The following is a 115,343-nucleotide window of genomic DNA, read 5'->3' on the forward strand; positions in this document are numbered from 1 at the left end:
TGATCCGCGGCTACAGCCCGTACGACAATGTCCATGCCCAGGCCTATCCGCCCTTGTTCATCTCGGGCGGGCTCAACGACCCGCGCGTGACCTATTGGGAGCCGGCCAAATGGGCCGCCAAGCTGCGCGCCACCAAGACTGACGACAACCTGCTGCTGCTCAAGACCAACATGGGCGCGGGCCACGGCGGCAAGTCGGGTCGGTTCGAGAGCCTGCGCGAGGCCGCCGAGGAACATGCCTTCGTGCTGTGGCAGCTGGGGGTCGAGTCATGAGGCGTGACCGGCATCTCGCCGCGTGACGATCGAGGCGATCGTCGAGCAATATGGGCTGGCGGCGGTGTTCGCCGGCGCCGCGCTGGAGGGCGAGGCCGCGGTGATCGCGGGCGGGCTGCTGGCGCATCAGGACATGTTCCCGCTCGCCGGCGCGATGGCGGCCGCGGCGGCGGGCTCGTTCACCGCCGACCAGGCCTATTTCTACGCCGGCCGGCGCTTCCGCGACCATCGCTGGGTCGCCGCCGCGCGCGAGCGCCCCGCTTTCGCCAAGGCGATGGCGGCGCTGGAGCGCCACCCGATCGGCTTCATCTTCGTCTTTCGCTTCCTCTACGGGCTGCGCACGATCAGCCCGATCGCGATCGGCACCGCCGGGATCCGCCCGCGGCTGTACGCCGCGGTCAACGCGGTGTCGGCGATCCTCTGGGCGATCACCTTCACCACGATCGGCTATGCCTTCGGCGACACGTTCGAGGCGGCGGTCGGGCGCCTGCGGCACGACTCGCGTCTGTGGTGGCTGGCGGGCAGCGTGGTCGCCGCGGGCTTCGCGTTCGCGCTGATCTACCGCATCAGGAGTCGCCGGACATGACGCCGTTCCGCCGTGAGGTCACCGCCCAGCCCGAGGACATCGACGAGCTCGGCCACGTCAACAATGCGGTGTGGGTGCGCTGGATCCAGGACCTGGCGGTGGCGCATTGGGCTGCGGTGGCGCCGCCGGACCAGCAGGCGGCGCACGTGTGGGTCGTGACCCGCCACGAGATCGACTATCGCGGCAACGTCGTCGCGGGCGAGACGGTGACGGGCGAGACCTGGGTGCCCGGCGCCCCGCGCGGGGCGCGCTTCGACCGCCACTTCCGCTTCCTCGGCAGCGACGGCCGCGTCCGCGTCGAGGGGGTGACGACCTGGGCGCTGCTCGACCGCGCGACCGGGCGGCTGCTCCGCATCCGGCCCGAGATCGCCGCGCCGTTCGTGGGCTGACGGCCAAATCCTCTCCCGCAAGGGGAGGTGGCAGGCCGCAGGCCTGACGGAGGGGTGTCGCGAGACGTAGTCGTCGCTGGTCTCATTACCCGCGACACCCCTCCGTCGCGCTGCGCGCGCCACCCCTTTTTGCAGGGGAGGATCTTCTCTTCCGCTAAACTCAAATTAACGCCGCAGCGTCATACCCCTGAACAACGGATTCGCCGGGAACAGGGGGGCTGGTCGGGCGGTGCTGGTGACGATCAAGACGAGCGCGGCGCGGCCCGGGATGTACGTCCACGCGGTCGAGGGCGGCTGGATGGCGAGTCCGTTCTGGCGCAAGCACCTCGTGCTCGCCAGCGCGCGTGACGTCGCCAAGCTGGTCGAGGCCGGCATCGGCGAGATCGTGATCGACACCGACAAAGGCGTCGGCCCGCTCGCGCCCGCGTCGGCGCCGCTCTCCGTCGCGGCAGCGGTCGAGACTGCCGCCCCAGCGGTGACGGTGACGTCGACCGCGCCGCCACCCCGCACGCGCCGCCGTGCCGCCAGCGAACTCGACCGCGCCCGCGCGGTGGTGGAGCAGTCGCGCGCGGCGATGCTGCGCATGTTCGCCGACGCGCGCATGGGTCACGCGATCGACCATCGCGCGCTCGCCCCCTTGGTCGACTCGATCACCGAGTCGGTCGCGCGTGACCAGCGCGCGCTGCTCACCGTCACGCGGCTGCGCAGCAAGGACGAATATACCTGGCTCCACTCGGTCGCGGTCGGCGCGCTGCTGATCGGCTTCGCGCGCCACCTCGGCCTGCCTGAGGAGGAGGCGAGCGACCTCGGACTCGCCGGGCTGCTCCACGACATCGGCAAGATGGCGGTGCCGAGCGCGGTATTGGAGAAGACCGGCAGCCTCGATCCCGCCGAGCTGGCGGTGGTGCGGCACCATCCCGAGAAGGGCCACGCGCTGCTGCTCGGCGGCGACGTGCCCGACGTGGTGCGCGACGTCTGCCTGCATCACCACGAGCGGGTCGACGGGCGCGGCTATCCCTTCGGCCTCATGGGCGAGCGGCTCAGCCTCGCGGCGCGGATGAGCGCGGTGTGCGACGTGTACGACGCGGTCACCTCGCAGCGCCCGTACAAGCGCCCCTGGGCGCCGGGCGATGCGCTGGCACGGATGCAGTCGTGGCACGGCCATTTCGACCCGGAGCTGCTCGCCGCGTTCATCGATCATATCGGCATCCACCCGCCGGGCGCGCTGGTGCGGCTGCGCTCGAACCGGCTCGCGTTGGTGCTGGGCACCGGAGTCGACGACCCGACCGCGCCGCCGGTGCGCGCCTTCTTCGACATCCCGACCCAGGCGCGGCTGCCGCTGACCGACGTCGCGACCGACGCGGCGGGCGACCCGATCCTGGGCAGCGAGCGCGGCGCCTATTGGTTCGGCATGTCGTGGGATCGGATGCGCACCGCGGTGCTCACCGCCAACAGCAACGACGCGTCGCCGTCCGCGCGCGCGGTCGGGGCCTGAGGCGATGGCCACCCGCCCCCATCCCACCCCGGCGCCCACGCCCGCACCGCTGCGCCGCATGCTCGACTGGCTCTCGCCCGCGCGCCGGGCGCAGCGCATCGACGAGCGGCTCGCCGCTCGGCGCCGGCTGTTCGACTCGATCGGCGAGCTGCTGTTCGCCAGCCGGCTCGCGCCCTCGCCGCGCAACTACGGGTTGGTTCATTCCTATCTGTCGGGCGAGGACGTCGCCACCAGCGTCGCGGTGGCCGAGGCGCTGCGCGCCACGGGAACGCTGAGCGAGGCCGCGGCGGCTCGGATCGCCGACGGGCAGGAGACGACCGAACTCGGCCCCGACACGCTCGCGCGGATCGCGGAGACGCTGGAGGCGCGCATCGGCGAGTGCCTCGGCGCCGCCGGCCAGTCGCGCCGCACCGCCGAGCAGTTCGGCAGCGCGATCGAGGGCGAGGCGGCGCGGCTGGCCGAGGATCCGGCGGCCACGATCGCGCGCATCGCCGCGCTGACCCGCGACGCCGTCACCGCGACGCGGCTGGCCGAGGCACAGCTCGAGCGCACGCGGCGCGAGGCCGACTCGCTGCGCCGCGACCTTCGCCAGGCGCGCCGAGCCGCCGAGCGCGACCATCTCACCGGCCTGCCCAACCGCCGCGCGCTGGAGGCGGCGCTGCGCGCGCTCGACGCCGGCGACACGCCGGCGACGGTGGCGCTGTGCGACATCGACGACTTCAAGCAGGTCAACGACCGCTTCGGCCATGCCGCGGGCGATCGCGTGCTGCGCTTCGTCGCCGGCTTCCTCGAACGCGAGCTGGGCGGTGACGTGCTGGTGGCGCGCCACGGCGGCGAGGAGTTCGCCTGCCTGTTCCGCCGCGCCGACGCGCGCGCCGCGATGGCGCGACTCGACGCCGCACGCGAGCGGCTGTCGGCGCGCTCGCTGGTCAACCAGGAGACCGGGCTGGCGTTCGACCGGGTCACCTTCTCGGCGGGCGTGGCGCCGCTGGGCGAGGACGGGGGCGCCGCCGCGCTGGCGGAGGCCGATCTCGCGCTGTACGCAGCGAAGCACGCGGGAAAGAACCGCGTTTGCGCAGGCTAGGCGGCGAGGTTCGATGGGCGAGCGGTTCTCGCTCGTTCACGAGCAGATCGTCGTGGAGTGCTCTCATGCCGGCCTTGCGCCGGGCGCGATGAGAGCGTCAGAACACGCTCTTCATCTTTCGTCATCCGGGGCGTGACCTGGGGTTCTTTGCCCCGCGCGCCGAGAGCGTTGTGGTCGCGGAGCCATGGATTCCGGCGCGAGGCCCCGCACGAGAGGACCAGTCGATGCCATCCCGATCTAGGATGCGCCGCCCCCCGCTTCCCTCGACTCTCCCGTCATCCCTGGTTCTCATACGCCAGCTGGAGCACGCCCCAGTGCGCGCCGTCGACGCTGATCGAGGCGATCACCTGCTTGAGCAGCACCACCCCGCCGCCGGCGAGCGGCCGGCGATAGGCCTTGAGGCAGAAAGGCTGGGTGATCTTCACCTGCACGGCGGTGTCGGGGAAATGAAAGAACACTCCCGCGCGCGAATATTCGCTGTTCCACTTGCGATCGCCGGGGCGCTGCGGCAGCGAGCGCTCGGGCATCGCCACCGCGCCGAAGCAATTGCGATCGGTGAAGCTCATCCCGAAGAAGCCCGGCAGCGCGCGCGCTGATTCCTGATGCGGCCGCGCCAACGCGGTGATCAGCGCCATCGCCGGATGCGTGAACAGCGCCGGGTCGGTATCGGCCACCGGTTCGTAGCGCTCGCTCAGGATCGCCTCGCGGCTGATCTCGCCCGTGCTGGCAGCGCGCGCGAGCCCCGCCGAGACCTGGCGCGCCGCTTCCAGCGCGAAGCGGATATAGGGTCGGTCGGGCATGTCGGCGTCGCTCTCGGCGAGCCGCTGGAGCAGGTCGTTGGTGTCGTCGCTCACGCTCGTCACCCGGTCGGAGAGGCGGTGCAGCCCCTGCGCATTGTCCGATGAGGTGCGCGCCAGCTCGCCGAGTCCTTCCTCGACCTCGCCGACCGCGTCGACCATCGAGCCGATCCGGTCGGCGACGCCCTCGCTCGAGCGGGTCAGCCCGTCCATCAGCCCGCGCAGCCGCGCCACCAGCGCCTCGATGTCGCGGGTGCCGCGATGCGCCGAGCGCGCGGTGGCGACGCCCGCGTCGACCTTTCCCAGCATCGCGTCGGCCTGGGTGGTCAGCGTGTCGATCGAGCCGGTGATCCGCGCCGTCGCCAGCGCGGTCTCGGAGGCGAGCTTCTTGACCTCGCCCGCCACCACCGCGAAGCCGCGCCCCGCCTCGCCCGCGCGTGCCGCCTCGATCGTGGCGTTGAGCGCGAGCAGGTTGGTCTGCTTGGCGATCGCGTCGATCGTCGCGGTGACGCGCGCGACCTCCTCGAGCGCGGCGGTGAAGCCGCCGATGCTCTCGTGGATGCGGCTGACCTGGGTGATCAGCTCGACCACGTCGCTGGTCGCCGCCTCGACCTGGACGTGCGAGTCGGCCAGGACAGAGTGCGCGCCCGCGGTATGCTCGCGCGCGCTGCGCGCCGCGGCGGCGACCTCGTCGACGTCGTCGGCCAGTCGGCCGGTCTGTCGTCCGATCTGCTCGATCGTGCTCGCCTGGGCGGTGACCCGGGTGGAGAGCTCCGCGATATCGGCCTGCAGGTCGAGCGTGCGCAGCCCCAGCTCGCCCGATCGACGGGCCGCCTCAGCAATCGTCTGATCCAGCGTCAACGCGATAGTCCTCCCACCCTCGTCGCTGGCTAACAGCTTGGAGTTAACGGGTTTCTACCAAAGTCCTCCGGTCGGCGCCGCAGCCGCGCTTGACCGGACCGCCCCCCTCCGCTGCACTGGCCGGCGATGACCCAAGATCTGATCCGCCAGCTCGACCTCCGACCCCATCCGGAAGGCGGCCATTATCGCGAGACGCTGCGACTGCCGCCCGGCCCCGACGGGCGTTCGCGCATTACCGCGATCCTGTTCCTGCTCGGCGAGGGGGAGCGGTCGCGCTGGCACCGCGTCGACGCCGCCGAACTGTGGCTGTGGCACGCCGGCGCGGCGCTCACGCTGACGATCGCGGACGAGCCGCCGCTGCGGCTCGGCGCCGACGTCGCCGCGGGCGAGCGGCCGCAGGCACTGGTGCCCGCCGGGGCGTGGCAGGCCGCGTCGGCGGCGCAGGGCTGGGCGCTGGTGAGCTGCGTGGTCGCGCCCGGCTTCGACTTCGCGGGCTTCGAGCTCGCCCCGCCGGACTGGCAGCCGCGCGGCTGAGCTGCGGTCAGCCGGCCAGACGAACCGGGATCCGACGCGGCGCGCGACCGTGGGTCTCGATCAGCGACACGTCCGCGCCGTCGAACGCCGCCGCGGTGAGCCGACCGCTCAGATAGCTGCCGCTGTCCAGACACAACCGACCTGGGCCGGCGTACGCCTCTTCCTTGGGCGTGTGGCCGTGCACCACCAGCCATGGATCGTCGCGCTCGGCCTGGAGAAACTCGCTGCGGATCCACAGCAGGTCGCGCTTGTCCTGCTGCTCCAGCGCTACCCCCGGGCGGATGCCGGCGTGGACGAACAATAGCCGGCCCCGCACCACCGAGAGCTCGCATCGCTCGAGAAAGGCGCGGTGCGATGGTGGTACCGCGGCGCGAAAGGCGTCACGCCGCGCTGCCCAGGCCGTGCGCGATTCCTCCTTGGGCGGTTCGACGCCATAGGAGCGAAGCGTGGTATCGCCGCCGTGCTTGGCCCAGCCCAGCCCGCTGATCCGTCCGTCGAGGTAGTCGAGCATCGCGTCCTCGTGGTTGCCCAGTAGGAAGCGGCTCTCGAACGCCGGGTCGTCGGCGAAGGCGATGAGTTGGTCGATCACCTCGCGCGAGCGCGGACCGCGGTCGATGTAGTCGCCGAGGAAGACGATCAACGTGCGTCCCGTCGGTGCACGCGCGACACGATCGGCGCGGACCTGATCGAGCAGGCGCGCGAGCAGATCGGCGCGGCCATGGATGTCACCCACGGCATAGGTCAAGCGATCGGTAAGCGGCGGCATTGGTCCTCCTGGTCGGTTAGGCCGCCGCGGGAACCGCCGCCGCTGTCGCGCCGCTGCGCGGACGCCGCGTCTTGGGCGCGTCGCGCAGGATGAACATCGATGACAGCATCACCAGCGCGATCGGATTGAGCGGGGTCAACAGCGTGCCCTCGAACGAGTACCACAGGATCAGGATGATGGCGAACTGCCGGCTGGGTGTCCGATCGAACATGGAGAAAAGGAGAAAGACGTAGAGCAGCAGCCCTTGGATCAGGCCATATTCCACCACGGCCTTGACGATCGGCCACCAGAAGGTATTCCCGCCGCGCTCGATCTGCCCGGGACCCACGCCGGAATACACCGCGGAGGGATCGAGCAGCGCACGTCGCACGCGATCCAGCGGTTCGATGAAGCGCGAACTGCCGCTACTGCCCTGCTTGTCGAACTCGCCCATGCGGTTCGCCACCATGTCGAACCACTGCAGTTGCAGCGCCACGAACAGCGCGATGAAGGCAGTCGCCAGCACGGTGACGAAGGTGCGGATGTTCATGCGCGTGAACACGATCGGCAGCGCCACCAGCAGAAGCGCCAGCCCGGTGCCGGCGAAGGTCGCGAACAGGGTCGCGCCGAAGAAAACGACGCGCAACATTCGATGAAGGAAGAGCAGCTCGATAATCAGCGCAAGTGAGATGAACTGCGAGATGAATGACACCTCGAGAAAGGTAATTCCCGAGGGTTTCATGTACTTCATGCCGAACTGCAGCGGCTGGATATAGAGAAACTCAGGAACCAGATAGGCGCTGGGCACCAGCTTGTCGAGGTTGGGCCAATATTGCCAGCCAATGCTAAACTGGATTGCGTGCTGTATCCACACGATCACCGCGAACACCAGCATGAGGTTGCTGAATAGCGTGAGGCACTTTTTATGAGTTTCCGGTGTCGTGTCGAACGCGACCAAAAAAGGCAGGTAGAGTAGAAAGTACAGTCCGATGCTGCTGAGCGAGAATGCTGAGGTGAACAGCACGGTGCTGAGCGCAGAGGTGATCACCACCGCGAGATACAGCATCGTGCGCTCCGGCCGGAACACCGGACGGGCGAACAGCACCCCGACCGTCAGCGCGATCAGAGCGATAGGAAAGATCACCGGGATGATCGCGCCGGACGGACCGATGCCGATCTTCTGCAGCACGGTGATGCCGATCAGCATCGCGGTGAAGACGCCGACGATCACTTTCTGCTGAACGGCATCCTGCTCGCGCGTTTCCGGCTCTGTCGGAGCGCTGCTGACCGGCGCGCCACCGCCCCCGGCGCCGCTGCGCCGCACGCGCCGCCGTACCGGCGCGTCGCCGCCCTTGATCGGCATGCCGAACTGATCGAGCGCCGGAGGCGCGCGGCGGCCGTCGTCGGATCCCTCACTCACCGCCACCACTCTCCCTCACCGGCTAAGTTCATCGATACACGGAAGCCTTGAACCGTGTCCATCGGCGCCCTGCGGCGCCGACTGTCCCGTCACGGCTCAGCGGCGGTGCATCCGCTCGACCGCGCTCGCCGCGGTGCGCTCGGCGAGCCGCGCGCGATAGCCGGCGCGATAGTCGGGCGCTGCGGCGAGGTCGGCGGGCAGGGTCAGCGGCGCGAAGCTGGTGCTCGGCGCCACCGTCGTGCCGCGCGCACCCGCGTCCTGCACCAACATCGTCAGCTCGTTGAGGTGCATCAGGAAGTCCGGCCCCATCAGCTGCGGCCGGCCCTCCGCCAGCGCCTTGCCCATCTCGGCGATACCGAGGATCTTGTCCTGCGCGTACACCTCGCGGCGCCGCAGCCAGCTGACCAGCCGGTGCTTGGGCGAGCGGCCGACACCGCGCTCGGCCTCGACCGCGTGCGACTTCCAGCGCCGCACCAGCGCCAGGCGACGACCCTTGATGCCGAAGCGGCGACCGATCGCTGGCTGGCTGCGCGCGCTATACGCCTTGCGTGCGCTGAGGCTGACGCGCGAGAAGCGCTCGAGGAAGACCGGCGACTGGTCGTGGAAGACGTTGTCGACGCTGATCTCACCCGCCTCGCCGATGACTCGCATCTGATGGTCGCGCGGCGCCACCCAGCTGCACGTCACGCGCGCGGCGACGCCGTTGTCGAAGCTGAGGCACGCCACCGACAGGTCGGGCGTGGTGGCCGGGTGGAGCGGCTCGGGCGTGTTCTTGTCGGGAACGAGGCAGGTCGAGAAAGCGGTCACCGCGCGCACCGGGCCGAACAGCGCGCACAGCCAGGCGAGGTGATAGCCGATATGCTCGACGGTGCAGCCCTCCTGCAGCTCCTCGGCATAGGGGAAGGGCGCGCCGGTCGGGCTCGTCACCGTGTCGAGCCGCATCAGGTGTGCGGGATTGTCGTCGAGCTCGGCATAGACCAGCACGGGGCGGCCGATCGCGCCGTCGGCGATCGCCTTCCACAAGGTCATCACCGCGTCCGAGTAGAGGTTGCACGGCGCCGCGGCGAGCACACGGCCCTCGGCCTCGGCCAGCTCGAACAGGGCGCGGGTGCGCGCCGGCTCGGTGGTGATCGGCTTCTCGGTATAGACGTGCTTGCCCGCCTCGAGCGCGCGGCGGGTCACCTCCTCGTGCGAGGCGATGCTGGTGAGATTGATCACGACCTCCACCCGCGGGTCGGCCAGCAGCGCGTCGAACGAGGGGTAGAGCGGGAAGCCGTAGTGATCGTGCACCACCTGCGCGCGCGCGGCGTCGCGGTCGTAGACGCCGCAGATCTCGATCTCGGGATAGGCCCAGCGCGTGCGCATGTAGATGTCGAACACATAGCCGCAGCCGACGAACGCGATCTTCATGCTCTGTCCCCCTGAGAATGGTCGCCGATCGACGCGGCGAGCGCGCGGACGCGCTCGGGCTGGCGCGAGCCGATCAGCGTGGTGGTGACCAGCGGCGAGGCGTGCGCGCGCCGCACCGCCGCCGCGGCGTCGACGCCGGGCTGGAAGCGCAGCACCTCGCGCGCGATCACCGGGATGCCGCGCGCGCGGATCGCCGCACCGCGCGCGTCCTCGGCGATCGCCGCGATGACGTCCCACGGCAGTTCGAGCACCTCGGTCACCTCGCTCGCCAGCGCGGCGTCGAGCCCGGCGAGGTCGTCGCAGGCGATGCCGACCAGCCGCGCGCGCCCCGATCTCTTGGCCTCGGCGAGCGCACCCACCGCCTCGCCGCGCGCGATCGTCGCGGCGTCGGGGCTGTGGAGCAGGAAAGCATCGACGTGATCGCTGCGCAGCCGGCGCAGCGAGCCGTCGAGCTCGCGCAGCAGCCCGGCCTGGCTCCAGTCGGTGCGCATCGCGCCGGCGCGCTGCGCGGTCACCGCCGCGCCCATCTGGCGCCGCGCCAGCACCGCGCGCAGCAGCGGCTTGAGCGGGCGCATCAGCCGCATCTTGGCGGAGAAGGCGTTGCCCGCCTTGGTGACGACCTGGGCGCGGTGGCGCTGGCCGCGCAGCGCGCGCCCGATCGCGCGCTCGCTGTCGCCCTGGCCGTAGATGTTGGCGGTGTCGAGCAAGCTCACGCCGAGATCGAGCGCGAGCTGGATCAGCGCGACGCTGTCGCCGAGCGTGCTGGGATTGTTGAACGACCCCATCTTGGCGCAGCCGAGGCCGAGCGGCGGGAACGCGGGCGCGGTCATCGGCGGGTCTCCAGGTGGGTAACACACGATCCTCCCCCGGAGGGGGAGGGGGACCAGCCGCAGGCTGGTGGAGGGGTATCGCGGGAGGCGATGGCGTGCGCGCTCGCCGGCCGGGTCACCGCTCCATCAGCGCTCCGCGCTGCCACCTCCCCTTGCAGGGGAGAATGAGTAGCGCGCCTCACCGCCACAGATGCCCCCCGCAGTCGCGGATATAGCGTCGCGCCGCCTTGCCGATCGGCGCGCGCGCGGGGCGGTCGCGGCGGCGCAGCCACGTCACGAACTGGCGCATCGCGCGCACCACGTCCATCTCGCCGCGCGCGAAGGCATAGGCGTAGGGCGGGAAGGCGATCAGGTTCACCCACACGTACGGCGAGGGCATGCGCAGGTAGCTGATGATGAACTTGTTGGTCAGCCGATCCGACTGCACCAGCCGCTTGGGCTTGCGCCCGGCGGGATGCTCCAGCTCCTCGCACACGATGTCGGGCTGGTAGCGGATCGTCCAGCCGCGATCGATGATGCGGTAGGAGAGCTCGATCTCCTCCAGCCCGTAGAAGAAATCGGGCAGGAAGCCGCCGGTCTCCGCGATCGTCGCGGCGCGGAACGCCACGCAGCCGCCGACGAAGCGGAAGGTGTCGAACGGCTGGGTCAGGTCGATCGACTTGTCGGTGTGCGGGATCAGGTCGGGGCGGGGGCGGGTCTCGCCGCGGACGTGCTTGCGGATCGTCACCGCGCCGAGCCGCGGCGTCGCGTCGAACAAGGCGCCGAACCGATCGAGGAAGTCGGGCGTCTCGACGAACACGTCGTCGTCGAGCAGCACCACCACCTCGCCGCGCGCCCGCTCGAACGCGAGGTTGCGCGCGACCACGCCCTTGTTGACGCCGTCCCACAGGTGGACCGCGTGCGCGAACGGGGCGAGCTGCGCGGTGCGGTCGATCCGCTCGACGTTGTTGTCGATCACGATCAGCTCGTAATCGGCGCGCCCGGCGAGATGCCGGGCGAGCCGCTCGATCACCTCGGCGAGGATCGGCTCGCGCGCGTAGGTGAGGATCGCGATCGAGTAGCGGATGTCGGTCATGCGGTGGTCTCTCGCGCGTGGCGCGCCTCGGCGGCGCGCAGCAGCAGCAGGTTGATCGCCTGGGTCACGGCGAAGGCGATCGCCATGCCGGCGACGCCGTGGCGCCCGCCGAACCACACGCCCAGGATGGTCAGCGCCGCGGTGACGCAGCGGATCGCCAGCATCGTCCGGCCGGCGCGACGCACGATCAGCAGCGTCTCGGACGGCAGGTTGAGCCCGAACAGGAAGAAGCCGAGCGCGAGCAGCCGCACGTTGGCGGCCGAGCCGTCATATTGCCCGTGGAACACCAGAGCGACGAGCCGCGCGGCGAACACCGCGACCAGCGCCAGATACAGGCCGGTCGCGACCGCGATGGTGAGCCGCGAGCGCCGCACCACGCGCGCCAGTCCGGGCAGTCCCTCGGCGGCGAAGGCGCGCGCCGCGCGCGGCTTGTCGATCGAATCGATCGCCGAGACGATGCTCATCGCCGGGTTGGTCAGCGTCCGCGCCGCGGTGAACAAGGCAGCGGCGACGGGGCCGACCAGCACACCGATCACCACCACGATCGAGGCGGTGCTGTAGACCGAATAGGGTAGGTTGGTCGCGGCGAGCCAGCTCGACTCGGCGCGGTGGCGGCGCACCAAGGCGCGCACCCCGGCACGGTCGGCGCGCGCGGGCGCGAGCCCCGGCAGCGCCAGCGCGAGCGCGGCGAGGCTGGCGAGCACCCAGGCGAGGGCGCCGCCGGGCGCGCCCAGGCCGAGCCGGCCCGCCAGCAGCGCGGCGAGCGCGAGCACGAGGAAATAGGCGGTCGCGCACAGCGCCACCATGTCGGCGCGGTCGATCTTGTAGAGCCAGCGCCGCGCGAACTCCCACGCCAGCATCGCGGGCGAGATCAACGCGGTGAGCAGCAGCGGCTCGACCGCCCAGCCGCACTCGGGCCAGCGCCGCGCCGCCAGCGCGACCGCGCCGCCGACCAGCGCGGTCGCCGCCGAGAGCGCCAGCGCGAGCACGAGCGCGATCCACCACCAGTCGCTGTTCTCGGCGTGCGCGGCGAGCGGGTCGTGGTCGGCGCGATGGTCGGTGGTGAAGGGCAACACCGCGGCCGAGCGGTGGAAACCGGCGATGACGTAGTGAAGCCCGATCATCATGCCGACCGCGCCGAACTCGCTCACCGCCAGCGCGCGGCCGAGCAGGGCGAAGGCGATGATGTTGCCGAGCCCCGACGTGCCCTGGTCGACCAGCGCGTACAGCCGCGGCGCCGCGGCGGCCCCGACGCGCCGCTCGAGCGGCGCGGCCAGCGTGCGCATCGCGCGTTCGAGGCGTTGCGCCGGGATGGTCGGTCCTCCTCGTCGGGGCGGTGGTGATGGGGAAGGGGGGGGGGAGGATGCTCGCGCGCGCGGCACGCATCCTTCGTCATCCTGAGCTCGTCTCAGGGTCCACCGTTCCGCACACTCAGAGGCCGCGGTGCCTGCGGCACGGTGGATCCCGAAACGAGTTCGGGATGACGGCTGACGGCGCCGGCTCACGCCGACGCGGCCCGCCGTCAGTTGCTGACGTAATATTCCTTCATGTCCGTGTAGTAGTAAGACGCGTCGCCGTAGCCCGACTGCGCCTGGGTCTTCAGGTTGACCATCGTCATCGCCACACCCGCGACCGAGCCGCCGACCGTCTCGATCTGGTGGAGCGCGGCGCGAACCGCCTTCACCGGCGTACGGCGCCAGTGCGTCAGCAGCGCGAGCGAGTCGAGCTGCGGGATCATCGTGCGCGTGTCCACCACCGCGAGCACGGGCGCGGTGTCGATCAGGATCACCTCGAACTCGCGCCGCAGCGTCGCGATCATGTCCTTGAACGCCTCGGTCTCGAAGATGCGCTGGCTCTTCTCGGCGCCCGGCGTGATCGGCAGGATCACCGCGCCGGTCTGGTCGGTGATCATCACGTCGCGCAGCGTCGCCTCGCCGTTGAGCGCGTTGGTCCAGCCGATCGCGGCGTCGGGGCACATCGCCTGGGTCACCGAGCGGCGCCGCAGGTCGGCGTCGATGATCGCCACCTTGGTCGAGGCCATCGCCAGCACGCGCGCCATCGAAGTGGTGGTGGTCGTCTTGCCCTCGCGCGGCAGCGCGGAGGTGACGCCGATCACGCGCCCGCCCTCGGTCGGCGCCTCGCGCGCGTCGAAGATCAGCGTCGTCGCCAGGCTGCGGAACGCCTCGGCGTAGGACGACATCGGGTGCAGGATCACCGCCTCGGCCGGGTCCTTGGTGCGCGGCTTGTCGATCGCCGACGTCAGCGTCGGAATCGAGTTGAGGAAGTCGACGCCGAGCAGGCGCTGGATGTCGTCGATCGTGTTGATCGTCTGCGACCAGCGCTCGCGCAGATAGGCCAGCGCCAGCGCCAGCGCGGTGCCGAGCGCGAAGCCGACGAGCAGGTTGATCAGCAAGCGCGGCGACGAGGGCTTGAGCGGCGGCACCGCCTCGACGACGATCTGCGCGTCCGGCTGGACGATCGCGAGGTTGGTGGTCTGCTGACCCACGGTGGCGAGGAGGTTGGAGTAGAGCTGGCGCGCGGCATCCGCCTGGCGCTGCAGCTCGGCCAATTCGACGCCGGCGCGGACGTTCGACGCGAGCCGGCCCTGGGTCTGCGCGAGGCTGGACTCGATCGAGGCCGCGCGCGCGCGCGCTGCATCGGACTCGGCGCGGACACTGCGCGACACGCTCGACATCTCACGCTCGACCGACTTGTCGAGCTCGGCGACGCGCTGACGGGCGTCGATCACCTGCGGGTTGCGATCGCCGTAGCGCGCGCTCAACCCGGCCAGGTCGCGCGCCGCCTCGGCGCGCTGCTGGCGCAGGCTCGACAGCGCGCTGGTATCCACACCGCCCGAGATCACGGTGCTGCCGCTGGCCTGGCCGCGGACCGCGGCCTGAGCCGCCTCGCCGCGCGCACCGGCGAGCGAGTTGTTCATGTCGGTAAGCGCGTCGCCCTGCCCGCTCGACGTCGGGTCGACGACGATGTTGTTGCGCAGGCGATAGGCCGCGACCGCGGCGTCGGCCTGGCGCGCTCGCTGGCCGAGCAGCTCGAGCTGCTTGTTGAGGTCGGTCTTGCCGCCGTCCTCGGTGCCCGCTTTCTGCTGCGCCTGCACCGCGAGATAGGCGCGCGAGAAAGCGTTCGCGATGCGCGCCGCGTCGAGCGGGTTCGCATCGGTGTAGCTGACGGTGAACAACGGAGTCTGACCCACGCGCGCGGCGGCGACGTTGGCGAGCAGCGCCGAGGCGAGCGCGTCAATCGACTGGCCGCTCGGGTCCATCGACTTGGCGACCTCGCGGAGGCGCGCGTTGTTGAGCACCGCCTTGTCGCGCAGCACCTGCTTGGCTACCGGCAGCGAGCTGACGATCTGGAGCTGTGCGCTGATCGCCGCATCACGCTCCTGGTCGGTCAGTGAGCGCTGCGCCTGAGCACCAGCATCGCGCGCCAGCGTCGCGGCCGGCGCATATTGCAGCTGCGTCGTGGCAGTGTACTTGGGCGACATCAGCTTGGTGCCGACATAGGCCAAGACCAGCATGGCGGCCACGATCGCGACGCTGAGCGGCAGATGCCGCTTCAAGCGCGAGAACAGCCCGGCGAGATCCTGCGGTCCAGGGTCTCGGATTGTCTCCTGATTCATAAACTACCTGCGCTGGCTGGGATCGATGATGGCATCGCCCTGGGTCAAATTCTGAATTTCAAGCTGGTGAGCGCGCGGAATTCGTTGATCCCCGGTCCGCGCTGCGCTCCCGAGCTCTGACGCGAGCTGTAATTGGCATCGAGGCTCAACACCCAACGGCGATTGAGCGTATAATCGAAGCCGCCGACCGCGATGACGCCGGTGTCCTTGCGGTCGATATTCTTGAAGTTGCCGGTGAAATAATCCAGCCCGACATAGGGGACGAGATTGCGAAGCAGCTCGTGATTGACCCGCACGCCCGTCCGGCTCGCGATATAGCCCGGCGATCCGCGGATCGCGGCTTCCTCTGGCTGACGTGAGGCGACGGCCGAGATGGTCGTGAGCGGCGAGAGGTAATAATCGGCGCGCAGATCGATAGCGATGCCGCCGATCGGCACGAACACCGGACTGGCGTAGGTACGACGAAAATAGCCGACGCCACCGGCGACGCGCAACAGCTCGCTGACGTCCGCGATCGCACCCGCACCACCGCGCCACTCGCTGCTGGTGCGATCGTCGAGCGGGTTCGTAGTGACGTAATCGGTGCGCCGGTAGGTGCCCTGCGCGAAGATCGAATTGTCCGGACTAAGCTGGTACTCGGCGCGCACGGTGCCGCGGTAGACGTCGCGGTCGCGGAACGAGAGGTCGAGCCGCGTTCCCGTGGTACTTACCGTGTCATTGTAACGGAAGCTGTTGAAGTCACCGCTGAAAGTCCAGCGAAGACGATTGGTGACGACCGCCGCGCGTAGCATGCCACGCGCCTGATCGACCGCGACGGAGCCCGCCCCGTTGACCGGGAAGTTCGCTTCCTGCTGGCTCTCATAAGTGCGACGATACGAGGCAGCGCCGCTGACCTGGCTGTCGCCGTAGACGTCGAGCCGCCCGCTCAACTCGGCGAGGAAACCGTCCTCGTCGCGCGGCGAGGTCCAGCGGTAGCGCACGCCCGTGTAGTTCACCACGCCGCGCAACTCATGCCGGCCCCAGTCGCTGCGGAGCGTCAACTGCGGCGTCACCACCGCAAACGTGTCCGAGCGCGGGTTCGCCGACGCGCCGACCACGTTGGTGGTGAGCCCGATGCCCGCGCTCACGTCGGGGTAGAGTCGGAAGCTGCCGAGCGGCAGGCCGACCGGCGCGAGCTCGGGCTTCTGACGCTCGAGCACACCCTGGTTGCGCCCGGTCTGCGTCGTCAGCGGGATCTCGGAGTCGAGCAGCTGGCCGAACACCTGCGCGTCGGCAGCACCCGGCCAAGCCGCACCCGCCGCGAGCAGCGCGCTGACCAGCGGTGCGTTCGCCGCCGCGGATCGACGCGCGCGCGAGAGAGCGCCGCGCATCAGAAGTAGCGCTCGCCGACTCTGATCGTGTCACCCGGCTGGATCAGCAGGTCGTTGGTCACTTTGACGCGATATTCCTGCGGATCGCCCTCACGCTTGACGAACACCTCGCCCTTCTTGGCGCGATAGGTGAAGCCGCCGGCGCGCGCGACCGCGGACAGGACGGTCATGCCTTGCGCATATTCATACTGGCCCGGCGTGTTGACCTCGCCCAGGATATAGAACGGGCGATAATTGACGATCGTCACCGCCACGCTCGGATTCTGCACGAAGCCGTCGGCCAGCCGCGCGCGGATGTCCTCGGAGACCTGGTTGACCGAGCGGCCCTTCGCCATCACGCGGCCGATCAGCGGCAGCGTCACGCTGCCATCGGGCCCGACCAGCTGCTCGCCGGTGAGCTCCTGCTCACCGTAGACCGCGATCTGCACCTTGTCGCCCGGCCCGAGCAGATAGGCGGGCACACTCGTCGCCGCTGTGGGCGCGGGCGCGTTCTGCGCCCCCGCTATGCCCGCGTTGGCAAGCAGGATCAGACCCCAACAGGCTGTGATACGCACCGACACTGCTCCCCGGTTAACGGCGTGGATACCTACCAGTGATGATCGCGCGCCGTCAACATGGTGCGGCGCAGCATGATGTCCTGTTCTGATATGGTAAGTACTGGTTTTTCCGTTGCATCGGGTGTCGTCTCGCCACACTCTAAGCGCTCAGGGGCCAGTGTACGCGGGCGTTAGTCGGGGCGACTTCCAATAGATACGTCAATCGTTCTCGCGATGGTGGCGGCCGCTATGTTGTTGGCATGCGCGGTCCATCCGCTGCTGACCTATCCGCTCAGCCTGCGCCTCTTCGTGCGCGCGCGCCCGGCGGTGCCGGCTGCGGCACTCCGTTCGCCGCCGCCGTCGCTCGCGATCTGCATGAGCGCCTATAACGAGCAGGACGTCATCGCCGCCAAGGTGGAGCGGTTGCTCGAGGTCGCCGCGGCCTACGGCCCGGCGACGATCCACGTCTACGCCGACTCACCCCAGGACGGCACGGTCGCGATCCTCGAGCGCTACGCCGATCGGATCGATCTGGTGGTGGGCGCCGAGCGCGCCGGCAAAACCTTCGGGATGAACCTGCTCGTGGCGCGCAGCCGCAGCGACTATATCCTGTTCACCGACGCCAACGTCGAGAGTCAGGTCGACGTCGCGACGCGGCTGGCGCGGTGGCTCGCCGATCCCAGCGTCGGCTGCGCTACGGCGCGGCTTGTCTACTCCAATTCGGACGAGACCGCGACCGCCGCCCTCGGCTCGGGCTATTGGCAGCGCGAGGAGCAGATCAAGCGCATCGAGAGCGATCGCATGGGGCTGATCGGCTGCGACGGCGCCATGTTCATGATGCGGCGCGCGCTGCATCGCGCGCCGCCGCCGCACCTGATCGACGACCTGTTCCTCAGCCTCACCATCCTGATCGCGGGCAAGCGCATCGTCAGCGCCGACGACGTCGAGGTGTATGAGCGCAGCGCCACCGGCGCCAACGAGGAGAAGCGGCGCAAGCAGCGGATCGCGTGCCAGGCGCTCAACGTGCACCGCGCGATGTGGCCGCAGCTGCGCCGCATGCGTTTCCTGCCGCTCTACGCTTATGTGTCGCACCGTCCGATGAAGTGGCTGATGCCCTTCTTCGTCGCGGGCGCGACGCTGTGCGCCGCGCTCGGCTTCGCGCTGGCCGCGGGCTGGGCGGTCACGGGCGCGCTGGCGCTGCTCGGCGCGCTGCTGCTCGTGATCGGCGAGAAGACCCAGGCCAAGCCGCTGTCGCTCGCCTCCTCGGCGGTGCTGAGCCTCTACGGCGTCGGCGTCGGCGTGATCGAGTCGGTGTTCATGGGCAAGACCTACACGGTGTGGGACCCGGCTTTGTCGGTGCGGCTCGACCCGCAGCCGAGCGCGACCGACGCGGTGTCACGATGATCGACACGGGAGACAGAATGGATCGGCCGACCCTGCACGAGGCGGCGCCGCCCGCGGCGCCGGCGCGCGTGTTGCCCGCCGAGCTCGCCATCGTGGTGCCGGTGTACAATGAGTCGCGCAACGTGCCGCTGCTGGTCGCCGCGCTCGACGCCGCGCTGACGGGCGTCCGCTGGGAGGTCGTCTTCGTCGACGACAACTCGCCCGACCGCACCGCCGATCAGGCGCGCGACCTCGCGCTGGCCGATCCGCGCGTGCGGGTGGTGCAGCGTTTCGGCCGGCGGGGCCTGTCGACCGCCTGCATCGAGGGCATCCTCGCCACCGCGGCGCCCTATGTCGCGGTGATGGACGGCGATATGCAGCACGACGAGCGCGTGCTCACCGACATGTTCCGCCGCATCACGCGGGGCGACGTGGACGTCGTGGTCGGCAGCCGCTACGTCGCCGGAGGCGGGGTGGGTGAGTGGGATCGTCGCCGCGCCGCGATGAGCCGCTTCGCCACGCGGCTCGCCGGGCGGCTGACGCGCGCGCCGATCACCGATCCGATGAGCGGCTTCTTCATGCTGCGCCGCGACGCCTTCATGGCGGCGCTGCCCAATCTATCTACCGTGGGCTTCAAGATCCTGCTCGACATCGCCGCCTCGACTCCAGAGCCGCTGCGCGTCGCCGAGGTGCCCTATACTTTCCGCACCCGCCAGCACGGCGAGAGCAAGCTCGACAGCCTGGTGCTGTGGGAATATCTCCAGCTTCTGCTCGACAAGATGTTCGGGCGCTACGTGCCGGTGCGCTTCATCAGCTTCGCGATGGTCGGCGGCTCGGGCGTGTTCGTCCACTTCCTGGTGCTGACGATCGTGCTGGAGTCGCTGCTCACGTTCGGCGACGGCGCGGCGCATCAGGGGCGCTCGTTCGCGATCGCGCAGGGCGCCGCCACGCTCGTCGCAACCACCAGCAACTTCCTGCTCAACAACCTGCTGACCTATCGCGACCAGCGGCTCACCGGGCGACGGCTGTGGTGGGGCTGGCTCAGCTTCAACCTGGTGTGTGGCATCGGCTTCCTCGCCAATGTCGGGATCGCGCACTATCTGTATCAGCGACAGAATTACCTGATCGTGTCGGCGCTCGCCGGGATCGCGGTGACCACGGTGTGGAACTACGCGATGTCGTCGATCTTCACCTGGCGCAAACGCGGCTGAACACGCCGCGCTCGCGCGGGGGAGAGGGGACGGGATGGAGCGGAGCGACACCGCGCGGCGCTGGCCGGGCTCGGGGCTCGAGTCGCGGATCGGGCTCGCCGCGCTGACCGCGGCGGTGCTGGTGGCGGCGATGGTTCGGCTCGCCTTCTCCGATTACTCTCTGTGGTTCGACGAGCTCGCCTCGGTGTTCTTCGCGTCGCAGCCGACCGAGCGGCTGTGGAGCGCGTGGATGCTGCGCGAGACCAACCCGCCGCTGTTCTACACGCTGCTGCGCTGGTGGATCGAGGGCACCGAGCTGAGCGACGCCGGGCTGCGCGTGCCCGGTATCGCCGCCAGCCTCGCCGCGATCGGGGTGATCTATGCCGCGGTGGCACGCGCTTACGGACGTCGCGCCGCGGTCGCGGCGGCGCTGCTGCTCGCGCTGTCGCCGCAGCAGCTGTACTTCTCGCACCAGGTCCGCGCCTATATCTTCCTGTATCTCGCGGTGGCGGTGTCCTTCGCCGGGCTGGTCCAGATCGTTCTGGCGACCACGGCGCGCGCGCGCGCGATCGGCTGGGTGCTCTACGTGATGGGCGCGGTCGCGGGCATCTATCTGCACACCACCGGCCTGATCTGGCCCGCCACCGCGACGCTGGCGCTGATGCTGGTCGACGCGCGCTTCCGACCCTTCCGCGGCGGGCTGTGGATCGCGCTCGCGGTCGCCGGCGGTATGATCGTGCTGGGCTCGTCCTGGTGGCTGTACATCACCTTCCGCCAGCTCGCCCAGCCCAACGGCAATCTCGGCTGGATGCAGGGTCTGGGGCTGACCAAGAGCGCGCTCGTCTACGTCGCCACGCTGTTGCAGTCGCGCCAGATCAGCGCGCTCCAGCTGCCTGCGCCACTGCTGGTGGCGGGGTTTGCCGCGCTGGGGGCGTGGCGCGGGCGCGGCGAGGCGGTGACGCGGCTGACGCTCGCCTGCCTCGCGACCGGCACCGCGCTGTTCCTCGTGCTCAACCTCAAGCAGCCGATCTTCCTCGACCGCACCATCCTGTGGCTGTCACTGTTCCCGCTGGTGCTCGCGGCGCGCGGCGTCGGCACGCTGCGCGGGCGCGGCTATGCCGCCGCACTGGTCGCGCTCGCGCTGGCGCTGGGGGTGAGCGTCGCGCTCACGCGGCCGCATCTGCCCAAGGAGGACTGGCGCGCGGTGGTGACCCGCGTCGCCGCCGACCCCGGCGCCGCGCTGCTGGTCGACGGCGAGGCGATGGGGGTGGCGACGCAGATGGCGTGCCGCGTCCAGCTGCACCGTCCGGCCTGTCCCTTCGCGGTGGTGCCGCTCGTCGCGCCGGGGCCGCAGCTCGACAGCTGGGGGCGCGGCCTCGCCGCGCGTGCGCCGGCGCGTGGGGGGCGGCTGGCGTTGCCGGCGGACGCGCGCGCCTATGTGCTGCGCCGCCCCTTCCATGACGCGCTCGTCGACGTGCAGCGCACTGGGCTGCTGCGCGGTGCCGACGCGACTCCGCCCGAGGCGCCGGTGGTCGTCGGACCGTACCCGCCCGCGCTGCTCGTGGCGGTAGCGGGGCGCACCCGAGTGAGCGATGGCACGATACGAGTGCCATAGCTGGCCTAGCAACTGTCCCACCGAGAGACCGGGTGGCGGGCACGCAGCGAGGGCGGCCGTGGACGGCGCACTCGGAAAATCCACGCGTTGGCCCGCAGCAGCCATGCGACATGCCGCGAGCGCGGTGCTTGCTTCGCCTCGGGGTGCTGCTTAATGCCGCGTCGGTCGCATCTGCGCTCAGCGCAAGTAGCGCTTTCCCAACCACCTTCGGCTCCGCGGCGGCATCTGTGAACATCCTGATCGTGAACGCGCTCTACCCGCCCCACCGGATCGGTGGCGCCGAGAAGTCGGTATCCCTGCTGGCCGAGGGACTCGCGCGCGCGGGCGATCGAGTCACCGTGGCGACGCTCGACGATATCGCGGCGCCGACCACCGAGCGCCTGACCACGGGCGCGGAGATCCACCGCTTCCCGCTCGACAACATCTATTGGCCTTATGGCAAGGTGGTTATCGACCGTTCGGCGATCGCGGGCTTCCGCTGGCACCTGCGCAACAGCTGGAACCGGCGCGCGGCGCGGCGCGTGGGCGCGCTGATGGACCAGGTGCGGCCCGACGTGATCCACTGCAACGTGCTCACCGGATTCAGCAACGCGGTCTGGTCCGAAGCGTCGCGGCGGGGGATCCCTATCGTGCAGACGCTTCGCGACTATGCCGTGGTGTGCGTGCGCACCTCGCTGTTTCAGCACGACCGGACGTGCACGAAGCGTTGCGCCGAGTGCCGGCTGCTGACTTTCCCCAGCAAAAAGGCGTCGCGCCAGGTCACCCAGCTCGTATCGATCAGCCATTTCGTCGACGCCAAGCACCGCGAGTTCGGTTTCTTCGAGGGCGTGCCGGGGCGCCGTATCTTCAACATCATCCCCGATCCGCAGCGCGACGACGCGCCACCGCGCGAGGGACCGCTGACCTTCGGCTATATCGGCCGGGTCGAATCGGGCAAAGGCATCGAGGTGGTGCTCGACGCCTGCTCCCGCCTCGAGCGCGCGGACTGGCGCCTGCGCGTTGCCGGCGTGGGGCTGCCGAGCTATGTCGAGGAGCTGCAACGGCGTTATCCCGACCCCCGGATCGAGTGGCTCGGCTTCGCCGACTCGGCCGCCTTCTACGAGTCGATCGATGTCGCGCTGATCTCCTCGATCTGGCCGGAGCCGCTGACGCGCACGCTGATCGAGGCGACCAAGTACGGTCGCAACGTGATCGCGGCGGACTCGGGCGGCATCCCCGAGATCGCCGACCTGCCGCGGCGCTCGGCGGTCTACCCCGCCTATGACAGCGCGGCGCTCGCCGCGGCGATGACGACCGCGATCGACGAGCGCGACGATTGGCGTCAGGGCGGGGTCGGGCGCCCCGATCTGCTCGCGTCCTTCTCGGAGGAAGCCGTCGTCGCGGCCTATCGCGACGTCTTCACGGACGCGATCGCGGCCAAGGCCGCCGCGTGAGCGCGCCGCATGTTGCAGTGCGACAAGGTCGCTTGTACGCCCACCCGCGCCGCTGGCGGACTGCCATGCGGCGCGACGGTGCACCAGGAGGTTGCCGGCAGTGAAGCTCAAGCGCGCACTACGGGCGGCCTTTCCCCGCGGCTACCGCTGGCTCGGTCGGCTCAAGCGCCTGTTCGACGTCGCCGGGCCACGCGAGGAGCGCCGTCGGCTCGCCGCCGCGATCGCGGCGACCGATGCGTTCCCCGCGGTAGGTGAGCGACGAGCCCATGGTCTGGCCACGCCGCTGGTGGTGTCACTGACCTCCTATCCCAAGCGCTACGCCACTTTGGCGCGGACGCTGCGCAGCCTGCTGGACCAGAGCGTCCGCCCCGACCGCCTCGTGCTGTGGCTGACCGCGACCGACCGAGGCGCGCTACCCGCCGACGTGCTCGCGCTGGTCGAACACGGGCTGGAGATCCGGGAATGCGCGGACCTGCGATCGGCCAAGAAGCTGCTGCCCGCGCTCGCCGCCTTCCCCGACGCGACGATCGTGACCACGGACGACGATGTCTATTATGAGCCGCGCTGGCTCGAGCGGCTGGTCGATGCCGCCGGCGCTCATCCCGGTGCGGTGATCGGCTATCGCGGCCACGTCGCCCATTTCGACTCCGCCGGGCAGCCCGCTGCCTATGAGGACTGGACGTTCGATACCGACGCCACGGCGGACGTCGGCCCTGGCCGTCTGCTGTTCCTGACAGGCGTGTCGGGTATCCTCTACCCACCGGGGGCGCTGCACGAGGACGTGCTCGACGCCGAATCGTACCTGGCGCTCTGTCCGCGCGCGGACGACATCTGGTTCTTCGCCATGGCGGTACGTAACGGTACGCCGCGGCGGCGGGTGCCGCATCGCATGCCCGTGGTGGAATGGCCGGCGTCGCAGGAGAGCGCGCTCAACAGCTACAATTTCCATGAGTCTGGCAACGACGCGCAATTCGCGGCGCTGCTGGAGCAGATGCCCGAGCTGCGCTCGCTGCTCCGCGCCTAACGAGGGCGCGGGGGGTCGCGCTATGGTGCAGTGCACCAAAAAATGCTACCCGCTTTGGCGAAAAGGAATGCTATGGGGCCGTCCGCGCTCGCCGTCGCGGGGTCGCGCTGCGATCGATATTGTCTCTGGGATGGGCCTGAGCGGTGGAACTTAAAGCCAAGACGATGAAGGCGGTGAAGTGGAACTTCGTGTCCACCGCTATCGGCGCCTTCGTGGGGCTGCTGCAGCTGTGGCTGCTGGCACGGATACTGCCTCCGCACGAATATGGCGTCATCAGCCTTGCCCTGATGATCATCACGTTCTTCAACATCTTTATCGACTTCGGCATCTCGAATTCGATCATCCGTCACGGCCACATCACCGAGCTCGAGCTCTCCTCGCTCTACACCATCAACATCGGCCTGGGCCTCGTCACGTTCGTCGTGGCCTTCGTCAGCAGCCCGCTGCTGAGCCACTTCTTCAAATCGCCCGAGCTGACCACGCAGCTGCAAATCATGTCGCTGGTGTTCCTGTTCGTACCGTTCGGGCAGCAGCAGCGCGCGATTCTGTCGCGTGAGCTGCGCTTCGATTTCGTTGCGATCGTTTCGATCATCACACTGCTGACCAACTGCGTGCTGGTGATCGCGCTGGCGGTGATCTTCAAGAAGGCGTGGGTGGCTTCGGTCGCCTTCTTCGTCAGCACGACGCTGGGCTGCGTGATCTTCTTCGCGCACAGCCTGCGCGAGCGCCGCCCGTCGTTCACCTTCTCCTGGCCGGCGGCGCGGCCACATATCCGCTACTCGGTCCAGCTGGTGCTCGATTCGTTGATCAACGTGGTCAGCGTGAACACCTACCCCGCGCTGATGGCGCGAATGGTCAGCCTCACCGCCATCGGCGGCTACAACATCTCCTACGGCATCAGCATCAACCTGATCGAGCGGCTCAAGCCGGTCCTCGTGCAGGCGCTGTTCCCGGCATTCGCCAAGATCCAAGACGACGAGACGAAATTGACGCGCAATTTCCTGCTGGTGACCAGCTATGGCATGCTCGTGAACCTGCCGCTGCTCGCCGGCATGTTTGTCTGCAGCAGCCTAGTGGTGCAGGTGTTCTTCAAGCCGGAATGGCAATTCATCGCGGTGCTGGTGAAAATCCTGTGCCTGGTCGGCATGGTGCGCAGCATCGATCCTCCGGTCATCTCGCTGCTGCTGGTCAAAGCGAAGATGCACCTCAACGTGCGCATGGGCGTGGCTAAGCTGCTGATCGGCATCGTGCTGGCGATCGTGCTCGGGCAACGCTACGGCATCGTCGGCATCGCCAGCAGCTTCCTCATCGTGCAACTGCTCAACACCATCGCTTCCTATTTCTTCCTGGTGCGCGCGTGTGTCGTCGGCGTGGGCCGGCAGTACCTCATCAACGTACTGATCCCTTTCGCGCAAACGCTGCCGATCTTCATCGGGGCAGGCGCGGTCGTGGTGATGGCACCGACGCCATGGCCCGCCGTCAACCTGGCGCTGTCGGTCGTCGTCGGGGCGCTGGGCTATGCCCTGGGGCTGTGGTTCTCTCCCTTCGCGCTGGTGCGTGGTTTCGTGCTGCTCGCCGCCAACGGACTCAGCGCGAAGCTCGGCGGCCATGCGAGCCGGGCGATGCGCGCGTCGTGAGCGCTTCGCCAATCTTCCTGTCGGTCGTCGTGCCTTGCTACAACGTCGGGCCGGCGATCGACGAGTTGCTCGCGAGCGTCACCGCGCAGATGGGTGATTCCGATGAGTTGGTGTTGATCGACGACGGGTCGGTCGACGACACCGCGGCACGGATCCGCGCCTTCGTCGCGCGCAGTCCGCGCGGCACGCAGATCGTGTTACAGCAGACCCCCAATGCGGGGGCGGCGCGGGCACGCGCGCTCGGGCTCAGCCTGGCGCGTGGCGACTTCGTTTTCTTCTGTGACAGCGACGACCTGATGGACGCTGGCTTCGTCGCGACGTTGCGCCGCGAGCACGCGCGACACCCGGCGATGGACCTGCTGTTCTTCTCGTCCGACATGGTGACCGAGCGCGACGGCCGGCTCGTCCCGGTCGCGCCCAAGGTCGCCTACGCGCAAGCCCGGACGTACGCGGACGGTGGGGAGCTGCTCGCCCATCATCTGCGTCAGCGCATGTATACCGCGGCGGTATGGACCTATGTCGCGCGCCGCGACCTGCTCGGGCGCAGCGGTGCCGCGTTCACCGAGCGCGGCGCGCACGAGGACCATCTGTTCACGCTCAAGGTGATCCTGTCGGCGCGGCAGATCGTCGCGGTGCCCGATCTGCTCTACCGCCAGCGCGTCCGCGACGGATCGCTGACCAACTCGCGCAAGTCGGCGGGCTATGTCGTCGACCGGATCACCGCCGCGGATGAGGCAATGGCAGTGTTGCGCGACCGTCCCGCGACGCTGCGGCGGCTGTACGACGACTGGTCCTTCTACTCGGTCATGTGGATGCTGTGGGAAAATCGCGACCTGATCGGCGCGGTGGCGCGCATGCGCGAGGGACGCGCCTATCTCGCCGCGCGACCGCTTCGCCTGCTCGGTTTTGCCGCGCGCGCCGCGCGCCGCGGGCTGCGCCGCGGCGGTGCGCCGCTCAGGTGAACAGCGCCAGCGGCGCGCGCCCGTTACTCGACCACGTCGCCCAGTTCGGCACGACATAGGGCATGTCGGCGTCGCTGACGCCATGCCAGCGCAGGATCGCGCCGATATATTCCTCCTGCGACGTGGTCGGTAGGAATCGCCCCTCCCAGCTGATGTCGTCGCTGCCGCCCAGGGTCGGGTCGGGATAGCGGCCGAACACGCCGCGCTGCGCCACGCCGCCGCCGATCACCAGGTGATTGCTGCCCCAGGCGTGATCGCAGCCGAGCTGCGCGTTGCCTTTGAAGGTGCGACCGAAGTCGCTCATGGTGAAGGCGGTCACCTGGTCCTGCAGCGCGAGGCCCTGCATCGCGTTGTAGAAAGCGTAGAGCGCGAGTGCGAGATCCTTGAGCAGACCGGCGTGGCGGCCGCTGCCAGTGTCCCCCGCGGCGACCTGGTTGTCATGCGTGTCATAGCCGCCCTGCGAGACGAAGAAGGTCTGCCGCGCGTGTCCCAGCGTCCCGCGGCCCTCGATCATGCGCGCGACGCGCTTGAGCTGGTTGGCGATGTCGGTCGTGAGCGCGGCCCCGGTGTCGGGGTCGACGAAATAGCCGTCGACGCTGCTCGTCTGCCCCAGCAGCGAGGCAGTCGCCCCCATCATCGCGTAGCCGTCCGAATAGGTGGCGCCGGTCGACTCGCTCAGCGTGCCCAGACCGCTGCCGTCGGCGAAGCTCGCCACCGCGGTGTCGATGCTGCTCTGACCCGAGGTGAGCCGGGTCAGCGCGCCCGTGGCCGGCACCACCAGCGGACGCGAGGTCTGGCCGATCAGCGCGATATTGTTGCCCGCGAACGACATCAGCGGCGGCACCGCGCCGGCGGCGAGGCGGTCGTTGAGCCGTCCCATGAACCCGTCGAGGCTGGTGCCCTGCGGGCGCAGGCATTGCCAATGCTCTTGCTCGTCGGCGTGGCTCATCAGATTGGTCGGGCGCAGGTCCGGGCGTGCGGTATAGGTCGCCTTGTCGAGCGGTGCCGCGAGTGTGCCGGTGTTGAGCACCAGCGACATCGCGCCGCGATCCCATAGCTCGCTCAGCCGCGCCATCGACTTGTGCAGACCGTACGGCACGCCCGACAGCGGCGCGATCGCGCCGGGAGCCAGGGCAACCGTGCCACGCGACTGGAGATAGGCGCCGTAAGTCGCCGGATCGGTGGGGACAACCATGTTCCAGCCGTCGTTGCCGCCGAACAGGAACACGCCGACCATCGCGCGATAGCCGCCCGTGGTGGCACCGAACGCGGCGCCGCGGCCGAATATGCCGAGCGTGGCGGCGGCGCTGGTGCTGACCGCGAGACGATGGAAGTGGCGACGCGACATCAACATCTATCAGGTCCTTAGCGGTCGACGAGGAAGTTGGGGCTAGACGCGGCGATGTAGAGCGCAGCCTGCGCCCGCTTGTGCGCCTGCACGGCCGCGTCGTTGTTGCGGATCGACAGCAGCGCGCTGCGCAGCGCGGAGAGCTGCGCCGCCGTGGCGGAATTGTCGAGCAACAGCAGGTTGGTCACGGATACCAGTCGGTCGACATCGGTGGCGATCTGATCCCACCCCGACCAGCGCGGCTGCGTGCCGGTAAAGTTCGGCAGGCCCATGTCCCAGCTATATTCCTGCCGATTGGCGTCACCGCGCATCGTCCAGTTGAAGACGAGATTGTGCACTTCGGTGACGTTGCCCGCGGACAGCAGCTTGGACGCCGGGCTCACCAGCCCGCGCGTGCGCGCCAGCGGATAGTCCGGCGGGTAGAAATTGAACACCGATGGCGCGCTGAACACGGGCTGACCAAGGTACGTGTCCTTCAGCACGAAAGCGATGCCGTCGGTCGAGAGGCCGATCGCGCGGGCCAATGAGGTCATGACCATGATCGGGTCCTTGACCTTGCCCGCGTCTCCGCGCGGCTCATCGCCGCGGGCCTCGGGATCGAGCAGGATGGCGCGTACCACCGCCTTCAGGTCGCCGCGCACGCCGCTGCCGTTGTTCTCGAACACACCGGCGACGCGACCGACGTACCCGCGCGACGGATTCGCGGTCACCAGGTTCTGGATCAGCAGTTTGGCGATGCGTGGCGGGGTCGAGGGATGGTTGAAGGCAGCAGCGACGACCGCGCGCACGCTGTCCGCCGGGCTCGCTCCGGCCGGCACGCTCGTGCCGAAGAAGGACTTGGCGTCGCCGTCATATTTGTTTGCCGCGGCGGGCACCATCGGCAGCGAGTAATCCGAGCCGGTCCAATCGGTGCGTCCGCCGCTGCGCGCGTAGGTCCATCCGGTCAACGCGCGCGCGACGCCGCGCACGTCGTCGGGGCTGTAGTTCGGCACGGTGTGTCCGACGGAGTCGGTCACCGGCGTGCCGTCACGCGCGAGTTGCACCGGACCCATGCTGAACAGCTGCAGAAATTCTCGCGCGTAATTCTCCGACGGCGCGGCGCGAGCGCTGTCGGCCATGGAGAGGTAGCGACCCATATAGCCGTGGAGCGTCACACCCTGGAGCAGCTCGCCGTAATTGCCGAAGGCATTGTCCAGCAGCATCTGCTGGAACGAGGCCAGCCCCGCGGTCGCGTCGCCCTGATTCGATACGACCAGGATTTGCGACAGGGCGAAGGCGACGCGCTGGCGCAACTGATCGGGCGCCATCGTGGCGTCGGCGTAGAACCGCGCCGCGACGCGGGCGCGATTGAAGTGGGTGAGGATGCATTTCGGCACGCCGGGGTTGACGGAACAATAATTGACCGGCACCCACTCGATGAGATCCTTGTAGGTGCTGCCCCGGAGGGTGAACTGCTCGTCGACCCAGCCGGGCACACCCAGTTCGCTGATCCGCGCGACCACCTGCGGATTGGGACCGAACGTGGCCTGACGTGCGAGCCGGACCACGTCGGGTGGCACCGCCGCCGCGCCGCTCGCGCTCAGCACCGGCTGGCGGAATGCGGTGAGGCCGCTGCTCCATGCCAGGTTGGTACCATCGGCGGTGAAGAGCGCGAGGAAGCGCCAGAAAGCGTTCGCTATCGTGTCGGCGAGGTCGCTCGCCAGCCCCGTGAGATAGGCGAAGCCGCCGGCCGGCTGCGATGCCGCCGGCGTCGGCGTGGGCGCGGGCGTCGTATCGGGCGCCGCAGTAGCCGCCGGTGTCGGCGTGACGATGACGATCTCGCCGCTGGACGCCGGCGTCGGCGTGGGTGACGGCGCGGGAGTAAACGTCGGAGTGGTGGCGGGCGTCGGCGCCGGCTGCGCCACGGTCGGGGTCGGGGTCGGGGTCGGACGCGGCGTCGCGGTCGGCGAGGGCGTTGGTGCGATGATGGGAGAGGCGGTCGGCGCCGGAGTGGGCGTGACGATCACGATCTCTCCGCCGCCACTGGCGGTCGGCGTCGGCGTCGACGCATCAGTCGGGCTCGAGGCGGGTGGCACGGCCGGGGTCGGCGTCGGGCTCGCGGGCACGACGACGACCGGCGCCGGGGTCGTCGCGGTCGCGCTGCCGCCGCCGCCGCCGCCGCAGCTGGCCAGCGCCACGCAGGCACAGGCCGTCAGCAAAGATGTCCGTCGTCGTGCGCTCGCCACGCCTGCCCCGCCAAATTCGATGATCAGGATGTCGCGCGTTTGCCGCGCCGACAGATCAGTAAGCGGACGCGCTAAAGACGAGGTTAATAGGAAGGCGGTTCGATCTCCGCTTTTGCTCTACTGCCCAGGAAAGGTTGGTCGACCTGACAGCTTCACCGCGGCCGAATCATCGCGAAGGTGCGTTAATCATTTCGTGATATCTGCGCCGGTCCAGACGCTCGATTCGGTCGGTCGGCTATCGGGTAGCTGCCGCGCCGACGATCCTGGCCGGATTGCCCGCCACGGTGGCGCCGGCTGGGACGTCCGCGAAGACCACCGCGCCCGCGCCAACCCGCGCCGCGGCGCCGATCGTGATCGCGCCGAAGACGATCGCACCGGGATAAAGCGTCGCACCGTCGCCGATCACGGGATAGTCGTCGCGGTGCGATCGACCGGCCGTGACCGACTGGTAGATCGTCACCCCGGTGCCGACGCGGACGCCCTGCCCGATCACCACGGCGACGGGATGGGGCAGGTAGAGGCCGGGACCGATCAGGCTCTCGAGATGCAGGTGACAGCCGCTGCGTCGCGTGTTCCACGCCCAGATCAGCGCACCAAGCTTGTCGAGCGGCGTGCCGACGAAGGCCAGCGCGACGCGATGGAGGAAGATCGTCGCGAAGCCCGGATGAAAGATAAAGGCCGGCAGCGTGCCGAGCAGCCGGCTGCGCCCGGTGTTGGCGCGGAGATCGGCGCGCACCACGTCGCGGAATCGCACCGGCCGTGCCCCGCTCGCGTCCGCGCCGGCCGCGATCAGCCGGTGATCGCCAGCGCGATCGGCTGGCCGAGCGGGTAGCGCGCCACCAGCGGTGCCTGGCCGATCGCGAGGTCGCCGCCGGCGTCAGCCGTGTCACCGCACATCATGCGCACGCCGCTGGGCCGACCCGCGAAGCGGACCCCGCTGCTCGGATTCATGCTGTTGGTCCACACTACCGCGAGCTGGCGGTCGGGCATGAGCGCGCGGAGCACGAAGACGTCGGGTCTCGGTTGCTTCAGCTCGACCGCGCGCGCCGCGGTGACGATCGCGCGCGCCTCCTTAATGAAACAGGCCGCCGGCTTGGGTTGATCGTCATAGCCGAAAATGCCGAAATTCTGCTCCATGTCCTTAGGGTCCTGGCCCTCGTCCTTGAGCTCATAGGCCCAGGATGCGCGCAGCCACGGCAGCGTTGACGATTGCAGGATATAGTGCGCGAAATTGTAGGCCTGGCGCTGTCGACTGACGCCGCACTTGCCGTCAACGGTGGGCCAGCCGAACTCAGTGACGTAGATCGGCGTGTCGCGGCCGCCGCGCTGCTGTCGCAGCAGCGTCTGCAGCCGCTGAAGCCGGGTCAGCATCTCGTTGGCAGTGCGGTTGTTGACGCCCTGGCAATGATTGTAGGTGTGGACCGAGATGCCATCGGCGCCGTCGAGCGCGCCATAGCGCACAATCGCCTGCGTCCATTTCCAATCGGGGTCGTCGCCGGCCGAGCCGACGACGATGGGTGCGTTCGGGTTGGCGCGTTTGGTCGCCTGTACCGCAACCTTGGCGACCCGGGCATAATGGACCGCGGCGCGCGCGTCGGACGGATCGCCCTCACCGTTTAGCCGCGCCGGCGGTTTGTCCTGGCCGACGCGCAGGTTCCACTCGTTCCACACCTCGTAGATCGTGCCGTACGGTTTGGTCATGCGCACCAGAGCCTCGGCATAATCGGCGAACTGCTTGAGCTGCGCGTCATCCAGCGGCATGCCGCTCGGCGAGAGCGGGAAGGGTGGGCCGGCGAAGCCGAACAGCGGCCGTGCTCCGGCGACCGGCAGAAAGTCGACGATCCGACGCGGATTTTTGATCACCGGCGGGCCGTCCGGCGGGAAGCTGAACTGCGCCCAGATGATGCCGTCGCGATAGGAGTTGGCGCCGATCGAGCGAAGCTGTGTGGCGGCGCGCGGACCGTTGGTATAGCCCAGCAATCGACCCATGCCGAAATGGGTCTGTGCGCCGAAGATCGGCGGCGTGTAGCGACCCGGAGGCGGCGCCGCCGCGAACGTGACTTGCGTCGTCGTCGGCACCTGCGACCATAAGGCGGCGGCGGCCAAGGCAGTCGCTGCGATCGTGCCGGCGGCCACGAACGGCCATTTCTTCAGGCTCATCGCCTGTCTCCCCATAAGCTGCCCGGCGCCGCTAGAACGAGGCAGCGGCGCCGGCGATCCATGAGTACGATCACGTCCGTCGCGCCGCCCCCACGCAGGCCGTCGCGAGCGTCGCGGCGGAGCGCTCCCACGAGAAATGCGCCAGGCGCGCGCGACCGCGCGCCAGTCTTTCGGCGCGCCACGCGCCATCCTGATCGTCGAGCGCGCGGTGCATCCGCGCGGCGAGCGCAGACGCATCGTGCGGGTCGAAAAAGTCGGCGGCGTCGCCGCATACCTCGCGCACCGGCGCGATCGCACTGGCCAGCACCGGACAATCGTTGCCGAACGCCTCCAGCGGCGGGATGCCGAATCCTTCGTACAGGCTCGGGAACACGAGAGCGCGCGCGCGTCGCATCAGCGCGGTGACCTCGCCGTCGGAGAGCCGACCGGCAAGGATCACTTGCTCTGGCGCATGGGGTATCTCCGCCGCGAACACGCCGCCGTCGATCTGGCCGACGATGACCAACCGGGACGCGGCGGGCTGATGGCGCATCGCCTCGATCGCGAGGCGCAGGTTCTTGTTCCGGGTCAGGCTGCCGATGGTCAGGAAGAAGGGCTGGTCCTCAGCCAGACCCAGCTTGGCGAACACCCCCTCGTCCGGCGCGGCGTCCAGATGTTCGGCGGAGTTCGGGGCGACGACGATCTCGTCCGCGGGCACGCTTAGCCAATGCGCCAGCTCGCCGCGCGAGAAGTCGGACACGGTCGCGATCGTGGCGCGGCGCGCCAGCAGACGATCGACCACACGGTGCAGCAGCACGTAGCTGCGCGAATAATTCTCGGGGAAGCGATAGATGGCGGCGTCGTGGATGACCGCCACCTGGCGGTGCTGGAACACCGGCCCGCTCGCCGCCAGGCTCAGCGCGACGCCGCCGCGCGCGACCTTGGCGAAGTCGACCTGCTCCCAGGCGTGGCCGCGCAGCCGGCCGTGGTGCGCCTGCGCGATCGCGCGCAGCGGCAGCGGCGGGGCGCCGGGCGGCAGCACGAGCTGACACTCGACCTCGAGCGCACCGCGCGCCGCCAGCGCGTCGAGCGCGAGCACGATCTGCGTCGCGTAACGCTGCACACCGGTCATCGGCTGCTGCCGAAACCGACCGTTGATGAACAGCCGCAGGCGGCGCCGATCCGAACCAACCATCGCGCGCCGGCTCAGCGGAACGTGCCCGCCGCCGTGCCGCGCGCCGCCAGCGCGGCGGCGACGAAGCGGGCGAAGGAGTCGAGGAAGCGCTCACGGCTGAACGACAGCGCGTGGGTGCGGATCGCGGCCTGGTCGAAGCCCGCCTCGTCGCGCTCGAACGTCTCAATCGCGGCGACCAGGCTGTCGACGCTCTGCTCGGCGAAATGCAGGCCGGACAGGCCGGGCACCACCGTCTCGGTCGCGCCGCCCGAGGCATAAGCGATCACCGGCCGGCCCGAGGCCATCGCCTCCACCGGGGCGATGCCGAAATCCTCCTCGCCGGGCATCAGAAAGGCGCGCGCGCGCGCGTAATAGCGCTTGAGCTCGGCGAAGGAGCATTGCCCGACGAACTCGATCGTCGGCCCGGCGAGCTTGCGCAGCGCCGCGGTCTCGGGGCCCTTGCCGGTGATCACCAGCCGCCGGCCGAGCCGATTGCACGCCGCGATGGCGAGGTCGACGCGCTTGTACGAGACGTGGCGGCCGGTGATCAGGTAGTAATCGTCGATCTCGGGCGAGGTGGCGAAATCGTCGACCTCGACGGGCGGGTAGATCACCTCGGCGGGGCGGCGATAGTAACGCGCGATGCGGCTGGCGACGTAGCGCGAGTTGGCAACGAAGCGATCCACGCGCAACGCGCTGCCGACGTCCCACAGCCGCAAGCGCGGCACCGTGATCGACAGCACCAGCCGCTTCAGCGCCGACGCGTCGCGGCGGTAATGATGGTATTGGTCCCACAGGTAGCGCATCGGCGAATGGCAGTAGCAGACGTGCACCGCGTTCAACGGCGGCATGATCCCCTTGGCCGGGCCGGACTCGCTCGAGATGATCAGGTCATAGCCGTCGAGGTCGAGATTCTCGAGCGCCATCGGCGCGACCGGCAGCAGCGAGCGGTGGAAGCGTGCGGCGCCGGGGATCTTCTGCAGGAAGCTGGTGCGCAGCCGGTCGTCGGGCACGATCGTACGCGAATAATCGGGATCGGCGACCAAGGTGTGGACGACCGCCTGCGGGAAGATGCGCAGCATCGTCTTGACGACATTCTCGCCGCCGCCCGGGCCGACCAGCCAGTAATGGACGATCGCGACGCGCAGCCCGGCGAACTGCGCGCGCCACTCCGCCTCGTCGCGCAGCGGCGTGGTGACAGCGCCGGCTTCGCCCGCGGCGATCGGCACCGTGCCCACGTGCGCCTGTAGCGGGGGCGCCGCGGTGATCTCGCGCTCGATCGTCATCACGCTCCCATCCTGCTGTGGCCTCATGCGAAATTTCCGTCGCGCCGTGCTATCGCAGGTGCCGCCGCATTTTGCACGATCAAAGCCGGACCCCGACGAGTCGCTCGTAGATCGCCAGGGTCCGCTCGGCGACCACGTCGGGGTCATACTCGTGGCGGTCGACTAGCCAGCGCGCGCGCACCTTCTCGCGGAGCGACCGGTCCTCGCGCACGCGCGCGATGGCGGCCAGCAGCGTCGCCGGCGCGTCCGGATCAAACACCAGTCCGCGCTCGCCGTGCGCGACCATCTCCGGTAAACCGCCGCGCGCGGCGACGATCGGGATCACGCCGTGGATCCCTGATTCGAAGGCGACGCGACCCGACGGCTCGTCCCACAGCGACGAAACAACGAGCGTGTCGATCGTGGCGTAGAAATCGTCGGGCGCCTGCACGCCGAGGAAGTCGACGGGGAGGCTGTCGGCCAACTCCCTCAATTTGTTCACGTAGTCTGGCTGGCCATCGCCGCCGACGCGAAGCCGCCAGCTCTCCGCCGGCAGCGTGCGGAGCATCAACAGCAGCTGCTCCAATCCCTTCTCGGGAGAGATCCGACCGAAGAAGCCGATCGTGAGCCGGCCGGGTGCGAGCAGGTCGGGCCGTGGCGCCACGGCGCGTGCGGGCCGATAGGCTCCGGTGAGAATCGTCGTCGGCACGTCGGGCGGGAATACCGTGTTGGCGTCGTAGATCGAGCGTATCTTCTCGGACACGTAGATGACGTGCCTTACCAGCGGCGTGCGCCGACGCGCGGGTGCGAGCGCCAGCATGCGGCAGCTGCCGCACACGCCCGAGCAGTTGACGCCGCTCTTCCTGTGCCCTGAATTGAGACACATCAGATAATAGTCGCTGACGCGGTGGACCACCGGCACGCCGCATGCTGCCGCGACGCGCCAGATCGTCGTACCGATTCCCGCCATCACATGCGTGTTGATGACGTCCGGCCGAAAATCGCGGAGCACCGCGCGATAGTGCGCCGCCATGCGGTCGCCAAGCCGGTCGATCGCGTGCCATGCTAGGCGCGTGGGCGCGGGATGGTCGCCACGAAGGTAAAGGTTCCGGAGCGGCAATCGAAACTCGCGAATGCCAGTGGGGGCGTGGATGCCGCGGTGCGCGTAATCGTCGACGTTGAGCACCGCCACGGTGTGGCCGCGCGCCTGTAATCCCTGCGCCAGCTGCGCGACCGACACCTGTGCGCCGCCGTGCACGGCGGCCGGAAAGTAGTTCCTCGAGACCAGCAAGATACGAATGGCGTTCCTCCGGCGCCGCCGCGGTGCCGCGCGGTCGGTCTCCTGACAGCGGACAGCGTGCGACCTCTACGCGCGGCGGGTCACGATCGGCCACTCTGGTGACCCATCACGGGAAAGCTGTCAAATATGAGCAAGTTGACATTGCGTTACCGCCGTCGAGCACCTACCACGCCACGGTGGGAATTGAACGCCCGATGAACGAAACGGTCAGCTTGGCGCCGCCTGTGGCGACTGGGCGGCGCGCGCATCGGCATCGCTCCTCCGCCGCGGCATCGTCGTTCCGCGGTTGGTCGGTGGGCGTGGCGAGCGGCGAGCGCGTCCGCCGAGTCGTGACATGGGTCACGATCGTGCTGATCTTTCGGCAGACCTTCGCGGCGCCGATCCGCGCCTTCGCGCCCTTCCTGTGGTATGTGCCCGACGTGTTGATGGCCGGCGCGTTGTTGGCGATCGCTGCCACGGGGATGCGCGACAAGATCGTGTCGGTGCTCGTCTCCGTCGCAGCGCTGTCGGTGCTGGTAGTCTATTCGTTGCTCAGCAACAGCGGATTCGCAGTCGCGCTCGCGGTACGCGGGCTGGGTTATATCCTGCTCGCCTTCTTCGCCGGCTTGGGCGTGCGCCGCGGGGACAAGCTCTTGCCGGTAGCGCTGGTGGCGGCAGCCGCGATCAGCATCGCGGGCGTGTACTACGACGCCCTGTTCACCGTGCCCTGGGCGGGGATGACGTTCGAGGGGTTCGGTGGCAGCGCCGACGCGGCGCGGCAATGGTCCGCCGACGGTGGCCGTCGCTTGTCCGGCCTCGGCATCGCCTCGACCGACACCTCGGTGATCATCGCGGCCGGGACGCTCGTCTTCCTGGGGCTCACTCAGAATCGCCTGCGCCCGGCGAGTGCGCTGTTCTGCGTCGCAGCGGTGCACGCGCTGCTGCTGACGACGCAGAAGGCGACCGCCGGTTGGCTGATCATCACCGTGCTGACCGCCTATGTCGCGCCGCTGGTGGGGTTTCGCCGCGCTGGCTTTCACGCCTCGGCGCTGCTGCGGCCGCTCGGGGCGCTCGGCCTGGCCGCGAGCATGCTGGTGCCGCCGATCTTCGCTGGCGTCGACTTCAGCGCCGCGCTGCGGGTGAACGCGGCGACGCTGGATCAGCGCATGGTCGAGGTGTGGCCGCGCGTGCTGCCGCATCTGTTCGACGTGCCGCAGATGCTGCTCGGGTTCGGGCTCGGCGGCATCGGCGCGACAGGGGCGCGACCTGACCTGGCGATGATCGATAACATGTTCCTCTATGTCGCGCTGACGCTCGGCCTTCCCGCAACGCTGGCGCTGTTCGCGATCGCCGCGCGCGCGTTGCTGGCGACGCCGTTGCGCGACGGCGTGGATTTCTCCGCGCTGGCGCTGGTCACCCTGCTAGCGCTCAACGGGATCACCGCCAATATCGTGGTCGCCGGCGCGGTCGGCAGCGTCTTCCTCGGCTATGCGGTCGGATGCCTGCTACGACCGCTGCGACGCAGCCGCTCGCGGCGCCACGTCGGTCAGGTCAGTGCCGCGGCGCCCGTCGTGGTGACAGGTTAAGCGGTGGCGAGCATCGCGTCCCGCGCGTTGGCGCGCGCCGCGCCGTCGCGGCGCCTCCCGCGTCGCCCCACGGTGACGATCTGCGGCGTGGCGGGCTACAATCGCGGCGACGACGCGATCGCGCTCGCGCTCGTGGAGGGACTGCGCGCGCGGCTGCCGCACATGCACGCGCGCGTGGCGATGATCGCGCTGGGTTCGATCGCCGCGACCGACGACCTCAGCCCCTTTCTGGCAGCGCGGCGACGGCCCGCGGGGCTGCTCGCGCTCGCCTATGCGATCGCGCGCGCCGACCTGGTCATCATCGGCGGCGGCTCGATCATTCAGGACAAGTTCGGCGGCGGCCGCGTCAAGGGGATCATCGGCTATGCCTGGCTGGTGGCGCGACTGGCGGCGCTGTTCGGCCGCCCGCTGATCACCGCGCCGATCGGGATCGACGCGATCACGACCGAGCGCGCGCATCAGTCGGCCGCTGAGCTGCTCGCGTCCGCGCGCGCCATCTTCGTGCGCGACGCGCGCTCGATGGCAAACTGCCACGCGCTCGTCGCCGATACCACCGCGCCGCAGCCACAGATGGCGTGCGACCCCGCCTTCGCGCTCGCCGGCGCGTCGCCGCGTGCGGGCGGGCCGATGATCCTCTCGCCCGCCTTCGAGGATGAATATGACGAGCTGGTGATCGACATCTTCGCGCGCGTCGCCGCGGAGGCGGTCGAGCGGCTGGATCGCGAGGTGGTGGTCGTGTCGATGGACAGTCGCGACGACGCGCGCGTGGCGCGGATCGTCGCTGCCGTGCCCGCGGCGGCGCGCGCGCGCGTGAGCGCCGCCTACCCGCCGACGCTCGACGTCGCGCTGGATGTGCTGCGCGGCGGCTCGGCGCTGATCGCGATGCGGCTGCACGCGATGATCCTTTCCTACGGCACCGCGCCGATCGCGTGTCTCAGCCGCACCACCAAGACCGACGCCTTCATGGAGGACTATCGCGTTCCCGGCACGGGCATCGGCGACGACACGCCCGCGGCGGTCGCCTCGCTGCTGGTCGAGGCAGTGGCGAGTTGGTCGCAACGCGACGAGCAGGCGGCGATCCTGGCGACGCGACGCGCGACGCTGAACCGCTTCTTCGACACGGCCGTGGCGCTGTTGCACCCGCAGCGCGCGAGCCAGACCGCGTGAGCGGACGGTCCGGCGCGGCGATCGTTACCGCCGCAACGGTGATCGGCAGCGGGCTCAACTTCGTGGCCACATTGCTGTGGACTCGGCTGCTCGATCCGAGTGCGTTCGGCCGCTATGCGCTGGTCTCCGCTGCGGCGGTGCTGCTCAACGCCATGCTGTTCGAGTGGCTGCGGCTGGTCAGCGCGCGGACGCTGTATGATCCTACGCGGCCGAGCGCGGTCCACCCGGCGCGCGCCGACGCGCTCACCGCGCTCTACGCCGCAGTCGCGTTGCTGTTCGTCACCGCGGTGACGATCCTGTGGCTGCTGGGCATCGGCTTCGCCGGCGTGGCGGCGCGCTGGTGGCCGGTTTTGGCGGCTTTCACTTTGACGGAAATGGCGCTCGCCTTCCTTCAGACGGTCTATCGGCTGCGGCAGCGCGCCTGGCCTTACTTCTGGAACGCCACCGTGCGCTCGGTCGCGGCGATTCTGCTCGGGCTGGTGCTGGTGCGTCACGCGGGGCTGGGAGCGCTTGGGACGCTGCTCGGCATCGTGATCGCGCAGGGCGCGGTGGCGCTGACCAGCGTGCTGTTCGATCCGCTGTGGCGCGCGGCGCGGCCATGGCACGCGTCTCGCGCGCAGCTCGCCGCCGCGGTCCAGCTCGGCTATCCGCTGATCGCCAGCTGCGCGCTGACCTACGCGGCGGGTTTCGCCGACCGTTTCCTCGTCGGCGCGACGCTTGGGCCGCACGCCGTGGGGCTCTATGCCGCGCCCGTCGATCTGCTCCAGAAGACGTTGGTGTTCATGATGATGACCATCAACCTCACGGGCTATCCGGCGTTGGTGCGTGCCTATGAGGATCGCGGCCCCGATGCCGCCTGCGCCACGCTCGAGAACAACCTGCAACTTCAGGTGGGTCTCGGCTTGCCGGCGGCGGTCGGGCTGATGGTGCTGGCGCCCGGGATCGTCCATCTGCTGCTCGGCCCGGCTTTCCGCGCGGAGGGAGCACGGCTGCTGCCGATCGTCGGGGCGGCCGCGCTGCTGCGGTGTCTCGTCACCTTCCATCTGATGATGGCGTTCCAGGTCACTCGCCGGATGGGCTGGATGGTCGTCCCGCCGCTGACGACGCTGGCCGTCGTCATCCCCGCCGGGCTGATCGGCATCCGCCTCGTCGGCCTGCCCGGCATGGCGCTCGCCGCCCTGATCGCGCAGCTGCTCTGCTACACGATGAGCGCGTTCCTGGCCAAGCGCGTGCTGCCGCTGCGGCTGATGACGCCCGACATCGCCCGGATCGCGGCGGCGGCAGCGGGCATGGGACTCGTGCTCGTGCCGTTTCGCTCGGTGACCGATCCGTTCGCGACCGCGGCGCTGATCGTTCTAGGGGGCGCGATCTATGCCGCGTTGCTGCTCGCGCTGCGCGTGCCCGCGGCGACGCGGCTCGCCGCGGCCGTGACTCGACGCGCGCGCCGACGCCCCGCCTGAGCGCGCGAGCTCACCGCCCGTCGAGCAGTTCACGCGATAGCCGCACGTGCGCGCGAACATAAGCTTCGGAGCTCAGTCCCTCGTCGCTCATCTGCGCCTGCGCGCGCGCCGCCATCGCCGCTGCCGCGATCGGATCGGCGGCAAGCGCGGCGATCGCCGCGGCGAGGGCGTGTGGGTCGTGCTCGGGGACGTAACGCACCGCTTCGGGTGGAAAATAGGCCTCGAGCCCGCCCACCGCGGTCGCGATCGTCGGCACGCCGAACAGCGCCGCTTCCTGCAGCGCGGTGGAGCCCGAGACGTGGAGGTTGTGCTGCAGCGGCACCACGACGAGATCGGCCTGCCGATAGAGAGCGAAGAGTTCCTCCGAGCTGGTCACGCCAGCGACAGTGACGTGCTCGAGTCCGCGCGCCAGTTCGGGATCCGCCTTGGTCGAAACGATGCGGAGCTGCCACTCGGGATGCTCGCGGACCGCCTCCACCAGGCTGCGCCAGTCACGATGCGTATCGTTGCCAACGCTGATGATCCGGTACGGGCCACCGGGTGCGCGCGGTGGGCGCGGCGGCTCGCGATGGTCGGCGCGGATGCCGAAGCGCACCAACTCGCAGCGCTGGTCGGGGAACAGCCGGCGCGCGGCGGCGAGGTTCAGCGGCGAGTGGAAGGTCAGCACGTCGGCCTGACGGATCAGCCGCCGCCAGAGCCAGCGATGCAGCGGGTTGAGCCGCGGCCAGCGATCGATCAACCAGACCGCCTGGGCGAGCAGCCGGGGTCGTGCCGTGCGATCCCGTCGCCGCTGCGCGAGCAGGGCGCAGACGCCGAGAAACTGTGATTCGGTGTGAGTCCACACCACGTCCGCGGCCATGATGCTGTCGCGGTTGCGCCAGGCGTTGACGATGTCGAAGCCGAGCGGCGCACCGAGTCCCATGCGCACGAGTTTGCCGAACCTGCCCTCGTGCTCGACCGCGGGCGCGATCAGCGTGACGCCCATCCGCTCGGCTCGAGCATACCCGTATGGATCGGGTTCGTTGAGCCCGACCAGCCGGCCGGCGGCGAAGAGCTGCGCCCAGCGGCGCGGGTGCTGCGCCACGGCGAGATGGACATAGACCTTCATCGTCGCGCCGGCCCCCTAGCCGCGATCCGGGAGATGGCCGGCACGTGCACCGCGCGCTCCGACAAGGCAACGGCGCCGCCCGGTAGGACGACGCCGCGCGACGTTTGGCAGCATTGCCGTCAGTAGGAACCGCGCTGGAACAGCACGCTCGGCACCGTGTAGGCCATGATCTTGACGTTCATCGCGCACGAGCGCGCGCGGCTGTACGTCACGTCATAGGCGACGCGGCGGCGATAGGACACGTCGTTGCGCCCGCCGACCTGCCACAGCCCGGTGATGCCCGGACGCACCGCGCAATAATGCTCGAAATAGCGACCGTAGCGCGCGATCTCGCCAACCACGATCGGGCGCGGGCCGACGAGGCTCATCTCGCCGCGCACGACGTTGATCAGCTGGGGCAGCTCGTCGAGGCTGGTCTTGCGCAGGAACTTGCCGATGCCGATCACGCGCGGGTCGTCGCGCAGCTTGTGGTCGCGCTCCCACTCCTCGCGCGCCTCGGCGCTGGTCTCGAGCAGGTGGCGCAGGCGCGCGTCGGCGTCGACCACCATCGAGCGGAACTTGAGGCACGGGAAGGCACGCCCGCCGCGACCGATGCGCTGGTGTGCGAAGATGATCGGGCCGGGGTCCAGGATGTAGATCACCGCCGCGATGATCAGCATCAGCGGCGCCAGGATAAGGAGCGCGATCAGCGCGATCGTCACGTCGAGCGCGCGGCTGGCCATGTCGTCGATGCGACGCATGGAAAACCCGTCCTCGCGGAGATCCACGTCGGCGCTGGGCACCGACGCGGTGATGGTCGCTTCATGCACGAAGTTCGCTCCCTCGACGATACGCTGCAACGCAACATTAGGTTATTTGGGCGTTAATGTAACCCCGAAGGTGCAGCGGTTCGTCTCGAATACGGGATCGATCGTCGCAGCTTGTACCGATGCGGTACGGTCAAGCCTCAGCAATCAGTAGTAAAAGCCTACTGATCCTGCGGTTTTTTCCAATGAGGCGATCGCGGGTGGCGATATGATCCGCCGCCGCGTGGCGCCGGCGCGACTCGGCGGACGACGTCGTCCAGAGCGGCGCAGAGGGAGTAATCCTGCTGCGCTGCGGCGGATCAGAAGAGCGCGACGGCGACCCGCGCGATCAGCGCCCACAGCAGCGCCGAGCTGCCGACGATCACCCCCAGCCGGACCGCGCCGGGCAGCTTCTGTACCTCGGGCTCGGCGAAAGGCGCCTCCAGCGGCGCCGAGGAGGTGAGCTGGATCACGGTGTCGGTGCGGAACGCGCTTGCCACCACCGAGCGGCTGACCGGCTCGGCGAACTCGCAGCCGTAGCCACCCGGCACCTGGCGCACCACCCGCGCCGTCGCGCGTCCGTGCCCGGCGAGCCCGATCGTCACCGTGCTGCCGATCGCGAGCCGCGAGTCGGTGGTGACGCTGAAGCCCGTCTCCGACAGATCGGCGACATAGACGTCGTGCGCGCCGCGATCGCCGCGCAGCGTCGATGGCTGGTTGATCGGCTGGCGCTCGGCACCGCGGCGATCGTCATTGTCCTCGTTCACCATCACCGCGTGAAGCAGCATCGTCGCACCCTTTCGATCAGCTGTGCGAGGAGTAGCGGTGACGCGCCTACTATCGAGTTAACCGACGCCGACGGATCAGGGCGGAAGAGACGGATTCAGCGGCTTTTTCGTCGATCGTGGTAAACAACGCCTTAGCTATCGTCTGTGCTCAGCGCAGCGTCGTGGCATGAGCCATGCCCGCCATCCCGGCATGCGGGTCGGCACCCGCCGCGGCGGCGGGGCGATCGGGGACCGGCACCGCGTGCGGTTTGGCGAGCCAGGCGAAGGGCGTCACCTGGCGCAGCTGCTTGCCGTTGCCCAAGTCGCCTCCGTGGCAGTTGAGCAGCTTGTCCAGACAATTCTCGGTCCACTGGCGCAGCGTCGCGTCGTCCCAGGCGCCGAACCAGTCGGCGTGGAAGGTGGTGCCGGGCACGCGCATCGTGCCGTTGGCGCCGGGCATCTCGTCGGAGGAGAGATGCCAGGTCGGTCGCGCGCCGTCCCACGTACCGCTGCGATCGAGCGTGGCGTCGACGGTGTACCACGAACCCATGGTGAAGGTGGGGATCACCACCGGGTGGGTGAACGGGCAATGCTCCTTGCCCCCGGTCCACTGCGGATAAGCGACATGCTCGCGGTGATCGGGGCTGTCGAGCCGCTTGCCGTCCCAGCAGCTCGGCGCATTGATGATCGCGCCCAGCTGCGCGCCGGGCGGGCACACCTTCGCCACCTCGACCAGGGTCTCGTAATGGCCCTCGGTCGCGCCCGGACCCTGGCAGTTGAAGTAATGCGAACCGGTCGCCGGCGCATCGGGGTGGACCATGTCGAAGCCGAAGACGAAGCGCAGCCCGCGCGGCAGCGCGACGCAGGCGGCGCGGACACGGTTGCACTCCGGATCGGTGTTGGGCCGGCGCTTGTAGTAGATCGAGACATAGTCGGGCCGGATCACCTGACCGCGGCCGTTGAGCATCGCCGGCATCCAATAGGCCGAGCGGTTGAGCCGGTTCATGCAGGTACTGTCGCCGCTGCGGCGCAGGCTGGCGTAGGTCGAATTCGCGTCCGCGGCGGTGTTGCCGAAGAACTGGTGCAGGTGCGACTGGCCCGGCTTGCCGGGGTAGAGGATCGGATCGTCGAAGCGCAGCTGCCCCGCCATGCACAGGAAGCGGAAGGCCCCGACCACGTCGGGGGCGGCGCTCTGCGGGATCGCGCCGGGCGGGCCGCTCTCGTGCGAGACCATGATGCCGCTGGCGGCGTCGAAGTTGCTCGGCACCGCGGGTTCCTCGCCCTCGGGACCGCCCGCGGCCTCGCGCGGCTGGGCGAGATCACCGGTGCCGCCCATCTTGCCTTTCGCGTGCTGAGTCGTCGGCGCCGCCAAGCGATCGGCGTGCGCCGCGCCGGCCAGCGCCAGCGCGAGCAGCAGCGCGCCGATCCAGCCCCGATTCCCGCTCGCCCGCACCCGCATCACGCCTCCGTCGCTCGGGTCGCGCTATACATCAGGCCAGCGCGCGGCGCACGCGAAAGGGGCCGGTCGCTCGCGCGGCCGGCCCCTCGACTGTCCCGATCGGGAAGCGCGCGATCAGGCGACCGCGGCGCCGCCGGTGACGCTCTTGCGACGGCGCACCGCGGCGCCGACCATCGCGAAGCCGCCGATCATCATCATCCAGGTCGCCGGCTCGGGCACCGCGCTGCTGACGGTGACCGCACTCAGCTTGAAGCCGTCGACCTTGGTGCCGTCGACGTTCGTCGCGGCGACCAGCCACAGGTTCGACGCGGTGCCGTCGACGCTGCGCGTCAGCGTGCCGCTGCCGCCCGCGAGCACCTGCTGATTATTGAGAACGCTGGTGAGCGCGCTGGTCGACTTGCCGTCGAGACCAAGGTCCTGGTTCCACGCGGTGGCAGTGTTGCCCCAGCGGACGCTCGCGTCTGAGCCGGTGGTGTAGCCGTTCACGCTGAAGGACGTGGTCTTGATCTTCGACAGATCGACCGCGGTGCTGAACTGGAACAGGATGAAGTCCTGTCCATCCTGCGTGTCGACGGTGTGCGTGCCGTTCGTGCCGTTCTCATTGTCGTTGGTCACGCCCAACCCGTAGGTGTACGACCCGAGGTAAGCATTGGTGATCTTGCCGTTGATCGCCGACCATGCGGTCGCACGGACGTTGATTTTCTGGCCATCGAGGTCGAAGTTGTAGGTGCGCGCGTTGGTGGCACCGTTGTCCGCGCTGTTGGTCTTCGACGTGAGATCCAGCACGAAGTCCGTCGCGCTCGCCGGTGCCGCCGCGGTCGCCAGCGCGAGCCCGGCCACCGCTGCCATCATCTTCAACTTGGTCATGATTTCGTCCCCCCAGAAACTCTGTTCGTCGCGTGATTGCCGTGCGGCGGGGGGAGCTTCAAGGAGCGACCGTTACGCCCCTGTCCCGGTTTCGGACCCGTGCGACACTCGGCGTGCCGGCCTCGTTCGTCGGCCGCGCGGCCTTTACCCGGCAGCCTCGGGCCCTTCGCTCGTCATCCCCGCGCCTACACCGGTCAGCCCCGTGTCCTTCCGCCGTCATCCCTGCGGAGACAGGGATCCAGACGCGTGGACCTGCCGACGGAGGTGCGACGTCAGCGGGTCTGGATCCCCGCCTGCGCGGGCATGACAAGGGGGCGGGGCTGACGGGAGGGGCGGGATGACGAAGGATCGCGGCCCGTCGGAGGCGACTCGCCACGTCGGAGGCGACCCGCCAAGTCGAAGGCGACTCGGCCACGACGCCGAGCCTTGGCGACGACGAAGGCGAGGCCCTCACGGCCCTCACCCGATCAACCCGCCTCGCTTACTTCCGCTCCCTCACTTCGGCAGCGCCACGACGTGCGGGTTGCTGGTCCAGGCGAAGGCGTCGAACATCTTCATCTGACGGCCGTTGCCCAGGTCGCCGCCGCTGCAGTTGAGCAGCTTGTTGATGCAATTATCCATCCACATCTTCATCACCTCGTCGTCCCACGCGCCGAACCAGTCGGCGTGGAAGGTCGAGCCCGGGCGCATCGTCGCCATGCCCGGCATCTCGTCCGAGGCGAGGTGCCAGCCGCTGGTGCCGCCGTCCCACGTGCCGCTCCGGTTGAGGTCCGAGTCGACCGTGTACCAGGCGCCCATGGTGAAGGTGGGGATCACGTACGGGTGGTCGGCCGGGCACTTCTCATAACCCCAATCGCCGTAGCTGGTGTAGGCGACGTGCGAGCGATGGTCGGCGCTGTCGAGGTTCTTGCCGTCCCAGCAATTGGGCGCGTTGATCACCGCGCCGATCTGGTTGCCGACGCCGCAATGCTTTCCCGCCTCGATCAGGTCGGCGTAATGGCCGGGCTCGGCGGTCGGGCCCTGGCAGTTGTAATAGCCCGCGCCGGTCGGCGGCGTGCCGTTGATCATGTCGTAGCCGAAGACGAAGCGCAGCCCGCGCGGCAGGTCGACGCAGGCCTTGCCCATGCGCTGGCACTCGGGATCGCTGGCGGGGCGGCGCTTGTAGTAGATCGAGACGTAATCGGGCCGCACCACGCCGTTCTTGCCGTTGAGCATCGCCGGCATCCAATAGGCCGAGCGGTTGAGCGCGTTGGTGCAGGTGCTGTCGCCGCTGGTGCGCAGGCTGCGATAGGTCGAATTGGCGTCCGCCAGCGAGTTGCCGAAGAACTGGTGGAGGTGTGACCGGCCGGGCTGGCCCGGGAACACGATCGGGTCGTCCTTGGCCTCGTGGCTGGGCGTGCAGATGAAGCGGAAGGCGCCGACCACGTCGGGCGCGCCGCTCGACGGCACCGCGCCCGTGCCCCACGCGGCGACGAGCTGCTGGCCGACGTCGAAGTTGCTCGGAATCGAATCATAGTCACCCGCCACCGGCAGGCTGCCCGGCGCCACCACCACGCCGCTGCTGGCGGGCGTCGGGGTCGGCGTGGGCGCGGGCGTCACGGTCGGGGCGGTCGGCGCGCTCGCCACCGGCGTGGTCCCCGCGGTCGCGCCACCGCCGCCGCCGCCGCCGCAGCCGGCGAGCGCCAGCGCGAGCATCAGGGGCATGATGCGAGCGGCGCGCTGCCGCATGGTCGCAGGGGCGCGCATCAGCGCAGGGTGCGCGCACGCGCCCAGCAGCGTCATCATCCGAGTTACTCCCAGTCGCCGCGGGCGAACTCGAGCCCGGCAGCCGTTCAGGCCACGCTAGGGTCGCTGGGTTAAATCGACGTAGGGAAGCGTGCTTAAGCGACGTTAGGGATTGGTTCTGCGAGGCTTTCCGCCGCCTCGTCGCGGTCCGGCGCGGCCGCCGCGCGCTTCCGCCGCGGTGCCCAATAGCCCATCTCCGCGGCGATGCCCGCGATCAGCCCGACCGCGATCGCGTACATGTACTGGGTGACGTACAGCACGAAGATCCACTCGTAGAGCGAGTGCAGGCTCACCATCATCAGCGCCACCGCGAGACCCAGCAGCACGTCGCCGCGCGGGTCGCGGCGGTAGCGCCAGGCGCAGCGCAGCGCCACGATCACCGGCCACACGAGCATCAGCACGAAGGCGATCATGCCGACGTAGCCGGTCTCGGCCGCGGACAGCAGATAGGCGTTGTGGACGTGCGCGCTGCGACTGCCGAACACCGCGGCGACGCCGGCGCGATCGGAATAGCCCTGGGTGTTGGCGACGATGACGTAATGGTTGCCGCCGACGCCGAGCGGATGGTCGTGGACGATCGCCTTGGCGGCGCGCTCGAACGCGGCGCGCTCGTCGTAGTCGCCGGTGTCGGAGGGCTTGCTGAAGCGGGCGCCCAAGGTGGCATAGGCGACCGGCGCGGCGACGACGAGCGACAGCACGCCCGCCAGCGCCACCGTGGTCTTGCGCCCGCTCGGCTGGCGCATCATCGACAGCAGCAGCGTCAGCACCACGCCGACCGCGGAGAAGGCGATCGTCGCACGCGAGGCAGTCAGCACCACCGCGGTGAGTCCCGCTACCGGCCCGAGCCACAGCCAGCGCGACTTCTTGGTCGCCAGCAGCATCGCCAGCGACGGGAAGATCACGAAGTGGGTCAGCATGCCCAGCAGGTTCTGGTGCCCCAGCGTGCCCGCCGCCTGGATCGCGCCCTGCGCGTGCGCCTTGAGCGACATCACCGCCTGGAAGCAGATGCCGATGATCAGCCCCAGGATGAGCCCGCGTACCGCCTTCGGGTCGCGGCACGTCATCGCCACCGCGGTGAGCACCAGCACCATGCGTGCCAGCTGCCACACGTAGAAGAAGGTCGACATCGGCACGTCGTTCTGCAGCAGGCTCAGCATCACCAGCACGGTGTAGGCGATCAGCGGCCAGCGCAGGTGGACCTGGCGGAACTTGCGCGGTGTCGAGAAGATCAGCGCGATCGCCAGCGCGTCGATCAGCGTGACCTCGGCGCCCTTCACGAAACCCGGCCAATAGGCCCAGGAGATCGGCGCTATGAGCAGGTGCCAGGTGCTGGTGACGAACGGCAGCGCGCCGAACACCATCATCACGCGCGGCAGATGGCGGCGGTTGGTGCGCAGCCAGCCGATCAGCACCGGCAGCATGCCCAGTACGGCGAGGAGCGCGATCCACTTCATGCGAACACCGCCACCAGCGCCGCCGCGCCGCCGATCCCCACCACCGCGATCACGATCGACTCGCGCAGGCCGAAGCTGCGCCGCGCCGCCGCGCGCTTGAACGCGCGCGCCGCGCCCGCGCCTTCACGCAGCAGCGGCAGGCGGTCGAAGAAGCGCAGCGCGGCGATGTCGGTGCGCGACGGGCGCTGCTCGGCCAGGACCGGCTCGGCGAACGCCGTTCGCACTTCGGGACGCGCGCGGCGGTACCACACATAGGCGCCGTCGATCGGGGGATGGTCGTCGAGCGTCAGCAGGTGGCGCAGATAGGCGGCGAGCGGCGCGACCGTGTCGGCGCTGAACGCCATGCAGTGCGCGCCGATGATGTCGCTCGCGGGCAGGTCGTCGGGCGTCGCGGCGTAATAGCCGCCGTAGAGGATCTGCCAGCCCGGCGGCACGCTCACGTCGCGCGCGGCCGGGGTGAAATCGGCGTCGTCCTCCAGGATCAGCACGCTCTCGCCCGCCGCGGCGGCCTCCTCGAGGATGGCCAGATGGCTGTGGTACACGCCGCGCGCACCGCGCGAGGTGAAGCTGCCCGCGTCGTCGAAGCGGCACGCGTCGAAGAACGCCACCTTCGGGTCGTGCTCGGCGCCGAGCCGGCGCAGCTCGCCCAGCATCTGCGCGCGCCGGTCGGTGCGGTGCGCGAGGTTGATGATGCGGACTCGGTCGATATGGTCGAACAGCATAGAGATCAGCCTATCGGGCGGCGAAGCGGGAGACGAGCGGGGCGACCGCGGTGGCGATGTCGAACTCGCGCTCGACCTTGGCGCGGCCGGCGGCGGCGAGCCGGTCGCCCAGCGCGGCATCGTCGCGCAGCCGCGCGATCTGGCGGCGCAGGTCGTCCCAGTCGCCGGGACGGAAGAGCAGGCCCTCGGCGCCGTCCTCGATCAGCTCGGGCACGCCCGCGACCCGGCTGCCGATCACCGGCAGGCCGAGCGCCATCGCCTCCATCAGCACGATCGGCAGGCCTTCCATGAAGCTCGGCAGCACCAGCATGTCGTGGCGCGCGATCTCGGCCAGCGTCGCGGCCTCGTCGAGCCGGCCCGCGAAACGGACGCGCGCGCCGAGCCCGAGCCGCGCCACCGCGGCGTCGATCTCGCCGCGCAGCGGGCCGTCGCCCACGAGGGTGAGCTCGACGTCGAGCGGCGCGATCGCCTCGAGCAGCCCGAGATGCCCCTTCTCCGCGGACAGCCGCGCCACGCACACCAGCCGGCGCCGTGCGCCCTCCGTGCGTGCGACGGGGGCGGCGAGCGTGGGGGCGGCGAGGTCGAGCCCGCAGCGCACCACGGCGAACTTGTGCCAGTGCGCCGGCGCGGTGACGCGCATCGCCTGCGCGCGGCCGAACCAGGAGACACAGGCGACGAACTCGGCCTGCTCCAGCTTGGCGCCGAGCGTCAGCCCGGCGGGATAGTCGGTCTCGGAGATACCGTGCAGCGTCAGGCTCCACGGCAGGCCCGCGAGGCGCGCCGCCATCATGCCGACGGTCGCGCCCGCGTTGGCGAAATGGTTGTGGACGTGGCTGACCCGGTCCTCGCCGAACATCCGCGCCAGCACCACCGCCTCGGCGAAGTGGAACAAGGCCCAGAGCGCGGCGCGCAGCCCCGGCGCGCGGTGGCGCAAGGCGAGCCGCAGCAGCGCGAGATAAGCACCGGGACGGCGCGCCAGCGCGCCCAGATGCGCGCCGAGCAGCGCGCCGGCGCCGAGCGGCAGCACGAAGCGGGTCGTCTCCGCCGAGGCGCGGTCCTCGGGCGCGACCAGCTCGGCCGCGGCGGGGCGGCGAATGCTGTAGGTGCGCAGGTGGACGCCGTGGCGGCGCAGGCTCTCCACCTCGCGGCGGATGAAGGTGTGCGACGAGGCCGGATATTGGCTCACCACATAGGCGATGCGGGAGGTGCGCTGGTCGGTCATTTGTAGGTGATCGCCGATCCGGCGGCGCGGCGACGGCGCGCGTAGCGCAGCATGCCCTGCAGCTCGGGGAACTTCGCCAGCATCGTGTAGAAGGCGTTGGGCCAGGCCATCGCGCCGTGATGGTCGCGCCGCGCCACGCGCGCCACCTGGAGCGCGAGCAGCAGCACCGGCAGGAGCAGCAGCGCCGGGTGGACCAGCAGCGCCAGCACGGTGCCCGCGAGCGGCAGCGCGCCCGCCCACAGCAGCGCGCGGCGGCGCTCGGCGCGGTAGAGCGGGTGCGGCAGCGCGCGGGTCGCCTCGCCGGCCTGGGCATAGCCGAATCCGCCGCGCACCGCGCGCCACCACCATTGGCCGAAGCGCAGCATCGCGGCGTCGTGCAGCGTCATCGCCGCGTCGATCCGCCACACCCGCCAGCCGGCGGCGCGCAGCCGCGCGCACAGCTCGGGCTCCTCGCCCGCGGTGAGATCGTCGCGGAAGCCGCCCGCGGCGCGGACGACCTCGGCGCGCATCAGCGAGTCGCCGCCGCACGCCCCGGCCTCGCCGATCGGCGTGTCCCACTCCAGGTCGCACAATCGGTTGTAGACCGAGGCCTCGGGGTGGCGCTCGCGCCGCCGCCCGCACACCACCGCGACATCGGGGTGAGCGGCGAGGAAGCGAGTCGCGACGGCGAGCCAGTCCGGCGTCAGCTCGCAGTCGCCGTCGATGAACTGGACGAGCTCGCAGTCGGCGGGCAGCGCGGCGAAGCCGGCGTTGCGCGCGCGCGCCGCGGTGAAGGGCAGCGCCATGTCGAGGTCGACCACCTGCGCCCCGAGCTCGCGCGCGCGCGCCGGGCTGCCGTCGGTCGAGGCCGAGTCGACATAGACCACCGCCGCGGCGCCGCTGCCCGCCAGCGAGCGCAGGCAGCGCACCAGCCGCTCACCCTCGTTGCGGCCGATCGCGACGATGCCGACGCGCGGCGGGGGAGAAAAAGGCGCGCTCACTTCCACGGCAGCAGACTCGTCACGTCGCCGGTCAGCCCGACGCCGTACAGCGCCTCGCGGAAGAGCACGGCCAGACCCAGCATGACCAGCGTCATAGCAAGGTCCTGCCGCGCGAACGACAGCCCCTCGCGGCGCTGCGCGACCCAGAGCGGCACGTAGCGGACCAGCTCGGCGCTGGCGATCACCAGCACCGCGCCGCTGATGCCGTAGAAATTGACCGCCAGCGGCAGACCGACCAACAGCCAGGCGAACTTGCCGATATTGGCGCTGGCGCCATAGACCGGTTTGCCGATGCCGAGCAGCACCGACTCGTTGATCGTCGACAGGATCGCGAACCACACCCCGAACGACAGCGCGGGCAGCATCTGCGCCGCGCCCTGGTAGCGCTGGTCGTAGAGCAGGGCGGTGAGCAGGTCCGACACGGCGATGAACCCCGCCACCGCCGCGGCCGCGCCGAGCAGCAGCAGCGGGCGGTGCCGCGCCAGGCGCGCGCGCAGCTCGGCGGTGGTGTCGAACGAGGCCGCCACCATCGGGAACACGATCATGTTGCCGAAGCGAGCGACCAGCAGGTTGAGGATGTCGGCGAGCGAGCGCGCGATGCCATAGGTCCCCAGCACCGCCAGCGACACGGCGCGCGCCATGTACAGCCGGTCGAAATTCATCGCCAGGAAGTAGACGATCGACGACAGCGCCACCCAGCGGCCGAACGACAGGATCTCGCGCATGGCGCCGCGGTCGATCAGGAAGCGGTGGCGCATGCCCGGGATCAGCAGGTAGCTCGCCACCATCACCGCCGCGCTGGAGGTGATGCCGCCGAACACCAGCGCCCAGATCGTCGGCGTCGCCAGCGCGAACAGGATGTGCGCCACGGTCGAGATCGCGGTGTAGCCGACCTCGAACGCGGTCAGCGCGGCGAGCCGCAGGTGCTTCTGCGCGATGAAGCGCCCGGTCGATTCGAACCCGGCGAAGACGAAGAACAGCGACGCCACCGCGAAGATGCCGGCGAGCTCGGGCTTGCGGTAGAACCACGCCACCGGCCAGGCCAGCGCGGCGCAGACCATGCCCAGCGCTAGGCCGCGGACCAGCTGGAGCGTCCATGCGGTGTCGTAGAAGTCGGGCTGCTCGGCGCGCGGGTTGCTGATGATGTTCTGGCCGATGCCGATATCGGACGCCAGCTCGATGCCGGTGCGCACCGTATTGACGATGATCATGATGCCGAACAGCTCGGGCGCGAGCAGCCGCGCGAGCACGACGTTGTTGACGAGCCGCAGTGCTTGCACCACGCCATAGCCGGCGGTGGACCAGCCCAGCCGTGTCAGGATCGATCGGGAAAGCAACTTCATGCGCGGGCGGACGATCCCAGGAAGGTACCGGCCGGCACGGTCGAATCGACGCGGGCCGGGGCGGCTGCTCGGTCTCTAGCAGCCGAAGCCTTAAAATCGAGGCACACGATCATTGACGCGTTTTTCACGGGCGTTTGAGGAAAAGTGATGCGGATCCTGTTCGCCCTGCCGGGCTTCCACCGTTTCGAGCGCGGCGCCGAGGTGGCGCTGCTGTCGCTCGCGACCGAGCTGGCGCGCGGCGGCGACGCGGTGACGGTGATCGGCGCGGGCGAGGCGCGCGAGGGCACGCCCTATCGCTTCCGTCACGCCGGTGCGCTGCGGCGCGAGCGGCTCGAGCGGATGCCGCGGGTCCCCGCGCTGCGCAGCGAGACCGGCTGGGAGGAGGCGAGCTTCGTCCCCGGCCTGCTGCGCGCCTACCGTCCGCGCGACCATGACGTGACGGTGACCTGCTCCTTCCCCTTCACCAACTGGGTGCTGCGCCGCCCGGTGCTGTTCGGCCGCCGCCCGCCGCACGTCTTCGTCACGCAGAACGGCGACTGGCCGGCCTTCTCGAACGACGCCGAATATCGCACCTTCGGCTGCGACGGGCTGGTCTGCACCAACCCCGACTATCTCGAGCGCAACCAGGAGAAGTGGCGCTGCGCGCTGATCCCCAACGGGATGGACGCGGAGCGCTTCACACCGGGCTCGCCCGAGCGCGCGCGCTTCGGCCTGCCCGCGCGCGGCACGGTGGTGCTGATGGTGAGCGCGCTGATCCCGACCAAGCGAGTCGCCGACGGCGTGCGCGCGGTGGCGCAACTGCCCGACGCGCACCTGGTGGTGGCGGGCGACGGGCCCGAGCGCGAGGCGGTCGACCGGCTCGCCGCCGAGCTGCTGCCGGGGCGCTTCAAGCGGCTGACCGTCGGGGCGGCGGAGATGCCGCTGCTGTACCGCTCGGCCGACGTGTTCCTCCACCTCTCGCGCGAGGAATCGTTCGGCAACGTCTATATCGAGGCGCTGGCGTGCGGCGCGCCGGTCGTGGCGCATGACTCGCCGCGGCTGCGCTGGATCGTCGGCGACGACGCGGTGCTGCTCGACACCGGCGACCCGGCGGCGGTGGCGGCGGCGCTGGCGCACGCGATCGCGGCGCGCTCCGAGCTGGCCCCGCGCGGCCGCGTCCGCGCGCTGCGCTATGCCTGGCCGCGCGTGGCGGCGCAGTACCGCACCTTCCTGGGCGAGGTGATCGCGGCGGCGAAGTAGGGGGAGGCCGTTCGCCCAGGTATACGACGGCGACTCGATCCTCCCCTGCAAGGGGAGGTGGCACGACGAAGGCGTGACGGAGGGGTGGTCCGGCCGGCGAGGGGAGCGACACTCACCAGCGTCGACACTCCTACATCAGTGCTTCGCGCTGCCAGCTCTCCTTCCCGGGGAGGATCGTTGTAGCCGCTCCCCGACTACCCCTCGGCCCCTTCCAGCCGGTAGTCGCGCAGCCGCTCGCGCAGCAGCTTCTTGTCGATCTTGCCCGTGGCGCCGAGCGGGATCGCCTCCACCACCAGCACGTCATCGGGCATCCACCAGCGCGCGATCTTGCCGTCGAGGAAGGCGAGCAGCTCCTCCTTGGCGCAGGTCGCGCCCGGCGCGGGCTGGACCAGCAGCAGCGGTCGCTCGCCCCAGACCGGGTGCGCCACGCCGATCACCGCCGCGATCGCCACCGACGGGTGCGCCGCCGCGAGATTCTCGATCTCGATCGAGCTGATCCACTCGCCGCCCGACTTGACGATGTCCTTGGCGCGGTCGGTGATGCGCATATAGCCCGCCTGGTCGATCACCGCGACGTCGCCGGTGTCGAACCATCCCTCGCCGTCGACCGCCTCCTCCGCCTCGCCGTAATAAGCGCGCGCGATCGTCGGTCCGCGGATCAGCAGCCGCCCCGCGGTGGCGCCGTCGTGCGGCAGCACCGCGCCGGCGTCGTCGACCAGCCGCAGCTCGAGCCCGCACACCGGGCGCCCCTGCATCGCCTTGCGCCGCACCTGCTCGTCATAGGGCTGCGCCAGCACGTCCGCGGTGGGGGAGGAGAGCGTCGCCAGCGGCGAGGTCTCGGTCATGCCCCAGCCCTGCACCACCTCGACGCCGTAATCGTCCTGAAAGGCGCGGATCAGTGCCTCGGGCGGGGCGGCGCCGCCGATGATCACGCGCTCCAGCGAGGTGAAGCCGCGCCCGGTGCCGCGCAGGTGCTGGAGCAGCCCCTGCCACACCGTCGGCACCGCGGCGGAGAAGGTGACCTGCTCCTGCTCGATCAACTCGTAGAGCGAGGCGCCGTCCATCCGCTGCCCCGGCAAAACCAGCTTGGCGCCGACCGCGGGGGCCGAATAGACCACGCCCCAGCTGTTGGCATGGTACATCGGCACCACCAGCAGCAGCGTGTCGCGCGCGGAGAGCCCCATCGCGTCGTGCTGGAGCGCCATCATCGTGTGCAGCCAGTTGGAGCGGTGCGAGTAGAGCACGCCCTTGGGCAGGCCGGTGGTGCCCGAGGTGTAGCACAGCCCGCAGGCGGCGCGCTCGTCGAACCCGCCCCAGGGGTGATCGGCCGGCTGCGCGGCGACCAGCTCGTCGAAGGCGAGCGCGCCGGGCTCGGGCAGTGCGTCCGCGCCGCACAGATAAACGATCCGCTCGAGCGAAGGCACCTCGCGCAGCAGCCGCTGCGCCAGCGCGGCGCACTCGGGATCGGCGAAGAGCAGCCGGTCGCCGGCATGATCGGCGATGTAGCGGATCTGCTCGGGGAACAGCCGCGGGTTGAGCGTGTGGAGCACTGCGCCCATGTTGGTGGCGCCGTACCAGGCGGCGAGGTGGCGGAAGCCGTTCCACCCCAGCGTGGCGACCCGATCGCCGGGCGCGATGCCGAGCGAGGCGAGCGCGGCCGACACGTGCTTGGCGGTGCGGTGCAGACCGGCGTAGTCGGTGCGGCTGACCGCGCCGGCGGCGTCGCGCGAGACGATCTCGCGGCGCGGGTGCCATGTCGCCGCATGGTCGAGGAAGCGGTCGACCGTCAGCGGCATGTCCTGCATCAGCCCGAGCGGCGGCATCGTCTCTCCCACCCGCGCGCCGCGTGGATCGCGGACGCGTCGGACGGCGATCATGGCTCAGCCGCGCGCCTCTGTCGCGTGTCGATTGATGTCGGTCAGGATCGGGGCGGCCGCGTCGCGCTGGCGCTGTCGAACCCCGCCGCCTGCGGCTCGGCCAGCTCGGCCTCGCCCGCCATGGCGTGCGAGTCGTCGTGGTCGCGCAGCGTGTCGAGGTGCATCAGGCGGCGCACCAGCGGGCTCACCAGCAGCACCAGGAGCGCGATGCCCATCGCCCACCAGCCGATCGTCTCGTACACGCCCAGCGTGCCGTCGCGCGTCATCGTGCCGCCCTCGCCGCCGCCGGTCGCCTCGCCGATCTTGCCCGCGACGAAATTGCCCACCGCGGTCATGTAGAACCATGCGCCCATGATCAGGCTGGCGAGGTGGCGCGGCGCCAGCCGGTTCATCGCCGACAGGCCGACCGGCGACAGGCACAATTCGCCCGAGGTCTGGAAGAAATAGATCATGAAGACGAGGTACACCGGGGTCAGCGCCGCGCCGTACAGCCGCGCGCCCCAGACGAAGAGCAGGAAGCTCAGCGCCACCTGCACCAGCGCCAGCCCGAACTTGGCCGGCGCCGAGGGCTCCCAGCCGCGCCGCCCGAGGAACACCCACAGCGCGGCGAAGACCGGGCCGAGCAGCACGATGTAGATCGGGTTCACCGACTGGAACAGCGAGGCGGGCACGCCGCCGCGGTCGACGAAGCGGTCGGTGTACAGGTTGAGGCTGCCGCCGGCCTGCTCGTACAGACCCCAGAACAAGGGGTTGAGCGCGATCAGGAAGAGCACCGCGAACATGCGGTCGCGCGCGTGCGGCTCCAGCTTGAACGAGGCGAACAGCACGTAGCCGAGCAGCGCGATCCCCGAGACCATCAGCAGCGTCTGGATCACGTCCTGGTACTGGATCAGCAGCCAGATCACCCCCACCGCGGCGACGCCGATCGCGTAGAGCGTCCACTCGAGCGACCGGGCGAGCGCGCGCGGCGCCTCGCCGCGCCCCTGCAGCAGCGGCTTGCCCAGCACGAACACCAGCAGCCCCAGCAGCATGCCGACACCCGCCGCGCCGAAGCCGTACGACCAGCCGTAGGTCTCGCCGAGCCAGCCGGCGAGGATCGTACCGAGCGCGGCGCCGGTGTTGATGCCGATGTAGAAGATCGTATACGCGCCGTCGCGCCGGATGTCGGTGAGCGGGTAGAGCTGGCCCACGATCACCGAGATATTGGCCTTGAGGAAGCCCGAGCCGACGATGATGAAGCCGAGCGCGAGCCAGAAGACGTTGATCGCCGCGGAGGCCTGGCCGCCGTCGCCCTCCACCGCCATCAGCAGGTGGCCCAGCGTGAGCAGCACCGCGCCATAGACCACCGCGCGGCGCTGGCCGAGGTAACGGTCCGCCAGATAGCCGCCGAGCACGGGCGTGATGTACACCAGCGAGGTATAGGCGCCGTAGATCAGATTGGCCTTGCCGTCGTCGAACAGCCAGTGCTTGGTCAGGTAGAAGATCAGCAGCGCGCGCATGCCGTAATAGGAGAAGCGCTCCCACATCTCGGCGAAGAACAGGACGTAGAGGCCTTTGGGGTGGCCGGCGAACTCGTCCCCGGGCTTCACCGCGGCGGCGATCCCGCCGCCCAGCAATAGTGCGAGAAAACCGAGCGCGATCGTGGGGATAATGGGCAAGGGAGAGCGGCTCCGGTGAGGGGCGGGGCGCGCGTGCCAGCGGCGCCGATTGGTTGCGCGCGAGACTAGCGTCTCGTGCGCCGCTGTAAATATCCCCCGGGCGCGCTATCTGTCCCGGCGATGTTCAACGACCTCTCCTCGCCGCTCGCGCTGCTCGCCACGCGCCGCTCGGGCAAGCCGCGCGACCTGGTCGCGCCCGGGCCGACGCGCGACCAGCTCGTCGGCATGATCCAGCTCGCCGGGCGCACGCCCGATCACGGCAAGCTGGCGCCGTGGCGCTTCGTGATCGTCCCCGACGAGCGCCGCGACGCCTTGGCCGCGCGGCTGGTGGAGGCCTATCGCGCCGAGCGTCCGGCGGCGGCGCGGCTCGAACTCGAGGCGATGGACCAGTTCGCGCGCCAGGCGCCCGCGCTGGTGGTGGCGCTCTCCTCGCCCCGGCTGGAGAGCCACATCCCTCTGTGGGAGCAGGAGCTGTCGGCGGGCGCGGCGTGCATGAACCTGCTCCACGCCGCGCACGCGCACGGCTTCGCGGCGGGCTGGCTGACCGGCTGGCCGGCCTTCTCCGACGCGGTGCGCGACCTGTTCGGCGCCGCGCCCGAGCGGATCGCCGGCTTCATGTTCATCGGCACGCCCGGCCGCGCGCTGGAGGAACGCCCGCGCCCCGATCCCGCCGCGCTGTGGAGCGAGTGGGCGGGGTAGGGCGGAAGCGTCCGGGCGAGCCGTGTGCCCGCGCCACGTTCGATGCCGGAGCCGCGGGCTGCGCCGTCTCGCGAATCCGGCATCGGGAAGGGCGCGCGGTCGCATCATTCCCCACTTCCGCCCGCGGCGGCTGCGCCGGGCGCTGCCGTGAGGACTCGTCCGGTTACGTGATGCGGCGCCATCGCCGTTCTTATTGCCCGTTCAGTACCGCGGCGTGATGATCCCGGCGAGCGCCGCGGCGGGGCTGCTTCGGCGCAGTTGATCGGCGTTCACGCTCGATGAGATGAGTTCGACCGAAGCAGCAGTTAAGTACAAGTTAACGCCGCCCCGTCGTACGCGTCGGTTAAGAACTTGAAACCCTTTGGTTTAACCGATCTGAATGGAATTCCGGAGTAAGACGATTTTAGTCGGAAGGCGCGCGACTTCTCGCATCGTCGCAGTGGCTCCGTCCAACGTCTATCTCTTCGGGGGTTTCATGAAGAAGCTTTGGATCGTGGGCGCGGCCGTGGTCGCCGCGTCGAGTGCTTATGCGGCGACGAACACTGCCAACGTCGCTCAGGCTGCCACCAGCTTGGTCGCGGTGATCGCTGCGCCGGCCACCCCGGCGGCCAAGCCTGCCGCGACGGTGAAGCTTGCCGCCGACGGACTGCCCGTCGACGCGATCCGAAAGACCGGGCCTTTCGGCGTCGTCCAGCAGCCGTCCTACGCCAGCAACTTCAAGACAGAGGACTTGCTGGTGCCGTCCTGGGGAACGGGCGCGATCCCGCAGTCGGGCGCACCGGACGTGGTCGGCGCCTTCCGCTTCATCTGCATGCCCGGTCAGGTGCTGAAGGACGACCCGATCGTCTTCCCCGGTCAGCCTGGCAAGTCGCACGCGCACCAGTTCTTTGGTAACACTGGCGCTAACGCTTATTCCGATTACGGGAAGCTGCGCTTTAGCGGCGACAGCACGTGCAACAATAAATTGAACCGCTCGGCCTATTGGGTTCCAGCGATGCTCAACGGCAAGGGCAAGGTTGTCCGGCCAGACTATGTCTCAATTTACTACAAGCGCATCCCTGAAAGCAGCCCGGCCTGCCAGATCGAGGGAAAGGCGTGTGTCGACATGCCGCGAGGTCTGCGCTTCGTGTTCGGTTACAACATGGGAACTGGCAAGAGCGAGAATAACTTCTACTTTAACTGCGATGGCCCGACTGCGACACCTGGCCATTATCCGGATCTTGTCACCGCGGCGAAGTTCTGCCCGGTGGGCAACCGCATCGGTGCGGTGATCCAAGCGCCGAGCTGCTGGAACGGACGTCAACTCAACTCGGGTGACCATCGCAGCCACATGGCTTTCCCGAGCTATGGCTGGGATGGTATCCTCAAGTGCCCGGCGACTCATCCGTATATCGTGCCGACTTTCACGCTCGGCGCGTGGTACACGGTGGACGAGGATCTCGACACCTCGGGTGAGTGGAGCGAGGGCAAGAGCACGTGGACGCTCGCCTCCGACTCGATGCCCGGCATGGCAACGCAGCGCCCCGGCACCACCTTCCACGCCGACTGGATTGGCGCTTGGGACGACAAGGTGCTCGCCATGTGGACCGCGAACTGCATCAACAAGCTGCTTAACTGCTCGGGCGGCGACCTCGGCAACGGCCTTCAGCTGAAGATGCGCGACGACTTCACCTGGAACGCCACGCCGCGACTCGTAGACATGCCCAAGTAAGCGAACTCCAGCCGGCGCGGGAACTCACGCCCGCGCCGCCGACGACCACCGCGCCAGGTCTGGCTCGTAGAAGCTGGCGCGGCGCGGTGTCGTGTTAGATCTGCGCATGCTGGCGCAAGGCTGGCATGTCGCGGGCTGGCGCCGATCGATTTCGGGCTTTCGAGACGATCTTACGCCGACACCGCCAGTAGCCGAACTACTATAGCACGAGAAAACCAAGCGCGCGGCGCGCCGTCGCGGTGGCGGGCCATGTCCCCGTGCCGCGGAAAGATCGACTAGCCGAGCCGCCAGCGCTCGAGCTGAGCGACGACGTCGGCCTTCACCTGTTCGACGGTGAGATCGGTGAGGTCGCGCGCACGCGTGCCCACGCTGCTCTGCGCGGCGAGGTACCAGGCCACGCTGCGGCGCGCCTCCGACGCCTCCAGCGCGGTGTAGGCGGCGAGCGGCCGTGACCGGGGCGTAAGGCGATAACTGAAGGCGCGCTGGCTATCGGCGCCGACCGACAAGGCGATCGCGTCCTCGGTCAGCACGAGCTCGCTATCGGTCCAGCCTTCCTCCCGCAGCGCCTCGTACACCGATCGGAGCGCGGGTTCGCCGGTGTCGCGCAGCTGTCGCAGGATGTCGTCGCGGCGGGCCGGCACCAGCAGTCGCCTGAGCCGCTCGCCGACCGCCGGCGCCGCGTCGGAGAGCGTGATGCCGGCGAGATCGGCGTTGGTCTGCCGGATCAGCCCGATCGCCAGCATCAGCATGATGAGGCAGAACGGCAGCGCCGCGAGCAGCGTCGCCGCCTGGAGCGCGCCGAGGCCGCCGGCGAGCAGCAGAAGCGCCGCGGTCACTGTCTCCTGCGTGGTCGCGCAGTCCTATCTTGGTTCGAGGTGGCCTCCAGTATGATCGGGCAGCCTGACAAGATTAGATTCAAGGCCCTCACACGCAACTACCCGTAGCCATATGCGCTCGCGGCCAACCGCGGGTGATGTGAAGGTCCGAGCGGGAGCACGGCGCCTTCAGCGAAGTCGTCAGTTGCGAAATGGCCCCCCCCCCGACGCCGCTGTGACCACGCCCCGCTGCCCGGAGGGAGCCGTAAGTATTCGCGTTTTCCTAAAAGTTCCGCGTGATCGCGGTCTCTCGGTGTAATTCGAGGCCAAGACGTCCCTCACGGTGACATTTTGATGCTGGAGGGGCTGCGCGCGGCGACAGAACATAGGCTTTGAGTCGAAGTCGCTCGTCTCGGAGTTGTCGACATTAGGCCCAGCCCTCTAGCGAACGCAGCCTCGGGCTCTACGATGCAGGAGTGGCATACGAAGGCATCAGTCACGAGCTCCTCCGTAAGTCGCGCTTCTAGGCTGCGGACACGGTTGCAATTGCCGCACGTGAAGTTTTGCAGTCTTCCGCAAAGCCGCCGCCACCTAACTCCAGATCGTACAGTTGTTACATCGCTGATGTCTGCGTCGACTATCCACCTCTATAAGTTCGTTATGCGCGTCCTACAGAGCACGCCACTTCATTTTAACCCTGCGTCTGCCTTCGACTTCGTTGAGCGTAGAGGCGTCTGGTTGGAGTTCGGGCCTCGAAAGAAGAGCGGCGGCGATGAACCGTCCTCTCTCGTACCCCGCCGTGCTCGACGCTTTGAAGCGCTCGTGCCTGCCTCACATCCAGGTCGTAGCGCCGCTTGGCGGCATCGTAGACGCGATACGCTTCGACGCTGAGGACGTCCTTGGCGCCGAGCGACACCTTCAGCTCGCGTTGGCCCGGCTTGGCCAGAAAGGGGCGGAGTGTCTCTGGGTAGACGCGACGAAAAATGAGGCGGCCAGTCGCCTCCTTGCGGACCCAGTCGCGAAGCTTTGCCATGTCCGATTTTGCCCCGGTGTTTGTACCAGGTTCGTCGAGCGGAATGGCGGATTTCTGGGCTTTCCTAGGCATTGCAGGCCGTTAGGAAGGGTATGGTGCCCAAGGGCGGGATCGAACCACCGACACTACGATTTTCAGTCGTATGCTCTACCAACTGAGCTACTTGGGCGCACCGCTCGCTGAGCGGTGAGGCGCGGTCCCTAGGCGGTGTCGCGCGGCTTGTCCAGCCCCTCCTGCATCTCGTCGTCGATCGCGGGCCCGGGCAGGCGGTAGCCCTCGCCGAGCCAGCGCAGCAGGTCGCGGTCCTTGCAGCCGCGGCCGCAGAAGGGGGCGTGGTCGGGGTGCGCCGGGGCGGCGCAGATCGGGCAAAGCTGGGTCATCACTCGAATATAAGCAGTCGTCCAGTGCGGCGCAGCAGCGCGTCCTGCCAGTCGGGGCTGGCCAGCACGCGTGCGCGCACCGGCTCGGGCAGGCGATGGCGCGGCGAGGCGCTCGGCGGCTCACGCTCGATCCGGCGCAGCGCGGCGCGCGCCTCCGCGCCGACGGGATCCTCGCGCAGCCGCTCGGGCAGCGAGGCGCGCGGTCGCGGGCGTACCACCTGGAGAAAGCCGAAGCCGTTGACCGCGGTACGCTCGAACGGCGGCGGCAGCGCGGCATCGAGCGCGGCGGCGACCGCCTGGCGCGCCGCCTTGCCGGTGACGCTGGGAAAGTCGATCCCGATCGAGCCGCCGATGCCGTGGCGCCGGATCGCGTGGGCCACCGCGGTGGCGGCGCGCAGCGCGAGCGAGTCGGGCGCGTCGTCGCCGTCGACGTCGAACAGCGTCATCGCCGGGGTCGGCGACATCCGCAGCGCGCCGCCGGCGAAGGCGATCTCACCGGTGCGCGCCTCTTCCAGCACCTCTGACCAGCCCGCCGCCTCGAGCACGTCGGCCTCGTGCGCGCGCGGCTCGATGACCGGAAGGCCGGTCGCGGCGATCCGGTCGCGCAGGCTCGCGCCCGCGACTGGCGCGGCGTCGGTGACGCGACCGCGCGCGCGCTTGGCGCGGCCGGGCTCGGGAATCGCCTCGCGCGTCACTTCCACCGTCAGCCGCGCGCCGAGCGTCACGCCCGGCGGCGCGCGGTCGAGCAGCAGCTCGCGCCCGTCCTCCAGCACGGCGACTCGGCGCTCGCGCAGCCGCGCCGGCGCGACGGTGCCGACGCGCAGGCCGTCGGGCAGCTCGATCCGCGCGGCGAGGATCCGCTCGCCCTCGACCAGCGCGGCGCGCGCCTCGCCGATCCCCTCCTCGTACAGCCACTCAGCCAAGCAGGACGCCCGCGGTGGCGAGCAGCGCGCGCGTCTCGAACAGCGGCAGGCCGACCACCCCCGAGTGGCTGCCGGCGAGGAAGCGCACGAACGCCTCGGCGCGGCCCTGGATGGCGTAGCCGCCCGCCTTGCCGAGCCCCTCGCCACACGCGACATAGGCGTCGATCTCCGCCTCGCTCAGCGGCTTGAACGCGACCACCGTGTCTGCCAGCCGGGTGCGCCCGCGGCCGTCGGGCGCGATCACGCACACCGCCGAGAGCGCGTGGTGGCGCCGCCCGGCGAGCAGCCGCAGCAAGGTGCGCTGCACCTCCGGGTCGGTGGCGGGGGGCAGGATGCGGCGGCCGAGCGCGATCGTGGTGTCGCCGGCGAGCACGGCCTCGCCCGCCTCGCGCGTCACCGCGCGCGCTTTCTCCTCGGCGAGGCGCAGCGCATAGGCGCGCGGCAGCTCGCGCGGGCGCGGCGTCTCGTCGATGTCGGGCGACTCGGTCCGCGCGGGGGAGACGCCGAGCCGCGCGAGCAGGTCGCGGCGGCGCGGCGAGGAGGAGGCGAGCACCAGCGGCGCGGCGCCGTCGTGCGGCGTCACGCTCTCACCGTCAGCGTCATGGGAGAGCTCGTCCGGCGCGCGGCTCAGGACGGGCCGGGGCCGCCGCGGCCGGGCATGAAGCGATAGGTGATGCGACCCTTGGTGAGGTCGTACGGGGTCAGCTCGACCAGCACCTCGTCGCCGACGAGCACGCGGATGCGGTTCTTGCGCATCTTGCCCGCGGTGTGGCCGAGGATCTCATGGTCGTTCTCGAGCCGGACGCGGAACATCGCGTTGGGCAGCAGCTCCACTACCTGCCCGCGCATCTCGAGGAGTTCTTCTTTCGCCAAACGGTGTCTCTTTCGCGCTGAGTGCGCGCGCCCTTAGCCGAGACGGCGGAGAAAGGAAAGGCGAGCGCGTGGATCGCGCGGCGACCCGTGAGGCGCGGCGCGCCCCGTATATGGACAGTGCGGGGCGGTTCGGCAAGGCGGCCCGCGCGGCCGTCTATAGTGGAGCATGCGGGCTACCACTTTCGCGCTGCGCTACGAGGATCTGCTGGCGGCGACGCGCGCAGGCGCCGCGCGGCGCGGCTGGTGCCGCCGTCTCGCCCTGGTCACGCTTCCCTGGTCAGGGCTCGCGGTGGCGCTCGGCACCGGCGATCTCGGCGAGGGTGAGCGAGTCACGACACAGGTCGCGCTGGTGCTCGCCGCGCTGGGCTGGAGCGCGGCGATGCTGCTGGTGGCGCCGCTGGCGGCACGCCGGCGGCTGGTGCGACGTGTCCGGCGCCGCTTCGCCTGCCAGCCCCCGACCGCGCTGCTCACCACGCTGGCTTGGCGCGAGAGCGGGCTGGTGCTGGCCTCGCCGCGCGGCACGCTGCGGCTCGGCTGGGACGAGGTGGCGGCGGTGGAGCAGGGCACGCTGCTGCTGTTCCGCCGGCGCGATCGCGGGGTGCCGCCGTTCGTGCCGCTCGCGCTGCTGACGCCGGCGCAGCGCGCCGAGCTGCTCGCGCTGGGGGAGGCCGCGCGGCGGTGAGGTCAGGCGGGCGGCGGCGCGTCGGAGAGCAGCCAGGCCTCTGCCTCGCCCGACGTGGCGAAGAAGGCCGCACCGCGGATCTCGGCGGCGCGGCGGATCTGGCGCCGCGCGAGTGAAAGGCCGACCACGAAGGCGAGGCGCCGCGACGCGGTGGCGGGATCACCGACCACGCGCTGGAAGGCGTCGACGCTGTCCTGCGCCTGGATGTCGATCGCGCGCATGTCGACCAGCGTGACGTGCTGGTTGGGCGCGCAGCGCAGCTCACGCTGTGCCGCCGCCAACCCTCGCGCGAACGCGGCGATGTCGGGCGCGGTGAAGAAGCCGGCGATGGTGATGCGAACGAGGTCGCGGGCGGGATCGATCGCGAAGGAGTAAGCGGGCGGCATGCCGAGCCGCTAGCACGCGCCGCCCGGCTTTATGGCGCTAAGTGACTGATCGACATCTGTTCAGCCGCGCCGGCCGGATGGCCTCACAGCAGCGAGCCCTGGCCGCCGCGATCCTCGCGCACGGCCTGGCGGAAGGCGGCGTTGGGGTCGACGTGCGGCAGGTCGGGGCGCTTGCCCGCCATCAGTTCGGCGAGCGTCAGGATCTGCAACCGCGCGTAGCTGCGCCCCGTCGCGCTGCTGGCGAAGCGCCCCACCGCGGCGGCCTCGCGGATCATCGGCTCGGTCGGGGCGGCGCGGGTGACGAACACGCCCGCGATCGCGCGATCGCGCACCATCGCCGCGTGAAGCTCGCGCACCATCGCCACGCCCACCTGCTCGCCGCTCTTCACCGATACCAACGCGCGCTCGACCGTGCGCCCGTCGGGGCGGCAGTAGAGCAGCCCGTCGACCCCGCCGTCCGCGCCCTTGCGTCGCCCGCCGTGCGGCATCGCGCCGATCAGGAAGACGACCCACCACTGGAACTGATAGCGGTCGCGTCGCGCCAGGTCCTCGGCCGAGGCGAGGTCGCGTGGCGTGCCTTCGACGGTGAAGCGCGCGTCGGGGAAGGCGGCGTGCAGGCGCTTCTCGATCAGCGCGATGGCGAGATGGGTCACGTCGATCCCGGTCCAGCGCCGCGCCAGCTTCTGCGCGGCATGCACCGCGGTGCCGCAGCCGCAGAACGGGTCGAGCACGAGGTCGCCGGGCCGCGACGAGGCGGCGATGATCCGCTCCAGCAGCGCGACCGGCTTCTGCGTCGGATACCCCAGCTTCTCGACCGAGAAGGACTTGATGTTGGGCGAGTAGAGCGCGGGATCGTCCCATACGTCGTCGATCGGCTTGCCGAGCGGGTTGGCGCCCCCGCCGCGGCGCTCGTAGCCGGCGGCGTGCGCGACATATTGCTTGTTGAAGGTCCAGTCGGCGGCGGGGTCCCGGACGTAATAGAAGATCGTGTCGTGGTTGCGCACCCAGTTGGCGGTGCGGGTCTTGAAGCCGCTCACCCAGCCCGAGCGCCACACGATCTCGCGACGGAAGGCGCGCGGGGCGAACACGCCGTCGAGCAGCAGCTTGAGGTAATGGCCAGCGGTCGGGTCGCAGTGGAGATAGAGGCTGCCGCTGGGCTTGAGCACGCGGCGCAGCTCGATCAGCCGGATCGTCATCATCGCGAGATAGGCGAGCATGTCGTTCTCGCCGAGGAAGCGGCGGAGCGAGTCGAGCAGCTGGAACGCGTCCGCATGGCCGCTGCGCGCGACCTGGTCGAAGGCGTCGGCGGCGGCGTCGTTCCAGTGCCAGCTGTCGTGGAAGGCCTCGACCTGCGCCGCGGTGCCCGCGCCGTCGGGCGCGCGGAAGAGGATGTTGTAGCTGGCGTTCGAGTTGAACGGCGGGTCGAGGTAGATCAGGTCGACGCTGGCGTCCGCGATCTCACGCCGCAGGACGTCGAGATTGTCGCCATAGTAGAGGTGGTTCGTCGGCCGGTTCGTACCCATGCGCGCGAGAGCAGCGTGGTTGGTACGAGGGCGTCACGGGTTGGTTCGTCCGGAACGGAGGTGAGTCGGGCCGGGCGAGAGGGGCAGGGTCCGATGTGGACTAATCTGGGTTGATCGAGAGGAGAATCCTTCCCTGCAAGGGGAGGTGGCGCGCGCAGCGCGACGGAGGGTGTCGCCGGCGGTGAGTCTCGCCCGCCTCACCTTCGGTGACACCCCTCCGTCAGCCCTGCGGGCTGCCACCTCCCCTTGCAGGAAAGGATCTGACGTCAGCCGCCACCCCCCGCCAGCGCGGCGAGCAGCAGCAGCGCGACGATGTTGGTGATCTTGATCATCGGGTTCACCGCCGGGCCGGCGGTGTCCTTGTAGGGGTCGCCGACGGTGTCGCCGGTCACCGCGGCCTTGTGCGCCTCCGAGCCCTTGCCGCCGTGATTGCCGTCCTCGATGAACTTTTTGGCATTGTCCCAGGCGCCGCCGCCCGAGGTCATCGACAGGGCCACGAACAGCCCCGAGACGATCACGCCGAGCAGCATCGCGCCCAGCGCGGCGAATCCGCTCGCCTGCCCGTCGACCGCGGTGACGATGAAGTAGAGCGCGATCGGCGACAGCACCGGCAGCAGCGACGGCACGATCATCTCGCGGATCGCGGCGCGGGTGACGAGGTCGACGGTGCGGCCGTAGTTCGGCCGGCTGGTCCCCTGCATGATGCCGGGATTGTCGCGGAATTGCTGGCGCACCTCCTCGACCACCGCGCCCGCCGCGCGCCCCACCGCGGTCATGCCGAAGGCGCCGAACAGATAGGGCAGCAGCGCGCCGAGCAGCAGCCCGACGATCACGTACGGGTTGCTGAGCGAGAAGTTGACCGACAGGTCGGGGAAATAGGTCTGCAGGTCGGTGGTGTACGCGCCGAACAGCACCAGCGCGGCGAGCCCCGCCGAGCCGATCGCATAGCCCTTGGTCACCGCCTTGGTGGTGTTGCCGACCGCGTCGAGCGCGTCGGTGCGCTCGCGCACCTCGTCCTCCAGCCCCGCCATCTCGGCGATGCCGCCGGCATTGTCGGTCACCGGGCCGTAGGCGTCGAGCGCGACCACCATGCCCGCCTGCGCCAGCATCGCGGTCGCGGCGAAGGCGATGCCGATGATGCCGGCGAGCTTATAAGCGGCGACCACCGCGACCACGATCACGAGCGTCGGCAGCGCGGTCGCCTCGAGGCTGATGGCGAGCCCCTGGATCACGTTGGTGCCGTGGCCGGTCTCGCTCGCCTTGGCGATCGACTTGACCGGGCGGTAGTTGGTGCCGGTGTAATATTCGGTGATCCACACGATCAGCCCGGTCACCGCCAGCCCGATCAGCATCGAGAAGAACAGGTCGTAGCCGGTGAAGGCGCTCGCCGCCGGCACGCCCGCCACGCCGCTCGCCGCCTGCGAGGTCGCGCCCGCGTCGGGCACCGCGCCGCTGCCGGCGTCGAGGAAGCCCGCCCCGCCGATCACGCGGTGCAGGTCGCCGAGCGTCCACTGCGTCACCGCCCAGATCGCCGGGATCGACAGCAAGGCCGAGGTCCAGAAGCCCTTGTACAGCGCGCCCATGATCGAGCCGCCGCCGAGCCGCACCATGTACGTCCCGATGATCGAGGTGATGATGCACACGCCGCCGACCGCGAGCGGCAGGCTCATCAGCCGCATCAGCTCGGCCGCGTCGGCCTGGATCAGCAGCGCGATCGACACCATGGTGACGCCGAGCGTGACGACATAGGTCTCGAACAGGTCGGCCGCCATGCCGGCGCAGTCGCCCACGTTGTCGCCGACATTGTCCGCGATCACCGCGGGGTTGCGCGGATCGTCCTCGGGGATGCCGGCCTCGACCTTGCCGACCAGGTCGGCGCCGACGTCGGCCGCCTTGGTGAAGATGCCGCCGCCCAGCCGCGCGAAGATCGAGATCAGCGAGGCGCCGAACGCCAGCGCGGTGAGCGCCTCGACGATCGCGCGGTCGTTGGGCAACAGCCCCGCCGGCCCGGTGAGATACCAGAAGAACAGGGCGATGGAGAGCAACCCCAGCCCGGCGACGAGCATCCCCGTCACCGCGCCCGAGCGGAACGCCATCGTCAGCCCGCGCTGGAGCGTCGAGCGCGCCGCCTCGGCGGTGCGGACGTTGGCGCGGACCGAGATCGTCATGCCGACGAAGCCGGCGACCCCCGAGAGCAGCGCACCGATGACGAAGCCGATCGTGGAGAGCAGCCCGAGCGTGACCGCGAGCACGATCGCGACGATCGCGCCGACCACGGCGATGGTGGTGTACTGGCGCCCGAGATAGGCCTTGGCCCCCTCCTGGATCGCGCTGGCGATATCCTGCATCCGCTCATTGCCCGGCGACGCGGCGAGCACCTGGCGGCTGGTGACGAAGCCATAGAGTACGGCGATGACGCCGCAGACGATGGCAAGGTAGACGATCGTCATGCCTCACATCCCTCCTGTTGCGCGCCCGGTCTGTCGCCGGGAGGTGTCGCGCGGGAGGCGGAGGCTAACATGCGGGAACGTCAGCGCAACCCGTGCTCATACCCGAGCCGGCGAGGGGTCGGCAGCGGCTCGCCGGCGCGGGTCAGCCGCAGCCCGGCGCCAGGCTCGAACCGCCCGACGCGGGTCGCCGGCACGGGCGCGACGAAGCCCGGCGCGGCGGCGAACAGCAGCTCGTAATCGTCGCCAGCGGTCGCGGCGGCGAGCGCGTCGGTGACCCCCGCCGCTAGCGGCACGTCGACGAGCTCGACCGTCACCGCGACGCCGCTCGCCAACGCCATCCGCGCGGCGTCGATCAGCAGCCCGTCGGAGACGTCCATCATCGCGGTGACCAGCGGCGCCAGCGCACGTCCCTCCGCCAGCCGCGGCACTGGGCGGCGGTAGCGCGCCCGCAGCGCCGCGTCGCCTCGGCCAGCGCGCGCGATCGCCAATCCCGCGCCGGCGTCGCCGATCGTGCCGGTGACCCAGAGCGTGTCGCCCGCGCGCGCGCCGCCGCGCGCCGGGGCGGCGGCGTCGCGCCCGATCGCGGTGAGCGTCAGCACGCGCGGCGCCCCCGTGGGCAGCGTCACGGTGTCGCCGCCGAGCAGCGCCCCGCCGAGGTCGCGCAGCGCGGCGTCGAGCCCGTCGAGGAACGCGGCGTCCCAGTCGGCGTCGCGCAGCGGGTAGTTGAGCAGCACGCCCTCGACCAGCGCGCCCTTGGCGGCAAGGTCGGAGTAATTGGTCGCGAGCAGCTTCCACGCCACGTCGGCGGCGGGGTCGTCGGGGAGGAAGTGGACACCCTCGACCAACGTGTCGGTGGTGAGCGTGTAGCCGCCCAGCGTCGCGGTATCGTCGGTGAGCCCATGCGCGCCGGGGTGGAGCGGCAGCCGGCGCAGGCGCGCGAGGAGATCGGCCTCGGTCATGCGCGCGGCATAGCCGGGGTGCGGCGGGTTGTCGTGCGTGGCGAACCGCTCGTTAACGCCCGTGCCCCTATGTCGATCGCTCGATAGGAGCTGACGATGTCGGGCGTACCGGCCGAACATGATGACCTGCGCCGGCGGATGGCGCGTTTCCTCCCGCTGATGGACTCGACCGGCCATGCCAGCGGGGTGCTGCTGCGCGAGCGGCTCGAGTTCTCGCGCATCTTCCAGACGCACAGCCAGGAGGAGCAGCGCGCCGTCGCCGCGCGTGCCGCCGCCGAGCCGGGCTTCGCGCCCACCGCGGCGGCCTATCGCAACCAGCTCGACGGGCTGCGCGCGGACTATAGCGCGCATATCGCGCGCTGGCCGCCCGCCGCGATCAGCGACGACGCCGCGGGCTATCGCGCCGCGGTGGTGACCTTGCAGCGTCGCTTCCACGACCTGCTCGCCTGGGAGGAGCGCCACCTGCTGTGACCCGCGCGCGGTCCCGCTATGATAGAGGTGGGAGGTGCGGGGTGACGATGCGGCGGGCGGAACTGGAGGCGGCGGAGCGGCGCGCGCTCGATCTGCTCGCGGCGATCGAGGCGCGCGGGCTGATCGCGCCCGGGCGCAGCGAGCGCGACATCTACGCGCTGGCCGAGCGCGTCTTCGGCGTCGAGAAACACTGGCACAAGCGGATCGTGCGCGCCGGCGCCAACACGCTGGCGATCGCGGCGGACAATCCGCCGGTGCGCGACATCGCTGCCGACGACATCGTCTTCCTCGACCTCGGCCCGGTGTTCGGCACCTGGGAGGCCGATGTCGGCGCGAGCTATGCCTTGGGGGACGACCCGGTGAAGCACGCCCTGTGCCGCGACCTCGAGGCGCAGTTCGCCGCGGTCTGCGCGCGTTTCCGGGACGAGCCCGACATCACCGGCGCTTCGCTCTACGCCTTCGCGTGCGAGTCGGCCGCGGAGGCGGGGTGGCGCTTCGGCGGGCGGATCGCGGGGCATATCGTCGCGGAATTCCCGCACGCGCGGCTGCCCGGCGCCAAGCAGATCCACCAGATCAGCGCGGAGAACCCGACGCGGCTGCGCGACCCCGACGCTCATGGCGAGGAGCGCCACTGGATCTGCGAGATCCATCTGGTCGAGCCCGAGGGACGTTTCGCCGGATTCTACGAGCGGCTGATCCCGCTGGGGTGAGCGGCTGGGAGGGGCGAGACCTCTCAGCCTCTAGGCCGTCATCCCGGACTCGGTCCGGGATCCACCGGGCCGCACACCCAGCGGTAGCGGCACATGCGGTACCGTGGATCCTGAAACGAGTTCAGGACGACGGTAGTTCGTAGGGGGAGGGTAGAGCGCACCGCGCGGCCCGGCCCATCACGCCTCGCGCGGCGTACCCCGTCCTGGCGCTCCCGTTTCAGCGCCTCACCGACGAGTGGCAGTGCCTTTCGCCTGCCCCATCCGTCATCCCGGGGCTCGACCCGGGATCCATGGTGCCGCGAGAGCCGAGGCTGTCGCTCGCGGAGGGATGGATCACGGCTGAGGGCCGGGATGACGATGGAGGTTGAGGCGACGCAACCGCCCCCCGCCGCTCATTCCTCGCGCTTTGCCCCGTCGAGCACCGCCTCCTGCCGCGCGCGCTCCTGCCGCTCGGCCTGCTTCTCCGCCTTGGTGCGGCCGTAGGCGGTGCGGTTCGCCACGGCCTGTGCCGCCTCTTCCGCCCGCCGCTTGGCCTTGCGCGCGCGATTCAGCGAGACCAGCTCGCCCATCTCAGCCGCGTACGTCCTTGGCGATATTGTCGAGCAGTCCGTTGACGAACCCCGCCTCGCGCTTCTGGTAGAAGGCATGCGCGACGTCGACATAGGAGCTGATCGCCGCGCCCACCGGCACGTCCTCGCGCGCGAGCAGCTCGTAGCAGCCGGCGCGCAGGATCGCCTTCATCGGCTTGTCGAGCCGCTCCAGCGTCCAGCCGGTGCTGAGCTTCGCCTCGATCAGCCGGTCGATCTCGCCCTGGCGCGCGTTCGTGCCGGTGACGAGATCGTCGAAGAAGTCGACGTCGGCCTCGGCATATTGCGCCTCCTCGATCTCGGCGCCGAGTCGGTGGTGGTGGAACTCGTGGAGCAGGGCGGGCAAGGCGGTGCCCTCCATCTCATGCTGGTACAAAGCCTGGACGGCGGCGAGGCGGGCGGCGGCGCGGGCCTTGGTGCGGGCAGCGGTGCGGGACATAAGCGGCGCCCTGTACGCCGGTGCGCGCGCCGCGTCACCCCTCGCGCGCCGTTGATCTCGATCAGCCTGTTCGCGCGCTGATCTGGCGCAACGTCCTCGGCCCCCCGTCGTTCGTGCAGCATCCCTTCGCACATCGTCAGAGGAGCATCACCATGGGCCTGTTCACCAAGGACATCGAGACGCTGCACGACCTGTTCCTGCACACGCTGCAGGACATCTATTACGCCGAGAACCAGATCACCAAGGCGCTGCCCAAGATGATCGAGAAGGCGACCGCGCCCGAGCTCAAACAGGGCTTCGAGACCCACCTGCGCGAGACCGAGGGCCAGATCGCGCGGCTCGAGCAGGCGTTCGACGCGCTGGGCGAGAAGGCCAAGGCGGTCACCTGCCCCGCGATCGACGGCATCATCAAGGAGGCCAACGAGGTCGCCGGCGACATCGCCGACAAGTCGGTGCTCGACGCCGCGCTGATCGCCTCGGCGCAGGCGGTCGAACATTATGAGATCACGCGCTACGGCACGCTGATCGCCTGGGCCAAGCAGATGGGCCACGACCAGGTCGTCACCTTGCTCCAGGCGACGCTCGACGAGGAGAAGTCGACCGACGAGAAGCTGACCACGCTGGCCGAGAGCAAGGCCAACGCCAAGGCGGACCTCGCGACGGCGTGAGGTGAGCGGGCCGCGCGGCGATAGGGCGGCCCGTTCGACCTGATGTGGTAGGGCGCCCGGTCGGAGAGCGGCCGGGCGCCCTTCCTTCTTGTTCCCCGGCGCAAGCCGGGGCCCAGGTGGGGGGACGTTGCTGAGGCAGGTAACAGGAGTCACGGTCACGTCTCCGCTTGAATCGACGCTGGCATGTGACAACGGCCGCGCGTCGTCACGACGGCCTTCCCCACTGGGCCCCAGCCTCCGCCGGGGCGCAAGCGGTGGGTGTCGGGTGCGATAGCGCACGCCGCGGTATCCGCGACGCCAACCCCTTCTTCCCGCCCCCGCCGCCCGCTAGGGCAGGCGGCGTGACCCCGACGCTGCCGATCCACACTGTCCTCCCGGAACTGCTCGCCGCGCTGCGCGACGGCGGCGCCGCGGTGCTGGTCGCGCCGCCGGGGGCGGGCAAGACCACCGCGGTCGCCCCCGCGCTGCTCGCCGAGCAATGGTGCGACGGCGAGATCATCGTCACCTCGCCGCGCCGCCTCGCCGCGCGCGCCGCGGCCGAGCGGATGGCGCAGCTCGCCGGCGAGCCGGTCGGCCAGACCTTCGGCTATGCCACGCGGCTCGACACCAAGCGCTCCGCCGCGACGCGAGTCACCGTCGTCACCGAGGGTATCCTCACCGCGCGGCTCCAGAGCGACCCCGAGCTGACCGGCGTCGCCGCGCTCCTCTTCGACGAGGTGCACGAGCGCAGCCTCGACGGCGACTTCGGGCTCGCGCTCGCGCTCGACGCGCGCGCCGCGCTGCGCCCCGACCTGCGCGTCGTCGCGATGTCGGCGACGCTCGACGGCGTGCGCTTCGCGACCTTGCTCGACGGCGCGCCGGTGGTGGAGAGCGAGGGGCGCAGCTACCCGCTCGAGCTGCGCCACCTCGGTCGCGCCGCGGAGGCGCGGATCGAGGACTCGATGGCGGCCGCGATCCGCCAGGCGCTGCGCGACGAGGCGGGCGGGGTGCTCGCCTTCCTCCCCGGCGTCGCCGAGATCGAGCGCACCGCCGAGCGAGTCGGCGACGTGCCCGGGGTGCGGCTCCACCGCCTGCACGGCAGCCTCGACCCCGCCGCGCAGCGCGCCGCGATCCGCGCCGAGCCCGACGGCGCGCGCAAGCTGGTGCTCGCAACCAGCATCGCCGAGACCAGCCTAACGCTCGACGGCATCCGCGTGGTGGTCGACAGCGGACTGGCGCGGCGCCCGCGCTACGACCGCGCCGCGGGGATGACGCGGCTGGTCACCGAGCGCGCCAGCCAGGCCGCGGCGACGCAGCGCGCGGGCCGCGCCGCGCGCCAGGGACCGGGGGTCGCCTATCGTCTGTGGGCGGCGGCGGCGACCGCGGGCATGCCGCGCTTCGACCCGCCCGAGATCATCGAGGCGGACCTGTCGGCGCTGGTGCTCGCCTGTGCGTTATGGGGGGTGAGTGACCCGCGCGACCTGCGCTGGCTCGACGCGCCGCCGGAGGCCGCGGTGGCGGAGGCGCGCGCGCGGCTCGCGGCGCTGGGGGCGCTCGACGCCGACGCGCGCCCGACCGCGCACGGCCGCGCGATCGCGGCGCTGCCGATGCCGCCGCGGCTCGCGCACATGCTGCTCGCCGCGGCCGACCCGCGCCGCGCCGCCGAGGTGGCGGTGCTGCTCCAGGAGCGCGGGCTCGGCGGCGCGGACGCCGACCTCGAGCTGCGCTGGCGGCGCTGGCGCGGCGACCGTTCGCCCAAGGCGGAGAGCGCACGCGGGCTGGCGAGGCGCTGGGCCGGGCTGGTGAAGCGCGGGCAGCGCGAGGGCGCGCCCGACTCGATCGGCGCCTGTGTCGCGCTCGGCTTCCCCGATCGCGTGGCGCGGCGGCGCGACGCGAGCGGCGAGCGCTGGGCCTCGGTCGGTGGGCGCGGCTTCAAGCTGGACCCGACGTCGCCGCTCGCCTCCGCCGAGTGGCTCGCGGTGGCGGAGACGCAGGGGATGGCGGCGGGGGCGCGCATCCTCGCCGCCGCGCCGATCGCGGCGGAGGAGGTGGAGGCGCTGTTCGCCGACCGGATCGAGGCGCGCCGCACCGCCGACTTCGATCCCGCCACCGGCGCGGTGCAGCCGCTGCGCGAGCGCCGGCTCGGCGCGATCCGGCTGTCGAGCGGGCCGGACAGCACGGCCGACCCCGCGGCGATCGCGGCGGCGCTGGTGGAGGGCGTGCGCGCGCACGGCCTCACGCCGCTGCCCTGGTCGCGCGCGGCCGAGGCGCTGCGCACGCGCGCGGCCTATGCCGGCGTGCCGCTCGATGACGCCACGCTGCTCGAGCGGCTCGACGACTGGCTGCCCGCGCTGGTCGAGGGCAAGCGCCGGCTCGACGCGATCGCGCCGGGCGCGCTGGTGGAGGCGCTGCGCGGGCTGCTCGGCTGGGACTCGCTGCGCGCGATCGATCGCGTCGCGCCGGCGGATTTCACCAGCCCGGCGGGGTCGACCCACGCGATCGACTATGGCGCCGAGGCGGGGCCGACGGTGGAGTTGCGCGTCCAGGCGCTGTTCGGTCTCGACCAGCATCCGGTGGTAGGGACCGAGCGCGTGCCACTGGTGCTGTCGCTGACCTCGCCGGCGGGCCGGCCGATCCAGACGACGCGGGACCTGCCCGGCTTCTGGCGCGGCAGCTGGCACGCGGTGGCCAAGGAGATGCGCGGCCGCTACCCGCGCCACCCCTGGCCCGACGATCCGGCCAACGCGGCGGCGACGCTGCGCACCAAGAACGCCGACGCGCGACGCGGGTGAGGCGGCCGACTCGCTCTTCGCGTCATCGGCACAGTCCAGTCAAAGCTTTGGCGTCTCGCTGTGAACATTCACATCAGCGCGGTCGGCGGTGCTGAACACGATCACAGGCGAGCAACAATGCTGCCATGTTAGCGCTCACGCCTAAACCGGTTACATTCTCGCCTTGATCTCCCCGGTTGTTACTTCCATAGGCCCAAAAATCATAAGAATAGCCGTGGTCAAGCGGCAGTGTTTCACGGGAGAGGAACGGGTCATGCGAACATCGATCAAGCTTTGCCTGCTGCTGGGCAGCATCCTGAGCGGCGCGCCCGTGCTGGCGCAGACCGGCTCGGCACCCGAGAACCCGGCGACGGTGCCGCAGGAGCAGACGCCCCCCGCCGCCGCGGTCGGCCAGGATGCCCCGGTCGGCCAGGGCGGCGCGGCGGTCGCGCCCGACGCCGCTGCCGCGGGCGACGAGATCGTCGTCACCGGCATCCGCGCCAGCCTCAGCTCCTCGGCGCAGACGAAGCGCGACGCCAACCAGATCGTCGACTCGATCAGCGCGGTCGACGTCGGCAAATTCCCCGATGCCAACATCGCGGAGTCGCTCCAGCGCATCACCGGCGTGGCGATCGACCGCTCGGGCGGCGAGGGCCAGTTCATCACCGTCCGCGGTCTCGGGCCCGAGTTCAACACCGTCCTCGTCAACGGCCGCGTCATGGCGACCGACAACGCCGGGCGCGAGTTCTCGTTCGACGTGCTCTCCTCGAACATGATCCAGCGCACCGACGTGTTCAAATCGCCCGTACCCGAGCTGCAGGAAGGCGGCATCGGCGCGACGGTCAACATCGTCACCGCGCGTCCGCTGGAAGGCCGCAGCGGCTTCCGCGCCGCGGCGCAGATCGGCGGCATCTACGATCGCTCGCGCGAGCGGATCACCCCCGATCTCGCCGCCACGGTCTCCTACGCCAACCCGGACAAGACCTTCGGCGTGCTGCTCGCGGGCTCCTACACCAAGCGTAAGAGCCAGACCGATCAGATCGCGATCGACGGCTGGATCAACGGCCGCCCCGATATCGTCCAGACGATCGGCGGGGTGCCGACGCTGATCACCGGGTCTGACCCGCGCTATCCCGTCACGGGCAACGCCAACCTGCCGCAGAGCGTCTACTACCAGCGCGCGCAGGAAGAGCGCGAGCGGATCAACGTGTCGGGCGCGGTGCAGTTCAGGCCGGCGGACAATCTCGAGATCACCGTCGACGGCATCTACTCGCGCTTCAACATCTCGGGCGTGACTCGCCGGCTCGATAACTTCATGGCCGCGCCTTATTACCAGCCGACCTTCGACGACACCAACACCGCCACCGGCCTGACCATGCTGGGACGCGACTTCATCGCCGCCAACCCGCAGTTCCTGGCGGCGAATCCGACGCTGACCAACAACGGCGTCAACGCCAAGGTCGACCACGTCTACAACACGACCAACCGCAAGTCGGACAGTTATCAGATCGGCGGCAACGTCAAGTGGAACCCCACAGAGAACGTCGAGCTGCGCTTCGATGCCTCGACCACCGGCGCCAACCGCAACTCGCCCAATGCCTATCTCGTCTACGGCGCGCTGCTACCCTACAGCTATCAGTTCTCGCTCGATGGTGGGAAGGGGATCCCGTCGATCTCCTACGACAACAACATCATCAACAACCCCGACCTGATGCGGCTGCATTACATGGGGATCGACGCCAACCGCTCGCGCGACCGCGGCTCGGAATATCACTTCGACACCAAATGGACCGTCGACGGCTCGATCCTGCGCAACGTGACGCTCGGCGGGTCGTACACCGAGCGGCGCAAGATCAATCGCCAGTTCAACAACAGCGACTCCAACTGCACCTATTGCGGCTATCAGGTGCCGATCGCCTCGGGCCTGCTCCAGCCCTATGAGTGGGGCGACCTGCTCGGCGGCGGGCAGAACATCCCGCCCTCGCTGTTCCAGGTCGATCCGCAGGCCTTCCTCGCCTATCTCAACGATCCCGCCACGCTCAACATCCCCTCGAACGGGCGCACGCCCGAGCAGCAGGCGGCCTATGCGGCGCAGGTGCAGGCGCTGGAAGGCGGGCCGTTCGGCGTGCGCGAGCAGCTGCGCGGCACCGTCAACGTGCAGGAGCGGCTGACCGCTGGCTATATCAGCATGCAGTTCGGCAACGATCGCTGGACCGGCAACGCCGGCGTGCGCGTGATCCGCACCCAGGTGCTCTCCTCGGGCTTCGACACGCCGGTCACCGGGATCGCCAACACGCCCGGCGACGACACGCTGCAATATACCTATGGGCCCGCCACCGCGATCGCGGTGCGCAGCAGCTACGTCAACGCGCTTCCCTCGGCCAACGTGAAGTACAACCTGACCGAGAAGCTGATCGCGCGCGCCGCCTTCTCGCAGACGATCACGCGACCGACGTTGACCGACCTGGGCGTCAACAACGACTACGGCGGGCGCATCGCGGTGCCGCTGTCGTCGGGCGGCAACCCCAATCTGCTGCCGTTCCGCTCGACCAACTACGACCTGTCGCTCGAATGGTATCTCTCGCGCGTCAGCTACATCAGCGTGGGCGGCTTCTATAAGGACCTGTCCGACTTCCTTGAGCTGCAGACGCTGCCGGTCGAGCGCTTCGGCCGGGTCTATCAGGACACGCGCACGCGCAACGGGCAGAGCGGCACGATCAAGGGCATCGAGGTCGGCGGGCAATATTCGTTCGACGCGCTGGGCGGGTTCGTCGGCGGCTTCGGCCTTACCGGCAACTACACCTATGTCGCCAGCAGCGCCGAGCGCGACCAGGTGCTGGCGGACTTCCAGTGCGGCTACAACGGCCTGTCGCCGCACTCGGCGAACGGCAGCGTGTTCTACGAGAAATACGGCATCTCGGCGCGCGTGTCGTACAACTGGCGCTCGGACTATCTGCGCAACTGCCGAGACAGCCAGTCGCGGCCGCGCAACCGCTCCTCCTACGGCCAGCTCGACTTCAACGTGTCCTACGACCTCACGCCCAATTTCCAGCTCTACGTGCAGGGCGTGAACGTGACCAACGAGTTCATCGACGAATGGTCGGCGATCAAGGAGCGCTACCTGCTCCAGCAGGAGACCGGCGCACGCTACAACGTCGGCCTGCGCGTCAAGCTGTGAGGGGGTGAGGGCGCGTTGCGCTGAGGCGACGCGCGCTCAGGGATCGCGGTCGGCGCACGCTTCACCTGCCGTCATCCCGGACCAAGTCCGGGATGACGGAAGGGGTCCGCAGACGGATCATGCGACGCGGGCGGAGGGGTGACGCCAGGAAGTCGATGCGCCACCCCCTCCCGCGCGCGCCGCGGAGGTGCTAGCGGCGCGCGCATGACTCGCCGCCCCTCCCTCGTCGCGCTGCTGCTCGGCGTCGCCGCCGCCTGCGGCTTCGCCCCGCTCGAGCTGTGGTGGCTCGCGCTCGCCGCTTTCGCGGGCTGGCTGGCGCTGGTCCATGCCGCGCCGACGCTGCGCCAGGCGCTGTGGCGCGGCTATGCCTTCGGGGTCGGGCATTTCACGATCAACGACAACTGGTTCCAGCACGCCTTCACGTTTCAGGACAAGATGCCGCACGCGCTCGGCTATCTCGCCCCGTTCGCGCTCGCTCTGTACCTGGCGGTGTTCCCCGCCGCCGCGGCGGGGCTGGCGTGGCGCATGCGGCGCGGCGGCGCACCCGATCTCGGCTGGGTGCTGCTGGCGGGTGCGTGCTGGATCGTCACCGAGTGGGTGCGCTCCTGGCTCTTCACCGGCTATGCGTGGGACCCGCTCGCGGTGATATGGGTGCCGGTCCAGCCGGTGGCGTGGCTGGCGAGCCTCGTCGGCACCTACGCGCTGTCCGGCCTCACCGTGGCGCTCGCGGGCCTGTTGCTGCTGGTGCCGCGCCGCGCGTTGCCGCTGGGCGGCGTGGTGCTCGCCGCCGCGGCGCTGCTCGGCGCGCAGGCGCTGAGTTATCGCGGTCCGCCTCCCGCCGCCGCACCCGACGCCCCGCGCGTGATCGTGGTGCAGCCCAACGTGCCGCAGGATCAGCGCGGCGAGAGCGATCAGGCGATGATGCTGGCGCGGCTCACCCGCCTCTCCGGCCGGCCCGGCGCGGCGCCGCGGCTGGTGCTGTGGCCCGAGGGCGTGATCCGCGACTTCATCGAGGACGATTACCCGCTCTGGGTCTATGGCGACACCAGCCCCTGGGTCACCCGCGCGCGTATGACCGCGGTGCTCGGCCCGCGCGACATGCTGATGACGGGCGGCACCGCGCTCCAATTCGACTCGCGCGGCGAGGTCACCGGCGCGACCAACTCGGTGTTCGTGCTCGACCCGGCGCGGCGCATCCGCGCACGCTACGACAAGGCGCATCTGGTGCCCTACGGCGAGTATCTGCCGATGCCCTGGCTGCTCAAGCCGCTCGGTCTGGCGCGGCTGGTGCCCGGCGACCTCGATTTCGCGCCCGGCCCCGGGCCACGCACGCTGGCGGTGCCCGGCTTCGGCGCGATCGGGGTGCAGCTCTGCTACGAGATCATCTTCTCGGGCGAGGTGGTCGACCGCGCGCACCGGCCGCGGCTGCTCTTCAACCCCTCCAACGACGCCTGGTTCGGCGCCTGGGGGCCGCCGCAGCACCTCGCCCAGGCGCGGCTGCGCGCGATCGAGGAGGGGCTGCCGGTGGTGCGCGCCACGCCGAACGGCATCTCGGCGGTGATCGCTGCCGACGGCACGCTGCTTGGCACCGTCGCGCACCATGCCGGCGGGGCGGTCGACGTGGCGCTGCCACCCGCGCGCCCGGCTACCGTGTTTGCGCGGCTGGGCAATGCGGCGGCACTGCTGGTCGGGCTCGCGCTGGTGGCGGGCGCGGTTGCGTTGCGCGCGCGCCGGCGGTAAGCATATAAAGCTATCTTTATATCGTTATCTGCCGGAGCCTCCATGCGTCAGTCGTTCATCTTCACGTCGGAGTCGGTGTCGGAAGGGCACCCCGACAAGGTCGCGGACCAGATCTCGGACGCGATCGTCGACCTCTTCCTCGCCAAAGACCCCGAGGCGCGCGTCGCGTGCGAGACGATGACCACCACCAACAAGGTGGTGCTCGCGGGCGAGATCCGCGGGCGCGGCATCTACGAGAACGATCAATGGGCGCCGGGCGTGCTCGACGAGATCGAGGCTGCGGTCCGCGCCACGGTGAAGCGGATCGGCTATGAGCAGTCGGGCTTCCACTGGCAGACGTTCGACTTCTCGAACAACCTGCACGGCCAGTCGGCGCATATCGCGATGGGCGTCGACGAGAGCGGCAACAAGGACGAGGGCGCGGGCGACCAGGGCATCATGTTCGGCTACGCCACCGACGAGACCCCCGGCTTGATGCCCGCCACGCTCTATTACAGCCACAAGATCCTCGAGAAGATGGCGGCGGACCGCCACGCCGGCATCGCGCCCTTCCTCGAGCCCGACGCCAAGAGCCAGGTGACGCTGCAATATGAGAACGGCGTGCCGGTGCGCGCCACGGCGCTGGTGGTGTCGACCCAGCATTCGGCCGATCTGTCGAACGAGGCGGGCCAGGCGCGCCTGCGCGACTACGTCAAGGGCGTATTCGCCGAGGTGCTGCCCGAGGGTTGGCTGCCCGAGGAGAAGGCGATCTACGTCAATCCGACGGGTCTGTTCGAGATCGGCGGTCCGGACGGTGACGCCGGGCTGACCGGGCGCAAGATCATCGTCGATACCTATGGCGGCGCGGCGCCGCACGGCGGCGGCGCGTTCAGCGGCAAGGACCCCACCAAGGTCGACCGCTCGGCCGCCTATGTCGCGCGCTATCTCGCCAAGAACGTGGTCGCGGCCGGACTGGCCAAGCGCTGCACGATCCAGCTGAGCTACGCCATCGGCGTGGCCGAGCCGCTCAGCGTCTACGTCGACCTGCACGGCACCGGCAACGTCGAGGAGAGCAAGCTCGAGGCGGCGTTGCCCAAGCTGGTGCGGCTGACCCCCAAGGGTATCCGCGAGCACCTCAAGCTCAACGCGCCGATCTACAGCAAGACCGCGGCCTACGGCCACTTCGGCCGCGATCCCGAGGGCGACCTGTTCACCTGGGAGAAGACCGACCTGGTCGAGCAGCTCAAGCAGGCGGTGGCCTGAGGAGAGGGCGCCATCCTTCCTTCAGGGAGGGGGATGGCGCACGCGGCAGGCGATGTTTTCATCCTCCCCTGCGAGGGGAGGTGGCACGCCGCAGGCCTGACGGAGGGGTGACGCGGCTGGCGAGGAGCGGTGGACTCACCAGCGGCGACACCCCTCCGTCGCGCTGTGCGCGCCACCCCCTCCTTACAGGGGAGGATCAAAAGCGACCCGGATTCTTAGTCTTAGTCGCTGCTGCCCCCTCAGATATCCTGCACCAGCCGCCCGTACAGCTCGGGCCGGCGGTCGCGGAAGAAGCCGAAGGCGGCGCGGTGGCGGCGCACGCGGTCGAGGTCGAGCGTCGCGGTGATCACGCCCTCCTCCTCGCGGTCGAGCTCGGCCAGGATGTCGCCGCGCTCGTCGGTGATGAAGCTGGTGCCATAGAAGGTCTGGCCGTGTTCGACGCCGACGCGGTTGGCCGCGATCACCGGCACCACGTTCGACACCGCATGCCCCACCATCGCGCGCCGCCACAGCCGCGCGGTGTCGAGCGAGGTGTCGTGCGGCTCGCTGCCGATCGCGGTCGGGTAGAAGAGCAGCTCCGCGCCCATCAGCATCATCGCGCGCGCGGTCTCCGGATACCATTGGTCCCAGCAGACGCCAACGCCCAGCCGGGTGCGATGCCCCGCGCTGACCGGCCCGTCCCACACCTTGAATCCGGTGTTGCCGGGGCGAAAGTAGAATTTCTCCTCGTAGCCGGGGCCGTCGGGGATGTGGCTCTTGCGATAGACGCCCTGGATCTCGCCGTCGGGGCCGATCATCGCCAGCGAGTTGTAATGGTGCGGTCCGTCCAGCTCGAAGAAGCTCGTCGGGATATGGACCTGCAGCGCCTCGGCGAGCGCCTGCATCGCCAGCACCGCCTTGTGCTCGCGCACCGGCGCGGCATTGGCGAACAGCGACTCGTCCTCGACGCGGCAGAAATACTCGCCCTCGAACAGCTCGGGCGGCAGGATCACCTGCGCGCCGCGCGCGTGCGCCTCGCGCACCGCCTCGGAGACCTTGGCGATGTTGGCGTCGATGTCGGCGGAGAAGGCCAGCTGCAGCGCGGCGACGGTGATCTCGGTCATGCGCGCGCACATAAGGTGCGCGCGGGCAGGAGGCTAGGGTGAAGCCGCGAGACGCTTCTCCTCCTGCCCGACCGTCACGGCAGGATGCTGCCCGTCCGGTACAAGCGATCCTCCAGCAGCGGGACGATCTCCTCCTCCTCGGTGGCGCGCGCCGGGTCGAGCGCGAGCAGCGCGGCGAGCGCGTGCCAGCCGTAGCGCGGCGTCACGGTCGCGCCGCCGGGCGCGCCGAGCCGGCGGATCACGCCGAGGCCCTGCTCGAGATCGACCGATCCGCCGACCTCGACCGCGCTCTCGCCGCTCACCAGCACCGGCGCGCGCAGGTCGCCGCCGACGACCAGCACCGACTCCTCGCGCGCGGTGTAGATCCAGTCGCCGACAATCAGGTCGCCGGTGACGACCACGCGGCTGCCCCAGTCGTTGAGCAGGCTGCCGCAGCGCAGGCTGCCGAACACGACCAGCGCGGCATGGCCGTCGTTGCCGTCGACCTCCTGCGTCGAGACCTGGCCGGCGACGCTGAGATCGCCCTCGATCAGCGTCAGCAGCGTCAGCGGCGTGTAATCGCCCGCGATCACGACGTCGCCACGGTGGCGTCCGGCGCTGACGTCGTCGGGCTCGAGCACGGGCGAGACCAGCTCGATCTGCGAGAGCAGGTCGGCGAGCGCGGCGTCGGGCAGCGCCTCGACCAGCACCGCGATCTTGTTCTGCCACGTCTCCATCGGCATCCGCTGCCACGCCATCCGCACGTCTCCTCGCTCGTCCAAGGGGTTATAGGAAGAGGATGGGGCCGGAGCGGCGACGCGGGCGGGGGCCTGACCCGGATCGAAGGGCGCGGCGCAACCCTTGAGCCGCGCGCACCGGCCCGCTAGCCCGGCGGCGATGGACCCGCTCGACCGCATCGCCGCCGCGCTGGAGCGGCTCGCGCCGCCGCCGCCGCCCGCCGCCGACCCGCTGGCGCACCCGGCCTATGTCTGGCGCGGCGGCGTGCTGGTGGCGGCGCGCGCCTTCGCGCCGCTCGACCTCGCGCTGCTCCAGCGCGTCGACCAGCAGCGCGACGCGCTCGTCGCCAACCTCGAGCGGCTCGCCGCGGGCCATGCCGCGCAGGACGTGCTGCTGTGGGGCGCGCGCGGCACCGGCAAGTCGGCGCTGGTCAAGGCGAGCGTCGGCGCGGTGCAGGCGCGCGGCGGCGCGCTCGCGCTGGTGGAGGTGGCGGCGGAGCAGCTCGCCACGCTGCCCGCGCTGTTCGACGTGCTGGCGCGGCAGCCGCGCGCCTACGCGCTGTTCGTCGACGATCTCGGCGTCGACGACGCGAGCGAGGCGCGCGCGCTGCGCTCGCTGCTCGAGGGTGGCGCCGAGGCGCGCCCCGCCAACGCGCGGCTGATCGTCACCGCCAACCGCCGCCACCTGGTGGTGCGCGAGCACGCCGCCGCCGAGCGCGCGATCAACCCGCGCGACGCCGACGACGACCAGCTGGCGCTGGCCGACCGCTTCGGGCTCAGCCTCGGCTTCCACGCCGTCGACCAGGACCAATATCTCGCGATCGTGCGCGCTTATGCCGAGCGGCATGGGCTGGCGTTCGACCCGGCCGAGGCGGTGCGCTGGGCGACGCAGCGCGGCAGCCGCTCGGGCCGGGTGGCGTGGCAATATGTCGTGGAACTCGCGGGGCGCAGCGGCATCTCGTTGTGATCGCGAGATGAATTAGGTAAGTATCAGTGACGAACCGTGCGGTAGCTGCGGTGGCTGGAGCGCCAGCAAGAGTTTACAATTCGGTGACGAGAGGGTCTTCTTAACCATCGTCGCAGCGGAGCGCCCGACTCCGCGCGACATGGGAAGCATGACGCTCGCGCTGCCCCCTGGCGCGCCGGCGCACCAGGGAGTCCATCGTGTCCGATCATCGTCTGTTCTCGCGCGCGTCGCTGCGCCACGGCGTCGCTTGCTCCGCGCTCGCGCTCGCCAGCCTGGCCGTCCTCGCCGCCGCGCCGGCCCATGCCCAGGCCGCCTCGCCGACCACGCCGCCGGTGCCGCAGAGCGAGCAGCCGCCCGCACCCGTCGAGCAAAGCCCGGTCGAGCCTGCCGCCGGCACCGAGGCGCCCGCGGGCGGCGACATCGTCGTCACCGGATCGATCCTGCGCACCACCGATCGCGCCAGCCCCTCCCCCGTCACCACGGTGAGCGCCGAGGCGCTCGACCAGCGCGGCGTCACCACGGTGCAGGAGGGCATCCAGCAGCTCACCTCGAACAACGGGCCGGCGCTGACCAACTCCTTCACCGCCAACGGCGCCTTCGCCGGCGGCGCGTCGGCGGTGTCGCTGCGCGGCCTGTCGACCAACTCGACGCTGGTGCTGTTCGACGGCGTCCGCGCGGCCTATTACCCGCTGTCCGACGACGGCACGCGCAACTTCGTCGACCTCAACACCATCCCCGACGACATCGTCGACCGCATCGAGGTGCTGCGCGACGGCGCCTCGTCGAGCTACGGCGCGGACGCGATCGCGGGCGTGGTCAACATCATCACCAAGCGCCAGTACAAGGGAATCGGCGGCCGCGCCGAGGCCGGGATCAGCGAGCGCGGCGACGCCTCCAACCAGCGGCTCAGCCTGATCGCGGGCACCGGCGACATCGACGACAACGGCTATAACGCTTATGTCAGCGGCTTCTATTTCCGCCAGAGCGCACTGTACAACCGTGACCGGCCGTATCCGTACAACACCGACGATCGCCGCCGTATCTGCAACGACGGCGAGTGCGGCCCCAACCAGGTGGTCAACGGGCTCGACGGCAACGGCGGCTACACCTTCTCCGAGGGCGTCTTCAACACCGGCGGGACGCTCTACGTGCGGCCGTTCGACCCGACCAACACCGACGCGCAGGGGCGCTACCAGCAGCTCAACCCGGCGCTCGGCTGCCGCACCGGGCCGAGCTACACGCTCAACGCCGCCGATCTGGCGCGCACCGACGCCGACGGCAACCTCGTCAACGCCGCCGCGCCGACCTCGGTGTGCCAGGACGATCTGGTCAACAATTACGGCGTGATCTCGCCGCAGATCGAGCGCTTCGGCGGGTCGGCGCGCTTCACCGCGCGGGTCGGCGACAATGCCGAGGCCTATGCCATGTTCAACTTCCAGCAGAGCCGCGTGGGGTACAGCGGCGGGAACGCGACGATCCGCGGCAACGCCAACGCGGGGATCGACTTCCCGCGCTTCACCACCAGCGGCACCGGCGGCGCCTTCGCCCCGGGCTCGTTCGCGCTGACGCTGCCGGCCTATATCTGTGACAACGGCGTGGGCGCGGCCAACGGGATCGACACCGGGTGCAACGCCAGTAACGGCACGCTGAACCCCAACAATCCTTTCGCCACGGCGGCGAACCCGCAGGTGGCCCGGATCGTCGGTCGGATCCCGAGCATCCGCACCTATGACGAGACGCGCAGCCGCGTGTACCGCGCCGCGCTCGGCATCAAGGGGCAGGTCGCCGACACCTGGGACTATGCCGTCGACGCCACCGCGATGCACACCGACCTGCGGCGATTGCAGCGCGGCTACGTCCGCATCGACAACCTGCTCACCGCGATCGCGCGCGGCACCTACAATTTCGTCGATCCGTTCGCCAACACGCAGGCGCAGCAGGACTTCCTCTCGCCCGACAACGTCAATGACGCGCAATCCGATCTGGCGCAGGTGCAGGCGACGCTCGGCCGCTCGCTCGCGACGCTGCCCGGCGGCCCGCTCCAGCTCGGCCTCGGCATCGCCTATCGCTACGAGTCGATCAACTCGCCGAGCGCCAACCCCGACTATAACGGCCCGACCGATCGCTATTTCGTGCTCAACGCCTTCGGCATCGACGGCAGCCGCTCGGTCTACTCGGCGTTCGGCGAGCTGAACGCGCCGATCGTCGACCAATTCCTCGTCAACGTCTCCGGCCGCTACGACAAATACTCGAGCGGGCAGAGCGCCTTCTCGCCCAAGGTCGGGGCCAAGTTCACGCCGTTCCGGCAGCTGGCGATCCGCGGCACCTACTCGCGCGGCTTCCGCATCCCGAGCTTCGGCGAGGCCAATTCGCTGCCGACCAGCGGCTTCGTCAACGCGTCGCCGAGCACCTATTCGGACGCTTTCCTGGCGCAATACGGCTGCTCGCAGGCGACCTTCACCTCCTGCCCGGCCTATATCAGCAACTCGTCCTACGGACAGACGACGCGCGCCACGCCCGACCTCAAGCCCGAGAAGTCGCGCAGCTTCACCGCGGGCGTGATCTTCGAGCCGATCCGCCAGCTGACGCTGACGGTCGACTATTTCAACATCAAGAAGACCGACGCGATCGCCGCGGCGGACAACCAGGCCGCGATCGACGCCTACAACGCCGGGCAGGACGCGCCCGCGGGCTTCGGCCTGGTGCCCGACGTGGTCGACCCGCGCTTCCCCAACGCGCGCCCGCGGCTCGCCTTCGTCGAGGCGAGCTACGTCAACGAGAACACGATCCGCTCGCAGGGCATCGACTTCGGCGCGACCGGCACGCTGGACATCGCCGACGACGTCAGCTTCACCTCGGCGGCACAGGCGAGCCTGATCCTCGAGCTGTCGACCGAGTTCGCCGACGGGTCGAAGCAGACCTACCAGGGCACGATCGGCAACTACAACCTGACCGCCGGGTCGGGCACGCCGCGGTGGCGCGGGACGTGGCAGAACACGCTCAACTACAAGGACTATACGCTGAGCGCGACGGCGCAATATTTCGACGGCTACAATCTCTCGGCGGAGGACCAGGGCGGCACGCGCGGCGACTGCTCGCTCAATCCCGGCTATGTGCCGTGCGACGTCAAGAGCTACATCACCGTCGATCTCACCGGCAGCGTCAAGATCAACGATCGCGCGACCTTCTACGTCAACGTGATCAACCTGCTCGACGACCTGCCGCCGATCGACCCGGTGACCTATGGCGCCAACCTCTACAATCCGGTGCAGGGCGGCACCGGCATCTTCGGGCGCATGTTCCGCGCCGGCTTCAAGGTGGGGCTGTGATCTAGCGTCACGCTTCGTACTGCCGTCATCCTGAACTCGTTTCAGGATGACGGCATCATCGGGAGGACGAGTCGCCGAAGCGGCGTTGCTCCTCCTGTCACACCGGCGTCACCGATCGGGCCGAGAGCGCGCGGGCACTCGCTCTCCGGGGAACCGTAACGATGACGCTCACGCTCTCCCGCCGCTCGCTGCTCGCCACCGGCATGCTCGGCCTCGGCGCGCTCGCGCTGCCCGGCTTCGCCGCGGCGCAGAGCGTGCTCGCCGCGCGCGGCTTCACCCACTCGGTCGCGAGCGGCGAGCCCGCGAGCGACTCGATGCTGCTGTGGACCCGCTACGTCCCCGCCAGCGGCGACTCGGCACGGCTGGTCGCCGAGATCAGCGACACCGCCGACTTCGCGCGCGTGATCGCGTCGGGCGCGTTCGTCACCGGTGCGTGGCGCGACTGGACCGCCAAGGTGACGCTCGACGGCCTGACCCCGGGCACCGACTATCACTACCGCTTCGTCGCCGCCGACGGCACGCGCTCGCCGGTCGGCCGCACCCGCACCTTGCCGGGCGATGGCGCGCGCGACTTCACCGCCGCGATCTTCTCCTGCTCCAACCTCGGCTTCGGCTGGTTCAACGCCTACGGCCACGCCGCCGCGCGCGACGACCTCGATCTGGTGATCCACCTCGGCGACTATTTCTACGAATATTCGCCGGGCAATTACCCGCCCAAGGCGGCGCAGGTGGCGGGGCGCGTGCCGCAGCCGCTGGCCGAGACGATCCACCTCGCCGACTATCGCCTGCGCTTCGCCAGCTATCGCGCCGACCCCGACCTGCAGGCGCTGCACGCGCGCGTGCCCTGGGTGGTGCAGTGGGACGATCACGAGAGCGCCAACGACAGCTGGGAGGGCGGCGCCGAGAACCACGACCCCGCCACCGAGGGTGACTGGAACCAGCGCCGCGCCGCCTCGGTCCAGGCCTATCGCGAGTGGATGCCGGTCAGCGAGGAGCCGTGGAAGGCCTATGAGATCGGCACGCTCGCGACCCTGTGGCGCACCGAGACGCGGCTGTTCGCGCGCTCGCGCCAGAACGAGATCGCGACGCTGCTGCGGTCGCCCGATCCCGCCGCCGCGCTCACGGCGTTCCGCGACGGCGCGTGGCAGGACCCGGCGGTCACGATGATGGGCTCGCAGCAGGAGGTGTGGCTGGCGCACGACCTGCGCCGCTCGGTCAAGCAGGGGCAGCGCTGGCAGGTGGTCGGCTTCGGCACGATCATGGGCAAGCAGCAGCTGCCCGTCGCGGCCGAGGCGCTGCTCGGCGGCGGCACCGGGCATGTCGACGATTACGTCCGCGGCGCGATCGCGGCGACGCGCGCCGGCGTGGCGTCGAACCTCGACTCCTGGGGCGGCTATCCCGCCGCCCGCGCGCGCTTCCTGCGCTCGGCGCAGGCGGCCGAGGCCGACCTCGTCGTGCTCAGCGGGGACAGCCACAATGCCTGGGCGTTCGACCTGGCGCAGGACGGCGCCGCGGGGGTCGAGTTCGCCGGCCAGGCGGTGACCTCGCCCGGGTTCGAGAGCGCCTTCGCCACCGACCCGGCGCGGGTCGCGCGGATGATGGTGGAGGGCAATCCCGAGCTCAAATGGTGCGACACGTCGCGGCGCGGCTATATGGCGCTGACGATCACGCCCGAGCAGGTGCGCAACGACTGGCTGTTCGTCGACACGATCCGCCAGCGCACGCCGCGCGCCAGCGTCGGCCACAGCGCGACGGTGCGGCGCGGGCGGCGGGCGATGGCGTAGGCTTTACTCCCCCTCCCCTTCAGGGGAGGGGCAGGGGTGGGGCGTCGCCGCGAGCGTCGTCGTTTGAGGAAGCGCCCCACCCCGACCCTCCCCTGAAGGGAAGGGAGTGGTCGGTGCGCACTTCCCACGACCTCACCCCGCGCGCGCGTCGAACGCCGCGCGCGCCGCGTCCACCTCGGGCATCGCCTCGCGCGTCCAGCGATACAGCGCGCGGAACGGCGGCTGGAGCGAGCGGCCCAGCGGCGTGATCGCATATTCCACCGCCACCGGGGAGGTCGCCAGCACGCGCCGCTCGACCAGGCCGTTGCGCTCCAGCCGGCGCAGGCATTGCGTCAGCGCCTTCTGCGTCACCCCCTCCAGCCCGCGCCGGATCGCGTTGAAGCGCAGCGGCCCGTCGTCGAGTACGGTCAGCACCATCATCGTCCATTTGTCGGCGATCTGGTCGAACAGGTCGCGGCTCGGGCAGTCGCTGGAGAAACGACGCCGGCACTCGGCCTTGTCCGCGGGCGGATGCATGGAGGTTTCCTCGACGATACCTAGTGACGCGGTGGCGCCTCATTGACACCTGGTATCCTAGATATACCTAAGAGGCGTCTATCGCAACGGAGCTTGCCCGCATGGCCTCGGCCGACATCCTCTTCCGCCCGTTTCGTCTCAAGTCGCTGGAGCTGGCGAACCGCATCGTCATGGCGCCCATGACGCGCACCTTCGCGCCCGAAGGTGTGCCGGGCGCCGCCAACGCGGCCTATTACCAGCGCCGCGCCGAGGGCGGCGTGGGTCTGATCCTGTCCGAGGGCACAGTGATCGATCGCCCCGCCGCGCGCAACGAACCCGCTATCCCCTTCTTCCACGGCGAGCGCGCGCTGGCGGGCTGGCAGCAGGTGATCGACGCGGTCCACGCCGCCGGCGGCAAGATGGGGCCGCAGCTGTGGCACACCGGCTCGACCAAGGGGCAGAGCGGCTGGGAGCCCGAGGTGGCGGTGGAGAGCCCGTCGGGGCTGCTCGCGCCCGACCGCCCGCGCGGCCAGACGATGAGCGAGGAGGATATCGCCGACACCGTCGCCGCCTTCGCGCGCGCGGCGGCCGACGCCCAGCGGCTCGGCTTCGACACGGTCGAGATCCACGGCGCGCATGGCTATCTGATCGACCAGTTCTTCTGGTCGGGCACCAACAAGCGCGAGGACCGCTACGGCGGCGCGACGATCCGCGAGCGCGCGCGGCTGGCGGGCGAGGTGGTGGCGGCGATCCGCGCCGCGGTGGGTGAGGATTATCCGCTCATCCTGCGCGTCAGCCAGTGGAAGCAGCAGGATTTCGGCGCGCGGCTGGCGCACACGCCCGACGAGATGGCGGACTGGCTCCAGCCGCTGGTCGACGCCGGGGTCGACGTGCTGCACTGCTCGCAGCGCCGCTTCTGGGAGCCCGAGTTCCCCGAGCTGGACGGCGCGCAGGGCCTCAACTTCGCGGGCTGGGCGAAGAAGCTGACCGGCGCGACGACGATCAGCGTCGGCTCGGTCGGCCTGTCGGGCGAGTTCATCGCGGCGTTCGGCGGCGAGGCGTCGCGGCCCGAAGGGCTGGAGCGGCTGATCGAGCGGATGGAGCGCGACGAGTTCGACCTGATCGCGGTGGGCCGCGCGCTGATCAGTGACCCGCAATGGGTCGCCAAGGTACGCGCCGGCGACAGCGACGGGCTGAAGGACTTCGACGCGAGCGCGCTGCGCGAGCTGGTGTGAGGTGAGGGCGGGCGGGGCGGGGGTTACGTCTCCCCCGCACCGCCTCGGCACTGTTCGTGGCCGTCGAGGCGGTGTGGCGAGCGTCGTCCCGTGTTCGCGCATAGTCAGGGCACGTAGAGGTAGGGCGCACCGCTGTGCTTGACCCGGGGGTCCCCGCATCCGCGGAAAACGGGGAGAGGCGCGCTCTCAAATCCCTTGTCCGTCATCCCCGCGCAGGCGGGGATCCGGACGCGCGGACGTCCGCGATGAAGCCGCCACGTCGGCGTGCATGGATCCCCGCCTGCGCGCGGATGACGAGCTAGGCTAGTGCAAGTGTCGGGGCTAGCGCCGTGCAGCGCTGCCGCGGTCGCAAGGCGTTCGCGTGGGTCAGCGTTCGCGCCGCCTTCCTTCCTATCGCTGCTCCTGCCTCCGAAGCGGTGCGAAGCGCCGCGCGATGCGTTATGCTCCGGTGAGTCGGAGACACGCGCATGTTCATGGACTTCCGCGATCAGCCCCCGCCGCCGCGCTGGGAGCCGCGTCCCCTGCGCCCGCGCCTGTCGGCGCGGCAGGAGCGCTGGCTCGGTCGGCTGGTGCTGGCCAACATGCTGCTGCTGCTGCTCGCCCCGATCGGCGGCGCCACGCTGATCGACGCGCTCCTCACCCTGTTCCGGAACTGAGCCGCGCTCACCCGCGCGCGCTGCGCGACCGCAGCGTGACGACGCGGCCGGGCGACTCGGCCGCGGCGAGCCGGAAGCGGCCGACCTGCCCGCCCAGTGTCGCGGCGCGCTCGGCCAGCCCGTGCGTGGCCGCGTTGGTCTGTTCGGCCATCGCCGCATTCTCCTGCGTCATGCGGCTCATCTCGGCGATGGCGCTGTTGACCTGCGCGATGCCGCGGGCCTGCTCGCGCGCACTCACCGCCACCTCGCCGACCAGGCCGCGCACGTCCTCGACCCGCGCGAGGATCTGGCGCAGCGCCGCGGCGGTCTCGCCGACGAGACGGACCCCCGCGCCGATCTCGCCGGTAGCGGCGGCGATCTGCGCCTTCACCTCGCTCGCCGCGGTGGCCGAGCGCTGCGCCAGCGCGCGCACCTCCTGCGCCACCACGGCGAAGCCGCGCCCGGCGTCGCCGGCGCGTGCCGCCTCGACGCCCGCGTTGAGCGCGAGCAGGTTGGTCTGGAAGGCGATGCCGTCGATCAGCGCGATGATCTCGCCGATCTCGCTGCCCGATCGCTCGATCCCCGTCATCGCCGCGATGGCCTGCTGCGCCACCGCGCCGCTCGCCGCTGCTTCGGCGCTCGCCTCCGCGGCGAGCCGATCGGCGCGTGCGCTGTCGTCGGCGCTGGTGGCGACGCTGCGGGTCAGCTGGTCGAGCGCCGCCGCGCTCTGTTCCAGCGCCGCCGCCTGGCGCTCGGTGCGGCCGCTGAGCGCGTCGGCCGCGTCGCGGATCTCGCGCGTGTCGCCGTCGATGGCGCGCGCGGTCTCGCCCACCGCGCCCACCATCTGGCGCAGGTCGCCGAGCAGGCGATTGTAGGCGGCGCGCACCGGCTCATATTGCTCGATCAGCCGGTCCTCCAACGGGCGGCTGAGATCGCCCTGGGCGAGCCGCCCGAGACCGTCGCTGAGCGCCGTCACCATCGACGCGACGTCGCTGAGGTCGCTGCACGTCACGATCGTCGCCGGGCGCCCGCGCCACCGCGTGGCGAACAGCATCATCATCGCCGGGAAGTCCGCGCCGCCGCGCCGCGTGCAGCGCCAACGAAACCGCAGCACGCCGCCGCGCTGCGACTCCTCGACGCGGCGCCGGATCAGCGTCTCCGTGGGGGTGCCGCAATCCTGCCGCTCCGGCGAGGTGATGCCCGCCGTCGCGCCGACGAACTCCTCACGCGCATAGCCGAACAAGGCGAGCGCGGCGGGATTGCAGTCGACGTAGATGCCGTCCTGGATGACATAGATCGCGTCGGGCGAGTTGGCGTAATAGACGTCTCCGACGCTCGGCGCGCGGTGATGCCTGATGATCGTTCGCACCCATCGCTCCCTTCTGACCACAACGGCCTCTCTATAGCCGGCCCGCCGCCGGGCGATCGGACGTCGCGCCGCGGCTGACCCGTGACGACCGGCGCGTCAGTCGAGCCGTGCCGGGATCGCGACCGCGCGCCTGCTCGTCGCGGCATCGAGCCGGAATCGTCCCGCGTCGCGTTCAAGCTGCGCCGCGCGCTCGGCGAGGTCGTGCGCGGCGGCCTTGGTCTGCTCGATCATCGCGGCATGCTGCTGCGTCGCGCCGCTCATCTCCGCCACCGCGACGTTGAGCTGGCCGATGCCGTCCGCCTCCTGCCGCGTGGCACGCGCGACGCGCGCGATGCGCTCGTCGATGCCGTCGATCTGCGCGAGGATGCGGTGCAGCGCCGCCGCGGTCTCGTCCACCAGGCCGACGCCGGCGTCGACTTGGCCCGCGGCGGCGCCGATCCGCTGCTTGACCTCGCGCGCCGCCGCGGCCGAGCGCTGCGCCAGCGCGCGTACCTCCTGTGCCACCACCGCGAAGCCGCGGCCCGCGTCGCCGGCGCGCGCCGCTTCGACCCCGGCGTTGAGCGCGAGCAGGTTGGTCTGGAAGGCGATGCCGTCGATCACGCCGATGATCTCGGCGATCGCGTGGCTGGACTGATCGATCTCGCGCATCGCCGCGATGGCGCGCTGCGCCAGCGTCGCGGTGGCGCCGGCATCGGCGCGGGCGGCGGCGGTGAGCGCACTCGCCGCGTCGGTCTCGCCCGCGGTGGCGGTGAGGCTGGCGGTGAGCTGATCGAGCGCCGCCGCGCTCTGCTCCAGCGCGGCGACCTGCCGCTCGATCCGGTCGGACACGCCCTCCGCGGCGACGCTGATCTCCGCGGTGCCGCCGCGCATCTCTCGCGCCCCCGTCGCCACTGCGCCGACGAGCCGGCGCAGGTCGTCGACCAAAGCGTTGAACGATCCGCGGATCGTCTCGTAGCGCGGCGCGAAGGCGGTGCGGATCGGCTGGGTGAGATCGCCCGCGGCGAGGCGGCCCAGACCAGCGGTGACGCCGCCGATCATCTGCGCGACGTCGGTGAGGTCGACGGTGGTGCCCACCACCATCGGCTCGCCGTCCAATTCGGCGGCGAGTAAGGTGACCAGCCCGGGAAACTGGCTGCCGTCCTTGCGCTGGCACTGCCACTCGAACCGCGCCACGCCGGTGCGGATCGCTTCCTGCGCGCGCGGCGTGATCAGCTCGGCCGAGGGCGTGCCGCACGGCTGCACCGCCGGCGAGAGCAGCGCGGGGCTGCTGCCGATGAACTCGTCGCGCGTATAGCCGAAGAGTTCCAGCGCGCCCGGGTTGCAGAAGAGGAAGCGATCGTTCCGCGCGGCGTAGATGGCGTCGGGCACGAGATGAACGAACAGCTCGGCGGGACTGGTTCGACGCTGCCACCAGCGTCCCGTGCGCCATTCCGTCAATCCGCCGCCCTCATGTTGGCGGCCCGTGGCCGCGCCCGACCCGTTCATTATAGCGGATCAGGCGCGGGGCGCGGGGCGCGGGGCGCGGAGTGCCGGGGCGGCGGCGGTGCGTGCCGCCGCCCGTCGCGGGTCAGAAGCCGTAGCTCAGCCGCGCGTAGCCGAAGCGGCCGGGCACGTCGTAGGTGGTCGGGTCGTAATTGTTGAGGCTGCACGAGAAGCAGGCGGGCGGATCGGTGTCGAACACGTTGTTGACGCCAAGGGTCAGCCCGATCTTCTCGTTCAGCCAGGACGGGCGGAACGACAGCTGGACGTCGCCGTAGAAGCGGCTCTTGAGCTTGTTGCCGCCCGAGGTCTCGATCACGTCGTCGATGTAGCGGCCGGTGAAGGCCGCCGCGACCGGGCCGATATCCCAGTCGAGCGTCGCCTGGCCCTTGAAGTGCGGATAGGCCTGGTCGGGGCTGCCGCGCTCGGTGCCGGTATAGTCGGTGCTGGTCGTGCCCTCGGTGGCGGGAACGATCTCCTCGTACTTGAGCAGGTAGTTGCCGCTGACCGACAGGCCGAACGTGCCGGCACCGGTCGGCTGCGTGCGCAGGTTGAAGGTGGCGTCGATCCCGCGGGTGCGGATGCCGCCGGTGTTGAGCAGCACGCCGTTGATCGCCGAGATGAAACCGTTCGGCGTGCGGCCGACCGCGCCGCACGACAGTGCGTCGCCGGTCTGGACGCAGCGGTTGAGCAGCACCGCCGCGGGGATCGACGCGATCGCGCCGTCGACCTTGATGTCGTAGTAATTGACCTCGAGGCTGAGCGCGCTGGCGAAGCCCTGTCGCGCCCAGGCCGGGCTGTACACGCCGCCGAACACCCAGGTGCGTGCCGTCTCCGGGCGCAGCGCTTCGTTGCCGCCGGTCTGCACGCTGATCTGGCCACCCTGCGGCTCGGTGTAGCTGCCGTCGGCGGGGACGCCGTTGGCGATGCAGTTGGCGCGCACCGTCGGGTTGCTCTGGAACAGGCCACCCGCGGCGCTGGTGCAGGGATCGTCCAGCGTCTGGTCGAAGCGCGACTGCGCGCCGAACAGCTCGCCGATCGAGGCGGCGCGATAGCTCTCAGCATATTGCGCGCGCAGCAGCAGGTCGCTGACCGGCTTCCACAGCGCGCCACCCGAGTAGGTGGTGTTGCCGCCGTAGGTCGAGAAGTTGGAGTGGCGCACCGCGCCGTTGAGCTCGACCAACTGGAGAAGCGGCACGTCGCGGATCAGCGGCAGCCGGATCTCGCCGTACACCTCGTCGACGTTGAAGCGGCCGCGCGCGGCCTGCGCGGGGATGTCGGCGCCCAGCCCGGCCTGGATGACCGGATCGGGGGTGAAGCTGCCCTGCTGGTAGCGATGCTCGTAGCCCGCGGCGATGCCGATCGGCCCGCCCGGCAGGTCGAACAGCTCGCCCGACACGTTGAGCGTGTAGTCGCGCAGCTGCTGCTGGCTGCGCGAGCGCTCGTCGAAGCCGACGAAGGCGAGCATCTCGGGCGTGACCGAGCCCTGGCCACCGAAGATGTTGAACGGCACGCAGCCGTCGGTGCACTGGCTCACCGGGCCGAGCGCCTGCGCCAGCCGCGCCGCGTTGAGGTTGCCGGTGAAGAGCTGGTGCGCGTCGTTGCTGCCCAGCACCGCGTTGGCGTCATAGTACCAGTTCTTGCCGAACAGCTGGAACTTGCCGTCGATCGTGCCGGTGACGCTGAAGGTGTCGACCGTCTGGTTGTAGGTGCGCTGCCCCGCCTCGATCAGGCGGCGCCCGATCAGCGAGTAGGTCGCGGGCTGGCCGTTGGCGCCCGAGTTGAGCGTGATCCCGAACGGATTGTACGGGTTGGTGGCGTCGATCGAGATCGTGTCGAGCAGGTTGCCGTTGCCCGCGTCCGGCCCGAGGTTGAGCGGCAGGAACGCCGCCTGGTTCTGCGACTGGCGATGCGCCCAGCTGGCCTTGAGGCGCAGGTTGAACAGGTCGCTGAACTCGGCGCGCGCGTTGACGAACCCGCCGTAACGCTCGTTCGGCGTCAGGAAGTAATTGTACGGTGCGAAGTTGAAACGGTCCGCGCTGGTGAAGGCGCGGAAGTCGCCGCCCTGCAGCGTGGGGTCGTACACCCCGCGACCGTTGAGCGGCGGGTTGCGCACGGTGATCGTGCCACCCGCGGGCAGCGAGGGGTTACCGGGGCTGAACACGATGCGGCCGTTGAGCGCGGCGCCGGAGCAGCCGCCGATCGCGTCGGTGCAGCTGGTCTGGCCCGGGTTGGGGAATTGCGAGATGTCGCGGTCGGCGGCGCGCACCGGGTCCTGCTTGGTGTAGAAGCCGCCGACGTCGAGGTGGACCCGCTCGCTGCCGCCGCCCCAGCTCAGCTGGTAGTTCTGCGTCTCGCCATCACCCTCGCCGAGATACTGGCCGTATTGCGCCTGCGCGCGGAAGCCCTTCTGGTTGGAGCGGGTGATGATGTTGACCACGCCGCCGATCGCGTCCGATCCGTACAGCGCCGAGGCGGCCGACTGGAGCACCTCGACGCGCTGGATCATCACGTCGGGGATCGAGTTGAGGTCGACCGTGCCGGGAATGCCGCTGGCGCTGGCGCCGTTGACGTAGCGCAGGCCATCGACCAGCACGAGCGTGCGCTTGGCGCCGAGGTAGCGCAGGTCGATCGCCGCCGAGCCGGCGCCGACGCCGCCGCCGTCGGGCGGATTGCCCGAGTTGCCCGAGTTGTTGAACTTCGAGTTGAGCCCGCCCGACGACGCCGGGATGCGCTGGAGCACGTCGGCAATCGAGGAAAGGCCGGTCTTGGCGATCGCGGCCTCGTCCACGGTGACGACGGGGGAGGGATTGTCGAGCGGGTCGCGGCGGATGCGTGAGCCGGTGACGACGACGTCCTCGCCGGTCTGCGCCGCGATCTGGGCGGCGTCCTGCTCGGGCGCGGCCTGGGCGTGCGCGACGCCGGGCAGCGCCGCGGCGGCGGTGAGCGCGAAGAGGCTCGACGTGAGCAGGCTGGGCGGGAGCAGGCGGTGACGTCGGGCGAGCGATCGCTTCATGGGTCTTCCCTGTGCTGCGGCGCCTTGGGTGGCGCCTGTCGGTCACGATGCTGCAAAGCAATAGGGGGTGGCGGCAAGGTTATTTGCGACCCGCTCCGCGCGGCGACAGATAATGTCGATCACTTGTGGTAAATAAGACACGATCGTGACAGTGGCGCTGTCATACCTGCTCGCCAAGATGGGCCACCGGCTATCTCGTGCGAACCGCCACTTCCTCCTTAGTCTTCGCTCTTCGTTGGCTCGTTCGGGCGGGACAGCGGAAGCGTCAATGATAGACAAGGGGAAGTAGAGATGCGGGCGACCCTTCGCGCCGGACGAGCGCTGCTGCCAGCCGCCGCGGCGAGATCGATCGCCTATCTATCCGCGTTCATACCCGCGCTTGTGGTGGCCGCACCGGTGCAGGCGCAGGACTATACCACCGGAGCGCTGTCCGGCACGGTGCAGCGCGCCGACGGCACGCGCGCGGAGGGCGGTACGGTGACGCTGCGATCCGAGGCGCAGGGGTTCACGCGCGCCGCGACGGTGTCGCGCGACGGCTCGTTCCGCGTCGCCGCCTTGCCGATCGGGCGCTACCAGGTGACGATCGACGTGCCCGGCGCGGCCACGCTGAGCGACACGGTGACGATCGGCGCGGGTGCGGTGAACGCCTATACGTTCACGGTCGGCGCGCCGGCGGCGGAAGAGCGCGCCGTGGCGGACGTGGTCGTCACCGGGCGCGCGCGGCGGGTCAACGATCTCGGGCCGGGTACCGGCGGCGTGGCGATCGGCGACGTCGGCGGGCTGCTCGATCGTTCCCCGATCGCGCGCGACCAGACCGCGCTGACGCTGCTCGCGCCCGGCACCAACGCGGGCGACACGACCTTCGGCAGCCTCGCCTCGCTGTCGGGCGCGACCGTGGCCGAGAACGCCTATTACGTGAACGGGCTGAACGTCACCAACTTCCGCACCTTCCTCGGCGGCAACACGCCGCCGATCGAATTCTACCAGTCGTTCACGGTGCAGACCTACGGCCTGCCGGCGGAGTTCGGCCGCGTGCTGGGCGGCGCGGTCACCGCCGTCACCAAGTCGGGCTCGAACCGCTTCAAGGCGGGCGCGTTGGTGAGCTACGCGCCCGATCGGCTGCGTGCGACCTCGCCCGACAGCTACGCCTGGCACTACCGCGAGCACGCGCGGAGCGAGGCGGAAGCCAATTATTACGTCAGCGGCCCGATCATCCGCGATCATCTGTTCTTCTACGCGCTCTACAACCCCAACAATCGCAGCGAGACCAAGGTCAACCTGCTCGACTCGCGCCAGGAGCGGAAGAGCGACCGTTCCCCCTTCTTCGGCGCCAAGGTCGACGCGGTGATCAGCGACGGCCAGCGGCTGGAGGCGACGTTCTTCCGCAACCGCTACACCGACCATTACCGCTATCGCGCCTTCGACGCCGCGAGCGACCGCGTCGGCGCGGCGATCGGCGGGATGGACGAGACGCACGGCGGCAACAATTTCATCGTCACCTACAATGGCCAGTTCGCGCCCTGGCTGTCACTGTCGGGATCGTACGGCGAGAACCACGATGTCCAGCCCTCGCATCCGCTGCCCGACCAGTCGGTGGTGGAGAGCACCTTGAGCGGGGACACCCGGATCGTCCGTGGCTTCGAGTATCTTCGCTCGGACGCGACCGACACGCGCCGCTTCTACCGCGCCGACGCGGACGCGCGCTTCCACCTCGCCGGCGCGCATCATGTCCGCACCGGCTACGAGCGCGAGCAGCTCACCTCCGCCGACACGACGGTGCGGACCGGCGGCTATTCCTACACGCTCACCCCCGACTACATTCGCCGCAGCTTCGCGCGCAACGCGGGCGTCTGGCACGCGCGCAACGAGTCCTTCTACGTGCAGGACAGTTGGTCGCTGCTCGGCGATCGGCTGACGCTCCAGCCGGGGCTGCGCGACGATCGCTTCAGCAACGACGCGGTCGACGGCGCCACCTTCTTCCGCTCGGGCGACCAATGGGGGCCGCGGCTCGGCGCCGCGCTGGACGTGTTCGGCGACCATCGCACCAGCCTGTTCGGCTCGTGGAACCGCTACTTCCTGCCGGTCTCGACCGACATCGACGTGCATCTCGGCGGTGCCGGGCTGAACTATCAGCAGGATTTCGCTTACCCCGCCGGGGTCGACCCGCGCGCGGTCGATCCCGCGGGCGTGCCGCTCGGCCTGCGCTTCGACGCGCGCGGCAACCTGCTCGGGCTCGGTGCGGCGACCCGCGGCCATCCGTGCCCCGCCGTCGCGCCTAACGCGGGCGAGCTCTGCTCGGGCGTCTTCCGCAGCGGCGTCAAGGTGCCGACCGACGGGCTGATCTCGAGCACACTCCAGCCGAACTACACCGACGAGTGGAACCTGGGCGTCGAGCAGCGGATCGGCGGGTGGCGGATCCGCGCCGCCTACGTCAATCGCCGGCTCGGCCGCGCGCTCGACGACATGGCGGTGGACGCCGCCGCGATTGCCTACTGCCGCGAGCAAGCGATCGCCGGCTGCGAGGACGTGTTCACCGGCTTCCACCAATATGTGCTCGCCAACCCGGGCAGCGACGTGACGGTGCGGCTCAACGGCCGCTGCGACGTCGATCCGCGCCAGTGCGGCGTGGCGCGGCTCAGCGCGGCGGCGCTGGCGCTGCCGAAGGCGCGGCGCGACTATGACAGCGTCCAGCTCGAGGTGCAGCGCGGCTATGCCGATCGCTGGTCGCTCCAGGCGAGCTACACCTTCACGCGGCTGCGCGGCAATTACGAGGGGTCGGTCAAGTCGGACAACGGCCAGCGCAACGCCGGCGAGACGCAGGATTTCGACCAACCCGGGCTGCTCGACGGGGCCTACGGCATCCTGCCCAACGAGCGCGCGCACACGGTCAAGCTGCTCGGCAGCTACGGCATCGGCGCGCACTGGCGGGTCGGTGCCAACGTGCTGGTCGAGTCACCGCGGCATTTCTCCTGCCTGGGCACCTATTACGACGCCGCGAACTTCGCCGCGGCCTATGACAACGGAAGCTATTATTGCGCGCAGCCGCGCTTCTCCGACCGTCGTGCCTTCCGCGACCCGGCGAGTGGCCGGGAGACGTATCTGGTGCCGCGCGGCACCGCCTTCGCGAGCGACTGGCGCCGCCAGCTCGACGTCAACGCGCAGCTCGACCTGCCGCGGCTGCCGGGCAGCTTCGTCTCGATCGACGTGTTCAACCTGCTCGGGCTGGCGGCGCGCACCGACTATAACGAATATGGCGAGAACCGCGCCGGCACGCTCGACCCGCATTACGGCCTGCCGCTCGAATATCAGCCGCCGCGCTCGCTGCGGCTGACGCTCGGCGTCCGTCTCGGCGAGCGCGGGGACGGGTGAGGGGAGCGGCCGTGCCTCCCGGCGGGGAGCGCACGGCCGCCCAGTCTACGTCACAGCCGGAGCGACACGCCCGCGACGATCTGCCGGCCGAGCGGGTCATAGCCCATGATCGTGTTGCCGCGCAGCAGCCCGATGGTCGAGCGGCTGTCGGGCACGATCGGCGGATCGCGGTCGAACAGGTTGTTGGCGGCGACGCGGAAGGTCATCTGCTTGCTGATGTCGAACGCCAGCGCCAGGTCGATCCAATTGTACGCGCCGATACCGGGGAACTGGTCACGCCGAGCGCTCTCGTCCTGCTGCGGGATGCCGGTGTCCTCGGGCGCGTAGAAGGTCAGCGGCATGGCCCCGCGGTGGCGCCAGTTGACCGAGACGCTGGTGCTGTTGTCCGGCGCGGTCCAGGTGGTGCGCAGCTGGTGCTGCCAGCGCGGCATGCTCTCGCCGCAGCCCGCGCCGAAATAGCCGGTGCAGTTGCGCTTGATCGCCGCGGGCGAGGCCTGGCCACCGTTGCGCGTCATCAGCGTGCCGTTGAAGCTCATGTCGAGCTTGCCGTAGTTGCCCAGGCCGAGATTGTACTGGCCCTGGAAGTCCCAGCCGTACGACTGCTCGGTATAGCCGTTCGACGAGCCACGTGCGACCCAGCCGCTCGCCGGGCTGGTCGCGGGCGAGCTCGACAGCGTGCCCGCGGCGTTGCGCACGATGCCGCGGCAGAAATACTCCAGTCCGGTATTGAGGCACTCGTTGATGATGTCCTGCGGCTGGAGGAACACCAGCTGATCCTTGAGGTCGATCAGCCAGCGGTCGATCGAGACGGTCAGCCCCGGCAGGAAGCGCGGGCGCAGCACCACGCCGAAGGTCTTGGTGAAGGCGCTCTCCGGCGTCAGGTTGAAGCCGCCCTCGCGCACGGTGCAGGCGTCGTTCGGGCAGATCAGGGTCGCGCTGCCGTAGAGGTTGGCGGGCAACCCGGTGTTGGCGCACTGCGCGGCGGTGCCGAGCGGCGCGAGCCGCGGGCCGTTGGGGTTGCCCGGGTCGATGCGCGGCGCGCAGGGATCGGAGTAGAAGCCCTGGTTCCACGTAATGTTGGTCGCCCCCGCCGCGGCGCCGACGCCGGGCGCCGCCTGCGACTTGTTGTACGAGGCGCGGAAGGTGATGTCCGCCACCGGCGACCACAGCCCCTCGATCTTCCAGGTATCGAACTTGCCGGCAAGCCGGTTGTACTTGGAAACGCGATAGCCACCGTTGAGCTGGAGCAGCCGCGTCCACGACTGGTCCTCGACCAGCGGCGCCTGGATCTCGGCGTTGGCCTCGAAGATGTTCTGCGTGACGCGCTGGTTCTGCCCGCCGTTGTTGGCGATATAGATGTCGTTGACGATCGTCCGCTCCATCTCCTCGCGATATTCGGCGCCGAGTGCGAGCGCGACGCCCTGCTGCGCGAACGGCGAGGTGATGCCGTATTTGCCGAGGTCACCGCTCACCGTGCCGAGGAACTGGAGCAGGCGCGGGATGCGCGTGCTGATCCCGCCGGTGGCGCCGCCGTATAGGTAGTCGTTGGTCGCCTGGTCGCGGTTGAAGGGCACGAAGGCGTTGAACGGCACGCAGCTGGGGTCGCTACCGTTGACGACCGAGCGGCAGGTCGGCGTGCCGCCCACGTTGATCACGTCGAGCGAGCGGTTGATCTGGTCGAAGCGGGCAAACGGCACGTCGATCGTGTCGAGCCGCGCGCGGGAGACCATGCCAGCGATGTCATAGGACCAGACGTCGTCGAAGCCCTTGCCGCGCAGGCCGGCGACGATGCGATAGCCCTCGTTGGTGAATTTCTGCTGGGTCAGCGGCAGACCGTCGAAGCGGTAGCGCACGTCGAGCGGCGCGAACGCGCCCGCCACACCCGCGTTGGTGCCGCACAGCACCTGCGCCTGCGATGCGGACAGGAAGGGATTGTCGCAGTTCACCTGGAACGGCGTGTCGCCGTAGACGGAGTAGCTGTACGTGCGGTTGAGTTGGGTATTGTACGACTTGTCACGATAGAACAGCACGTTGCTGTAAAGTTCGATGTCATCGGCCAGTTGCGCGGTGAGGAAACCGCCGACGTTGACGCGGTTGAACGGGCGCTGGAACGCCCAGTCGTCATACGGGTTCGCCGAGCTGCCCGCCGGCCCGCTGTTGATCGGGATTAAGGTGCCACTCCCGTTGGGGTTGTTGACGAACTGCTGCCCCGCGAAGGCACCCGACTGGGGGATGATCGTACCGGCCGGGGTGTAGCTGGCCCGCGTGCACGACAGCGGCGCGGTGTTGCTCGGCTGGGTCACCTCGCAGACGCTGTTCGAGCGATCCACCAGCTTGACCAAGCTCGACTGGCGATAGTTGATGAAGCTGGTGATGTTCACGCGTCCGTCGAACAGGTCGGCGCCGGCGGCGAGGCTGACGTCGGCGCGGCCGCCGTCGTTGCTCAGCCCGTTCACCGCGTTGAAGCCGGCGCGCTCGGCCGCTTCCGTCACCGCGCTGCCGCGGTTGTTGTGGTTGAAGAAGCTGTAGTTTCCGTCGAGGCGGACGCCGGTGAAGTTCTTCTTCAGCACGAAGTTGACCACGCCCGAGACCGCGTCCGACCCGTACACCGACGAGGCACCGCCGGTCAGCAGGTCGATCCGCTCGACCAGCGCGTTGGGGATGATGCCGACGTCGACCGTGTTGGGCAGGCCGATGCGCAGCCCGTCGATCAGCATCAGCGTGCGCTCATAGCCCAGGCTGCGCAGCTTGATCCGCTGGCGCCCCTCGGAATCGCTGAAGTTCTGCTCGGAGTTGACCTGCACCTGCGGCAGGCGGTTGACCACCTCCTCGATCGTGGTCGCGCCCTGCGCGGCGATGTCGGCGGCGGTGGTGGTGACGATCGGCGCGGCCGAGCGGTTGTTGGGGCGGACGATGCGCGTGCCGGTGACGACCACGTCGCCGCTGCTGGCGCTGCCGTCGGCCTCGCCGGCGCGCTGCACGTCGGCGGCGAGCTTGGCGGAGGCGACCGGGTCGCCGATCGGCCCCGCGCTTCCCTGGACCGTGCCCTGATCGGTGTCGGTCGCGCTATCGGTGGTGACCTGCGCCGCGGCGGGCAGCGCCATCAGCGCCGCCGCGCAACAGGACGCGGCGAGCATTCCCCTGAACATCATCATGTCTTCCCCTTCGTTCGCCAACGAGCGCGGGTGAGACATGCGCGCGCGGCGATCGCTGTCGCGCGACCTTCCCGCGCCCGCAAGCGCGCGGCTGGCTATTGGCCTTTACCGCGCGGCGGACCCGCTCCCTCCCGTGTTGGTAGGAACCATGCTGTCATGATGTCAGAGCCGAAACAATACCAATTTGACAATTGGATATGGGTGTGGCCGGAGCGCATCGCGCGGCGGCAGAGTGATGCCGACGCGGTGCACCGTGTGCCGCCGAAGCGAAGAGAAGCGGCAGCGTCGCTGACATAGATCAGTTGATCCTGATCAAGGATGCGATAGGCTGAGGTGTCCCGCGGGTTCTCGCCCCGCCGGTACGCCCGGGGCCGCGCGATCAGGCGCGGCGACGTGCCGGTGCGTCATGGCCGAGCGGCAATGCCGTTCGTGCCGGTGGAACAATGCCCGGTTTTCCAAAAAATTCGTATTAAAAACAACGTGTAAGCGGCAGATACGCCGTTGCTAACACAGCTCATTCTACGGTATACGATCATGCGACCAGACCAATCGGGTGAAGGTGCCTCGTGGGCGGCTGGTCCATGCGCGGCGGCGTCTGGCCACCCGGTCGCGTGTGCTATCAAGGGGGAAGTGGATGATCGTCATGCGATCGCCCGATCGGGCGCGCGCGTCGTCGCGTGAAGTGTCGGAGCCGACGGCGTATAATGAAGGTTGGGCGCGCGGCGCCGACGTGCGCGGTGCGCTGGGCGACTGCCCGTACCTCACGCCCCTGGTGCGGTATGAACGCGCGGAGTGGCTGCGCGGCTTCGCCGCGGGACGGCAGGATCGGCGCGGCTGAGCGGCGCCCGCTGACCCATCCCGGCGTGAGGGAAGCTGGTATCTCGCGCGCCGTGCCATGCCGCCGTCCTGCCTCGCCTATGATGTGGCGGAGGGCGGCGATGATCGTGGTGCGGCACAGAACGGCTCGAAGTGCGCGGCGCGGAGGCGTCGCGACGAGGCGGGTGTAAGCCGTGTCATCGCCGATCCGTCTGGGTCTGGCGTCGCGTTCTGCGGGAGTGTCGCGGCTGGCGCATATGGGAAAGCGCCGCCGTGTCCGTCATTCTCCCCGCCGTCTGTCGCGGCCTGTTGCTGTTCGTCTTCCTGATTGCGGCCGCTTCCGCGCGAGCGCAGGATAGCGACGATGATCCCGAGCTCGGGCCCGTCTACGTCCATCCCGGTACGCCGGGGCAAACGGTCGACAAGAACGGTATCGATCTCGCGACGGGTCGCTTCGTTGGTCACTACGCGTCGTTGTCGATCGGCAGCGGCGATACCGCGCTGCGTTGGTCCGATGGAGCCGACGATCTCACGCGCGCGCGGCTGCTGATCCAGGGGAGCAGCTATTTCGTCTCGATCGGCGACATCACCACCGAATTCCTCCAGCAGGACGGTGGAGGGTTCGTCCCGCTGATGAAGAAGGGCGAGACGCTCCAGCTGATCGGCAACGACTTCATCTACACCAATCGCTCCGGGGACCAGCTGATGTTCCGGCTCAAATGGCTGGAACACTATCAGATTGCGAACACGCCCAGCAATTTCCTGCCGGTGTCGCTACGGCGCCACGACGGTCTCACGGTTGCTTTCAACTATGACAGCGGCACGACGCGGCATTCCGCCATCCGCAAGAAGAAGAAGCATTGGATGCGGCTCGGCTCGCTGTCGACCACCAACGGTTATGTCCTGCGGCTGCTATACGGGCAGAGCGAACTGCCCGACACCGGCTCCTGGACGATGCCGTGGTTCCAGCGCACCGGCTATGCGATCGGCCGTCTCGCCGACGGGTGCGGCGCGACGTCGGGCGCGGGGTGCCTGCGCCAGGTCTCGGTCGACGCCGACGGCTCGGTGACCGACGCGGCGGGACAGCGGACGACGGTGACCCGCGCCAACGGCACGGTCAGCGTGCGGCGGCCGGGCTCGACCAGCGACGACGAGGTGATCGTCGGGGAGGGCAGCCCCACCGTGACGATGGGCGGCGTGACGACGACCTACTCCCGTACCGACAACGAGGACCTCACCCATACGATGACGGTGGTCGAGAGCGACCTGCCGGCGCGGCGCTACGTGTTCAGCGAGACGCTGTTCAACCTGCTGCGCGAGGAGTGGCAAGCCGAGCCGGACGGGCCGGTCCTGACGCGGCGATACGAGTATGACCGGGACAGCGGCCTGCTCCTGCGCGTGACCGAACCCGAAGGCAATTACACCAGGTTCAGCTACGACGGCCGCGGCAACGCCGTCGAGACGAGGATCGTGTCGAAGACGCCCGGCACCCCAGCGGACATCGTCACCAGCGCGACCTATCCGGCGACGTGCGACAACCCGCTGACGTGCAACCAGCCGCTCACCACCACCGACGCCCGCGGCGGCGTGACCGACTATAGCTACGATCCGGTCCACGGCGGGGTGCGCAGCGTAACACGGCCCGCGGCGGATCCGGGGCAGCCGGCACGGCGCGCGACCGCGCGCTACGACTATGACAAGTTCGACGCGCACGGCTTGGTGGTCGACACGACGCCGCAATACGACGACGACGGCAACCTCGTCGACTCCGCCCCCGGCGTGTGGCTGCCCTCGCGGCTCACCGTCTGCGCCACGCGGGTCGACTGCGCCGGCACCGCCGACGAGACGGTGACGACACTGAGCTACGGCGAAGGGCTCAACGTGGCGTCGATCACGCGCGCGGCGGGGGGCAAGGCCGCGCCGAGCGACGCCGCGGTGCTGAGCGCGACGACCAACTTCGCTTATGACACGATCGGCGACGTGACGGCCGCGGACGGGCCGCTGGCGGGGCCGGCCGACACGGTGCACACCCGCTACGATCTGTTGCGCCGACCGACCGGCACGGTGTTGCCCGACCCGGACGGCGACGGCCCGCGCGCGGCGCGCGCGACGCGGGTGACCTACAATGCCGACGGCAGTGTGGCGTCGGTGGAGCAGGGCACGGACACGAGCCCGGCGGCGTCCGATTTCGGCGGCTTTACCCCGCTGCAGCGGCTCGATTACGGCTATGACGGCTATCACCGCCCGGTCCGCCAGGCGCTCGCGCTGGGCGGAAAGACCTATGCGCTGAGCCAGCAGAGCTACGATGGCCATGGCCGCCCGGAGTGCAGCGTGACACGGCTTGACCCGACGCAGTGGGACAAAGCGGGCGACGCGTGCACGCCGCAGACGGGCGCTCGCGGCACCGACCGGGTGGTGCGACGCGGTTATGACCTGCTCGGCCGGGTGCGGTGGCAGACGAGCGGCTACGGCAGCGCGACGCCGTCGACCGAGCGGACGAGCTACAGCGCGAACGGCGTGGTCGCGGTGGTGACCGACGGTGACGACCATCCGACGGCCTATGCGCGCGACGGTTTCGACCGTCCGTGGCGGAGCTGCTACGCGGTGGCGAGCGTGGCGGACTGCGCGGCGGCGCCGGCGGACTATCGTGAGCTGAGCTTCGCGGGCAACGGCGACCTGTCGGGGGTGCGGCTGCGCGACGGTCGCTCGCTGTCGTTCGGCTATGACGGGCTGGGTCATCGCGCGACGGTGACGTTCGTGTCGCCGACCGGGGCGAGCGACGCGACGACGACCTACGGCTACGACCTGCTCGACCGAACGGTGAGCGTGAGCGACGTGGCGGGGCAGAGCGTGGGCTATGGCTATGACGCGCTCGGGCGGGTGGTGAGCGAGACGGGCGCCTCGGGGACGCTGCGCAGCGACTATGACGCGGCCGGCCGGCGGGTTCGGCTGACCTGGGGCGACGGCTTCTGGGTGCGCTACGACTATGACCCGACCGGCGCGCTGACCGCGGTGACGGAGGATAGCGGTCACAGCCTGGCGTCGTACGAGTATGACGATCTGGGGCGGCGGACGCGGCGGCTGCTGGGCAACGGCGCGAACACGACCTTCGATTATGGCGGGACGCCGTGGCTGAAGACGCTGGGCGTGGCGGGCGTGTCGATCGGGCTCGACGCGAACGCGGCGGGTCAGATCACCGGGCGGACGCTGTCGGATCGGACGCTGGCGTATCGCGCGCCGATGGACGTGACGCGCGGCTACGGCGTGAACGCGCTCAACCAATACACGCGCTCGGGCGCGGTGGTGCCGAGCTATGACGCGCGCGGCAACCTGACGAGCGCGCACGGGGCGAGCGGGGGCGACCGCTACGTGTACGACCTGCGCGACCGGCTGGTGGCGGCGGGGCCGGACGGCGCGGCGGCGGACCGGCGCCTGGGCTATGACCCGCTGGGTCGGCTGGTGCAGGTGGAGCCGGCGGATCTGGCGTGGGAATGGGACGGCGCGCAGCTGGTGACGGAGCGGCGCGGCGGCGCGGTGGTGGCGCGCTACGTGCCGGGGGCGGGGGCGGACGAGCCTTTGGTGTGGTACGACGGGGCGGACCGGACGCGGCGGCGCTGGCTGGAGGCGGACGAGCGCGGCTCGGTGGTGCGGGTGAGCGACGACGCGAACGCGACGGTGGCGCTGAACCGCTACGACGACTGGGGGGTGCCGAAGCGGGGGAACCTGGGGCGGTTCCAGTACACCGGCCAGATGTGGCTGCCGGAGCTGCGCTTCTATTATTACAAAGCGCGGATGTACTCGCCGACGCTGGGGCGATTCCTCCAGCCGGACCCGATCGGCTATGCCGCGGGGCGGAACTGGTATGAATATGTCGGGGGTGATCCGGTCAATGCGGTCGATCCGATGGGGTTGCAGGAGGGAGAGGGTGGGGCGCCGCCTTCGTCCGATGGAGCGATGCCGGACGATATCGTTGTGCAGGGGGAGCCGCTACCGAGCCCGCCGCTCAGCGGCGATCTTGGTATCGGTGTCGGAGTGCAGTTCGATACGCAAGGCACGCTGGGGCGCTTGGATGTCGGCGCCGCGGCGTCGAGCAGCGGTCCCGAAACAACCGTCGGCGCTGAAGTGGTTGTCACGGCGAAGGTGCCCTGCAACCTGCTATGCAAGGTCGAGCGCCTCCTCCATATCGGCAGAATTGGGGCTCAGGGAGAAGCCGCGGTCCGCGCACATTATGATATCGGGCCGAAGATAGGTGTAAGAATGGACGGAAGACAGCGCTACCCGGATGGCCTGACTGACACCGTTCTTAGCGAAGTGAAGAACGTTGCATACCTTTGTTTTTCTGGACAAATTAAGTCCTATTTGTCCTTAAGCAAGCAGCGTGGGCTAGAATTTCACCTCTACATCAGGTCAAGTACCCAGCTAAGTCACGCAATGATTTATCTTGTTGCAAGCGGAAAGATAGAAATCAGATATATTCCGGGGATGTAAGATCGATGGCAATTAAAGCACCCATGACCACTGCGGAGCTGCTCGCAATCCTAGAGAAGGATCCTGTCTATCAGGAAAAAGCGAAGAGGAAGGCCGCCGAGACAGCCGAAAAGCATAGGATCTTTCGTGAAGACGTAGCACCGCTGGCCGAAGAACTCCGGCAAGCGGGCTGGAACGTGACGAGTCCATGGGACCTGGTCAACACGCCGATGGCCTACGAGAGCGCGATCCCGGTGCTCCTGCGACATCTCGATCGGCCGTACCTCGACCGCAATCGCGAGGGTATTGCTCGCGCACTCGCGGTTAAAGAGGCGCGCCATGCGTGGACTACCCTGCGAGCGGCATATGAGAACGAGCGGGAAGAAACAGGATTTAAGGAGGGGCTTGCGGTCGCTTTATCTGTGATCGCAAAGGCGGAGTTGCTGAATGAAGTTATAGAGTTGATCCGCAATCCCGAGAATGGACCCACTCGAAGCGTTTTTGTTCGCAACTTACGTCGTTCGCGCTCGCCCGAGGCCAAACGGGTCTTGGAGGAACTCGCGGGCGTTCCCGATCTCGCCGCCGAGATCGGCCGGCCCAAGGCTAGGCAATGATGGGCTGACCGGCCGGCGGGTGCGGCTGACCTGGGGCGACGGCTTCTGGGTGCGCTACGACTATGACCCGACCGGCGCGCTGACCGCGGTGACGGAGGATAGCGGTCACAGCCTGGCGTCGTACGAGTATGACGATCTGGGGCGGCGGACGCGGCGGCTGCTCGGCAACGGCGCGAACACGAGCTACGATTATGGCGGGACGCCGTGGCTGGGGACGCTGGGCGTGGCGGGCGTGTCGATCGGGCTCGACACGAACGCGGCGGGGCAGATCACCGGGCGGACGCTGTCGGATCGGACGCTGGCGTATCGCGCGCCGATGGACGTGACGCGCGGCTACGGCGTGAACGCGTTGAACCAGTACACGCGCTCGGGCGCGGTGGTGCCGAGCTATGACGCGCGCGGCAACCTGACGAGCGCGCACGGGGCGAGCGGAGGCGACCGCTACGTGTACGACCTGCGCGACCGGCTGGTGGCGGCGGGGCCGGACGGCGCGGCGGCGGACCGGCGCCTGGGCTATGACCCGCTGGGTCGGCTGGCGCAGGTGGAGCCGGCGGGTCTGGCGTGGGAGTGGGACGGCGCGCAGCTGGTGACGGAGCGGCGCGGCGGCGCGGTCGTGGCGCGCTACGTGCCGGGGGGCGAGCGACGTGACGACGCGCTCCGCCCATGACCCGTCGGGTCGGCTGCGCCGGATCGAGCCGGCCGGGCTGTCGTACGAGTGGGTCGCCGCTCCTCCGAGCGGATCGTGGCGGCGCGGATAGGCGCGGCAGCAGACGGCATCACTCATTCGGCGCTGTTCGCCCCGCACGGCCGATTATTCCCCGCCACGACCGCCGCGATCGCTTGTGCCGCACCTATAATAAACGTGACGCCGTGGGGGGCCGACCGCGGGCCCGGCGTGCGGCGACACGGTAGGTGGGAGCGAGTGCGTGAGACGAGCGCGAGCGACGATGGCGACCGGCACTTCGCTGTTCCTCTGTCGCGCGTCGACCGCCGCCGCGCAGGAGCTGGGCAGCGATCCCGCCGGCTCGGGCGCTATCGTCGGCGCGGTCCACTGGCTGCAGGGAACGCTGCTCGGCACGGTGGCCACGGTCGCGGCGGTGATCGCGGTCGCGGTCGTCGGCTTCATGATGCTCACGGGACGGATCAACTGGCGCTACGGCGCCACCGTGATCCTGGGCTGCTTCATCCTGTTCGGCGCGGCCAGCATCGTCGCGGGGATCCGCACCGCCGCCACGCCGGGCGGGTGAACGTGGCGGAGATCGAGCGTGACCGGCTGTTCGTCGCGCTGACCCGCCCGCAGATGTTCGCCGGCGTCACCTATAGCTTTTTCACCGCCAACGCGGTGCTCGCGACCGAGCTGTTCCTGCTCCCGCACGGCGCGTGGGTGATCGCCGCGGCGCTGCTGATCCACCTTTGCGGCATGGCGCTGTGTGTGCGCGAGCCGCGCGTCTTCGACCTGTGGCTGACGCGCGTCGGCCGCTGCCCACGGGTGCGCAACCACGCGATCTGGCGATGCAACTCCTACCGGCCCTGACGCGCGACCCGAGCGTCGTCGCGCGTGAGCGGTCGGTGGGCAGCCACCTGCCCTACGCACGCCACGTCGACGCGCGCACGCTGGAGACGCGCGACGGGCTGCTGCTCCAGATCATCCACCTGCGCGGGCTGCTGTTCGAGACCGCCGACAGCGACGAGCTCGACTATCGCAAGCGGCTGCGCGACGCGATGCTCCGAGCGATCGGCACATCGCAATTCGCGCTCTACCATCACGTCGTGCGCCACCGCGTCGAGGCCGCGCTGGACGGCAGCTTCCCCGACGCCTTCTCCACGCGGCTCGATGCCGCCTGGCGCGCGCGGCTGGCGACCCGGCGGCTCTACGTCAACGACCTGTACCTCACGCTCGTGCGCCGCCCGTTGCAGGGCAGGGTGGGGCTGATCGACCGCGCGCGCGGCCTGTTCGCGCGCCGCGCGCCCGACACGATCGCGCGCGACCTGCGCCAGCTCGACGTCGCGCGCGAGGCGCTGCTCGCCGCGCTCGGCAGCTACGCGCCGCGGCTGCTCGGCACCTATGCGACGCGCGACGGCACCTGCTCCGAGCCGCTCGAGTTCCTCTCGCACCTGCTCAACGGCGAGCTGCGCCCGGTGCTGCTGCCGCTGCAGGACGTGGGCGACTATCTGCCCTATCGTCGCGTGAGCTTCGGGCAGGAGACGGTCGAGCTCGGCCCGGCCGCTACTGCGCCGCGCGACTTCGTCGCTTTGATCTCGATCAAGGACTATCCCGCGCAGACCAGCGCGGGGATGTTCGACGAGCTGCTGCGGCTGCCGCTCGAGCTGGTCGTGGCGCAGTCGTTCGGCTTCGTCGACCGCGCCGCCGCGCTCGGCCGCATGAACCTGGCGCTGCGGCGGATGCGCTCGGCCGAGGACGAGGCAGTGAGCCTGCGCGCCAGCCTCAGCGACGCCAAGGACGAGGTGGCCGCCGGGCGCGCCGGCTTCGGCGAGCATCACATGACGGTCGCGGTGCGCGGGGACACGCCCGCCGCGGTCGACGCCGGCGTCGCCGAGGTGCAGGCGACGCTGGCCGAGCTCGGCGTGGTTGCTGCGCGCGAGGACATCGCGCTCGAACCCGCCTTCTGGGCGCAATTCCCCGGTAACTTCGAGTATATCGCCCGGCGCGGCCTGGTCTCCACCACCAACTTCGCCGGCCTTGCCAGCGTGCACAATTTCGCACTCGGCCAAGCCAGCGGCAATCATTGGGGCGACGCCGTGTCGCTGCTCGAGACCACCGCAGCGGGGCCCTATTACTTCAACTTCCACCACGGCGACCTCGGCAATTTCACCGTCATCGGCCCGTCCGGCTCGGGCAAGACCGTCGTCGTCAACTTCCTGCTCGCGCAGGCGCGCCGGAACGACCCGCGCATCGTCTTCTTCGACAAGGACCGCGGCGCCGAGCTGTTCCTGCGCGCGATCGGCGGGCGCTACGACGTGCTGCGCCCCGGCACACCCGCCGGCCTCAATCCGCTCGCGCTGCCCGACACGCCCGCCAACCGCCAGTTCCTGCTCGACTGGCTCGTCCTGCTCGCGGGCGGCGCGGCGCTCGACGAGATCGAGCGCATGCGCGACGCGATCGACGACAATTACGCCGCGCCCGCCGACTTCCGTCGGCTGCGCCATCTGGTCGAGCTGTTTCGGGGCGACCGCCGACCGCAGCCGGGCGACCTTTGGGCGCGGCTGCAGCCGTGGTGGGGCGAGGGCGAGCGCGCCTGGCTGTTCGACAATGCCGAGGACACCACCGACCTCGCCGCGCGCGCGGTCGGCTTCGACATGACGCAGGTGCTCGACGACGCGGCGGTGCGCACGCCGGCGATGCTCTACCTGTTCCACCGCGTGGAGGAGCGGCTCGACGGCACGCCCGCGATCATCATGGTCGACGAGGGCTGGAAAGCGCTCGACGACGAGGTGTTCGTGCGCCGGATCAAGGACTGGGAGAAGACGATCCGCAAGCGCAACGGCATCGTCGGCTTCGCCACGCAGAGCGCGCAGGACGCGCTGCAGAGCCGCATCGCCAGCGCGATCATCGAGCAGGCCGCGACGCAGATCTTCATGGCCAATCCCAAGGCGCAGGTGGCCGACTATGTCGACGGCTTCGGACTGACCCAGCACGAGTTCGAGCTGGTCCGCGCGCTGCCCGACAGCGCGCGCTGCTTCCTCGTCAAGCACGCGCAGGAGAGCGTGGTGGTGCGGCTCAACCTCGCCGGCGAGGAGGAGCTGCTCACCGTGCTGTCGGGGCGCGAGCGTACCGTCCGCCTGCTCGACTCGATCCGCGCCGAGGTCGGCGACGATCCGGCGGACTGGCTGCCGCGCCTGCTGGAGCGCGCGTGATGGCGCTCGGCTGTGCGATCTCGCCCGCGCCCGACCGGTTCGCCGCCGACCTGCTGTCGTACCTTGACTGCCAGGCGGCGACGCTCGGGTCGCGCGGGTTCGCGGCGCTGGCGGCGCCGGGCTCGGGCGTGGCGCTGCTGCTCGCCGCGCTGCCGACGATCGTCGTCGCGCTGTTCGGCTACCGCCTGCTGTTCGGCGAGACGATCGGCGTGCGCGCGGGCGTGCTCGCCGCGGTGAAGGTCGGCGTGGTGCTCGCCTTCGCGACCAGCTGGCCGGCGTACCGGACGGTCGTCTTCGACGTGGTGCTGCGCGCGCCCGCCGAGCTCGCCGGCGAGATCGGCCGCCCCGCCGGGCTGCCCGGCGCGGAGGGCGGACTGGCGGCGCGGATCGACGGGGTCGATCGGGACCTGCGCCTCCTCGCGATCTATGGCACCGGCGTGCCGACGCGCCAACAGGTCGAGCAGGCCGATGGCGTCGCGCCCCCGCTGTTCGCCGACTTCGACGTCTTCGCGCTCGGCATGGCGCGGCTGGTCTTCCTCGTCGGCGCGCTGGGCCCGTTCGCGCTGCTGCGGGTCAGCGCGGGGCTGCTGCTCGCGCTGGGGCCGCTGTTCGTCGCCTTCCTGCTGTTCGACGCCACGCGCGGGATCGCCGAGGGCTGGCTGCACGGGCTGGCGGCGGCGACGCTCGGCAGCGCCGCGATCGCAGTGGCGCTCGGGATCGAGCTCGGGTTGCTCGAACCGTGGCTGACCGACCTCGCGCTCCGCCGCGCCGGCGGTATCGCGATCCCGAGCGCACCCGCCGCGGTGCTGGCGACCGCGACCATCTTCGCGCTGGCCGCGGCGGGCGCGGTGGTGCTGATGGGACCGATCGCCTTCGGGCTGCGGCTCCCGGTCGGATGGGGCAGCCACATGGCCTCGACCCCGGTCCGCGAGCCCGACGCGGGCCGCGTCGTCGCGCGCGCGGACGACGTCGCGATCGGCGCGCCGCGCCCGCGCGCCATCGCGATCTCCGACGGCATCGGCGCCGTACAACGCCGCGACGGGATGGCCAGCGGTGCGATCACACGCGCGGCTGCGATCAGCGGTGCCGCCGCGCGCTCCGGTGGTGAGCCGCCGGCGGGTGCGACCATCCCGATCGGGCAAAGCGCCCGGCGGCGCACGACGCAGCGCGCCTCCCGCGGCGGCGGCGCGCGTGACGCGCGGTGATGATCAGGCAGTGGAGCCAAGCGATGAAGATTCGCGGACGTGAGATGATGTCGAGGATCGTCGATGCCATGTCGCTCACCCTCGCGACGTTGGCGCCTGCACCCGCTCTGGCGAGCTCCGTGACGGGCAAGATCCTCCACCTCTACACGCGCGATACCGATGGTCTGCAGATGGTCGAGGTCGAGGGACGTGGAGCCCGACCCGCCTGCGCGACGCAGACCTACATGCTCATTCGCGACGAGAAGTCGGAGTCGGGCAAGGCGCAATTCGCCATGTTGATGGCGGCCTTTCTTGCTGATA

General features: G+C 70.0%; 91 protein-coding genes and 1 tRNA gene (2 of these 92 only partly in view). 42 read left to right on the forward strand and 50 right to left on the reverse strand.

The features are described 5' to 3' along the window. The 5 genes from KZ820_RS12850 to KZ820_RS12870 all read left to right on the forward strand — a co-directional run. Positions 1 to 272, forward strand: the 3' portion of a protein-coding gene (locus tag KZ820_RS12850) for a S9 family peptidase (protein WP_219749022.1). 1,786 nt of this gene lie to the left of the window's left edge; the window shows 272 of its 2,058 coding nt (coding positions 1,787-2,058); the start codon falls outside the window, past its left edge; its stop codon occupies positions 270 to 272. A 22-nt stretch (positions 273 to 294) separates the two neighbouring features. Next, positions 295 to 858 carry a DedA family protein gene (locus tag KZ820_RS12855; RefSeq protein WP_219749023.1) on the forward strand — a complete coding sequence of 188 codons (564 nt, stop codon included), beginning with the start codon at positions 295 to 297 and terminating at the stop codon, positions 856 to 858. Continuing rightward, on the forward strand, positions 855 to 1,247 hold the full coding sequence (locus KZ820_RS12860) for an acyl-CoA thioesterase (RefSeq protein ID WP_219749024.1): 393 nt from the start codon (positions 855 to 857) through the stop codon (positions 1,245 to 1,247). The genes KZ820_RS12855 and KZ820_RS12860 overlap by 4 nt, the downstream gene beginning before the upstream one ends. 235 nt (positions 1,248 to 1,482) lie before the next feature. Continuing rightward, the gene (locus tag KZ820_RS12865; protein WP_219749025.1) at positions 1,483 to 2,742 is read left to right on the forward strand and encodes a cyclic di-GMP phosphodiesterase; all 1,260 of its coding nucleotides are present in this window, start codon (positions 1,483 to 1,485) and stop codon (positions 2,740 to 2,742) included. 4 nt (positions 2,743 to 2,746) lie between these two features. Then, a complete protein-coding gene (locus KZ820_RS12870) occupies positions 2,747 to 3,826 on the forward strand; it encodes a GGDEF domain-containing protein (RefSeq protein ID WP_219749026.1) in 1,080 nt (359 codons plus the stop codon). A gap of 275 nt (positions 3,827 to 4,101) precedes the next feature. Here KZ820_RS12870 and KZ820_RS12875 read toward each other — a convergent pair whose 3' ends face one another. Continuing rightward, positions 4,102 to 5,484 (reverse strand): methyl-accepting chemotaxis protein, encoded by a 1,383-nt coding sequence (locus KZ820_RS12875; protein ID WP_219749027.1) that lies wholly within the window; start codon positions 5,482 to 5,484, stop codon positions 4,102 to 4,104. Positions 5,485 to 5,610: 126 nt separating this feature from the next. On the opposite strand from KZ820_RS12875, the gene KZ820_RS12880 reads away from it, so the two are divergent. Beyond that, positions 5,611 to 6,018, forward strand: a complete 408-nt coding sequence (locus KZ820_RS12880) for a cupin domain-containing protein (RefSeq protein ID WP_219749028.1) — start codon at positions 5,611 to 5,613, stop codon at positions 6,016 to 6,018. 7 nt (positions 6,019 to 6,025) lie between these two features. Here the strand turns inward: KZ820_RS12880 and KZ820_RS12885 are convergent, their stop codons facing one another. The 9 genes from KZ820_RS12885 to KZ820_RS12925 all read right to left on the reverse strand — a co-directional run bounded on the left by KZ820_RS12885 (position 6,026) and on the right by KZ820_RS12925 (position 17,059). Beyond that, positions 6,026 to 6,784: a metallophosphoesterase family protein gene (locus KZ820_RS12885; protein WP_219749029.1), complete on the reverse strand. Its 759-nt coding sequence runs from the start codon at positions 6,782 to 6,784 to the stop codon at positions 6,026 to 6,028. 16 nt (positions 6,785 to 6,800) lie between these two features. Continuing rightward, a complete protein-coding gene (locus tag KZ820_RS12890) occupies positions 6,801 to 8,189 on the reverse strand; it encodes a hypothetical protein (protein WP_219749030.1) in 1,389 nt (462 codons plus the stop codon). Between the two features lie 90 nt (positions 8,190 to 8,279). Then, on the reverse strand, positions 8,280 to 9,593 hold the full coding sequence (locus KZ820_RS12895) for a Gfo/Idh/MocA family protein (RefSeq protein WP_219749031.1): 1,314 nt from the start codon (positions 9,591 to 9,593) through the stop codon (positions 8,280 to 8,282). Continuing rightward, positions 9,590 to 10,423 (reverse strand): aldo/keto reductase, encoded by an 834-nt coding sequence (locus KZ820_RS12900; RefSeq protein WP_219749032.1) that lies wholly within the window; start codon positions 10,421 to 10,423, stop codon positions 9,590 to 9,592. Before KZ820_RS12900 ends, KZ820_RS12895 begins: the two co-directional genes overlap by 4 nt. 178 nt (positions 10,424 to 10,601) lie before the next feature. Then, on the reverse strand, positions 10,602 to 11,498 hold the full coding sequence (locus KZ820_RS12905; RefSeq protein ID WP_219749033.1) for a glycosyltransferase family 2 protein: 897 nt from the start codon (positions 11,496 to 11,498) through the stop codon (positions 10,602 to 10,604). Next, entirely contained in the window at positions 11,495 to 12,784 is a 1,290-nt protein-coding gene (locus tag KZ820_RS12910) for a hypothetical protein (RefSeq protein ID WP_219749034.1), read from the reverse strand. The genes KZ820_RS12905 and KZ820_RS12910 overlap by 4 nt, the downstream gene beginning before the upstream one ends. A gap of 236 nt (positions 12,785 to 13,020) precedes the next feature. Then, positions 13,021 to 15,135, reverse strand: a complete 2,115-nt coding sequence (locus tag KZ820_RS12915) for a GumC family protein (protein ID WP_219749035.1) — start codon at positions 15,133 to 15,135, stop codon at positions 13,021 to 13,023. Between the two features lie 44 nt (positions 15,136 to 15,179). Further along, positions 15,180 to 16,505: an outer membrane beta-barrel protein gene (locus KZ820_RS12920; RefSeq protein WP_219749036.1), complete on the reverse strand. Its 1,326-nt coding sequence runs from the start codon at positions 16,503 to 16,505 to the stop codon at positions 15,180 to 15,182. Further along, positions 16,505 to 17,059 carry a polysaccharide biosynthesis/export family protein gene (locus KZ820_RS12925; RefSeq protein ID WP_308462217.1) on the reverse strand — a complete coding sequence of 185 codons (555 nt, stop codon included), beginning with the start codon at positions 17,057 to 17,059 and terminating at the stop codon, positions 16,505 to 16,507. Before KZ820_RS12925 ends, KZ820_RS12920 begins: the two co-directional genes overlap by 1 nt. A 231-nt stretch (positions 17,060 to 17,290) precedes the next feature. Between KZ820_RS12925 and KZ820_RS12930 the strand changes: the two genes are divergently transcribed. From KZ820_RS12930 to KZ820_RS12960, 7 genes are all read left to right on the forward strand, one after another. Continuing rightward, positions 17,291 to 18,445 (forward strand): glycosyltransferase, encoded by a 1,155-nt coding sequence (locus tag KZ820_RS12930; RefSeq protein WP_219749037.1) that lies wholly within the window; start codon positions 17,291 to 17,293, stop codon positions 18,443 to 18,445. Positions 18,446 to 18,462: 17 nt separating this feature from the next. Further along, complete coding sequence (locus tag KZ820_RS12935; RefSeq protein ID WP_219749038.1) at positions 18,463 to 19,635, forward strand: glycosyltransferase family 2 protein; 1,173 nt, start codon at positions 18,463 to 18,465, stop codon at positions 19,633 to 19,635. A 34-nt stretch (positions 19,636 to 19,669) separates the two neighbouring features. Then, positions 19,670 to 21,229: a glycosyltransferase family protein gene (locus KZ820_RS12940; protein ID WP_219749039.1), complete on the forward strand. Its 1,560-nt coding sequence runs from the start codon at positions 19,670 to 19,672 to the stop codon at positions 21,227 to 21,229. Between the two features lie 227 nt (positions 21,230 to 21,456). After that, positions 21,457 to 22,662 carry a glycosyltransferase gene (locus tag KZ820_RS12945; protein ID WP_219749040.1) on the forward strand — a complete coding sequence of 402 codons (1,206 nt, stop codon included), beginning with the start codon at positions 21,457 to 21,459 and terminating at the stop codon, positions 22,660 to 22,662. Between the two features lie 100 nt (positions 22,663 to 22,762). Next, the gene (locus tag KZ820_RS12950) at positions 22,763 to 23,686 is read left to right on the forward strand and encodes a glycosyltransferase family protein (protein WP_219749041.1); all 924 of its coding nucleotides are present in this window, start codon (positions 22,763 to 22,765) and stop codon (positions 23,684 to 23,686) included. Positions 23,687 to 23,829: 143 nt separating this feature from the next. Next, positions 23,830 to 25,323, forward strand: coding sequence for an MOP flippase family protein (locus tag KZ820_RS12955; protein WP_308462218.1), 1,494 nt, complete (start codon positions 23,830 to 23,832; stop codon positions 25,321 to 25,323). After that, a complete protein-coding gene (locus KZ820_RS12960; protein WP_219749043.1) occupies positions 25,320 to 26,285 on the forward strand; it encodes a glycosyltransferase in 966 nt (321 codons plus the stop codon). Before KZ820_RS12955 ends, KZ820_RS12960 begins: the two co-directional genes overlap by 4 nt. Here the strand turns inward: KZ820_RS12960 and KZ820_RS12965 are convergent. The 7 genes from KZ820_RS12965 to KZ820_RS12995 form a co-directional block, all read right to left on the reverse strand. Further along, entirely contained in the window at positions 26,278 to 27,639 is a 1,362-nt protein-coding gene (locus tag KZ820_RS12965) for a DUF1501 domain-containing protein (RefSeq protein ID WP_219749044.1), read from the reverse strand. The genes KZ820_RS12960 and KZ820_RS12965 overlap by 8 nt on opposite strands. An 11-nt stretch (positions 27,640 to 27,650) precedes the next feature. Then, positions 27,651 to 29,831 (reverse strand): DUF1800 domain-containing protein, encoded by a 2,181-nt coding sequence (locus KZ820_RS12970; RefSeq protein WP_219749045.1) that lies wholly within the window; start codon positions 29,829 to 29,831, stop codon positions 27,651 to 27,653. Between the two features lie 262 nt (positions 29,832 to 30,093). Continuing rightward, a complete protein-coding gene (locus KZ820_RS22210) occupies positions 30,094 to 30,612 on the reverse strand; it encodes a serine O-acetyltransferase (protein ID WP_219749046.1) in 519 nt (172 codons plus the stop codon). 35 nt (positions 30,613 to 30,647) lie between these two features. Further along, complete coding sequence (locus tag KZ820_RS12980) at positions 30,648 to 32,018, reverse strand: cellulase family glycosylhydrolase (protein WP_219749047.1); 1,371 nt, start codon at positions 32,016 to 32,018, stop codon at positions 30,648 to 30,650. Between the two features lie 70 nt (positions 32,019 to 32,088). Beyond that, the gene (locus tag KZ820_RS12985; RefSeq protein ID WP_219749048.1) at positions 32,089 to 33,129 is read right to left on the reverse strand and encodes a glycosyltransferase family 4 protein; all 1,041 of its coding nucleotides are present in this window, start codon (positions 33,127 to 33,129) and stop codon (positions 32,089 to 32,091) included. A gap of 74 nt (positions 33,130 to 33,203) precedes the next feature. Then, entirely contained in the window at positions 33,204 to 34,484 is a 1,281-nt protein-coding gene (locus tag KZ820_RS12990) for a glycosyltransferase (RefSeq protein WP_219749049.1), read from the reverse strand. A gap of 52 nt (positions 34,485 to 34,536) precedes the next feature. Further along, positions 34,537 to 35,727 (reverse strand): glycosyltransferase, encoded by a 1,191-nt coding sequence (locus tag KZ820_RS12995; RefSeq protein WP_219749050.1) that lies wholly within the window; start codon positions 35,725 to 35,727, stop codon positions 34,537 to 34,539. A 233-nt stretch (positions 35,728 to 35,960) separates the two neighbouring features. Between KZ820_RS12995 and KZ820_RS13000 the strand changes: the two genes are divergently transcribed. From KZ820_RS13000 to KZ820_RS13010, 3 genes are read left to right on the forward strand one after another with little or no spacing between them, the layout of a single operon-like run. Then, positions 35,961 to 37,301, forward strand: a complete 1,341-nt coding sequence (locus KZ820_RS13000; protein WP_219749051.1) for a hypothetical protein — start codon at positions 35,961 to 35,963, stop codon at positions 37,299 to 37,301. Between the two features lie 3 nt (positions 37,302 to 37,304). Further along, positions 37,305 to 38,468 (forward strand): polysaccharide pyruvyl transferase family protein, encoded by a 1,164-nt coding sequence (locus KZ820_RS13005; protein ID WP_219749052.1) that lies wholly within the window; start codon positions 37,305 to 37,307, stop codon positions 38,466 to 38,468. Beyond that, positions 38,465 to 39,928, forward strand: a complete 1,464-nt coding sequence (locus tag KZ820_RS13010; protein ID WP_219749053.1) for a lipopolysaccharide biosynthesis protein — start codon at positions 38,465 to 38,467, stop codon at positions 39,926 to 39,928. Before KZ820_RS13005 ends, KZ820_RS13010 begins: the two co-directional genes overlap by 4 nt. Positions 39,929 to 39,938: 10 nt before the next feature. Here the strand turns inward: KZ820_RS13010 and KZ820_RS13015 are convergent, their stop codons facing one another. The 11 genes from KZ820_RS13015 to KZ820_RS13065 form a co-directional block, all read right to left on the reverse strand. Continuing rightward, positions 39,939 to 41,036 carry a glycosyltransferase gene (locus KZ820_RS13015; protein WP_219749054.1) on the reverse strand — a complete coding sequence of 366 codons (1,098 nt, stop codon included), beginning with the start codon at positions 41,034 to 41,036 and terminating at the stop codon, positions 39,939 to 39,941. Positions 41,037 to 41,155: 119 nt separating this feature from the next. Further along, positions 41,156 to 41,776, reverse strand: coding sequence for a sugar transferase (locus KZ820_RS13020; protein WP_219749055.1), 621 nt, complete (start codon positions 41,774 to 41,776; stop codon positions 41,156 to 41,158). A 365-nt stretch (positions 41,777 to 42,141) separates the two neighbouring features. After that, positions 42,142 to 42,609 carry a PilZ domain-containing protein gene (locus KZ820_RS13025; protein ID WP_219749056.1) on the reverse strand — a complete coding sequence of 156 codons (468 nt, stop codon included), beginning with the start codon at positions 42,607 to 42,609 and terminating at the stop codon, positions 42,142 to 42,144. Between the two features lie 148 nt (positions 42,610 to 42,757). After that, positions 42,758 to 44,047: a DUF1996 domain-containing protein gene (locus KZ820_RS13030; RefSeq protein ID WP_219749057.1), complete on the reverse strand. Its 1,290-nt coding sequence runs from the start codon at positions 44,045 to 44,047 to the stop codon at positions 42,758 to 42,760. A 114-nt stretch (positions 44,048 to 44,161) separates the two neighbouring features. Next, complete coding sequence (locus KZ820_RS13035) at positions 44,162 to 44,914, reverse strand: PEPxxWA-CTERM sorting domain-containing protein (RefSeq protein ID WP_219749058.1); 753 nt, start codon at positions 44,912 to 44,914, stop codon at positions 44,162 to 44,164. Between the two features lie 495 nt (positions 44,915 to 45,409). Next, the gene (locus KZ820_RS13040) at positions 45,410 to 46,699 is read right to left on the reverse strand and encodes a DUF1996 domain-containing protein (RefSeq protein WP_219749059.1); all 1,290 of its coding nucleotides are present in this window, start codon (positions 46,697 to 46,699) and stop codon (positions 45,410 to 45,412) included. 95 nt (positions 46,700 to 46,794) lie between these two features. Then, entirely contained in the window at positions 46,795 to 48,153 is a 1,359-nt protein-coding gene (locus tag KZ820_RS13045) for an O-antigen ligase family protein (protein WP_219749060.1), read from the reverse strand. Continuing rightward, complete coding sequence (locus tag KZ820_RS13050) at positions 48,150 to 48,875, reverse strand: glycosyltransferase family protein (RefSeq protein WP_219749061.1); 726 nt, start codon at positions 48,873 to 48,875, stop codon at positions 48,150 to 48,152. Before KZ820_RS13050 ends, KZ820_RS13045 begins: the two co-directional genes overlap by 4 nt. Positions 48,876 to 48,885: 10 nt before the next feature. Then, on the reverse strand, positions 48,886 to 50,097 hold the full coding sequence (locus tag KZ820_RS13055; protein WP_219749062.1) for a glycosyltransferase family 4 protein: 1,212 nt from the start codon (positions 50,095 to 50,097) through the stop codon (positions 48,886 to 48,888). Then, positions 50,094 to 51,083, reverse strand: coding sequence for a glycosyltransferase family 2 protein (locus tag KZ820_RS13060; RefSeq protein ID WP_308462219.1), 990 nt, complete (start codon positions 51,081 to 51,083; stop codon positions 50,094 to 50,096). Before KZ820_RS13060 ends, KZ820_RS13055 begins: the two co-directional genes overlap by 4 nt. Beyond that, positions 51,074 to 52,420, reverse strand: coding sequence for an oligosaccharide flippase family protein (locus tag KZ820_RS13065; protein WP_219749063.1), 1,347 nt, complete (start codon positions 52,418 to 52,420; stop codon positions 51,074 to 51,076). Before KZ820_RS13065 ends, KZ820_RS13060 begins: the two co-directional genes overlap by 10 nt. A gap of 147 nt (positions 52,421 to 52,567) precedes the next feature. On the opposite strand from KZ820_RS13065, the gene KZ820_RS13070 reads away from it, so the two are divergent. Continuing rightward, a complete protein-coding gene (locus KZ820_RS13070) occupies positions 52,568 to 53,659 on the forward strand; it encodes a glycosyltransferase family 4 protein (protein ID WP_219749064.1) in 1,092 nt (363 codons plus the stop codon). Between the two features lie 194 nt (positions 53,660 to 53,853). On the opposite strand, the gene KZ820_RS13075 is transcribed toward KZ820_RS13070, so the two are convergent. Both KZ820_RS13075 and KZ820_RS13080 read right to left on the reverse strand, forming a co-directional pair. Next, positions 53,854 to 55,536 carry a long-chain-fatty-acid--CoA ligase gene (locus tag KZ820_RS13075; protein WP_308462220.1) on the reverse strand — a complete coding sequence of 561 codons (1,683 nt, stop codon included), beginning with the start codon at positions 55,534 to 55,536 and terminating at the stop codon, positions 53,854 to 53,856. A gap of 41 nt (positions 55,537 to 55,577) precedes the next feature. After that, the gene (locus KZ820_RS13080) at positions 55,578 to 57,194 is read right to left on the reverse strand and encodes a peptide MFS transporter (RefSeq protein WP_219749065.1); all 1,617 of its coding nucleotides are present in this window, start codon (positions 57,192 to 57,194) and stop codon (positions 55,578 to 55,580) included. A 120-nt stretch (positions 57,195 to 57,314) separates the two neighbouring features. On the opposite strand from KZ820_RS13080, the gene KZ820_RS13085 reads away from it, so the two are divergent. After that, a complete protein-coding gene (locus KZ820_RS13085) occupies positions 57,315 to 57,893 on the forward strand; it encodes a nitroreductase family protein (protein ID WP_219749212.1) in 579 nt (192 codons plus the stop codon). Positions 57,894 to 58,368: 475 nt separating this feature from the next. Beyond that, positions 58,369 to 59,604, forward strand: a complete 1,236-nt coding sequence (locus tag KZ820_RS13090; RefSeq protein WP_219749066.1) for a DUF1996 domain-containing protein — start codon at positions 58,369 to 58,371, stop codon at positions 59,602 to 59,604. 275 nt (positions 59,605 to 59,879) lie between these two features. Here KZ820_RS13090 and KZ820_RS13095 read toward each other — a convergent pair whose 3' ends face one another. The 7 genes from KZ820_RS13095 to infA form a co-directional block, all read right to left on the reverse strand. After that, complete coding sequence (locus KZ820_RS13095) at positions 59,880 to 60,440, reverse strand: BCCT family transporter (RefSeq protein WP_219749067.1); 561 nt, start codon at positions 60,438 to 60,440, stop codon at positions 59,880 to 59,882. 670 nt (positions 60,441 to 61,110) lie between these two features. Next, complete coding sequence (locus KZ820_RS13100; RefSeq protein WP_219749068.1) at positions 61,111 to 61,452, reverse strand: hypothetical protein; 342 nt, start codon at positions 61,450 to 61,452, stop codon at positions 61,111 to 61,113. Positions 61,453 to 61,545: 93 nt separating this feature from the next. After that, positions 61,546 to 61,621: transfer RNA gene (locus KZ820_RS13105), tRNA-Phe, on the reverse strand. 31 nt (positions 61,622 to 61,652) lie between these two features. After that, a complete protein-coding gene (locus KZ820_RS13110; RefSeq protein ID WP_219749069.1) occupies positions 61,653 to 61,832 on the reverse strand; it encodes a DNA gyrase inhibitor YacG in 180 nt (59 codons plus the stop codon). After that, positions 61,832 to 62,755 (reverse strand): ribonuclease E/G, encoded by a 924-nt coding sequence (locus KZ820_RS13115; protein WP_219749070.1) that lies wholly within the window; start codon positions 62,753 to 62,755, stop codon positions 61,832 to 61,834. Before KZ820_RS13115 ends, KZ820_RS13110 begins: the two co-directional genes overlap by 1 nt. Continuing rightward, positions 62,748 to 63,338 carry a Maf family protein gene (locus KZ820_RS13120; protein ID WP_219749071.1) on the reverse strand — a complete coding sequence of 197 codons (591 nt, stop codon included), beginning with the start codon at positions 63,336 to 63,338 and terminating at the stop codon, positions 62,748 to 62,750. Before KZ820_RS13120 ends, KZ820_RS13115 begins: the two co-directional genes overlap by 8 nt. Positions 63,339 to 63,382: 44 nt before the next feature. After that, complete coding sequence (infA, locus tag KZ820_RS13125) at positions 63,383 to 63,628, reverse strand: translation initiation factor IF-1 (RefSeq protein ID WP_022685627.1); 246 nt, start codon at positions 63,626 to 63,628, stop codon at positions 63,383 to 63,385. Positions 63,629 to 63,794: 166 nt separating this feature from the next. Here infA and KZ820_RS13130 point away from each other — a divergent pair, with 166 nt between their 5' ends. Further along, positions 63,795 to 64,310, forward strand: coding sequence for a hypothetical protein (locus tag KZ820_RS13130; protein WP_219749072.1), 516 nt, complete (start codon positions 63,795 to 63,797; stop codon positions 64,308 to 64,310). Between the two features lie 2 nt (positions 64,311 to 64,312). Here KZ820_RS13130 and KZ820_RS13135 read toward each other — a convergent pair whose 3' ends face one another. The 4 genes from KZ820_RS13135 to thiL form a co-directional block, all read right to left on the reverse strand. Continuing rightward, complete coding sequence (locus KZ820_RS13135; RefSeq protein ID WP_219749073.1) at positions 64,313 to 64,696, reverse strand: hypothetical protein; 384 nt, start codon at positions 64,694 to 64,696, stop codon at positions 64,313 to 64,315. 83 nt (positions 64,697 to 64,779) lie between these two features. Next, positions 64,780 to 66,219 carry a DNA methyltransferase gene (locus tag KZ820_RS13140; RefSeq protein ID WP_219749074.1) on the reverse strand — a complete coding sequence of 480 codons (1,440 nt, stop codon included), beginning with the start codon at positions 66,217 to 66,219 and terminating at the stop codon, positions 64,780 to 64,782. Positions 66,220 to 66,485: 266 nt separating this feature from the next. Further along, positions 66,486 to 68,669, reverse strand: coding sequence for a sodium-translocating pyrophosphatase (locus KZ820_RS13145; RefSeq protein WP_219749075.1), 2,184 nt, complete (start codon positions 68,667 to 68,669; stop codon positions 66,486 to 66,488). An 80-nt stretch (positions 68,670 to 68,749) separates the two neighbouring features. Continuing rightward, a complete protein-coding gene (gene thiL, locus KZ820_RS13150; RefSeq protein WP_219749076.1) occupies positions 68,750 to 69,628 on the reverse strand; it encodes a thiamine-phosphate kinase in 879 nt (292 codons plus the stop codon). Between the two features lie 96 nt (positions 69,629 to 69,724). Between thiL and KZ820_RS13155 the strand changes: the two genes are divergently transcribed. After that, positions 69,725 to 70,099, forward strand: coding sequence for a hypothetical protein (locus KZ820_RS13155; RefSeq protein WP_219749077.1), 375 nt, complete (start codon positions 69,725 to 69,727; stop codon positions 70,097 to 70,099). Between the two features lie 47 nt (positions 70,100 to 70,146). Beyond that, positions 70,147 to 70,809 (forward strand): M24 family metallopeptidase, encoded by a 663-nt coding sequence (locus KZ820_RS13160; protein ID WP_219749213.1) that lies wholly within the window; start codon positions 70,147 to 70,149, stop codon positions 70,807 to 70,809. Between the two features lie 392 nt (positions 70,810 to 71,201). Here the strand turns inward: KZ820_RS13160 and KZ820_RS13165 are convergent, their stop codons facing one another. Both KZ820_RS13165 and nusB read right to left on the reverse strand, forming a co-directional pair. After that, a complete protein-coding gene (locus KZ820_RS13165; protein ID WP_219749078.1) occupies positions 71,202 to 71,378 on the reverse strand; it encodes a DUF4169 family protein in 177 nt (58 codons plus the stop codon). Between the two features lies 1 nt (position 71,379). Continuing rightward, positions 71,380 to 71,835 (reverse strand): transcription antitermination factor NusB, encoded by a 456-nt coding sequence (nusB, locus tag KZ820_RS13170; RefSeq protein WP_132908719.1) that lies wholly within the window; start codon positions 71,833 to 71,835, stop codon positions 71,380 to 71,382. A 152-nt stretch (positions 71,836 to 71,987) separates the two neighbouring features. Here nusB and KZ820_RS13175 point away from each other — a divergent pair, with 152 nt between their 5' ends. The 5 genes from KZ820_RS13175 (at position 71,988) to metK (ending at position 81,413) form a co-directional block, all read left to right on the forward strand. Continuing rightward, complete coding sequence (locus KZ820_RS13175) at positions 71,988 to 72,503, forward strand: YciE/YciF ferroxidase family protein (protein ID WP_219749079.1); 516 nt, start codon at positions 71,988 to 71,990, stop codon at positions 72,501 to 72,503. 341 nt (positions 72,504 to 72,844) lie between these two features. After that, positions 72,845 to 75,274, forward strand: a complete 2,430-nt coding sequence (gene hrpB / locus KZ820_RS13180) for an ATP-dependent helicase HrpB (RefSeq protein WP_219749080.1) — start codon at positions 72,845 to 72,847, stop codon at positions 75,272 to 75,274. 253 nt (positions 75,275 to 75,527) lie between these two features. Then, the gene (locus KZ820_RS13185; protein ID WP_219749081.1) at positions 75,528 to 78,431 is read left to right on the forward strand and encodes a TonB-dependent receptor; all 2,904 of its coding nucleotides are present in this window, start codon (positions 75,528 to 75,530) and stop codon (positions 78,429 to 78,431) included. Between the two features lie 204 nt (positions 78,432 to 78,635). Then, positions 78,636 to 80,171, forward strand: a complete 1,536-nt coding sequence (gene lnt, locus KZ820_RS13190; RefSeq protein WP_219749082.1) for an apolipoprotein N-acyltransferase — start codon at positions 78,636 to 78,638, stop codon at positions 80,169 to 80,171. A 42-nt stretch (positions 80,172 to 80,213) separates the two neighbouring features. Further along, positions 80,214 to 81,413 carry a methionine adenosyltransferase gene (gene metK / locus KZ820_RS13195; protein ID WP_219749083.1) on the forward strand — a complete coding sequence of 400 codons (1,200 nt, stop codon included), beginning with the start codon at positions 80,214 to 80,216 and terminating at the stop codon, positions 81,411 to 81,413. Positions 81,414 to 81,652: 239 nt separating this feature from the next. Here metK and aguB read toward each other — a convergent pair whose 3' ends face one another. Beyond that, positions 81,653 to 82,516, reverse strand: coding sequence for an N-carbamoylputrescine amidase (gene aguB / locus KZ820_RS13200; RefSeq protein WP_219749084.1), 864 nt, complete (start codon positions 82,514 to 82,516; stop codon positions 81,653 to 81,655). Positions 82,517 to 82,590: 74 nt separating this feature from the next. Beyond that, the gene (locus tag KZ820_RS13205; protein ID WP_219749085.1) at positions 82,591 to 83,253 is read right to left on the reverse strand and encodes a hypothetical protein; all 663 of its coding nucleotides are present in this window, start codon (positions 83,251 to 83,253) and stop codon (positions 82,591 to 82,593) included. A gap of 139 nt (positions 83,254 to 83,392) precedes the next feature. On the opposite strand from KZ820_RS13205, the gene KZ820_RS13210 reads away from it, so the two are divergent. The 3 genes from KZ820_RS13210 to KZ820_RS13220 all read left to right on the forward strand — a co-directional run bounded on the left by KZ820_RS13210 (position 83,393) and on the right by KZ820_RS13220 (position 89,312). Next, positions 83,393 to 84,199 (forward strand): DUF815 domain-containing protein, encoded by an 807-nt coding sequence (locus KZ820_RS13210; RefSeq protein ID WP_219749214.1) that lies wholly within the window; start codon positions 83,393 to 83,395, stop codon positions 84,197 to 84,199. 197 nt (positions 84,200 to 84,396) lie between these two features. Continuing rightward, positions 84,397 to 87,528: a TonB-dependent receptor domain-containing protein gene (locus KZ820_RS13215; protein WP_308462221.1), complete on the forward strand. Its 3,132-nt coding sequence runs from the start codon at positions 84,397 to 84,399 to the stop codon at positions 87,526 to 87,528. A 161-nt stretch (positions 87,529 to 87,689) separates the two neighbouring features. Then, positions 87,690 to 89,312, forward strand: coding sequence for an alkaline phosphatase D family protein (locus tag KZ820_RS13220; protein WP_219749086.1), 1,623 nt, complete (start codon positions 87,690 to 87,692; stop codon positions 89,310 to 89,312). 132 nt (positions 89,313 to 89,444) lie between these two features. Here KZ820_RS13220 and KZ820_RS13225 read toward each other — a convergent pair whose 3' ends face one another. Next, on the reverse strand, positions 89,445 to 89,828 hold the full coding sequence (locus tag KZ820_RS13225; protein WP_219749087.1) for a winged helix-turn-helix transcriptional regulator: 384 nt from the start codon (positions 89,826 to 89,828) through the stop codon (positions 89,445 to 89,447). 101 nt (positions 89,829 to 89,929) lie between these two features. On the opposite strand from KZ820_RS13225, the gene KZ820_RS13230 reads away from it, so the two are divergent. Further along, positions 89,930 to 91,042 (forward strand): NADH:flavin oxidoreductase, encoded by a 1,113-nt coding sequence (locus KZ820_RS13230; protein WP_219749088.1) that lies wholly within the window; start codon positions 89,930 to 89,932, stop codon positions 91,040 to 91,042. Positions 91,043 to 91,509: 467 nt separating this feature from the next. After that, positions 91,510 to 91,698 carry a hypothetical protein gene (locus KZ820_RS13235; RefSeq protein ID WP_219749089.1) on the forward strand — a complete coding sequence of 63 codons (189 nt, stop codon included), beginning with the start codon at positions 91,510 to 91,512 and terminating at the stop codon, positions 91,696 to 91,698. A gap of 7 nt (positions 91,699 to 91,705) precedes the next feature. Here KZ820_RS13235 and KZ820_RS22215 read toward each other — a convergent pair whose 3' ends face one another. The 3 genes from KZ820_RS22215 to KZ820_RS13250 form a co-directional block, all read right to left on the reverse strand. Next, entirely contained in the window at positions 91,706 to 93,046 is a 1,341-nt protein-coding gene (locus tag KZ820_RS22215) for a methyl-accepting chemotaxis protein (protein WP_308462222.1), read from the reverse strand. 96 nt (positions 93,047 to 93,142) lie between these two features. Further along, positions 93,143 to 94,483 carry a methyl-accepting chemotaxis protein gene (locus KZ820_RS13245; protein ID WP_219749090.1) on the reverse strand — a complete coding sequence of 447 codons (1,341 nt, stop codon included), beginning with the start codon at positions 94,481 to 94,483 and terminating at the stop codon, positions 93,143 to 93,145. 130 nt (positions 94,484 to 94,613) lie between these two features. Further along, on the reverse strand, positions 94,614 to 97,541 hold the full coding sequence (locus tag KZ820_RS13250; RefSeq protein ID WP_219749091.1) for a TonB-dependent receptor domain-containing protein: 2,928 nt from the start codon (positions 97,539 to 97,541) through the stop codon (positions 94,614 to 94,616). A 291-nt stretch (positions 97,542 to 97,832) separates the two neighbouring features. On the opposite strand from KZ820_RS13250, the gene KZ820_RS13255 reads away from it, so the two are divergent. Next, the gene (locus tag KZ820_RS13255) at positions 97,833 to 100,910 is read left to right on the forward strand and encodes a TonB-dependent receptor (protein WP_219749092.1); all 3,078 of its coding nucleotides are present in this window, start codon (positions 97,833 to 97,835) and stop codon (positions 100,908 to 100,910) included. A 50-nt stretch (positions 100,911 to 100,960) separates the two neighbouring features. Here KZ820_RS13255 and KZ820_RS13260 read toward each other — a convergent pair whose 3' ends face one another. Then, the gene (locus KZ820_RS13260) at positions 100,961 to 104,065 is read right to left on the reverse strand and encodes a TonB-dependent receptor plug domain-containing protein (RefSeq protein WP_258048149.1); all 3,105 of its coding nucleotides are present in this window, start codon (positions 104,063 to 104,065) and stop codon (positions 100,961 to 100,963) included. Positions 104,066 to 104,699: 634 nt separating this feature from the next. Here KZ820_RS13260 and KZ820_RS13265 point away from each other — a divergent pair. From KZ820_RS13265 to KZ820_RS13305, 9 genes are all read left to right on the forward strand, one after another. After that, a complete protein-coding gene (locus tag KZ820_RS13265) occupies positions 104,700 to 104,903 on the forward strand; it encodes a hypothetical protein (protein WP_219749093.1) in 204 nt (67 codons plus the stop codon). Positions 104,904 to 105,154: 251 nt separating this feature from the next. Continuing rightward, entirely contained in the window at positions 105,155 to 109,369 is a 4,215-nt protein-coding gene (locus KZ820_RS13270; RefSeq protein ID WP_219749094.1) for an RHS repeat-associated core domain-containing protein, read from the forward strand. A gap of 23 nt (positions 109,370 to 109,392) precedes the next feature. Next, a complete protein-coding gene (locus KZ820_RS13275) occupies positions 109,393 to 109,962 on the forward strand; it encodes a hypothetical protein (protein WP_219749095.1) in 570 nt (189 codons plus the stop codon). A 19-nt stretch (positions 109,963 to 109,981) separates the two neighbouring features. After that, positions 109,982 to 110,629, forward strand: a complete 648-nt coding sequence (locus tag KZ820_RS13280; RefSeq protein ID WP_219749096.1) for a hypothetical protein — start codon at positions 109,982 to 109,984, stop codon at positions 110,627 to 110,629. Between the two features lie 280 nt (positions 110,630 to 110,909). Then, positions 110,910 to 111,209 carry a TrbC/VirB2 family protein gene (locus KZ820_RS13285; protein WP_219749097.1) on the forward strand — a complete coding sequence of 100 codons (300 nt, stop codon included), beginning with the start codon at positions 110,910 to 110,912 and terminating at the stop codon, positions 111,207 to 111,209. A 2-nt stretch (positions 111,210 to 111,211) separates the two neighbouring features. After that, the gene (locus KZ820_RS13290; RefSeq protein ID WP_219749098.1) at positions 111,212 to 111,496 is read left to right on the forward strand and encodes a VirB3 family type IV secretion system protein; all 285 of its coding nucleotides are present in this window, start codon (positions 111,212 to 111,214) and stop codon (positions 111,494 to 111,496) included. After that, positions 111,475 to 113,838 (forward strand): VirB4 family type IV secretion/conjugal transfer ATPase, encoded by a 2,364-nt coding sequence (locus tag KZ820_RS13295; RefSeq protein WP_219749099.1) that lies wholly within the window; start codon positions 111,475 to 111,477, stop codon positions 113,836 to 113,838. The genes KZ820_RS13290 and KZ820_RS13295 overlap by 22 nt, the downstream gene beginning before the upstream one ends. Continuing rightward, entirely contained in the window at positions 113,838 to 115,043 is a 1,206-nt protein-coding gene (locus KZ820_RS13300) for a type IV secretion system protein (protein ID WP_219749100.1), read from the forward strand. Before KZ820_RS13295 ends, KZ820_RS13300 begins: the two co-directional genes overlap by 1 nt. 23 nt (positions 115,044 to 115,066) lie before the next feature. Next, positions 115,067 to 115,343 carry the 5' portion of a hypothetical protein gene (locus KZ820_RS13305; protein ID WP_219749101.1) on the forward strand. The gene runs 83 nt beyond the window's last position, so only the first 277 of its 360 coding nucleotides appear in the window; its start codon is at positions 115,067 to 115,069; its stop codon lies off the right edge, out of view.

Source organism: Sphingomonas citri (assembly GCF_019429485.1).
Lineage (GTDB): Bacteria > Pseudomonadota > Alphaproteobacteria > Sphingomonadales > Sphingomonadaceae > Sphingomonas > Sphingomonas citri.

Coding starts and splice junctions, on each gene's coding strand:
- KZ820_RS12860 (WP_219749024.1), top strand. CDS start 855: ATGACGCCGTTCCGCCGTGAGGTCACCGCCCAGCCCGAGGACATCGAC.
- KZ820_RS12870 (WP_219749026.1), top strand. CDS start 2,747: ATGGCCACCCGCCCCCATCCCACCCCGGCGCCCACGCCCGCACCGCTG.
- KZ820_RS12880 (WP_219749028.1), top strand. CDS start 5,611: ATGACCCAAGATCTGATCCGCCAGCTCGACCTCCGACCCCATCCGGAA.
- KZ820_RS12885 (WP_219749029.1), bottom strand. CDS start 6,784: ATGCCGCCGCTTACCGATCGCTTGACCTATGCCGTGGGTGACATCCAT.
- KZ820_RS12895 (WP_219749031.1), bottom strand. CDS start 9,593: ATGAAGATCGCGTTCGTCGGCTGCGGCTATGTGTTCGACATCTACATG.
- KZ820_RS12900 (WP_219749032.1), bottom strand. CDS start 10,423: ATGACCGCGCCCGCGTTCCCGCCGCTCGGCCTCGGCTGCGCCAAGATG.
- KZ820_RS12905 (WP_219749033.1), bottom strand. CDS start 11,498: ATGACCGACATCCGCTACTCGATCGCGATCCTCACCTACGCGCGCGAG.
- KZ820_RS12910 (WP_219749034.1), bottom strand. CDS start 12,784: ATGCGCACGCTGGCCGCGCCGCTCGAGCGGCGCGTCGGGGCCGCCGCG.
- KZ820_RS12915 (WP_219749035.1), bottom strand. CDS start 15,135: ATGAATCAGGAGACAATCCGAGACCCTGGACCGCAGGATCTCGCCGGG.
- KZ820_RS12920 (WP_219749036.1), bottom strand. CDS start 16,505: ATGCGCGGCGCTCTCTCGCGCGCGCGTCGATCCGCGGCGGCGAACGCA.
- KZ820_RS12930 (WP_219749037.1), top strand. CDS start 17,291: ATGTTGTTGGCATGCGCGGTCCATCCGCTGCTGACCTATCCGCTCAGC.
- KZ820_RS12935 (WP_219749038.1), top strand. CDS start 18,463: ATGGATCGGCCGACCCTGCACGAGGCGGCGCCGCCCGCGGCGCCGGCG.
- KZ820_RS12940 (WP_219749039.1), top strand. CDS start 19,670: ATGGAGCGGAGCGACACCGCGCGGCGCTGGCCGGGCTCGGGGCTCGAG.
- KZ820_RS12965 (WP_219749044.1), bottom strand. CDS start 27,639: ATGTTGATGTCGCGTCGCCACTTCCATCGTCTCGCGGTCAGCACCAGC.
- KZ820_RS12980 (WP_219749047.1), bottom strand. CDS start 32,018: ATGAGCCTGAAGAAATGGCCGTTCGTGGCCGCCGGCACGATCGCAGCG.
- KZ820_RS12985 (WP_219749048.1), bottom strand. CDS start 33,129: ATGACCGGTGTGCAGCGTTACGCGACGCAGATCGTGCTCGCGCTCGAC.
- KZ820_RS12990 (WP_219749049.1), bottom strand. CDS start 34,484: ATGAGGCCACAGCAGGATGGGAGCGTGATGACGATCGAGCGCGAGATC.
- KZ820_RS13015 (WP_219749054.1), bottom strand. CDS start 41,036: ATGAAGGTCTATGTCCATCTCGCCGTGGCGCAGCACCCGCGCCGCTGG.
- KZ820_RS13020 (WP_219749055.1), bottom strand. CDS start 41,776: ATGCGTCGCATCGACGACATGGCCAGCCGCGCGCTCGACGTGACGATC.
- KZ820_RS13025 (WP_219749056.1), bottom strand. CDS start 42,609: ATGCTGCTTCACGCGGTGATGGTGAACGAGGACAATGACGATCGCCGC.
- KZ820_RS13030 (WP_219749057.1), bottom strand. CDS start 44,047: ATGCGGGTGCGGGCGAGCGGGAATCGGGGCTGGATCGGCGCGCTGCTG.
- KZ820_RS13035 (WP_219749058.1), bottom strand. CDS start 44,914: ATGACCAAGTTGAAGATGATGGCAGCGGTGGCCGGGCTCGCGCTGGCG.
- KZ820_RS13040 (WP_219749059.1), bottom strand. CDS start 46,699: ATGATGACGCTGCTGGGCGCGTGCGCGCACCCTGCGCTGATGCGCGCC.
- KZ820_RS13045 (WP_219749060.1), bottom strand. CDS start 48,153: ATGAAGTGGATCGCGCTCCTCGCCGTACTGGGCATGCTGCCGGTGCTG.
- KZ820_RS13050 (WP_219749061.1), bottom strand. CDS start 48,875: ATGCTGTTCGACCATATCGACCGAGTCCGCATCATCAACCTCGCGCAC.
- KZ820_RS13055 (WP_219749062.1), bottom strand. CDS start 50,097: ATGACCGACCAGCGCACCTCCCGCATCGCCTATGTGGTGAGCCAATAT.
- KZ820_RS13065 (WP_219749063.1), bottom strand. CDS start 52,420: ATGAAGTTGCTTTCCCGATCGATCCTGACACGGCTGGGCTGGTCCACC.
- KZ820_RS13070 (WP_219749064.1), top strand. CDS start 52,568: ATGCGGATCCTGTTCGCCCTGCCGGGCTTCCACCGTTTCGAGCGCGGC.
- KZ820_RS13075 (WP_308462220.1), bottom strand. CDS start 55,536: ATGATCGCCGTCCGACGCGTCCGCGATCCACGCGGCGCGCGGGTGGGA.
- KZ820_RS13085 (WP_219749212.1), top strand. CDS start 57,315: ATGTTCAACGACCTCTCCTCGCCGCTCGCGCTGCTCGCCACGCGCCGC.
- KZ820_RS13090 (WP_219749066.1), top strand. CDS start 58,369: ATGAAGAAGCTTTGGATCGTGGGCGCGGCCGTGGTCGCCGCGTCGAGT.
- KZ820_RS13100 (WP_219749068.1), bottom strand. CDS start 61,452: ATGGCAAAGCTTCGCGACTGGGTCCGCAAGGAGGCGACTGGCCGCCTC.
- KZ820_RS13110 (WP_219749069.1), bottom strand. CDS start 61,832: ATGACCCAGCTTTGCCCGATCTGCGCCGCCCCGGCGCACCCCGACCAC.
- KZ820_RS13130 (WP_219749072.1), top strand. CDS start 63,795: ATGCGGGCTACCACTTTCGCGCTGCGCTACGAGGATCTGCTGGCGGCG.
- KZ820_RS13135 (WP_219749073.1), bottom strand. CDS start 64,696: ATGCCGCCCGCTTACTCCTTCGCGATCGATCCCGCCCGCGACCTCGTT.
- KZ820_RS13140 (WP_219749074.1), bottom strand. CDS start 66,219: ATGGGTACGAACCGGCCGACGAACCACCTCTACTATGGCGACAATCTC.
- KZ820_RS13145 (WP_219749075.1), bottom strand. CDS start 68,669: ATGACGATCGTCTACCTTGCCATCGTCTGCGGCGTCATCGCCGTACTC.
- thiL (WP_219749076.1), bottom strand. CDS start 69,628: ATGACCGAGGCCGATCTCCTCGCGCGCCTGCGCCGGCTGCCGCTCCAC.
- KZ820_RS13155 (WP_219749077.1), top strand. CDS start 69,725: ATGTCGGGCGTACCGGCCGAACATGATGACCTGCGCCGGCGGATGGCG.
- KZ820_RS13160 (WP_219749213.1), top strand. CDS start 70,147: ATGCGGCGGGCGGAACTGGAGGCGGCGGAGCGGCGCGCGCTCGATCTG.
- KZ820_RS13165 (WP_219749078.1), bottom strand. CDS start 71,378: ATGGGCGAGCTGGTCTCGCTGAATCGCGCGCGCAAGGCCAAGCGGCGG.
- nusB (WP_132908719.1), bottom strand. CDS start 71,835: ATGTCCCGCACCGCTGCCCGCACCAAGGCCCGCGCCGCCGCCCGCCTC.
- KZ820_RS13175 (WP_219749079.1), top strand. CDS start 71,988: ATGGGCCTGTTCACCAAGGACATCGAGACGCTGCACGACCTGTTCCTG.
- KZ820_RS13185 (WP_219749081.1), top strand. CDS start 75,528: ATGCGAACATCGATCAAGCTTTGCCTGCTGCTGGGCAGCATCCTGAGC.
- lnt (WP_219749082.1), top strand. CDS start 78,636: ATGACTCGCCGCCCCTCCCTCGTCGCGCTGCTGCTCGGCGTCGCCGCC.
- metK (WP_219749083.1), top strand. CDS start 80,214: ATGCGTCAGTCGTTCATCTTCACGTCGGAGTCGGTGTCGGAAGGGCAC.
- aguB (WP_219749084.1), bottom strand. CDS start 82,516: ATGACCGAGATCACCGTCGCCGCGCTGCAGCTGGCCTTCTCCGCCGAC.
- KZ820_RS13205 (WP_219749085.1), bottom strand. CDS start 83,253: ATGGCGTGGCAGCGGATGCCGATGGAGACGTGGCAGAACAAGATCGCG.
- KZ820_RS13210 (WP_219749214.1), top strand. CDS start 83,393: ATGGACCCGCTCGACCGCATCGCCGCCGCGCTGGAGCGGCTCGCGCCG.
- KZ820_RS13220 (WP_219749086.1), top strand. CDS start 87,690: ATGACGCTCACGCTCTCCCGCCGCTCGCTGCTCGCCACCGGCATGCTC.
- KZ820_RS13225 (WP_219749087.1), bottom strand. CDS start 89,828: ATGCATCCGCCCGCGGACAAGGCCGAGTGCCGGCGTCGTTTCTCCAGC.
- KZ820_RS13230 (WP_219749088.1), top strand. CDS start 89,930: ATGGCCTCGGCCGACATCCTCTTCCGCCCGTTTCGTCTCAAGTCGCTG.
- KZ820_RS13235 (WP_219749089.1), top strand. CDS start 91,510: ATGTTCATGGACTTCCGCGATCAGCCCCCGCCGCCGCGCTGGGAGCCG.
- KZ820_RS13250 (WP_219749091.1), bottom strand. CDS start 97,541: ATGAAGCGATCGCTCGCCCGACGTCACCGCCTGCTCCCGCCCAGCCTG.
- KZ820_RS13255 (WP_219749092.1), top strand. CDS start 97,833: ATGCGGGCGACCCTTCGCGCCGGACGAGCGCTGCTGCCAGCCGCCGCG.
- KZ820_RS13260 (WP_258048149.1), bottom strand. CDS start 104,065: ATGATGATGTTCAGGGGAATGCTCGCCGCGTCCTGTTGCGCGGCGGCG.
- KZ820_RS13265 (WP_219749093.1), top strand. CDS start 104,700: ATGATCGTCATGCGATCGCCCGATCGGGCGCGCGCGTCGTCGCGTGAA.
- KZ820_RS13275 (WP_219749095.1), top strand. CDS start 109,393: ATGACCACTGCGGAGCTGCTCGCAATCCTAGAGAAGGATCCTGTCTAT.
- KZ820_RS13285 (WP_219749097.1), top strand. CDS start 110,910: ATGGCGACCGGCACTTCGCTGTTCCTCTGTCGCGCGTCGACCGCCGCC.
- KZ820_RS13295 (WP_219749099.1), top strand. CDS start 111,475: ATGCAACTCCTACCGGCCCTGACGCGCGACCCGAGCGTCGTCGCGCGT.
- KZ820_RS13300 (WP_219749100.1), top strand. CDS start 113,838: ATGGCGCTCGGCTGTGCGATCTCGCCCGCGCCCGACCGGTTCGCCGCC.